A 114,659-nucleotide genomic window follows, 5' to 3' on the forward strand; every position below is an offset into this window, starting at 1 on the left:
GCGCGCGGTTGCCCACCAGCAGCTTAACCAGCTCGTACTGGCTGGTGTTGGTATCCTGATACTCATCCACCAGCAGATAGCGGATGCGCTGCTGCCAGCGTTCGCGCACCTCTTCGTTGCGTTGCAGCAGCAGCGTCGGCAACAAGATCAGGTCGTCGAAGTCCAGCACGTTGCACGCCCGCATATGGGCGTGGTACAGGCCGTAGCAGTGGGCGAACAGCTTGTCGCGCTCCGAGCGCGCCAGCGCCGCCGCCCGCTGGGGATCGATCAGGTCGTTTTTCCAGTTAGAAATGGTCGAAATCAGCTGCGCCACCAGCGTTTTGTCACTTTCCAGCCACTTTTCGGTCAGCTCTTTCAACAGCGCCAGCTGATCCTGATCGTCGAACAGCGAAAAGTTGGACTTCATCCCCAACGCCACGTATTCCCGCTTGATGATCTCCAGCCCCAGGGTATGGAAAGTGGAAATCATCAGCCCGCGCGCCTCTTTGCGCCCCAGAGTTTGCGACACGCGCTCTTTCATCTCGCGCGCAGCCTTGTTGGTAAAGGTCACGGCGGCGATGTGCCGCGCCTGATAACCGCAATGGTGGATCAGGTGGGCTATCTTGTTGGTGATAACGCGCGTCTTGCCGGAACCGGCACCGGCCAACACCAGGCAGGGCCCGGTAACGAATTCGACGGCTTGTTGTTGGCTGGGGTTTAATCGCATGGTGCTGGCTTGCTCGGCTGTAAAACATGGAAGGGAATTGTAGCAGAAAGCGCCGATGAGATTTAGCGGGTATAATCAGCGCAATTTTCGCATCGACAAAGGCAATACCATGGCAAAAACGGCGTGCGCCCTGCACATTCTGGTAGACAATGAAAAGCTGGCCAACGAGCTGCTGGCCAAGCTGAAGCGCGGCGTCAGCTTCGACACGCTGGCGCGCAAATACTCGAGCTGCCCGTCAAAACGCAACGGCGGCTCGCTGGGCGAATTCAACAAGGGCGCGATGGTGCCGGCGTTCGATAAAGCGGTGTTCAGCATCCCGCTGCTCAAACCTTATGGCCCGGTCAAAACCCAGTTCGGTTACCACATCATCAAGGTGCTGTACCGCAACTGAGGGGGCCTGAGCCCCCTGTTGGGCATTACTGCGCGCCGGCGTCCGTCGCCGGTGCAGCCACCGCGGCGTCGGCCGGTTTGGCTTCCTCCGTCACCACCGCCGGCGCAGGCATCATGATGCCGTCATAGGTTTCCTGCAGCTGCTTCATGCTCATTTCCGGCTCGCCCTTCGGCTGCATCAGCACCAGCGTCGCCTCCTGAGAAAGCTGCAGCTTCAGCGCCTGATTCAGCGTCTCCAGCGTCAGGCTGGACAGGAACTCCTGGCGCAGCTTCTGATACAGTTCCGGCGCGATATCCACCACCCCGCTCTGCTGCGAACGCAGGCGCTGGCTCATCAGCACATCGGTATCGGTGCGGGCGTAGGTCGCGAACAGCTTGCTCAGCTGATCGTTTTTCTGCGCCAGCAGCGCATCGAATTCTTCTTTCGACAGGCCGTTGTCACGCACGTTGGCCAGCTCGCGGGCGATAAAGCCCAGGCTGCCGTTCAGGTTGTTGTTCGGCGTATCCAGATGGATGGCGCACTGCCCGCGTTGGTACTGCACGCGGCAGTCAAAGCCCAGATGCAGGCTCTTCTGGTCGCTTTTTTCCAGCGTCTGCTGAAGATGCCAGAACAGCGCCTCGCGGGCGAGATCGCCACGCCAGTAACGGAGCAGGCTCTGCGAATCGCGAATCGGATGCCACGGCGAATCCCACATGATCGACAGCGTATCCTGTTTCACCTGCTCGCTGATCAGGCTCACCGGCTGTTGCGGCAGCGGCGTCAGCGTCGGCATCGGGGCCGGGGTTTCACGTTTGCCCTGCAGCGGCGAGAACGCCTTGTTGATCTGCTCGCCCAGGCTGCGGCTGTCGACCTTGCCGACAACGAACAGCGTCATGGCATCCGGGGTATACCACTGTTGATAGAATTTCTTCAGCTGTTCGAGGTTGACCGGCCGTTTCGCCGGCTGCGCCGGATCGTGCGCCAGCAGCGTCGAGCCTTTCAGGCGGTAACGCCACCAGACGTCTTGGGTATTGGGCGGGAACGTGCCGACCGGATTGATGGTGGAGTTCATCACCGCGTGCACCGTATGCTCGTCGATCGCCAGTTTGCCGGTGGTGTCCGCCAGCCAGGCCAGCGCTTCTTTCAGCAGGTCAGGCCGGTTATTCGGTAGGCTGAGATTATACATGGTGAAATCATACGAGATGATAGCCGGCGGCAGCGGCCGCTCGTTATCCACGCTCTGCTGCCACAGGGCGCGCAGCTGCGGCGCGGTAAAGCTTTCACTGCGCGTCAACGCCAGCCGCGGCAACAGCTGGGCGAAGCCGGTCTGTTGTGAAGACTCCACCAGAGAGCCGGTATTGACGATCAGCCGCAGTTCCACGCGGTCGCTTGGCCGCTGCGGCGTATCGAGAATTTGCCATGAAAACCCGTTGGCCAGCGCCCCCTGCTGCCAGGCAGGATCGGGTTGTAGTGCTTCAGCCTGCACGCTGCTACTGGCTGCAGCCAATAGCAGCCCACCAACTATAAGATGAATTCTGGTGCCCTGCATGTGAACCCCTACTTAATGACTATCCAATTTCTTATGCAAATGCGTGTATTCCATTCAATGGAATCATAAAAATACGCCCTGAGTTTCACAGTGGGGCGGAAAGCAGAAAGTGTACCATCGTGTTAGACCGCGCGCCTTTGCGGATGTCACTCATTAGAGTGAAAAATAATAGATAGCGGGGTTTTTAATGCAAGAAATCGTTACGAGGCAGGGGGAAAACCTCACCGGCCGCGGCTGCGGCCGGTGATTCGCCGTCAATATCAGGCGGAAGGCAGCGTTTTGTCCGCGCCGGCGTTTTTGTTGTTCAGCGTGGCTTTCAGCTGTTTCTCATCCAGTTGGCCGCACCACCTCGCCACGACCACGGTCGCCACCCCGTTGCCCACCAGGTTGGTCAGCGCGCGGGCTTCCGACATGAAGCGGTCGATGCCGAGGATCAGCGCCAGGCCGGCCAACGGCAGGTGGCCGACGGCGGAGATGGTGGCGGCCAACACGATAAAGCCGCTGCCGGTCACGCCCGCCGCCCCTTTGGAGGAGAGCAGCAACACCACCAGCAGGGTAATCTGATGCATGATGTCCATGTGGGTGTTGGTCGCCTGCGCGATAAACACCGCGGCCATGGTCAGGTAAATAGAGGTGCCGTCCAGATTAAAGGAGTACCCGGTCGGGATCACCAGGCCCACCACCGATTTCTTGCAGCCCAGCCTCTCCATTTTATCCAGCATGCGCGGCAGCGCGGACTCGGACGACGAGGTCCCCAGCACGATCAGCAGCTCTTCTTTGATGTAGTTGACGAATTTGAAAATGCTGAAGCCGTTGGCGCGGGCGATGCTGCCCAGCACCACCACCACGAACAGGATACAGGTGATATAGAAGCACACGATCAGCTGGCCGAGTTGCACCAGGGTGCCAACGCCGTATTTACCGATGGTAAACGCCATGGCGCCGAAGGCCCCCAGCGGCGCCAGGCGCATGATCATGTTGATGATGCCGAAAATCACCCGCGAGAAGCTGTCGATCACGTTGAAGATCAGTTGCCCCTTTTCACCCAAGCGATGCAGGGCGAAGCCGAACAGCACCGCGAACAGCAGCACCTGCAGAATGTTGCCGCTGGCGAATGCGCCGATCACGCTGCCGGGGATGATGTCCAGCAGGAACGGGATGATGCCCTGCTGCTGCGCCTGCTCGGCGTAGACTGCCACCGCCTTGGCGTCCAGCGTGCCGGGATCGACGTTCATGCCGACGCCCGGTTGCACCAGGTTGACGATCACCAGGCCGATAATCAGCGCGATGGTGCTGACGATTTCAAAATACAGCAGCGCGATGGCGCCGGTGCGCCCCACCGCCTTCATGCTTTCCATGCCGGCGATGCCGGTCACCACGGTGCAGAAGATCACCGGGGCGATAATCATCTTGATCAGTTTGACGAAGCCATCGCCCAGAGGTTTCATCTCGGCGCCGAGGTCAGGGTAGAAATGGCCAAGCAGGATGCCCAGCGTGATCGCCGTCAGCACCTGAAAATAGAGGCTCTTAAAGATCGTTGTTTTCATATGAACATCCTATGGGGGGAAGACACGCACCAGGCAGCAGTCTAAAAATCCAGCCTGTTCATTGCTTGCGCGGAAAATAACACCCACTTAACAACATGGAAATAATTTGTTGCACCCGCCCCTGGGAGTTGATGTGAATTTAAGAGCTGAAACGCGTCAGTCGGGGTGCAAAGCTGAAAATTGCGTAATGCTTTGTTTGCACTAACGCAAAAGAGGTAGAGGAGAAATAGCGATTTTCGGACGGGGAAAAGTACCGGAAAGGTAAACGCGGCGCTTACGGCGCCGCGCGGCAAAACTCGGCTTCGAACGCTGCGCGCGGCAGCGGCCGGGCGAACAGGAATCCTTGCCCGCTGCGAATGCCGTGCTGCAGCAGGCAGTCGCGCTGCTCGGCGTTTTCCACGCCTTCGGCCATCACCGGCAACGCCAGCACTTCGGAGATCGCACTGACGATGCGCACCATCGCATCGTCGGCCGGCAGCCCCTGAATGAAGCTGCGGTCGATTTTAATCAAATCGATCGGCAGGGATTTCAAGCGGTTCAGGTATTCCAGACTGGAGTAGCCCATGCCGAAGTCGTCAAGCGCGATCGACAATCCCAGATCGTGCAGCTCGCGCAGCAGCGCCAGCGCGCGGTCGAGATCGTCGATGCGCACCGTCTCGGTGATCTCCAGCAGCAGCTTGCGCGGGTCGATCCGATACTGCGCCAGCAGGTTTTTCAGATGCGGGACGAACGCCTCATGCTGCATCTGTATACCGGAAACGTTGACCGCCAGCGGCAGCGCAATGCCGCGCTGCTGCCAGTCCGCCAGGATGCGGCAGGACTCTTCCAGCACCCAGTTGCCGAGAGGCACAATCACGCCCAGCTCTTCCGCGAGCGGGATAACGTCGGCCGGCAGGGTATAGCTGCCGTCATACTGCTGCCAACGCAGCAGCGCTTCGGCGCCGATCACCTCGTTGGACTGCATGTCGATCTGCGGCTGCAGGAACAGCGTAAAATGCCGCTGCTCGATGCCGTGCAAAATCTCGCTCTCCTGCGTCAGCCGCTTCTGCGTGCGTTCCGTCAGGCTGGGCTCGAAGAACAGGATCTGATTTTTTCCTTCACGGTGGGCGGACATCATCGCCGAGGTGGCGCTGCGCAGCAGCTGTTCCGCACTTTCCCCCTGATTGAGGTAGTGCGCGATGCCGATGCTGGCGTTGGGCCGCAGCGCCAGACCTTCCAGGGTCAAGGGCGCGTTGATCTCCGCCATGATGCGTCGCGCCAGCTGCATGGCGTGGAACGGCCGCTCGGTCCCCTTGGCCAGGATGGCGAATTCGGTATTGCTCAGCTGCGCCAGCACGCCGTTTTCGTCGATGCAGCCGCGCAGCTTCTTCGCCAGCGCCAACAGCAGCGCTTCACGCATCGCCGGGCTCATCACGCCCGAGGCTTCATGCAGCGTCTCGATGCCGATCACCAGCAGGTTAAAACGCTCGGGGCGCAGGCTGGAGGCGATATGCTGTTCCAGCAACGCGTTCAGCAATGCCGGATTCGGCAGTTCGGTCACCGGATGGCGGGTGCTCAGGCGGCTCATGTCGGCATGCGCCTTGGCCAGCGTCTGTTGATTGCGGTTGTAGTTGCGCACCAGCAGGCCGAGCTCGTCGTCCTGGTGCAGCGTCGGCAGCATCAGTTGGTGGTAGGGCGCTTCGTCCTGCGAGATGTTTTCCAGCTCTTTGGCCATCGCGCGCAGCGGATGCACCATCAACCGGTTCATGCACCAGGTGATGGCCACCGACAGGATCAGCGCCAACAGCAGGTAGGTCGACAGCATGGTCGACAAAATGCTGCGGATAAACTGGTACATGCGGAACGAATCGGCCTGCAGCACCAGATAGGCCAGCGGCTGCTGGTTGGCCGGCACCCGCTCCAGCGAATAGAGCGGCACGGAAATTTGGATCGGCAGCTCAAACAGCCGGGCGATCAGCGTCGGCACCGGCCGCTCCGGCGGGAAATTGGCGTGCAGCGCCTGAAATTCGTTCGGCAAGACGATATCCGCCCGGCTGAGAATGCCGACCGGCAACAGCGTGTTCAGCACCTTTTTGGCTTCCGGCACGTCCATGCGCAGCACCGCTTCCGCCAGCGGCTGGCGCACGGATTGAGCGATATTCTCCAGTTGCTGGGCGTAGTCATCCCTGCGCTGCTGCACAAAGTGGAATAACTGGATCACGATAAAGATGCAGATCGTGACCAGCGCCACGCCGGACACCGTCGCCATCTGCTTAATCGTTAACGAACGCCTGACCCGCAAACCTGCTCTCCGTGAAATCGGGCTGAAACAAAAAAGGGGGCTGACTCTCACCCGCCCCCTCGAACCGGGCTGATTATACTCGATCATCGGCTGTTTTTATCTGGCTATGCCGCAGGCAAAACCAAGAAAATCGCGGGTTTCAGTCTTTTCCTAAAGCGAACAAACGCGACCCGGACACAGGGTAACAAAACTCCCCGGTGTCCGACACTCCGAATCTTTCCCCTCCCGGCTACTTGAAGTCGGCGTAAGGCGTCAGCGGCTGCGGCGGCAAATCGAGATCCCCCTGCCAGCCGGCCAGGGAATAGCGCAGATAAATCAACGCGTGGCTCGGCGTATAGTCCTTCGCCTGTTGAATGTCGATACCGGCGCCGAGCGTCCAGTGCGAACTGAGACGGCGTTCGACGATCGCCCGCAGCGTATAACCGACGCCGCTTGAGGAGCTGCCGTCCTCGACGGCGAACTTATCGGGCAGCGAATCCGGGATCAGCCCCTGCAGCGGATAGCGGCGCTGGCTGTCGGTTTTCGAATGGGACAGCGAAACCGAACCGCCCAGCTCCCACGACCAGTTCTCGGTGCGCTGGCGATAGTTGACCGGCAGCGACAGCGACAGATATTGCTGCGGGCTGTAATAGCCGCCCTGCCCCAGCGAATAGCCGCTCAAATCCTTCTGGTAGTGCCACAGCATGGTATTGAGCCCGACGCTCAGGCGGCGATTGTCTTCGTTGATCAGCTTGTAGTAGTAGCCGGCCATCAACCGCTGCCGCTGGTTATCCGCCACGTTCTTGCCGGTAATCTGGTGCGCGCTGAGATCGGCCCACACGCCGTTCGCCTCACCGCGATCGTAGCTGGCGCTCAGGCTGACGCCGGTAGCGCGCACGCCGCCCCAGGTGGTGCCGGTGTTCGGATCCTTGGCGCCGCCGAACGCCAGCAGCGAGCTGGAGATCGGCCGCCGCGAGGCCGCCAGCGTCCAACCGATGTGGTTCCAGTCGCCGCTGTAGGCCAGGCCGCCGGTCCAGTCGACCACCTCGAAGCCCATCGGCGTCGTACCGATATCGGCGGCCCAACGATCGTTTTTCCAGCCGGCCGCCACGCTGGTGCCGGTGGATTTCTGATGTTCATCGCCGCGGCACCCTTGCGTGTTGCAAGTGCCGAAGGTCTCGTAATAGTGGCCGCTGCCGTCGGTCGAGAAGCGGCCGGCGTCCAGCTGCACGGTGTCGGTGCGCAAAAAGGCGCGCCCGTCATACAGCGGCATGTCCACCTGCAGCATGGTGTCATGCGCATTGAAGTCGGAAATACCGCCGGTGCCGCTCGAGCGCCAGTAATCGTGGTCGAGCGTGACGTTCACGTCTTGCTGCCGGTACAGATCCGCGGCCTCGGAACGGATGCCGCGTTTCAACCAGTCGTCGCCCGGGTTATTGCGCGTCAGAGAGGTGTAGGTGTCATTGTCCTGCGGCAGCGTCGGCGTGATGCCGCCGGCCACCATCGCCTGGCGGTAATCCTGCTGCGCCCGCTCCGGCTGCCGCTGCGCCCGTTCCAGACGGGCGGCGTCGCGGTAGATCAGCGCCTTGGTCTGCCCCACGGGCTCCGCGGCCGCCGCCGTTTTCAGCCGGCCGAAGATAGCTTCGGCCTGCTGCGGATCGCCGACCGCGCCCCAGGCGTTGGCGACCCGCCGTTGGCTGTTGAGCGAAGCGTCTTGCGGCTGCGGTTCGGTTTTCAGCCGCTGGCGCGCCGCGTCCAGATCCCCCTGCGCCACATAGGCTTCGATCTCGCCCAGCTGCGCATCCGGGTTGTTCGGTTCGCGCCGTTTCACCCGCTGATAGTCGCCCAGCGCCGCCGCATACTCCCCGCGCGCCAGCGCCCAGTCGGCCAGCAGCAAATCGATGCGGGTGTCCGCCGGCTGCCGGCGCAGATAGGCTTCCGCCGCCGGTTCGTCGCCGGCCGCCCGCAACCCTTCGGCATGTGCAATCACCGCCTGCATTTTTAGCCGCTGCGCCAGTTCGCGCATGTTGTCGTTCCACTGCGCCGCAGGCAGCGTATTGAGCTGCGCCAGCGCCTGGTCGTCGCGATCGCTGCCGGAAAGGTAGAGCGCATAGGCATAGGCCAACTGCGGATTGGCGCGCTGACGCTGCGCCAGCTGCCGGAATAAGGCGTCCGCCTGTTGCGGCTGCCCGGCCTGACGCAGCGCCTGCGCATAGCGATAGGTCAGCCAAACGTCGTCGGGATCCATCGGCTGGGCGCGGCGATAGATTTCCGCCGCCTGCTGCCACTGCTGCTGCGCCGCCAGCGTCTGCGCCTGTTGCTTCAACATATCGAGCCGCAGCCCGTCGAGGGTGCTGCGCAGCTTGGCCTGTTGGCTGCGCGGCAGGCCGTTGAGGTAGGCCAGCGCTTTTTCCGGCGACTGGCGTTGATAGAGATTCACCAGGCCGCGCAGCGCGCTGCCGTTACCGGGATCGCGCCGCAGCGCCTGCTGATAAAACCCTTCCGCCGCAGCGTCATCCTTGCTCGCCACCGCCACATCGCCCAGGCCGATAAACGCATCGCCGTCGCGGTCGTCGAGCTGGCGCGCCTGCTGGTATTTCTGCCTGGCCAGCGCAAGATTGCCGGCCTTCAGCGCCTTGTCGCCTTCGTCTATCGCCAGCCAGTAACTGGTGCTCTTGATCAGGCTTTGCCACTTGCCGCTGTCGTAGCCGTTCGTGTCGGCGGCAAGCGCCTGGCGGAACAGCTTCAACGCCTGCGGGCGGTTGCCGGCGCGCGAATAGGCCTGGCCGAGCGCGCCCAGCACCTCGGCGTCGTTCGGCGTCGCCGCCAGCGCCTTTTGCAACGCCGGAATGGCCGCCCGGCTGCCGCCTTTATCCACCTGCGCCAGGCCGCGCACCCGCGCCTGATACGCCGGATCGGCCAACAGTTTCTGCTGTCTGGCCAGCTCTTCGCGGGCGCTGGTCGCCTGATCTCCGGTATCGAACACGCCGAGGAAACGGTTGAGCGCCGCCACGCTCTGCGCGCTAACCGGCATCGCTTTGACCTTGTCCAACCACAGATCGGCGGCATCGCCGCGCCCGGCCGGATCGGCGGCGATCTTCTGCAGCAGCTCATAGGCCTGCGCGTCCTGGTTCTGACTGAACAGCATGCGCGCCAGCGACATGCGCAGCGCCACGTTGCCGGAATATTGCTGATCCAGCGCCTGCAGCTGCTTCAACGCCTTCGCCTCCTGCCCCGGCAAACGCGCCACCAGCCGCCAGTACTCCACTGCCAGCTCGAGCGTCGGCGGCTCGCCGTGGAACAGCGCATCGTACTGCGCCTTGGCCTCCGGCAACCGGCCGGCGGTCGCCATCAGGCGCGCCTGCTGCAACTTCTGCCGGGTTTCCGGCTGGGTCAGCAGCATGTTCATTTGCGCCTGGCGATAGGCGCTGGACTGCGGCGCGAGGGTTTTCAGCTTGTCCAACTGCTGCTGCGCCAGCGCCATATTGCCCTGCCGCAGCGCCAAACGCATGCGCGCGGCGATCACGTCCGGGTTGTTCGGATCCATCAACTCTAGCCGGTACAGCGACTGGCGCACCAGATCGTCCTTGTTGCCGGCCTCGCCAATGCGCACCTGTTCCAGCAGCCACTGCTCCGGGGCCACGGCTTCCGCAGCGCGCGCCTGCGGCAGCATCGCCAGGCTCAGCGGAATCAAATTCAGCCAGTTTATTTTGAAGTTGTGCATTGGCCGTCCCACGAGGGTTGCAATTCACCCTGACGATTAAAGCGATAACGTTGTTGATCCCACCCCTGGCCGAACAGCGTCAGCGAGGCGCTGAAATAGGCGTCGTCCCCCGGCGGATGTTCGCTGATGCGTTGCCGCTGTGTCGCCAGCGCCTCAGCCTGCGTCGCCAACATCGGCAACATCGAGGCGGAAAAGCCGACCGGGCCGCCGCCGGTGGTTTTGCCGCTGGCGGTATCGGTTTTCTCCGGCGGCACGCCCTGTTTGGCGGTGAGCTGCGCCATCGGCTGAAAACGTTCGAGCAGCGTCGCCTTGTATTCATCGTCGTCCGCCAGCATGCCGGCCCACAGATAAACCCGAATGGCGTCGTAGCTGCCGACGTTCGGCTTGACGGGATCCGGCTGCCAGCCGGCGCCGACCCGCCACACCACCCAGTCCGGCGAGAAACCGTGCGGCGCGGTGTCCAACCACAGCCGTTGATTGACCTGGCGCATCGCGCGCCACGGGCCGTTCAGCGCTGCAAAACGTGCCAACAGCTGCGGCGGCAGGTAGCTGGGATTCAGCCGCCAGCGATCGTCCGTCACGAACCCGACTTTGCCCGGCAGCAGCATCAGGCCCAGGCCGGGAATGTCGGCCACCTCCTCGCGGCCGATGCGTTGCAGCAGCAGCGTCCCCAGGGTTTGATAGCGCCGGCTTTTCCACAGGCGGCCGGCTTCGAGCAGGTTATAGGCGATCCACAGATCGGCGTCCGACGCCGAGTTGGCGTCCAGCACCTTCCACTGTTTGTCGTCGCTCTCGCCCCACAGCCAGGCGGGCAAACGGGCGCTGAGATCGCCCGCCGCCAGGTTGTTCTCCGTCCAGGCCAGCAGCAGATCGAAGGTCGGCCGGTCGTTGGCCACCAGGGCGAAGAACAGGCCGTAGCTCTGCCCCTCGGAGGTGGTGATTTTGTTCGGGCTGCTCGGATCGATCACCCGCCCCTGCGGGCTGATGTAGAACTGCTTGTACTGTTGCCAGCCCGGCCACTCGCAGGCCGCCGCGGCGCTGAAGGCGCACAGCAGCAGCATGCCGAGCGACAGGCGTTGCAGCATGGCGTTCACCGCCGTCAATCCCGATCTTCCGGCGCCAGACGACGCCGGCTGAAGGCCTTCAGGCCACGCCACAGCATCAGCCCCAGGATCACCACCAGCACCACCGCGATCACCGCCAGCAGCACCGGATGGGTGGAGAGGGCATACCACAGCCGCTCCCACCACGGCAGGTGGCCGACATAGTAAATATCGCCGACGCGCAGGCTGTTGACCCCCGATTCGCGGATCACCGCCACCGAGCCGAATACCGCGGCGCGCTTGCCGCTGTCCAGCAGGGCATTGTTCAGCAGCTCATAGCCGCGCGGGCTGTCCGCCAACAGCGCCACGATGCTGCGCTGGTCGTTGAACGGCGACTGCACGCCAATGATCGCCGACATTGCGCCCTCGGAGCTGACGGCAGTCTTGCTGTCCGGCCGGGTGTCCTCCGCCAGCGCTTCCGCGCTGGGCAGCGGCGGCTGCCGCGTCGGCTGTTTCACCCAGCTTTGGGTCGCGTCCACCAGCAGGCTGATTTTCTTGTCGTCGCGCAGCTCCGGCGGAATGGTGCCGACCATCAGGATATCGTCGTCGCGATCCTTGGCCTGCGACCAGTCATCGCTCAGCGTGAAGGCCAGCGCCGGGTAGCCGGTTTGCGCGCCGATCACGCCCAGCGCGTTCAGCAGCGCGCTGACCTGCGCCGGCTGCGGTTTCTGATTCACCAACACCAGCGTTTGCGACAGATCAGCCAGGCGGCTGAACGGGAAGCCGGCGTTGGCGAAGGCGCGCAGATCCGGCATCGCCATAAAGTGGCGGTAGCCGGAGAAATCGATGGTGGACGCGCCGTCGATCACCGCATGGTTTTGCGTGAAGGAGTAGGTTTCGCAGCGCCCTTCCGCGCCGCTGGCCAGCAGCGTGGTGTAATCGAAGTCAAAGCGCAGCTGGTTGGTGGCGCCCAGCCGCAACGCCGGAATACTGACGTTCTTGTCGGAGTCGAGCAGCCCCTGCGTCAACGGCAGGCGCAGCAGTTGCGCGCCCTGCTCGTGCTCCGGCACCAGCGAGTAAGCCTGCACGAACTGGTTGTTCAGGCTGACGCTCAGCCGCGAACCGTCCTGAATGCGCGGCGCGGTGTAACGGTATTTCAGGTGCATGTCGATGCCGGTGCTGCGGATCAGGAACAGATCCGGCGGCAGGTTCATGGTCAGCGAAATCGGGCCGGGCTCGATGCCGCTGGTTTGCAGCTGCTCGGCGTACTGCTGCAGCTCGGCGAAGGTCATCGGCCGATCGGTGCGCACCCAGTTCGGCGCGTCGTACGGCTGGCGCGGCGCCAGCTGTTCCACCTTGTCCACCGTTACGTTCTGGCCGCGGAACAGGATGTTGCCCTGCGCGATGCCCTTCACCGCGGTGATCAAATCGTTGTCGTCACGCCCCTGAATCAACAGCAGTTTGACGTACGGATTGTCCGGGTGGCTGATCATCTCCACCGTCGGGCCGTTGACCGCCGGATAATCGCGCAGGAAATCCGGGCGCTGCGAGTTGGTGGCGAACACCACCGCGTGCTGCGTCGGCAGCGCGTTGTACAGCGTCGGGAAGAATTGCCCGCGCCACTGCGCCTTGCTGCCGAACCAGGACGCCAGAATGCCCGCCGCACGCTGCTGGGCGAGATCCGGCTGGCCGGCGAACACCATCGGCAGCGTCAGCGGCCGATTATCGCGGCTGTCGAAGAACGGCTCAGGGAAGTGCGACAGCTCGTTTTTCACCGGCAGCGTCTGGAAACGCAGCTTCAGCGCGCTGGACTTGCTGACGTCGAGCCACAGCGAGGTGCTGGCCGGGTTTTCGCAGATATTTTGATAATGGCCGACGAACACCAACCGAACGCGGTTAAAATCGGTGATATAGCGCGGATCGATCGCCATCTGGATGCGATTGGGCTTGCCCAGCTGCTCCTTGGCGATCGTGGTCACGCCCATCAGCTCGTCGTTCAGGTAGACCTTGACGTGCGACTCCACCGGGATCAGCGCCGGCGACGGCGTAAACTCCATATCGAGCATCGCCTGCGAGACCACCTCGTCGCTGCGCACGCCGAATTCGATCTGCCCGTCCGGCCGGGTGCCGCGCAGAACAAAGGTGCCCGGCGGCGGCGCTATCTGCGCAAACGGCAGCGACACGTCGCGCACCGGCGCATTCGGATCCTGCGGCGCGGCGGCCGGCGGTGGCGCGATCGCCGTATCGGCCGCCGCGGCAATCGGCGGCTGGGCCGCCACGGTCGGCGCGGTGGCGGTTTCGGCCTGCGACAGGGTGCTGATGCCTAAGGCCAGAGCAGTTAACCAGGTTATTTTTCTCGTCATCGTATCATCATCAATGTTGGAGCCTGTTCACCGGGCGAGTGAGCGGGCGGTTGAACTCGCAGCTAACCCACTGTTTCTTGTTAACCCAAGGTCGGATCCCTGCCGACGCCGCGCGGAATAAACGACACGACCCAGGCGGTCAGCGAGGTGACCCCGACCAGCAGACCGCGCACCAGCGGCGGCGCGTAGTCCGCCATGCGCACATACCCCCGGAAGCCCAGCGCCAGCACGTCGCGCAGGCTTTCGATCGGCCGGTCTTCGGGGAACCCGTCCTGCCACAGCGCCCAGGTATCGGCGCGGGCGAAGGTGCACTGAATGAAATCGATGTGTTCGCGGGTGGAGAGGTCGACCAGGCGCACCCCCACCTTGTTGCCGAAGGCGCGCGTCACCACGCAGGGGAAGCTGTACTCCTGCTGGCCGCGCTTGAGCAGCAGCGAGAGCTTGTCGCCGTCTTTCAACGCGTTTTCCACCCGCATCTCAATGCCCACGCCGCCGTCGGAGTAATCGCGCAGCGTGCAGGGATACAGATGGCCGTCGGCGCGCGCGATCGCCGCCGGCATGGCGATTTCCACGCGGTGCGCCTGACGCACCTGCTTGGCCTCCACCGCCACCGCCACTGCGCCGCCGAGAATCGTCATGTTGTACAGCACCCACACCAGGCTGATGATCACCGTCATCACCTCGTCCGTCGGGCCATAGGCCAACCGCCAGACGCCGAACGCCAGCCCGGCCAGGTTCAGGATCACCAGGAACATGTAAGGCCGGGTGATCACCCAGTCGACGTGCTCCTCCTCCACCAGCCCGCCCTTGGCGGTGACGTTGAATTTGCCCTTGTGCGGATTGAACAGCGCCACCGTCGTCGGCCGCGCGATATACCAGGCCAGCACCGTTTCATAGATTTCGCTCCAGAACGAATGGCGGTATTTCCCCTGGATACGCGAGTTGGTCAGGCTGGCGTGGATCATGTGCGGCAGCACGTAAAGCGCGATCGCCAGCGCCGGCGCGAAGATGATGTAAGCATGCAGCAGCAAAAACGCCAGCGGCGCGGTGAGGAAGATCAGCCGCGGAATGCCCGACAGGAAGTGCAGCATGGCGTTGGCGTAGCACAGGCGCTGCGCCAGTTTCAGCCCCTTGCCCAGCAGCGGGTTGTCCAGCCGGAAGATCTGCACCATGCCGCGCGCCCAGCGAATGCGCTGGCCGATGTGCGCCGACAGGCTCTCGGTCGCCAGCCCGGCGGCCTGCGGAATGCGGATATAGGCCGAGGTGTGCCCGCGCCGGTGCAAGCGCAGCGAAGTGTGGGCGTCTTCGGTGACGGTTTCCACCGCGATGCCGCCGATTTCGTCCAGCGCGCTGCGGCGCAGGATGGCGCAAGAGCCGCAGAAGAAGGTCGCATCCCACATGTCGTTACCGTCCTGCACCAGCCCGTAGAACAAGGTGCCTTCGTTGGGCGTCTGGCGGAAGCGGCCGAGGTTGCGCTCGAACGGATCCGGCGAGAAGAAATGGTGCGGGGTTTGCAGCATCGCCAGCTTTTTGTCTTTGAAGAACCAGCCCATGGTCAGCTGCAGGAAGGAGCGCGTCGGCACGTGATCGCAGTCGAAAATCGCCACGAACTCGCCGGTGGCCTGCTTCAGCGCGTTGTTGATGTTGCCGGCCTTGGCGTGTTCGTGGGTCGGCCTGGCGATGTATTTCACCCCCACTTCGGCGGCGAACGCCCGGAATTCGGGGCGGTTGCCGTCATCGAGGATATAGATATTCACCTTCTCTTTCGGCCAGTCGATGCCCAGCGCCGCGTAGATGGTGGGCTTCACCACCCCGAGATCTTCGTTGTAAGTCGGCACCATCAGATCGATGGTCGGCCAGCTGGCGCTATCGGCGGGCAGCGGCACCGGCTGGCGGTTAAGCGGCCAGATGGTCTGGAAATAGCCCAGCACCAGCACCACCCAGGCGTAGGTTTCCGCCACCAGCAGCAACAGGCCGCACACCAGGCTTAGCGGGTCGTCCCAGTTCAGCGTGGCGGTATAGCGCCACCACAGGTAGCGACAGGAGACGGTCAGCGACAGCACGATCAGCATCAGCGCGGGCAAACGCCCCGGCACCCGGCGCACCACCATCGCGATCCCCCACAGCAGCAGGACGAACACGAACTGCGCCGGCAGATCGAACGGTTGCGAGATGCACAGCATGGCGAGGATCGCCGCCAGCACGCTGACCAGAATAAACAGCGCGCGCCGCATGCCGCGGTTCATGCGGCCGAGGCGCTCCACCGAGCGCTGTTCCACGCCGGCGTTCTTCAGCCGCTGCGGCAGGCCCTGCAGCCAGTCGGCATAGCGCTGCTGCAGGCGGCGCCAACCGGCGAAATAGTCGCGCTGCACCGGCGCGCGGCCGCTGCGAAACAGCAGCAGCCACAGCCCTTGCAGCAGATAACGCAGCGCATCCGCCGGGCGCGGGCGTTCGGCGGACAGATGCGGGAACCAGTAAGCGCGGCCGGTACGCACGCGCTGCCAGGCCGGCGACTCGAAGCGCAGCAGCAGCCAGCCCAACGCCACCAGCAGCGTGGCGAAAAAGGCGGTCAGCGCCGATGCGCCATTGCGGCGATAGCCGCGGTAGCGCGTCTGCACCGCCTGACGCACCGGCGGCACCAGCAGCAGGCTCAATACCCGGCTCATGGCGCAACGCCCCGTTTGAGATTGATCAGGCACCAGTTGGCCAGCGTCAGCACTTCATCCGCCGCCAGGCTCTCGGGGCGGTACTCGCCCAACGGCTGTTTGACCGCCAGCGCTTCCGCCAACGCTTCGTCGCGGTGGATCACCACCGGCAACAGGCCGCTCAGCGTTTGCAGCCACAGCTGATGCAGATCCTGCTGCAGCTGGCTGGCGGAGGAGTAGTGATTGACCAGGAAACGGCAGTCGTTCGGCAGTGTCTGCTGATGGAGCCGCACCTGGCAATTGGCGTCGGGGTTCAACAGCATGAACACACAGTCGGCAAGCTGCAGCGCCTGCTGCGCCAGCACGCCGTCCCCAACCGGGACATCCAGCAGGATCCAGCGCTGCGGATCGCCGGCGATCAGTTGGCGCACATTGTCGCGCCAGCGTTCCGGCTGCTCCCGACACTGACGCTGCACTTCCAGCCGTTCCGCCGCATTCAGGCAGCCAAAGGGCAGAAAGTCGAGGTTTTCACAATAACGCAGCGCGCCTTCCTGCCAGCCGCCGCCATCCCGCTCCGCGCGAGCCCAGCCGCGCGCCAGCTCGAACGGCGTGTTGAAATGCAGGCGCAGCAGATTATCCGGCGTGAAATCGATCGCCAACACCGACTCACCCAGCTGCTGCAACGCCCAGGCGAGCGCCGCCGTGACCGACGTCGTCCCCATTCCACCCCGCAACCCTTGCAGCGCGATCACCGGCATAGATCAATGGCTCCCCGTGGTCTGCGCCAATTCGGCCAACAGTGGCCAGCGCGTCATCATTTGCGTTAACCGCTCCTGCCGGGAAATATCGACATAGCTTAATTTCGGCAATGAAAAAGCTTGGCTGAGCGCCTGCAGGTCATCCTGGCTCTCCCCAGGCGCTGCTGCACGAAAATGGGTGGGTGCGTTATTCATTCTTCCGCCTTGGCGAAAATAGGCTATGTTAATTAACTATAGCAACGATACAAAAAGAGAGAGGCAATAAGATGATTCTCAACAAATATTGTTGCAGAGCGTAGGAGATTTGTTATTGCCAGAGTAAAAATGGCTATCTTTATATATAAACGCCTTTAGTCGGCTTTCAACGAAAGTAGAACACATCCTATGGCGCACTCTTTTTCTCTAGGCATTCGGCAGATTTGGGAAGAGCTGTCGGTGATGCAGGCCCCCGGGCTTTATTGGATCAATATCGACAGGCAAAGCGACGCCGCGCTGCTGTGTCGCCAGGTCATTGCCGCCCAGCCGGCCACCCGCAAAGTCGCCCTGATCTGCAGCGGCGACAAACCCGATCGCCTGCTGGCCGAGCTGGCTTCGCCCGCGTTGCAGAAGCTGCCGCTGTATCAATTACCGGAGAAAAAAGCCGCGCTGACGCAGCTGAGCGACGATCTGATGCGCGCCCTGCGGCCGCAAAATCGCTTACTTATCCTGCTGGCCCACGCCAGCCTGTGGCAAACCTTCACCACCGAAGAGCTGCGCGAGTGGACGCGCGCCCTCGCCGCCTGGCTGCGGCGGCAGGGCTGCACGCTGTTGATTCTCAGCCACGGCGGCGGCATCAATAAGCTCAAAGGGCAGCTCAGCGCGCAGCATCGCATCCTGAACGGCCTGTCCAGCCTGCAATGGCAACAGGACAGCGCGCAATATCTGGTGAACTGGTGGAGCACCGAAAACGGCATCAACGCCAATCAGCTGCTGACGCTGTACGCCGCGGAAGGCGGCTGGCAGGGTGAGGAGGAAAACAGCCAACCCTCCCCCACCGCCTTGCGCAGCGATGAAGGCCTGTATCTGGCTGAGCGCAGCATCCTGGAAGGCGCGCCACCGCTGTCCGCCAACTGGCAGCTGCTGGAGAGCAACGACGAACTGGCGCAGCACGGCATGCTGAGACTCTCGGCGACGTTGATTTTCGCGCTGTACCAAAGCGACCAAATCGATCACCTGGCGCACCAGATCCACACCCTGCGCCGCAGCCGCGGCAACGGCCTGAAAATCGCGGTGCGCGAGATGAGCGCCAGCCTGCGCTACAGCGACGAGCGGCTGCTGCTGGCCTGCGGCGCCAACCTGATCGTGCCGCACGTCGCGCCGCTGTCGCGTTTTCTGACCATGCTCGAGGGCATCCAGGGGCAGCGCTTCTCGCGCCATGTGCCCGCCGACATCGATGCGCTGCTGGCCGGTTTGCGCCCGCTGCAGCTTAAAGGCTATATGCGGCCGGAACCGTTCAGCCAGGCGGTGCTTTCGCTGATGGGCAACACGCTGCTGCCCGAGGACGGCAAAGGCGTGATGGTGGCGCTGCGGCCGGCCACCGGCCTGCGCGCCGAACAGGCGATGACCCTGTGCCACCTGCGGCGCTTCGGCGACGTGATGACCGTGGTGCAGGGGCGGCTGGTGCTGTTTCTCTCCACCTGCCGCATCAACGATCTGGATACCGCGCTGAGGTTCATCTTCCGCCTGCCGGTGGATGAAGCCTTCAGCAACCGGGTGGTGTGGCATCAGGACGTCGATATCATTTCGGAAATCAAACGCATGGCCCAGGGGCGCTGGCAGATTTCGGCCACCGGCACCGCCGGCGCCGCGCCGCGCCCCCGCGAGACGGCGGCCGAGGCGCCCGCAGAACGGCGGCAGCCGGTCGCCTTCACGCTGAAGCTTGGCCCGCAGGAGGAACCGCATGCTGAACCTTAACGACATCGTGCAACTGATCCTACTGTGCGCGCTGATCTTCATCCCGCTGGGCTACGCCTTTCATCGGCGTTTTCCGCATTTGCGTCAATACTGGCAAAACCTGTTGTTATCGCCGCGCTATTTGAAATCCGCCGGTTTGTGGGTGCGCACAGGCTCCTCATCTCAGATTAAACGTAAGAAGCAGCCATGAATCCAAACTCGAAGACGCAATCCGATAACGCTCTATGGCGCTACTGGCGCGGACTGGGCGGCTGGAACCTGTACTTTCTGGCCAAATTCGCCCTGCTGTGGTTCGGCTACCTGAACTTCCACGCGCTGCCGAACCTGGTGTTCATGGCGTTTCTGCTGATGCCGATCCCGTCGCAGCGCCTGCATCGCTGGCGCCATTACCTCGCCATTCCGATCGGCATCGCGTTGTTCTACCACGACACCTGGCTGCCGGGCATCAACAGCATTCTCAGCCAGGGTTCGCAGCTGGCCGGCTTCAGCGCCCAGTATCTGCTGGAGCTGATCGGTCGCTTTATCAACTGGCAAATGATCGGCGCGGCCTTCGTGCTGTTTATCGCCTACCTGTTCGTCGCGCAGTGGGTGCGCGTCACGGTGTTCACCGTGGCGGCGCTGGTGTGGCTCAATATCGTCAACATCGCCGGACCGGCAGTCTCCCTGCTGCCCGCGACCTCCACGGCCGCGGCCGGCGGCGCCAATACGCCGGCCACGTCTGCGCCGGCGGCGGGGGATGCTGCGCCGGCAGACAGCCTGCCGCCGACCAGCGCCAACCTGACGGCCTACCTGAACCAGTTCTACGAGCGAGAAAAAGGCCGCACCACCGCGTTCCCGGCCAGCTTGCCCGCCGATGCCCAGCCGTTCGATCTGCTGGTGATCAACATCTGTTCGCTGGCCTGGGCCGATATGGACGCGGTCAACCTGCAAAATCACCCGCTGTGGTCGAAGATGGACATCATGTTCGACAACTTCAACTCGGCCACCGCCTACAGCGGCCCGGCGGCCATCCGTTTGCTGCGCGCCAGCTGCGGCCAGCTTTCGCATCGCGATCTGTATCAGCCGGTGAACCAGCAGTGTTACCTGTTCGACAACCTGGCGAAGCTCGGCTTCAAGGAACAGCTGATGCTCGATCACTCCGGGGTGTTCGGCAACTTCCTGAAAGAGCTGCGTGAACAGGGCGACATGCAGGCGCCGCTGATGTCGCAGGCCGGCATCGGCAACGAGCTGACGTCGTTCGACGGCGAGCCGATTTATAACGATCTCGAATTGCTGACCCGTTGGCTGGATCAGCAGCAAAAAGGCGGTGACGGCCGCACCGCCACCTTCTTCAACGTCATCCCGCTGCACGACGGCAACCGCTTCGTCGGCTCCAACAAGAGCGCCGACTACCCGCCGCGCGCGCAGAAGCTGTTCGATCAGCTGAACACCTTCCTCGATCAGTTGGAGAAATCCGGCCGCAAAGTGGTGGTGGTGATCGTGCCTGAACACGGCGCGGCGTTGGTGGGCGACAAGATGCAGATGTCCGGCCTGCGCGACATTCCCAGCCCGAATATCACCCATACGCCGGTCGGCATCAAACTGGTGGGCATGAAGGCGCCGCATCAGGGCAGCCCGCTGCAGATCAAAACGCCGAGCAGCTATCTGGCGCTGTCTGAACTGGTGTCGCGCCTGGTGGACGGCAAGGTCTTCAGCGAACCCAGCGTCGACTGGCAGGCGCTGACCCAGGGGCTGCCGCAGACCCCGGTCATCTCCGAAAACGACAACGCCGTCGTGATGCTGTATCAGGGCAAGCCCTACATTCGCCTGAACGGCGGCGACTGGGTGCCTTATCCGCAATAAGCGCGGCCTCATTCACCCAAAGCACGCCGTCGGCGTGCTTTTTTATTGGGTTTGTTATAATAAAAATGGCGAACGCTATCGGCCGAAATAAACTTATTAACAGCAACCCGTTGAATTCTCTTATTCGATTATTATTATCGTATGAAGATTCTTAAAAATATAACGTTTTCCAGAATTATGTTAAGAGCATAATTTAAAAGACGGGTTGTCACGATCGTCTACTGACCAACCCTTTGATTGAATAATAAAAAACGCCGGCGCTGTGCCGGCGTTTGGTTTAGACAGGAAAATCCGGCGCTTCACGCCCCCGGATGTTCGTCCTGATCGACCGCAAAGCAGGCCACCATCTGCTCACCGTACTGTTTGAGCTGCGGCTGCAGCTGAACGCAGGTGCCGAAGGCGCGGCGGCAGCGGGCATTGAACGCACAGCCCGGCGGCGGATTCATCGGGCTGGGCAGCTCGCCAGTCAGCTTGATGCGCTCGCGGCGCATATCCGGATTCAATCGCGGCGTCGCCGACAGCAGCGCCTGAGTGTACGGATGGCGCGGATTGTTGAAGATCGCCTCTTTGCTGCCCTTTTCCACGCAGCGGCCGAGGTACATCACCATCACCTCGTCGGCGATGTGCTCCACCACCGACAGATCGTGCGAGATGAACACATAGGACAGCCCCAGATCCTGCTGCAGATCCATCATCAGGTTCAGCACCTGAGCGCGCACCGACACGTCCAGCGCCGACACCGGCTCATCGGCGATCACCACGTCCGGGTTCAGCATCAGCCCGCGGGCGATGGCGATACGCTGACGCTGGCCGCCGGAAAACATGTGCGGGTAGCGATCGTAATGCTCGGTCTTCAGGCCGACCTTCGCCATCATCTCCAGCGCTTTTTCCCGCCGTTCGGCGGCGCTGAGCGAGGTATTGATCAACAGCGGCTCCTCGAGGATCTGCCCGACCTTCTTGCGCGGGTTGAGCGATCCGTAAGGATTCTGGAACACGATTTGGATCTTCTGGCGGCGCAGCTTCTCGGCAGAGGCGTCCGGCTTCAGCAGATCTTGCCCCTGATAGTACAGCTCGCCGCCGGTCGGCACTTCGATCATCGTCAGCAGGCGGCCGAGCGTCGATTTGCCGCAGCCCGACTCACCGACCACCGCCAGCGTTTTGCCGCGCTCCAGGGTGAAGGAGACGCCGTCCAGCGCCTTGACCAGCCGCTCCGGCGCGAACAGGCCCTTTTTCACCGGGTAATGCTTCTTCAGGTCAATTGCCTGCAGTAAAGGTTGATTCTGGCTCATACGGTCGGCCTCCCCGCATCATCCAGCGGTGTGTGACATTTAACCTGACGGCCGGGAATGCTGCGCAGTTCCGGCTCCTCGTTGCGGCAGCGCTCGTTGGCGTAGGGACAACGCGGGTTGAGCAGGCAGCCGGTCGGGCGATCGTATTTGCCCGGCACCACGCCCGGCAGCGAAGCCAGCCGCGCCTTGTCGGCGGCGAACTCCGGCAGCGCGCGCAGCAGCGCCTGGGTGTACGGGTGGCGCGGGGCGCGGAAAATCTCCGCCGCCTTGCCGGATTCCACCACCTGGCCGGCGTACATCACGATGATGTGGTGCGCAGCTTCCGCCACCAGCGCCAGATCGTGGGTGATCAGCAGCAGCGCCATGTTTTCGCGCTGCTGCAGATCCAGCAGCAGTTCGATGATCTGCGCCTGGATGGTCACGTCGAGCGCGGTCGTCGGCTCATCGGCGATCAGCAGCTTCGGCCGACAGGCGATGGCCATGGCGATCATCACGCGCTGGCTCATGCCGCCGGAAAGCTGGTGCGGGTACACGTCCAGCCGCGAGGCCGGATCGGGAATGCCCACCTGGGTCAGCAGGTCGATAGCGCGCTGGCGGCGAGTGCGGCGGTTGCCGCCCTGGTGCACCTTCAGCGCCTCCATGATCTGATAACCGACGGTATAGCACGGGTTCAGGCTGGTCATCGGATCCTGGAAGATCATCGCCACTTCGGAGCCCACCAGCTGGCGGCGCTCTTTTTCGGAGATCTTGCGCAGATCCTGGCCGTTGAACTCCAGCTTGTCGGCCATCACCTTGCCGGGGAAATCGATCAGGCCCATGATCGCCAGCGAGCTGACGGATTTGCCGGAGCCGGATTCACCGACGATGCCGACCACCTGGCCTTGCTCCACGCTGTAACTGATGCGGTCTACCGCGCGGAACGGGGTGCCTTCGTCACCGAAGTGCACCGAAAGCTTGTCTACATTCAATAACGCCATCTCTCTCGTCCTCTGTTACTGCTTGAGTTTGGGGTCGAGAGCGTCACGCAAACCGTCCCCCATCAGGTTGAATGCCAGCACCGTCAGCAGGATCGCCACGCCGGGGAAAGTCACCACCCACCAGGCGCTTTGCGCGAACTGCAGCACGTCGGAGAGCATGGTGCCCCACTCCGGCGTCGGCGGCTGCGCGCCCATGCCCAGAAAGCCGAGAGCGGCCATGTCCAGAATGGCGTTCGAGAAACCGAGAGAAGCCTGCACGATCAAAGGCGCCAGGCAGTTAGGCAGAATATTGACGAACATCTGGCGCAGCGCGCCGGCGCCCGCCACCCGCGAAGCGGTGACGTAGTCGCGGTTCACCTCCACCAGCACCGCTGCGCGCGTCAGACGCACATAGTGCGGCAGGGCGACGAAGGTCAGCGCCAGCGAGGCGTTGACGATCGACGGCCCGAATACCGCCACCAGCACCAGCGCCAGCAGCAGGCTCGGCAGGGCCAGCATGATGTCGACGACGCGCATGATAATCGCGTCCACCACGCCGCCGAAGTAACCGGCCAGCAGGCCGAATATCACGCCCATGATCAGCGACAGCACCACCACCAGGCAGCCGACCAGCAGCGACAGGCGCGCACCGTACATCAGGCGCGACAGCACGTCGCGGCCCACGTCGTCGGTGCCGAGGATATATTGCCAGCTACCGCCCTCTTGCCACACCGGCGGCTTGAGCAGCGCGTCGCGGAACTGGTCCGCCGGCGCATGCGGCGCCAGCACGCCGGCGCCGAGCGCGATCACCAGCATCAGAACGATATACACCAGGCCGACCACGGCCCCTTTATTGCGCTTGAAATAGTGCCAGAACTCCTGAAACGGGGTCATCGGCTTCGGCGCACCTTTAACTGCAGACTCAGTGATTTGAGACATGAGAGCGCCCCTTATTTCTTGTGGCGAATACGCGGGTTGACCACGCCGTAGAGCACGTCTACCAGCAGGTTAACCAGAATGATCATACAGGCGACCAGCAACACCCCGCCCTGCACCACCGGGTAGTCGCGGCGCTGCAGCGCGTCGATCAGCCAGCGGCCCAGCCCCGGCCAGGAGAAGATGGTTTCGGTCAGAATGGCGCCGGCCAGCATGGTGCCGACCTGCAGCCCGATCACCGTCACCACCGGCAGCAGCGCGTTGCGCAGCGCGTGAACGACGATCACCCGCATGCGGCTCACGCCCTTGGCGCGCGCGGTGCGGATGTAGTCTTCGCCCAACACCTCCAGCATCGAGGAACGGGTCATGCGCACGATCACCGCCAGCGGAATGGTGCCCAGCACGATGGCCGGCAGGATCATGTGCATCACCGCGTCGACGAAGTCGCCCGGCTCGCCCCAGATCAGGGTGTCTATCAGCATGAAGCCGGTCAGCGGCTGGCTGTCGTCGAGGAAGACCGTGTCGCTGATGCGCCCCGACACCGGCGTCAGGTTGAGCTGCACCGACACCAGCATGATCAGCATCATGCCCCACCAGAAAATCGGCATCGAATAGCCGGTCAGCGAGATGCCCACCGCGGTATGGTCGAAGACCGAGCCGCGTTTGACCGCCGCCAGCACCCCGACCGGGATGCCTACCAGCACCGCGAAGATCATCGCGCAAATGCCCAGTTCCAGCGTGGCCTGAAAGCGCGGAACGAACTCGCTCCAGACGGAGATGCGGCTTTTGAGGGAGGTGCCCAGATCGCCTTGCAGCACGTTGGACACGTAGGAGAAATATTGTTGATAGAGCGGCTTGTCCAGCCCCATTTCCGCCATCAGCTGCGCGTGGCGCTCGGCGGAGATACCGCGCTCCCCGGCCATGATGGTCACCGGATCGCCGGGGATCATATGGACGAATGCAAAAGTCAGCAATGTAATGCCGATAAACGTTGGGATAACTAACCCCAAACGTCGGAGTATGAACTGCAACATATCCCGAACTCTCTGTATCAATGCCCGGCAGCTCATCGTCCGCCAGGCTTATTAACGCTCACATGCCTTTGAACGATTCGACGGCCATACGCCGGAGACTGGTCAGCAGGGGCGCAAACCTGTTGCGCCCCTGCAAGTCCATTCGTGCGTCTCCGGTAAAGCGGTCGAAATCAGTCTACAGAGACATTCTCGAAGTGATGCTTACCGAGCGGATCCACGACGTAGCCTTTCACTTCCTTACGCACAGGCTCGTACACGGTGGAGTGTGCGACAATCAGCGCCGGAGCCTGATCGTGCATCACCACCTGCGCCTGCTTGTACAGTTCGATGCGCTTGTCGTGGTTGGATTCGGCGCGCGCCGGTTGAATCAGATCTTCAAACGGCTTGTAGCACCAGCGGGAGTAGTTGGAGCCGTCTTTCGCCGCCGCGCAGCTGAACAGCGTGGCGAAGAAGTTGTCCGGATCCCCGTTGTCGCCGGTCCAGCCCATCATCACCGTCTGGTGTTCGCCCGCTTTGGCGCGCTTGAGGTATTCACCCCACTCATAGGTCACGATTTTGGCTTTCACGCCGATCTTGGCCCAGTCGGCCTGGATCATTTCCGCCATGCGGCGCGCGTTCGGGTTGTAAGGACGCTGTACCGGCATCGCCCACAGGTCGATGCTGAAACCGTCGGCCATGCCCGCTTCTTTCAGCAGCTCTTTCGCCTTGGCCGGATCGTAAGCGTAATCCTGCACCGCGTCGTTATAGCCCCACATGGTCGGCGGGATCAGGTTCTTGGCCGCCTGGCCCGCGCCCTGATAAACCGCATCGATGATCGCCTGCTTGTTGACCGCCATGGTCAACGCCTGACGCACCTTCAGGTTATCCAGCGGTTTTTTCTCGACGTTGAACGACAGGTAGCCCACGTTCAGGCCCGGCTGCTCCATCAGGTTGATGGACTTGTCTTGCTTCATGCGGGCGATATCGGCCGGGTTCGGGTACGGCATCACCTGACATTCGTTTTTCTGCAGTTTGGCGTAGCGCACGGAGGCGTCAGGCGTGATGGAGAACACCAGGCGATCGATCTTCGGCTTGGTGCCCCAGAAACCGTCGAATGCCTTGTACAGGATCTTGGAGTCTTTCTGGTATTGCAGCAGCTGGAACGGGCCGGTGCCGATCGGGTTCAGGTCGACCTTCTCCGGCGTGCCGGCTTTCATCATCACGTCGGCGTATTCGGCGGACAGGATGGACGCGAAGTCCATGCCCAGGTCAGCCAGGAACGGCGCTTCCGGGCGGTTCAGCACGAAGCGCACGGTGTTGTCGTCCACTTTTTCAATCTTGGCGATCAGCTTAGGCATGTCCATGCCTTCAAAGTATTCGTAGCTGCCGCCGGACACTTTGTGATAGGCGTTGTTCGCATCCAACTGGCGTTCAAAGGAGAACACCACGTCGTCGGCGTTGAAATCGCGCGTCGGTTTGAAGTCTTTGCTGCTCTGCCACTTCACGCCTTTGCGCAGGTGGAAGGTGTAGGTTTTGCCGTCTTCGCTGACGTCCCACTTCTCAGCCAGGCCCGGCTGCAGTTCGGTGGTGCCGATTTTGAATTCGACCAGGCGGTTGTAGATCGGTACCGAGCTGGCGTCGTAGGTGGTGCCGGAGGTAAACAGCTGCGGGTTGAACCCTTCCGGGGAACCTTCAGAACAGTAAACCAACGTCTTGGCCTGTACGCTGGCCGCCACGGTCAGCGCGATCAGCCCAATGCCGAATTTCAGAACCCCCAATTTACCCAAGGAACGTGTCATCGTTAGTGCTCCATTGTGTGATGTGATGTGTGTCATTGCCGCCAGACCTGTATTTTTTATTGCGTGGCCTGTGCGATCGGCGCCCGAAGGCAGAAGGTGTACGAGGAGAGAATGCCGGATGGAACGCATCGCGGCGGGGACGTCTGAGCGCGTGGAATTCACTCAAACAACTCTCGCTCTTACCCCTGAGGCTATCAAGTTGCCAACTGTTTGGGGTGTCGTCAATATAACCAGTGGGGATTTACGCAGACTGTGAGAAACAGCAAACAAACATAAAAAAAACCTTTTGTTAACACTTACAGCATGAAAATTTATGCTAAGCGGACATTTTCAGCGCATTGGTCTGACCCTCACAAACTTACTGGTTTTTAACTCCGTTAAAAAACGCCAAAACTTTGTTGCTGAATGATGAATATCTGAACGGTTATTTTTGTGATCGCCGTTAAAGACAGGAGGAAATGCTGAAGGATTACCCAAAAGGGTGAGTCCGATGAGCGCGTTTTGCGCCGGGCAGGCCCACAATCTGTGCGGCGTAAAAAAACTTTCGGCGGCGAAAAAGCCGGGGGCGAAAGGATATCCCCCGGCAACGCACTGCAACCGATTATTGAACGCCGGCGCTGTTGCCCAGGCTGGCGTTCATGCTGTTGAGAATATCGCCGTTGTCCGCGTCGATCTCCCAGGAGAACAGGCCGCCCAACTGCTTATCCAACACGTACTTGCCCTTGGCCTGCACCGAGCGGGCATCGTCGAAGGTGATCAGATCGCCGGTGGAAGGTTTGAACACGTAAGGCGCTTCCGCCGTGGCGTCGTAGGTGTACTGCCAATCGCCGCTCATGAACTGGCTGGCGATTTGGCGGTAGTCCACGATGCCGTTCTCCCAGGTGCCTTTAACCGGCCCGGTGGCGGTGCCGGTGAACGGAATGTTGTTCTGGTAGCCGTTCACCCCGGTCCAGCCGCGGCCATACATGGCGGTGCCGACCACGATCTTGCCCGGCTTGACGCCCTGCGTCAGCAGCGCATTGACGCCGTTCACCGTGGTGTAGGCGGTGTCCGGTTTCCAGGCCGGCGCATTCAGCGCGGTCTGATGCCCCAGGTTTTTCAGATCGAAGGCGCCGTAGAAGTCGTAGCTCATCAGGAAGATGTGATCCATCGAGTTCTGCGCGACGTTGTAAGCCACCTTGTCGATCTTGTCCTTGCCGGCGCTGATGGCGGAGGTCAGCTCATACTTGCGGCCGGTTTCCGCCGACAGCTGATCCAGCATCGCCCGCAGCTCCTTCATCAACAGCACATAGGTCTCCCCGTCCTGCGGGCTGCCCAGGTTCGGGTTGGCGCCTTTGCCGCCCGGGAACTCCCAGTCGATATCCACGCCGTCGAAGAACTTCCAGGTCTGCAGGAACTCTTTCACCGAGCCGACGAAGCGATCGCGCTTCACCTTGTCGCCCATAAAGAAGAACGGGTCGGACAGCGTCCAGCCGCCGATCGACGGCAGGATTTTCAGGTCAGGATGCGCCTGCTTCAGCGCCATCAGCTGGCCGAAGTTGCCCTTGTAGGGGTCATCCCAGGCGGTCACGCCCTTCTGCGCTTTTTGCAACGCGGCGAACGGATCGTGGATCGAGACTTTGAAGTCCTCGCGGCCCTGGCAGGAGCGCTGCAACGCCTGGAAGCTGCCTTCGATCTCTTTCAGGCTGTCGTTGATACCGTTGCCGCCGCAGATCGGGATAAAGCCGTACAGCAGATGGGTCAGGTTCTGCGCCGGGATCTTGTCGACGGTGAAATTGCGCCCGTAAACGCCCCACTCGACGAAATAAGAGCCGACCACTTTGCCGGAATTCTGTTTATAGGGTTTATTCTTTTCCAGCAGCGGCTCTTTCAACGGCGCCAAATGGCTGCCGTCGGTGTCGGCCACCACAATTTCGGTGGCGTCGCTGGCGGTGCAGCCGTCGGCATTGCACAATGCCACCTGCATTTGATAACGGCCGCCTTTATTCACTTTAAAATTCGCCGTGCCGGAAGCGCCGGTTGAAGGGCCGCTCCACGCCTCTTTGCCATTTAATAAAATTTTTGCCGTCGTACCGGTGTCGCCACTCCATAAATTCCAGGAGACCGAAACGTCGGCAGCATTTTTTACCTTCACCAGATTATTATAAGCGGTGGCTGCCTGATCGACTTCGACGATGGCGAACTTGGTGTTGCCCCAGGCGATGGTCGGCTTGCCCGGCGCGGCGGCCTGCGCCGCGGAACACAGCGTGCTGCCGATCACCAGCGCCAACAGCGGTTTATTAAATTTGCGCATAACTGATTCCTTTATTCCGAGAGGATAAACATAAAAGAGTTAATCGACGCCACGCATTGCCGGAGCTAAATGATTCCGCAATAATCCACGAAGATTAACGTTAATAAATAATCACGGTATTTCCCACGCGGCGGGAATAACACATCCCGCGTTGTCCATTCAGACTATAGGTAAAAAAAACGTGAAAACAAGAGCGCTATCAACCGGGTTTTATTCGGCAAGCATGAATTTATTTAAATATGAAAATAAGAACCTAAAGGGAATAAGGAGTGTGAATTAATTAAGCGTAAAGAATAAATATATTTCACGAGGACGGCAGATTGAGGCACGCCATAAAGCGAAGCCGGCCATATCGGCGGAGGTGCTCATCCTCATAAACGACGGGCGAAAAAAAACCTGCTTTAAAAGCAGGTTTTTCGAATGGTGGTCGGCGAGAGAGGATTACGCGCATCGTTGATGCGCGCCCTGCGGGCCGTTGCCAAAGCAACGTTGTCTCGCTTCGCGAGGCTCGAACCTCCTGCGGAGGTACTCATCCTCATAAACCGCAGGCGAAAAAAAACCTGCTTTAAAAGCAGGTTTTTCGAATGGTGGTCGGCGAGAGAGGATTCGAACCTCCGACCCACTGGTCCCAAACCAGTTGCGCTACCAAGCTGCGCTACTCGCCGATGCGGGGCGCATCTTACTGCTGGCGGTTATAGGCGTCAATCACTTTTTTGCCCCTGCATTTCAAGTGGTGATAAAAGCGCCATAATGCGCTGCGCCGGGGGCTGCGCAGCGTATTTTGCTCAGGCTTTGGCCGGTTTCAGCGCCGGCGTCTGCGCGCGCAGGAACGGCAGCAGGAACAGCGCCGACAGGCAGGCGGCGATGGAAATCACCACGAAGAAGCCGTTCCAGTGCCAGATCTCCATCACCCGCGCGATCGGGTAGCCGGACAGCGCCGCGCCCAGATAGGCGAACAGGCCGACAAAACCGGTCGCCGCGCCCGCCGCATCCTTATGCGAGCACTCCGCCGCCGCCATGCCGATCAGCATCTGCGGGCCGAAGATGAAGAAACCGATGGCGAAGAAGCAGCAGGCCTGCAGCAGGTAGGTCACGCCCGGCATCAGCCACAGCGCCGCCACCGACAGGAAGATACCGATGGCGAAGATCAGGTTCATCGGGCCACGGTTGCCGCGGAACAACTTGTCGGAACCCCAACCGGCCACCAGCGAACCGATAAAGCCGCCCACTTCAAACAGCGAAATGGCCGAGTTGGCGGTCATCAGCGAATAGCCCTTTTCCTGCGTCAGGTAGAGGTTGCCCCAATCGTTGATCGCGGTGCGCACGATGTACACCAGCACGTAAGAGACCGCCAGCAGCCAGATGTACTTGTTGGTCAGCACGTAGCGTTTGATGATCTCGCGGTTGCTCAGCCCCTGGCCTTCCGATTCCTGCACCAGCTCCATGGCGTCGTTGCGCCATTTGCCGACGCTCGGCAGCCCCAGGGTGGATGGCTTGTCGCGCAGGCGCCAGCACATCAGCAGGCCAAGCACCACGCCGATGATGCCGGGAATGATCATGCCGTAACGCCAGCTGAAGTGCAGCGAGATAAAGCCCACCAGCAGCGGGATCAGCGCCCCACCGACGTTGTGCGAGGTGTTCCAGATCGCCCACCAGCCACCGCGCTCGGAGCGCGAATACCAGCTGGTGAGGATTTTGGAGCACGGCGGCCAGCCCCAGCCCTGGAAGAAGGCGTTGAGTATCCACAGCGTGCCCAGCATCAGCAGCGACGAACTGAGGCCGAAGAAGATATTCAGCACCCCGGTCATGATCAGGCCCAGCCCCATAAAGTAACGCGGGTTGGAGCGATCGCTGATCATGCCGGAGATGAATTTCGAGCAGCCGTAGGTAATGTAGAACAGCGTGCCGAGGATGCCGACGTCGGACATCGTCAGGCCCAGATCGCTCAGCATCGCCGGCATGATGAAGTTGAAACTTTTGCGCGTGAAGTAAAACGCGGCGTAGCCGATGTACATGGTGCACATCAGCTGGATGCGCCAGTATTTGTAGCTGGCGTCGATCTGCCGTTGATCGGTGACCTGCGGCGCGTCCGGGCGGCTTTTAAGGAAAGACCACATGTGGAACCTCAGAGGATTGAATAAAGTGCCGCTATGATGCTCCGCGCGCGCGCGGGAGGCTTACGCCGGATTCCCGACGCGGTTAGGAGTTTTTCCTAGTTTTGCGTTTGCGCCGGCGAAACTGTGGGCAAGATCACACTCAAACAGGCGCCCCCCTCAGCGGTGAACCGCAGGCTGCCGCCGAGGGCGCTGATGCGCTCCTGCATGCCGCGCAGGCCATACCCCGGCTGATGGTTTTCCGCATCGAAACCCACGCCGTTGTCGCGGATGGTCAGGGCGATCTGCGGCGCGGCGCCTTTGCGCGGCTGCAGGCGCGCATCCAGCTCCAGGCGGCTGGCGCCGGCGTGGCGGCACACATTGGTCACCCCTTCCTGGCACACCCGGTACAGCGTGATTTTCAGCGTTTCATCCAGCAGTTCGTCCGGCACCTGCCACTGCAGGCTGCTCACCAGCGACGCGTCCTGCGGCAGCGACTCCCGCAGCATCGCCGCCACCGCCGCCGACAGCGGCAGGTTGTTCAGCGCAGCCGGCCACAGCTGGGTCAGCACATCATGCACCCCGTCGTAGACCCGCAGCGCCAACGCATCGATGGTGTCGGCGCAGCCGACCACCGCCGGCTCCGGTGCCAGGCGTTTGACGATGCTGGCCTGGGTGCGGATCACGGCGATGGTCTGCCCCACTTCATCGTGCAGCTCGCGCGCCACCTCGCGCCGGGTTTGCTCCTCCGCCGTCACCAGCGCCCGCGCCAGCTGGCGGTTCTCCGCCAGCCGCAGCCGCAGTTGCTGATTCAGCTCGCGCTGGCGCTGAATGCCGGCGCCCAGCAGCAGCCCGGTCAGGCTTTGGGCCAGCAGCGACAGCAGCAGATCGCGGTGCGACTCCGGCTGCGGCGGCTCATTGACCATCAGCGCCACGCCGTTGAGCAGCGTCGCCAACAGCGCGCCCTGCCAGCCGTAGCGGTAAGACATGAACACGATAGGAATGGCCAGGCAGAAAGGCGCAAAGCGCCGCAGCTCGGCGGCGTTCACCTGCTGCTGCAGCCAGATGCTGAACGCAAACAGCAGCAGGTAGCTGGCCAGATGGCCCAGACGCAGCTCCACCGGCTTGTGGATCAGCCCCGGCTCCAGCGGCACCCAGATTTGGCGCGCCAGATAGTGCCACAACAGCAGGCAGGTCGGTGCGATGGTGAAACCGCCGGTCAGGCCGAGCAGCAGCGCGCGGGCGCCTTCACCGCTCACCAGCTGCCACACCAGCGCCTGCAGCAAGGCGGCGGCGCCCACCACCGCGCCCTGCAACAGTGGCCAGCGCCATTCGCTGTCGCTCTGCTGATGGCGCAACAGCCACGGCGAGGCCAGCAGGCTGAGCAGCACCGTCAACACCAGCACCGCCACCGACGCCCACAGCGCCGGGCCGTAGCCGAACTGATCCGCCAGCAGCGCCATCAGCAGCAGATCGGCCAGCAGGATCCCCGGCCAGAAACGGTACGGGCTCTGCAGCAAAATACCCATGCGCAGGCCGAACGGGAACAGCAGCAGCGCCTGCCAGGGCGGGTCGATCAGCGCGGTGCCGATGCCCCACAGGCAAAACGCGCTGGCGGCGTAGATGAAAAACAGCGCCAGCTGGGTGATCAGGCGCTGCGTCACAGGTTCAGCATCCGTCTGGCCAGCTCGACGTTGTTGTTGATGCCCAGCTTGGCGAACAAATTGGCGCGATGCACATGCACCGTCTTCGGCGACAGCCCCAAGGCGGCGGCGATCTCGCGCACCTCCTGGCCCTGCGCCAGCAACAGCGCGATCTCGCGCTCGCGGCGGGTCAACGGATCGACCCTCACCCGCGCCAGCTGCTGCGCGATTTCCGGCATCAGGTAAACGCCGCCGCCGGCGACGGTGCGCACCGCGGTGATCAAATCTTCCGGCTTGCAGCGCTTGGAGAGAAAGCCGCCGGCGCCGCGATCCAGCGCCATTTCCACCAGCGCCGGGTTATCGTGCATCGACAGCATCACCACGCGGATGCCGGAGGGAATGTCCGCCAACAGATCCAGCCCGCTGCCGTCCGGCATCGAAATGTCGCAGATGCAAACGTCCACCTCCAGCCCCGGCAGGCCGGCGCGCGCCTGCGCCGCACCGCTGAATTCGCCCACCACCTGAATATCGGCTTCCAGCGACAGCAGCTGCACGAAGCCCGAACGCACAATGTCATGATCGTCGATAAACGCCACGCGCAGGGTCATGGAAATCTCCGGTTAACAGGGGGAAGTGCGCAAGTATACCGTATGCACACACCGGAATAATTGATGAAGAGAATGTATTGGGTGAAATTGCCGGGTGCGCAAGGCAGGCACCCGGCGGGCGGGATTACAGGCTAGCGGGCGCCGTTTTATCCTGCGGCAGATGGCACCAGTTGTTTTTATCCACGATGCCGCCATCGGGAGACGTGTAGCCGAGGCAGCCGAGAATGGTGTCAAACAGCTCGACGTGGCGATGCGTTTTGCCGATGCGCTGCTGCGCCTGCAGCTGCTCAAAGGCGCTGAGGTGCTGCGGGTTCTCAAGGAATTTGTCCGACGCCCATACGATCATCGGCACGCGGAACTGCTCCGGCGGCGCCATTTCGCGCGGCGTACCGTGCAGGTGCGTGTTTTCACCGATCGATTCGCCGTGATCGGCGGCATAGAACACGATGGCCTTCTTGTCGCGCACCTGGTCTATCACATTGGCGATAAAGCTGTCGGTATACAGCACCGTATTGTCGAAGGCGTTGATCAGCTGCGCCTTGGTGCAGGAATCGTCCACCCCCATGCACTCCGGCTGATAGCGCGCATAGCTGCGCGGATAACGCTGCGAGTACAGGTAGTGCGAGCCTTTGGTATGCAGGATCACCAGGTGTTTGCCCTTCGGATAGCGCGCCAGCGACTCCTTCATTTCGTCCACCAACAGCATATCGTCGACCGCCTTGCCGTCGTTGCGCTTCTCGGACGCGATCATCTCGCGGAACGAATAGTTGTTCACCTCGGTGTTGTTGTAGAACCACACCTCGCTCTGCATGGCGAACAGCTCGGAAGAGAAGCCCAGATCCTTCAGTACCGCGAACACGTTCTGCTCTTTCAGCGTGCGCTGCGGGTTGTCTTCGGTGCCGCCTTCGCGCACGAACATACAGCGCAGCGACAGCTTGGTGGAGGTGTCGCACGACTCGCCGCGAAACGCCACCAGATTCTTCTCTTTAGACAGCCGCGGCGTGGTATCGCGCTCATAGCCCAGCATGCCCATGTGGTCCCAGCGCGTGGTCTCGCCGATGATGAACACCACGTAGGTGTCGTCGATATCCGCCGGCGGTACGTAGGTGAAGTGTTTGCCCGGATCGAACATCGTGCTCTGATCCTGGCTTTCGTCATAGCGGGTATAGGCAAACAACCCCAGCGCCGACAGCCAGTTGGACGGCAGATACGAGTGCGCCACCACGCCGCCGTAGCTCGGCAGATCGACGTTGGAGAGCTTCTCTTGCACGCTCTGCTCGTCGTCCAGCATGCGCAGCGGCAGCCAGACCAGCGCCACCACCGCCAGCAAGACCAGCAGCGGCTTGATGCGATGACCGGGGGTTTTCAGCTGTTCTATCAGGGTGTAACGCAGGCTGTTTTTCCAGATCAGCAGCAGCGGCAAGGCGCTGAGCGCCACCATCCACAGCACGAAGTGCAGGCCGACCACCTCTTTCGACAGATCGATGTCGGTGGTCATCACCGACACCACGATGCCGTAGCCGATCACCACGTTGAAAAACGTCATGTAGTAGCTGGCGGCAACCGAAATCAACACCAGCAGCGAAGCGACGATGCGATAAAACAGCCGGCCGCCGAGCGATACCAGCCGCATGATGAAGAACGTGAACAGGACGATAGCGATGACTTCCGTCACCGCCGAAATCACCTTAATCCCCTGAATGCCGTGCGCCAGCGAATCAAAACGACGATAAAAAACGGACAGGTTGAGAAATATGCCGATATAGATCGCTAACAATAACGATAAATTCTGCTGTGATAGCGATTTAACTTTGTTCATGTAACGCGGTGGCTCCGGGGACGGTGTAGCGGTTCTGGATCAGTCAGACACTTATTAGGGCTTCTGGTTCAGCCAACCGGCAATAAGCGTTATTTTGCGGGTAATAATCAAGAGAATTCTCACAAAACGGGCAATTTTTACGCTTTTTGCAAACGGCTTTCAAGCGGGGCAGATAAGAAAATGGAGGGTCAAACCCTCCATTTTTTTCGCGATAAGGATAAAAATCTTACTTAACGTTCAGAGTCACATCGATATTTCCGCGGGTGGCGTTGGAGTATGGGCACACCACGTGCGCCTTTTTCACCAAATCTTCCGCCACGCTGCGCTCGACGCCCGGCAGCGAGATATCCAGCTGCACTTCGATGCCGAAACCGTTCGGGATTTCACCGATGCCGACGGTGCCGTCGATCTTCGCTTCGGCCGGGATTTTAACCTTTTCTTTCGCCGCGACAAACTTCAACGCGCCGAGGAAGCAGGCCGAGTAGCCGGCGGCGAACAGCTGCTCGGGGTTGGTGACTTCGCCGCCGGCGCCGCCCATCTCTTTCGGCACGCCCAGTTTCACGTCCAACACGCCGTCGGAGGAGGTCGCACGGCCGTCGCGGCCGCCGGTTGCGGTGGCGTGAGCGCGGTAAACCACTTTCTCAATAGACATCGTTCATTCCTTCTTGCTGGTTGGCGAGATGACTACGGCTTCCACGAGGTAAAGCCGGTCACATATTTATCTTTTGCGATTAAATCGCGCACTACTTATTTTTGACGCTTATTAACCAGTGTAGACCACCCCTGCCGTTCTTGCGTCCGGCGGCGGCGGGTCAAATCTGATCGATCAGGCTTCCGCGCAGCTTTTCCAGCTGCTGTTTGAGCGAGACGATCTCGTCCAGGCTGCAGTCGGTGGCGCACATCACCGCCTCGGGCACCGATTGCGCCCGCTCGCGCAGCGCGCGGCCGGCTTCGGTAAGTGCAATGATCACCTGCCGCTCGTCGGCGGTGGCGCGATAACGCACCAGCAAACCGGCGGTTTCCAACCGCTTCAGCAGCGGCGTCAGCGTGGCGGAATCGAGGAACAGCCGCTCGCCGATATCCGATACCGTCACCCGATCGCGCTCCCACAGCACCATCATCACCAGGTATTGCGGGTAGGTGAGTTCGAGCTGACTCAACAGCTTGCGGTAGACTTTGTGCAGCGCCAGGTTGGCGGAGTACAGCGCGAAACAGAGCTGCTGATCGAGCTGCAGCAGATGCTTCGCGTGGGGTTGTTCGGTATCGGTGCTTTTCATGTGTCTGAATATAGATAGCGCACGATGTAATCGCAAGCTATTTCTTGTGAGGTATGCTACCTTTTTTTTATGCAGAGGATGCTCGGAGGGAAAGGAAATGACAAACACGCTTGTAGAACGCGCGCGCCGCTACGCCACCAAGGCGCATGCGGCCATCGATCAGCGCCGCAAATACACCGACGATCCGTACATCGTCCACCCACAGGCGGTGATGGAACTGGTGCGCAGCGTGCCGCACACCGAAGAGATGCTGGCGGCCGCCTGGCTGCATGACACGGTGGAAGACACGCCCACCACCCTCGGCGATATCGAAAGCCACTTCGGGCCGAAGGTGGCGGAGTTGGTGCGGATGCTAACCAACGTCAGCCGCGCCGAGGACGGCAACCGCTTCGAGCGCAAAAACCGCGATCGGCGCCACAGCGCCGGCGCATCGCCGCAGGCCAAAACTATCAAGCTGGCGGATCTGATCGACAACACCCGCTCGCTGCTGGACTATGACAGCCACTTCGCTCAGACCTACCTGATCGAGAAACAGCGTCTGCTGGAGGTGCTGACCGAAGGCGACCCGACGCTGTGGCGCCAGGCCAGCCATATCGTTGAGCAAGGGCTGCTCCGCTTGCAGCAGCCGCCGCACAACGTGCCCGCCAGCTGGTTCGAACACGCCCGCCGGCGCTACCGCGAGAGCGACGCGGCCTGATCAGAAGGTCACCACCGTTTTCAACGCCGTCACCCAGGCGTCCTGCGTCTCGCTGACGCCCGCCGGGTGATGCCAGTACTGCAGGCCCGGCTGCAGCTGCAACCACGGCGTGACGTTCACGCGATAATAGAGCTCCGCCGTCACCGAGTGCCCCGGCACCGGCCGGTAGCTCGGATCGTGATAATCGCTGACGCCGTTGATTTGGTTGAGATAACGCTGATTGTCTTTATAGCGGTCGCTCAGCTTCACCACCGAGACGCCGAGCCCCAGCCAGTCGTCCGGCCGCGCATCGAACAGCCCGCGGTAACGGATGCCGCTCGAGGTAGACCAGTGCAGGTAGTTGCTGCGCTGATCCCCCAGCCCCAGGCTGTAAAACATGCTCAGGCCGCGGTTGACGTCATCCGCATGGCGCGTCACCTGCTGGTTGAAACCGGTATACAGGAACCAGGTGCGATCGTGGCTGCGATAGCCCTGCGGATCGCTGGCGCCCGGCCCGCCGGACACCCCTTCATCAAGATCGCTCTGGCGCGCGTTGGTGAACAGCACGCCCAGGTTATACACCCCCGGCAGTTGGTTGACGGCGTGGGTTTTCAGCTCCAGCTCCATCGGCAACAGGAAGCCTTTGCTGCCCTTGGTGGACCAGCTCCAGGCGTGGCTGCGGCTGGGGGCGCTCGGGTTCTGCTCCATCACGCCGCCCTTGAGGGTCAGGCCGTCGGTCAGCTTGTATTGCAGCGTGGTGCCCCAGTAATGCACGTTCCAGTTGTACCAGGTCAACGAGTTGGCAGACTTGCCGCCGCACAGCGTCAGCGTCTGAAAATCGCAGGGGATGATCTGATCGAAATCCTGCACCTTGTTCATCATGCCGATGCGCCACTGCAGCCGGCGATCGAGGAAGGACCGGCTGAAGGTCAGCCAGCCCAGGCGGGTAATCGACTGCCCGCCAAAGCTCTCCTGCGACAGATCGGTCAGGCCGACGCGCGGATCCTGCAAGCGATCGCGGGTCAGGTTGTTGTCATGGTTGCGGTTGACGATATTGCCTTCGATCGCCGCGTCCGGAATGCCGGTCAGCGCCTGCAAATCCTGGCTGAAGGTCAGCGAGAATTGGTCGATGTACGACGCCTGTTTATCGTGGTTGTAACCGCCGCCAGCGTTATACGACAGCTGGCTGAGGTAGCCGAGGTTATAGTGGAAACCGTGATCCTCCAGGATCGGCCTGATCCCCAGCATATCCCCCAACAGCCCGGGCTGCGGCGGTTCAAAGCCGAGCGCCACCCCTTCCCACTTGGCGGTGGGGGCTTCGACGTCCTTGCCGGTTTGCAGCGTTTCCGCCTGCGCCTGGCTACAGAGCAGCGCCAGCGCCGCCAGGGTTATGGAACGAGGTAATAAGCTTTTCATCATTATTATATTTCTCCGCATAACGGCTGACTGCGGGCAACAGCATTCCCTGGGAGAGAATTTCCCATCATGAACAGCAGCGAATAACGTTAGGTTAATGCCCGGCGCTTGCCGCCGGGCTTAGAGGCTAGCGTCGGTCTTTCAGGCTGGCGCCGTTGCTGTGGATCACATCGCGGTACCAGAAGAAACTCTTCTTGCGGCGGCGCGCGAGGCTGCCGTTGCCGGCATCGTCCCTGTCGACGTGAATGAAGCCGTAGCGCTTCGACATTTCGGCCTTCGAGGCGCTGACCAGATCGATCGGCCCCCAGCTGGTGTAGCCCATCACCTCGACGCCGTCGTCGATCGCTTCCGCCACCTGCACCAGATGGTCATTGAGGTAGTTGATGCGGTAGTCGTCGTGGATGCTGCCGTCGGCTTCGACGCGGTCTTTGGCGCCCAGCCCGTTCTCGACGATGAACAGCGGCTTCTGATAGCGGTCGTACAGCACGTTGAGCAGGTAGCGCAGCCCGATCGGGTCGATTTGCCACCCCCACTCCGAGCTGGCCAGATGCGGGTTCGGCACCATATCGAGAATGTTGCCGCGCGCCGTCTCGTACTGCTCCGGATCGGCGGTGACGCAGCCGCTCATGTAGTAGCTGAACGAGATGAAGTCGATGGTTTCGCGCAGCGTTTGCCGATCTTCCTCGGTGATCGCCACCTGAATGCCGTTTTCACGGAAGAAGCGCTGCATATAGGCCGGGTAATAGCCGCGCGCCTGCACGTCGCCGAAGAACAGCCAGTCGCGGTTTTGCCGCTGGGTTTCCAGCAGGTCTTCCGGCTTGCAGCTCAGCGGATACAGAATGCCGCCCAGCAGCATGTTGCCGATTTTGCCCTCCGGCACGATCTCGTGGCAGGCTTTCACCGCTTTGGCGCTGGCCACCAGCTGATGGTGGATCGCCTGATAGATGGCGCTCTTGTCGCTCTCCTGCGGCAGGCCGACGCCGGTGAAGGGCGCGTGCAGCGACATGTTGATCTCGTTGAAGGTCAGCCAGTGTTTGACCTTGTGCTTGTAGCGTTCGAACACGGTGCGCGCATAGCGTTCGAAGAAATCGATGGTGCGCCGATCGCCCCAGCCGCCGTAGTGCTTCACCAGGCCGTAAGGCATCTCATAGTGCGACAGCGTGATCAACGGCTGAATGCCGTACTTCGCCATCTCGTCGAACAGCCGATCGTAGAACGCCAGCCCGGCTTCGTTCGGCGTCTCTTCGTCGCCCTGCGGGAAAATACGCGTCCAGGCGATCGAGGTGCGCAGGCACTTGAAGCCCATTTCGGCGAACAGCGCGATATCCTCCGGGTAACGATGATAGAAATCGATCGCCACGTCCTTGATGCCGCTGTCGCCCGCCGTGCGCGGCGTGATGGCGCCGAAGATGCCCTGCGGCTGCAGATCGGAGGTCGACAGCCCCTTGCCGTCGGCCTGATACGCGCCTTCTACCTGGTTCGCCGCTACCGCGCCGCCCCACAGAAAATGTTGCGGAAACTTGCCGTTCATCGCTTGCTCCTCAATTAACGTAATAAAGTCAGCAGCGGCGCCTGTTCCTGCACCGGAGACAGGCCGCTGGTCAACACGTCCACGTAGTCATCGCTGTTGCTGATGATGATCGGCGTGGTGGTGTCATAGCCGGCGGCATGGATCGCCGCCTGGTCGAACTCGATCAGCAGATCGCCCGGGGCGACCCGCTCGCCTTCCCGCACGTGGGCGGTGAAATGCGCCCCGTCCAGCTTCACGGTATCGATGCCGACGTGGATGAGAATCTCCGCGCCGTCGTCCGATTCGATGCCGATGGCGTGTTTGGTTTTGAACAGCGACGCCACGCTGCCGCTCACCGGCGCCACCACGCGCCCCTGCTGCGGCGCGATCGCCACCCCTTTCCCCAGCAGGCCGCTGGCGAAGGTCGCGTCGTTCACCTGATCCAGCGGCACGATGTCGCCGGCGATCGGGCTGAGGATGGCCTGTTTGCGGTTAAGCGGCGCGGCAGCTTCAGGCTGCGCCGTCTCTTCCGCCGGCGCGACGCCGAACAGGTAGCTGGCCAGCGCGGCGAACACGAACGACAGCAGGGTGCCGCCGATCGCGCCCCATACCGTGGCGTCGATGCCGCCGCCGGGGATGATCTGCGCGAAGGTGAAGACGCTCACCAGGCCGAACGAGTAGACCGAGGTCTGGAAGTAGCCGATCACCGCACCGCCCAGCGCGCCGCCGATGCAGCCGAAGATGAACGGGCGTTTGTTCGGCAGCGTGACGCCGTACACCGCCGGTTCGGTGATGCCGAAAATCCCGGCGCCGATGGCAGAAGCGGACAGCGCCCGCAGTTTGGCGTCGCGGGTGCGCAGCATCACGCCCAGCGTGGCGCCGACCTGCCCCATCACCGCCGGCAACAGCAGCGGCACCATGGTGTCGCGCCCCAGCACGCTCAGGTTATTGATCATCAACGGCACCAGTCCCCAATGCAGGCCGAAGATCACGCACACCTGCCACATCGCCCCCATAAAGGCGCCGGCAACGATCGGGTTAAAGGCGTAAATGCTCTGATAGCCGTTGGCCAGCAGGTGGCTGAGCCAGGTCGCCGCCGGGCCGATCAGCAGGAAGGTCAACGGCACGGTGATCGCCAGGCACAGCAGCGGCGTGATGAAATTGCGCAGCGCGCTGTGGATCACCCGGTTAAACAGCGGCTCCAGGCGGCAGGATACCCAGGCCGCGAAGATGATCGGGATCACCGACGAGCTGTAGTTGATGAAGGTCAGCGGAATGCCGAAGAAATACTCGCGCACCGCCCCCGGCTGCTGCGCCGCTTCGAACGCCGCCATCATCAGCGGATGCGTCAACGCGCCGCCGATCGCCATGGTGACGAAGGGGTTGCCGCCGAATTTTTTCCCGGCGGTGTAGCCGAGCATGATCGGGAAGAAGTAGAACAGCGAATCGCTGGCGGCGAACAGCATTTTGAAGGTGCCGCCGCTCTCCAGCAGCCAGCCGCAGGCCAGGCTCAGCGCCAGGAAGCCTTTCAGGATCCCCGAAGCGGCCATCACCCCGAGCAGCGGGGTGAAAATGCCGGACACCAGATCGATAAAGCGGCTGAGCAGGTTGTCTTTTTTGCCGCCCGCGTCGTCGCTCGGCGCGCCGTCGGCCAATCCGCCAACCCGGTTGACCGCGTCGAACACCTCCGCCACGTGGTTGCCCACCACCACCTGGAACTGGCCGCCGCTCTCTACCACCATGATGACGCCAGGATTTTTCTTCAGCGCTGCCGCGTTGGCGCGAGTGTCATCGCGCAGCTTGAAACGCAGGCGGGTGGCGCAGTGCACCAGGCTTTTCACATTGTCGCGGCCACCGACGCCGGCCAAAATCTCACTGGCTAATGTGTCATATTTCATACGGTTATCCTTAGACTTCGCGTTCTGCCGCTCCCCCCGCACTGGCCTGGCGCTGAGGCGGAATTCGGCGCAAAAAAAAACCTAAACCTCGCGGCCTCTGCCCCATCGGGGAACAGAAACGCGAGGTTTAGGTTTTGCCTGCCGTAGCAGTAACAACCCTAAATCGGTTGAGTTATGACGTTAACACCGCGGATTTTGCCGGCGCAAGGCTTTGCACCGGCAAATTGCCGAACTGTGATCGGGTGGGCAAAACCGTCCCGGGGTGGCAAATAAGGCCTGCCGCCCTCTATCGGCTTCAGCGCCACGGTGATATATCGCGCAGGCGATAGAATGGAAAGGGATGGCGGAGTACCGCTCCGCTTCGCCCAAAAACATAAGATTAACTAACCTAATAATTCACTATCAAGCGAAAGCAAAGCGCTCGCTCATCCACTGCCAGTCCTCGTTTTTTCGTCACAACCCGCAATCCATAAGGTAAATAGATCGCCAAACCTGATTGCGCATCGTTAACATTCCACGATATTCACCCGCGCAAAAATCACCGTGCGCAATTGAAGATGGCGACAGAAACATCAGAGATACTAATTAAAACGACTGGACAAAAGTCACGCGGGGGATTATTACTGGTCAACGCGTAATCGATTGTAGGGATGACAGCGACCATGACGTTGCGGACTGAGTTGGGACGGATTCTGATCACCGGCGCCGGCGGCCGGGTAGCCACGGCGTTTCGTCTGGCGATGGGCGATCGCTACGCGCTGCGCCTGGCGGAACGAGACATCAGCCTGCTGAGCGATCGGCAGCCGGGCGACGAAGTCATCAGCTTCGACATCGCCGATCTCGATGCCTGCCGCGCGGCCTGCGCCAATATCGACACCGTGTTGCATCTGGCGGCCGATCCCTCCCCCGATGCCGACTTCTGCGGTTCGTTGATGGACAACAACATTCTCGGCACCTTCAATATCTTCCGCGCGGCGAAAGACGCCGGCTGCCGCCGGGTGGTGTTCGCCAGCAGCGCGCAGGCGGTGGAAGGCTATCCGCTCGATTACCAAATCCGCCCGGATGACGCGCCGAAGCCGAAGAACCTGTACGGCGCCAGCAAAGCCTTCGGCGAAGGCATCGCCGCCTACTTCGCCCATCAGGAAGGGCTTTCCGCCCTGTCGGTACGCATCGCCAACTTCACCACCCTCAGCCCGGGCGATCGGCTCAGCGCTCGCGACATGAGCGCGTTCCTCAGCCATCGCGACGCCGCCGATCTGCTGGAGCGCTGCATTCGCGTCGAAGGGGTGCAATATGCGGTGGTGCACGGGGTTTCCAATAACCGCTACACGCGTTTATCGCTGGAAGAGACCCGTCGCCTGCTGGGTTACGCCCCGCAGGACGATGCGTTCAGCCTGCTCGGCTTTGAGTAGGTGCGGCGAGCAGGCCCGCCGCATCTGCGTATTTAGCCGTTGGCGTAAACGACTTTTGCGGCGGTGCGGCTGGTGAACAACACCAGCAGCAGCGCCAATCCGGCGATAATCGCCCCCATCACCGGCACGAAGCTGTAGCCCAAACCGGCGGAGACCACCGCGCCACCGGCGGCGGCGCCCAGCGCGTTGCCCAGGTTAAAAGCGCCGATGTTGACCGAAGACGACAGCCCCGGCGCTTCGCTGGCCACGCGCATCACGCGCATCTGCAGCGGCGGCACCACGGCAAAGGTCGCCGCGCCCCAAATCACCATGCTCACCGCCGCGCCGATGTCACTGCGCGCCAGCAGCGGGATCAGCAGCATGATGGCCACCAGCAGCAGCAAAAAGCCCTTCAGCGTCGCGCTCTCGGAACGGTCGGCGAACTTGCCGCCGAGGTAGTTGCCGATGGAGAAACCGACGCCGATCAACACCAGCATGGTCGTCACGAACAGCGGCGTCGCCTCGGTGATGTGCTGCAATACCGGCGAGATGTAGGTATAGAGCGTGAACATCGCGCCCGCCCCCAGCACGGTGGTCAGCAGCGCGGTCAGCACCTGCGGCCGCACCAGCACCGACAGCTCGCGTTTCACGTCAGGGCGCGCGCCGGCGCTACCTTTCGGCAACGAGAACCACAGCCCCAGCATGGCGATCACGCCCAGCCCGGCCGTCGCCAGGAACGACATGCGCCAGCCGATGGTTTCACCCAGCCAGGTTGCGGCAGGCACCCCGCCGATATTGGCGATGGTCAGGCCCATAAACATGGTCGCCACGGCGCTGGCCTGTTTCTCTTTCGGCACCACGCTGGCGGCCACCACTGAACCGAGACCAAAGAAAGCGCCGTGGTTCAGGCTGGTGATGATGCGCGACAGCATCAGGGTGGTGTAATCCGGCGCGATAGCCGACAGCACGTTGCCCAGGGTAAAGATCGCCATCAGGAAAATCAGCGCACTTCTGCGCGCCCGGTGCGACAGCAGCAGCGTCATCAGCGGCGCGCCGACCATCACGCCGACGGCGTAGGCGCTGATCAACATGCCGGCCATCGGAATGGAGACGTCCACCCCTTTGGCGATGGTCGGCAGCAAGCCCATGGGAGAGAATTCGGTGGTGCCGATGCCAAACGCCCCCACCGCCAGCGCTAACAAGGGATAATTCACTTTCATGCAACAACTCCGGTTTACCGCTGCCGAAGCGCGGGAACAGTTAAGATGCCGAAAGTATGACATTGATCACACCAAAGATAAGCAGGCGGGAGGCTAAAAGACTTTTGCAAATTTGTTAAAAGTGAGGAGGTGAGATCGGCATTGGGCATCAAGGTTGCTTTACCGCGATCGCGGCGATGCGTGCGGAGAATGGCGTTAATGCGTCTGAAGGATAAGCGCCGAGGGGAATCACTCTGCACTTGGGGTATTTAACCTCCGCATACCATGCCCGAATAAATCCAATGAAAAACCAACGATATTCCTTACTGATTATGCGTTATCGGCGATAGCATGGAAAACCCTTGCCCTACCAACTCACTGATATACACGCAATGAATGTAACCAACAAAATCAATTCTTATATAATTCTGACATGAATTATATAAGCCAAATAAACACCATTGATATCAGAATACACAAAAAGAAACTAACATAATGAAATTGAAAGCATTTTATAGATAGTTCCCAAAACAATTAAATTCAAAAATAATTACAGATCATATATTAAAATGATAAATAAGTTGATATTTAAAAATTAAAAACGTAAATAAAAAAGTCAAACCATCCAAATAAGAAAGAGAAAATATGCCTATCTTCCATATTCTCTCCTATGGGTTGAATATATAAGCGAACATGTAAATATCTTTATGCCCGGCGCTATGGTGGCGCCGCTTTGATTAAGGAAAGATCGTATGTCTAAGTCACCTATTGGTACTACCGCCTCAACAGGACAGAAATGCCCGGAAAGCGGTGTCTGGGAAGTGGTTGGCAAACCCTCAACCACAGCGCCAATCGCCAAAGGCAATATCATGCCTCCCTATGGCGGCAAAGGCGTCACCTGGAAATTGATCCAACACGCCTAATCTGAACCCATTCAGCCTCTTTCTTTGAAAGAGGCTCTTCATCTGACTATCGGAATCGCCTCGTTTAGCGCTTTGCATTGCGCACTTTGCCCGCACGCAGTTCGATGTTCCGCGCCAGTTCGCGCAGCCCGCCGGCCAGGAAGCAGGCTTCCGCCAGCACGAACAGCGGGCCGATGATAAGGCCCGTCACGTCGTCCATAAACGCCGGTTTTCGCCCCTCCCAGACGTGCCCGACAAACTGAAACAGCCAGCCGATGACGAAACCGCCGATGCCGATGCTCAGCCACGCCGCCGTCGACAGCGACGCCACCCAGGCGCCGAACCCGAGGCACAGCAGCAGCAACGCCAGCATCATGACGCCAAGGCGCAGGCTCAGCCGCAGGTAATAGAGGGCCGCGACGATAACCACCGCGCAGGCCGGCGAAAACGGCAGCCATCCCGCCCCCCACGCCGGCCGGGAGAGCAGCGCCAGCAGGCTGACGACGATCAGCGGGATGCCGATAAAATGCGTGGCGATATTGCGCGCATCGCGGTGGTAGGCGGCATAAGCGGCAAGTTGATCTTCCAGGCTTCGCATGTTGACCTCCGAATGGTACGCGCACGGCCGAGCTTGCTCATTGCATTAAAGATAGCCGTATCGTTCAGCATAGGAAAATGATCAGGGATTGGCGGAAGATAAGTGATTAAAGCGTGACGTTATTTTTTTTATCTTCCTTAGCGCTTTAGAGAAATCCTTTAAACCTCTTTTTTTCACAATATGATTGAGTAGTTCTTGTAACCCTAACACTTCAGTAGAATAAGTAATTTTCTTATCGATTGATTCAATCAAAAACTCAATATCGGAGGGTAACTCTTGTCTTGCGCGCAAAATATCAATAGCCACCAAAAACAATTCATAGCTAAGCATAACATTTTTGGAATCAGCGCTTCCAATTACATCTAACATTGCCTTTTTAATTTTTTTATTGTTTTTTCCCTGAGTTATTCTAAATAAACCATACATTATTGTTTTAGCTGATTTTATTCTTTCACTAATAGGGTAATCATTTAAAGTTGAAAGGATAGCGTCAATTCTTGAATCATCATCGTATACGATGCCAATAGCATTTAAAATACTGTATATATTCTGATTTCCAAACTGAGTAATGGCTAACTTTTCATGGTAACCAGAAGACATTGTTATTTTATCTATAATACCATCCAATATTGATTTAACTTGATTTGGAGGTAAGGAGGCTTTTGAATTATTAAACCGAATGGTTAAGTACTCTATTAGAGAGTCATAGAATGATATGTTGTGTAGAGATGATTTCAATATGATATCAAGCTGCTCTAAAACTTTTACCTCTTGCTTATCTGATAATGAAAAATGAGAAATCATGAAGAAAACATTAAGCATCTCGCCTTCAAAAATATTGGGTTTTATTTTGCTCGACACATACATATTCTTTATGTTTGTTAAAGATGAACAAACCAGCCAATTGAGTGAGGTTTCGTCTGTCTTGAACATAAACCAACTCTTATCTTCCCTTTTGAATATTATCCTTAGCGTCTTAATATCAAGATATCTAATGCATGCGTAAATTTCTACCTTACTTAATTCAATAAAACCATTTTTTGAATCATTAGCTATTTTAACCTCAAGCAATTTTCTAACAAGATGTTTAAAGTCTAAATAAGCATCTATCAGACAACCATTAATGCTGCTAAAATTTATCAGGTTTTTTAGTACAAATGAACCCTTGAACTTTTCATTGTCCATAAGGAAAATTGTCTTAGTTTTATTTGCATCCTGATATTTTGTCAACAGCTTACTTGCTTCATAACTCATTCTACTTAGGTAGTTGAAAGTTACTAAGTCATATATGGCTGAGTTTTTATTTTTAATTACCCTAGGCAATGACTCATAAAGCTCTTTTATTTTTGGTTCTTCTATGTGATTGTAGTGTTCTCGATCAGAATTAAAATTATATTTTAATCTATTGAGTATAAGCACTTTGTTCAAAAGAGAGATAAAAAGGCCAGTATAGTCTTTATTTTTTAGACATGAGTAAACACTTCTCTCAATCAGATTGTAAGCCTGCTCATATTGACCAAGATGATATAACAAATAAGATTTCTTTCTATCTAAATTAGATGTAGATGATAATGAAAATGTATCTGTATTAAATTCAAAATTGATATCCGACTCGATATTTTTCACATAGCAATCATTTAATATTTCATTGATTAAAATGGCATCACCTTTATCCTTACTTAATATTACACCATAAATATCCGCTTTGTATAAAATTTTAAACATTTCCTCAAGTGCTTGGCGGTTGCACTCTATTCTTGCTTCACTTCTTAAGATATTAACGAACTCTTCGTAATACGTTCGCAATTCATTATTGTTATCCCCAGACGTGACCTCATCCGTATAGAATTCTAGGAAAGCTCTCTCTTCATCATCATGAAATAAATAAATCAGATGACAGTTTGTCAGCGTGTCGACTATCTGATCAGAAAGTATGGAATCTATTGTATCTAAATTTCTTAATTTATCATTAATACCTTCTATTAAATCCGCATCATCATTTATTTTTAAAAGCTCTGGTTTTTTAATGTTTAATAAAAAGGTATAGAGCTTATTAGAATAAGCATTATCAAATTTTTTGTAGTACTCATCAGTGATCACTAATGTTGTTATTCCATGATTTTCTAAGTATTTTATTTCGGATGGTGTTTCGTCGAATGTAACTAAAAACATGGGGGGCCTGACGTCCGAATGATTCTGAGCCCACTTAATTACCTGCTTCAAATCAATATCATTATACGAGTAACCAATAAACAGTACGGTGTGTGTTGATATTATACTTTTGATGTAGTTCTCGATTAATGGAAAATTCATACTGTAATTTATATAGTCATCTTCCTTGAAGACAATATTATGGTTTTTAAAATCACCGTGCATTTTTACGACTTTTTTATCGAGAGAGGATTTCATCAAATCTTTATCGCTTGCAACCACACTATAAAAATAGCTCTTATCGTAAACGGCCGACTCAAGTATATCATCCCAGTTCGTTGTTATAATTACATGCGGGTTAATTTCAAAAATTGTCTCATGTATCTTTGTATAGGGAACATTGTCAGGAAAGAATTGTTTTATCTTTTTGTAGTAATTATATTCTTTAAAAGTTAAATAGTATAGTTGTGCAATTTTTAAATAATCACTCTCGCTTTTGATATTTAAATCTTTGAGCAAGCAGGAAATAAGATCTGACCAAGCTGGCATCTTAATACTTCCGCTCTCAGAAGATTTTGAAACACCTGCACCCACAAATATTGCCAATGATTCATCTTCATTAGCCTTAATTATCTGATTGATATGAGCTTTAATATTATCCATATAACCATTCCTTAAACAAAATGTCTGCTTACCACTACATCTTTTTTTCGCGCTTCAAGGTAGTTAGCATGATTATAGACTTCGCGAGAATGTTATTTTTATAGACATGTGCTATCAAAATCCTGCTCATGAATAGTTGTCAACATTGTATGCCTGAAACCCATGAGTGTAGCAAGGTCTTTCTTTGTAACTAATTAACTCAATGACCTATAAAACACTTTCTTTAGAGGTTGATTTGCTATGGTTGTTTCCGCTCATAAAAATATAGGAATAATAACCAGTAACGGATTTGAGTTACTTAAGAGTTCTATAGCGTGGACGGAAAGAGGCACGATATGAAATCTACGCACTTTCGTGCGTTCGGCGGGTATCTCCCTGACACCTTTCTTAAGCTCCTTATCATCCCACTTAGCGCCATATCCATAACAGAAGTACTCGAATGGCGGAAGATCACAGGAGTGCAAGAATCAACATAACACATTGTTTTAAATAAAATAATTTTATATTGCCCAGTCGAAATATACACACACATATACATGTTTGCTACCGCTACATTCAGAGTTGTTTAAATTACAGACAATACCGGCGCTTACTCCACTTACAAAAAAGATTTATAGGAAAACTGTTCACACTGTTCACTTTTATTAAAAAGATATAAATATCATAAAGATAAACAGTGATTAGTTATAGGTTAACTGGTCACTACTGTTCACTTTTGCGTGAAGAGTTAATCCATAGGTACAAAAAAACCGGCCTGAGCCGGTTTGGGGAGCGCTTGTCGTTGTGATACCCGCCGTTTGACGGCTAATGTGATGCCCTGGTGTTGCAGTGGTATTCATCGCCACTATAGGCGGTATGGCTATTGAGCGTCCAATGGGTTCGGCAGATCAATAAAGGCCTATTGATCGGCACGGCCGATCGTGACCGCAGGGCATTGCTACGCTTCACACTTAGGCAACCAGTCCGCTTCACACTCATCATTCAGTACCAGATTGGTCTGTATCCCAAGATTGGTTTTCCGCTTCAGCAATGTGATCTCATACTCAAGTAGGGTTTGCGGTATCGCTCGACCAAAAGCGGTTAAGCTCATTGGTTTTTGATGGCCGCGTGCCTCCATGAACGACAAGTAAGCGTGATATAGATACTTCCGCGGGTTGGCAGGGATAATGTTGGCATTACCCATATGTAGCCCGTTAGCTGTACTCTCTGCCAATAAATAACCGCAAAAATCAACCAGCGGATCGGCATGCCGTTTGATTTCCAGGGCTTCCGCCGAACTTTGCTGCGCCTGGAGCAGTGCACGCGCGTCATTCGGGTTGGCAAAACGTTGCATCAGGTGACGCACGATAACCGCCAGCTCTTCGGTGATCTTCGCCAGCAGCAGCGGATCACGCTCTTCGGGGGCGATAGCCTCCGGGAACGGCAAAATAACCCGGCGGCGCGAGATGCCGCCGCTGCGGTCGCTGAACTGCATGGGGTTGTTGTTGACTGCCAAAATCACCGCAGGAATGTGCGCCGCGTAGGCGTCGCGGTATTTCGGGTCGATGGCGACCGCATCGCCGCCGGTGATGGCCTTGATACCGGCCCCGTCACCGCTCCACTTCTCCTGGTCGGGCAGAATAATCAGCGAGAAGCCGACCACGCTGGCACGCTCGCGCGCCGACTCCAGGTTGTCGATGGTGGCGGAGGTGGTGTTGTCGGCTCCTGCCAACAACCGGGCGATGGCCGCCATCACGCTTTTGCCGCTGCCGCCGGGGCCGGTCACTTCAAGGAACAGCTGCCAGTCGTAGCGGTTGGCCAGCACCATAAAGAGTGCCGCGAGGATACGTTCTTGCTTGTCGTGATTGCCCCCGGCGGCCCGCGTCAGCCACTGCCAGAAGTGCGGCGCATGGTCGGCCAGGTTCTCCCCGGCACGCGGCGGCGTGTAGTCCACGCTGTTGACGGTGCGCAGCCAGTGCTCTTGCCGGTGGGCGCTGAACTGCCCGCTCACGGTATCAAACACCCCGTTACGAAAACCAATCAACCGGCGGGCCGGGTCGCCCATCTGCGGCACCATCAGCTTGAGGGTGTCCAAAATGCTGTTGATACCGGCGGCAGAGAACGGTGCACGCACCTTCTGGAACAGCGCAGCAATCTCTCGGCTCAGCTGCCGGTGCGGCAGCACCTGCCAGGCGCCGCGCGTATAGCGGCACAGCTCTTCCCCCACCGGTGGCACCGCCAGGGTGTTGCCGTAATGTTCGGCCAGCAGTTCGGCCTTCTCGCTGGCGCTCATGGCTTTTAAATCGGCATCACTCAGCGTGTCGAACGGGCTCGGCTCCGGTGGCTGGCTGAACGCCTGGAGCTGCGCGCGCGTGGCTTCTGCGCCCTGCTGACAGTAGACATCGTTCCAGTCACCTTCCGTGGGCGGCAGTGCCGGAGTGCCGCCGGTGAGTGTGGCCGCCTCGGCGGCGCGGGTCTGCCCGGTACCGCTGCGGTCATTATCGGCCGCCAGCAGCAGCCGCGCATCCGGATAGTGGCTGCGCAGGTGCTGCGCCACCGCCGCCAGGTTGTTGGCGCTCAGTGCCACGCACACCGTTTCGCCGGTCAGGCGGTGCACGGTGAGGCCGGTGGCATAGCCTTCGGTGAGCCAGATAACCGCGTTGTCCGGGCCGCAGAGGGTGTGGCAGGCGGCTTTCACCTGCCCGCCTGCCAACATGCGTTTGTCGCCGCTGGCGTTAATCAGCTGCACGTTGACCACCTCGCCCCCGGCATTGTACAGCGGCAACAGCAGGTCGCCGGGCTGGTAGGTGATACCGCCAACGCGCAGCGGCTGGCCCTGCAAGGTCAGGGTGTCCACCTCCGGCCAGCCCTTGGCGCTCAGGTAGGCGTTGCCGCTTTTGCACTGAGCGGCAGCCACCAGAGCCTGTGCCTGTCGCGCGGCTTTGCGCTGGGCCTCAGCCTTGTCTTGCCCCCCGACCTTCTGTGAGGCATGGCCGGTCTCAGCGGCCGGTGGCAGAGCGTTGGTGTTCTCCCCCATCACGGCAGCCACCTGTTCGGCAGCGGCCCTGGCAGACAGCGACAGGGCCTTTTCCACCAGGTTGAGGCCGTCACCAGCCCCGCACTGATTGCAGAACCAGGTGCCGCGCCCGTCTTGGTTGTCGAAACGGAAGCGGTCTTTACCGCCGCAGGTTGGGCACGGCTGCGGCTTGCCGTTCGGCTGCAAGGCGATGCCGAGCGCCGGGAGTATCACCGGCCACTGGCCGGTGGCGGTGCGTACAGTCTGGGAAACGAAGTGGGCGCTCATCCTTTCTCTCCTCAGTGTACGGTGGCGTTCTGTGCCGCCGACAGGCGCTCACAGCACAGCTCGTCCATCATCTTTTGCCCGAGCGCGGTCAGGCGCGGCGCGGCCACCAGAACGTCCGGCTGCACCATGTCACTCAGCATGGTGCACGCCATGTCCATGCCGTCTTCTGCGCCGTACTGACGCACAAAGTGCCCCTCCAAACGCAACGCAATCGTCATCTGCAGCTCGTCCAGCGTGTACCCCAGGCTCACCTGGTAAAAGGCGCAGGTATCCAGATAGGCCTGCGCCACGGCGCGGCGGAAAACGGCGGTACGGACTTCAATCGGTAAACAGGATGCAGTGTTCATGCGGCGGTGGCCTCCATGCGGGCAAGGATTTGGGATTCACAGGTGTTGACGACGTGGCCGAGCTGGTCGGTCAGCAAGGCAATGACCGAGGCGAACGATGCCTGTTGCTCAGCGTCGGGGCGCTGCCCGCCGAGGTCGAGGGTGTCCAGCAGGTCGAGGAACAGCACGCCGGTGGCGTGCGCATGCTGGAGACGCAGAAAATCGGCGTGCGGGATAGGATAATGGGTGTCGCGGTAATAGCGGTCGGCCAGGGTGTTCATGCTGCCGCCTTAACCGGCAGACGACCGGCAAAGGACAACACGTAATCACGGACCAGCAGGCGGCGGGCGTTGCGTTCGCTATCCGCCACGGTGCGCACGATACGCGGTGGCGCCGTCAGCGCAGAGCGGCGCACGGCCGCAAACAGAAAGCAGAATGTAGGGTGAGTTGGGGTGAGGGTCGTAGCCATGGTGGCAGCCTCCAAGGTTAATGGATTACCGCTACCACCGAAGTTTCCACGCTTATGGGTGGTAGCCCAGACGGGGGTGGAAATACCGGCAACCTTGGGAACCGGCCTGACCGAAGTCAGCCCCGCCTGAGCCACCATTGATTGACTGCTGCGATAGCATAACATCCACCGCGCAAAAAATGAGCGCACTAAGGCTGCGACATAAAAAAACACGCGTGGCGCGTGTTCATTTGTCGCCAAGATTAAGCTCGGGTTTCCACGCCCGGCTGCCGATTTTGCGGCAGCGGGAGGACTATAGCGCAAGGCCGGACGTGGGGGCAAGCCGTAAGACACCCCCGGACGTTCAATCGATCGCATAGTGATCAACAGTCTGTAAGCTGGTCATTGCGGGTCTCAGCGGCGGCGCAGGTCAGCGGCACCGGCCCGGCACGGAACAGGCGCGGTTCGGCCTGGCGACTCGCCAGACGAATAACGCCGTGTTTTTCGCTGCGGTGCTCCGGCAAGACAACGCCAGGCTCTTTACGCTGCAACAGGATAGCTTCCGCCACAAACAGCGCGTCGCGCTCATCGAGGGTGAAATGCTGGCGACCAAAGGTTAGCTGCATCATACGGCGGCCTCCTGGTGACGGTTGGCGATACGTTCGTCCATCCACTGCTCGACCTCGGAGGCCAGCCAGGCGACGTTTTTACCGCCGAGGGAGACCTGAGCCGGGAACTGCTTGCGGCTCATCATCTCGTACACGGTGGAGCGGGACAGGCCGGTGGTGTAGAGCACTTCCGGCAGGCGGATAAAGCGCTCGCGCGGGGTGTAACTGCCAGGAATAACCGGCGACGGGATTGATGGGGTGGGGGTGGAAACGGTCAACATAAAACGCTACCTCTTTGTGTCCGGCCAACGCTGGCCGGGACTGTGTGAACTTCGGTAGCGCCCTATTATGTGAATATTTACCGGGGTGGCAACAAGGTGTTGTTGTGTGGCTCATTAAGAAATGGTCATAAAAGCAACAAATTATAATAGCTCAGCAATCCTCACTACTCCTCACCCTTCCTCAACATTAGCCCATAGTTTTCAACAATGAATTCATTGCTAATAAATAGGTATAAACAGACTAACCACCGCTAGCCAGGGAAAAGGGTGTTTTGGGCCGGGTGAACAGTGGTGAACACTGGGTGAAGAGTTTAGCGAAAAGTGTTCACCATCTTATTTACTGATTTATCTATATTTTTTCTTTGGGTGAACAGTAGTGAATAGTTTTAGGTAAAACTAAAAACGGCTTGGTGGTTTTCTCATCAGTGCCCAAGGCTGTTGTCCTGGGGATAGTCCAACCGGGATGAATGGCGATGTTGTACGGCGGTCAGCAGAATAGCTTCACATTGACTGACACCGGAGACACGACCATGAGCAGCACCGCCTTACCGAAATACATCACCGATAAACTGCAAGCCCTGCGTGACGCTCGCGCCGCCCACGACAAAAACTATCAGGCGTTGACCGACGTCGTGACAGGCATTGCCCGCTGCCATCAACAGAAGAAAGACACCGAAGTGCAGAGCCAGGAGGCAGAAAGCCAGTGGCGCACCCTGTTTCGCAAACTGCGCGGAGAAATGACGCCGGAACTGCAAGCGCAGCACCACAGTCGGATTTCCAAGCGGGAGCTGGCGAAAGAGTTCGACGGCCTGATTGAGGAGATGGAGCTGGACAAAATGCAGCTTCACCTCAACTGCGGCGGCACAGCCCCGAAGGTGGTGAGCGCGCACAAAGACGCCCTCACGACCTTTGCTGCCCATGCGATGCATCAGGCCGTGGATGCGCTGAGCAAGGCGCTTATCAGCCCTGATGTTATCAAGGCTTGCGCACTGGCTTCACGGGCTTACGGCGTCTATGCGGACAATCCGATGAAAATGATTGAGCTACAGGTACTGGGCACGCTACAAGGCCGCATTCGCGCTACCATGGCTACGCAAAATATCGACCACCCGGTGCTGAATGAGATTGGCCTGACGATACCGCAAGAAACCGGCGTATTGCCGGAACTGCAAAGCAGCCCGATGCGCCGGACGCAAGTGGCAAGAGAACTGGCGGAAAAACGCCGTCTGCTGCAAGAGAAAGGGGCCCAATCATGATGCGCTGCCCGCTGTGCACCCATGCGTCCTATACTCGCACCAGTCGCTATATCACGGAACGGACAAAAGAGGCGTATTACCAATGTCAGAGCCTGACCTGTTCTTGCACATTCAAGACGGTGGAAAGCGTCGATAAAATCCTGTGCCAGCCGATACAGGCGCAACCGGTCGATGAGAACACCTTGCCACCACCGGAGAAACGGACGTTGAACCGCTATCGCCGCTACAACAGCAATCATCCCCTGCACTAATCACACTCCGCCCCGCCGCTCTCGACAGCATCGCGGGGCATTTCTCTTTCGCCTCGCCCAAAACAGCCTTTTTCCTGGCTAGCCAGCCTCAAATTGCGCGTGCATGCATAGGGTGCATGATTTTGCATGCAAGAAAATGCACTTTTCATCCCCAGCGGCACCAGTACTGGCGCGGCCTGCGGCCGTTCATGCAACTGCATGAAAAGCGACACATGAAGTGCGCAGGCGAGGCGGGGGAAGTATTGCGCGCAGTCGTGTTCTAATGAATTTTATAATCGGTAAGGGCTGCGCACAGCCCCAAATCGAAAAGATATCTAACATGGCTAAATTGTAGGCTTCTTGAACTTATCATACTCGCTAATTTTTACAGCTTCGATCATTTTTAGTATCTTTGCTTTGATTTCATCAGCTTTAGATTGGTCATTTCCCTTTGAATTAAAGGCTTTGAAATCGACCAAAAACTCAGCCACCTCATTCCTTTTTGTTGAAAAATCAGGAAACTCATATGATATTTTACATGTAGCATCAAAATCTATATCTTCAATTTTATAACTAGCTACCACTCTAAACACTTTCAATACTGGATGGAGATCAGCATTTTTAATAAAAATGGAATCACTTAAACTACCCTTTAATTTTAACTCTTCAATATCCTTCTCTAACCATTTAACACTTTCAGGGAACTCCTTGCTTTCATCAGGGCAGAACTCAATATCCACTATTTTCTCATAATAAAGTTCATTATTGAGATGTTTCTGAGCCACACTCTTTAGGAAGGCTATCCTTTCCTTATTCTCAAAATGATCGAATTGTATTTTTGATATCGCAGAATCACTTTTTATATGCCCATGTTCTTTCAAATGCTTTTCAAGCCTGCGCAATATTTTATCTGATATTAACTTTGTTTCATGAGAGGTATGTCCCAATGATACATTGACAAATAATTTCTCATCATCTCCACATCGTTTATCTAATTCAATAACACCAGTAAACCGTTGTTTTGTTTCATCCCAGCTATTGGTAAGGTCTGTCCTGACAATCTCAAAATCGAGAGCTATTTTATCACTGTTCTTATCTTTAACATAAAAGTCGTTAATATTACTTATTTCATAATTACAAAATGGATCATCAATTATATCACTAAAATCCAAATATCCACCAATAGCATCAATTAACGTTTCCTCTGAATTCCACTCCATGGTACGCATATGAACTTTTGAGCTATTCTCTTTAGTTTTAATATTTTCTTTTAACTCAATGAACTCATCCGGGCTTACTACCGACTTAACCAGTAGTGGGATTGTATTTATTTTTTCATCACTACTACAGAAAACTCCTCTAGACCTAAGAATGTTCTTTATTTCTACCTTGCTTACTTTGCTTTGCGAAAGTAAAACTTTTAAATTATCGCCCACAGGTAAAAAAATACGATCCATTACTCTTCTCCTCTAAAATCATCAGAGTAGCTTCTTACTCTAATCTGTATAGCAACATCTTCACGCTGCCTAATACCCATATTTATCTTACTAATCATATCAGCGTGCAGTAACTTATTATAATTAGGGAAAAGGAATAATAAATCCTTCGTAATATCAGAAACAAGATCTCGTACAAAGGAAACCAAGTATTCCACATTTGTTTTTGTTAAATGTAAAGATGTTACGAGGCATACTGTTGGCTGGATATCCCCGCCATTGTCAATAAAAAATGGAATAATAGGCGATGAGATGTAATCTACCGGGAGAATTTTTCCATAATATTTCTTATTTAAACCAGTAAAATTCAATGAAGTTTGCGGATAAAAGAAATATACGTTCTTATCAGGGTATTTCTTTTTAACATAGTTAATAGAGTTATATAAAAATGCAGCCCTAGCATTATCCACAAGATGGATGGTTTTAAATTTAAACTCAGGATTTATCCTGATATTTTTAACTTGACTAATGATATCCTGTTTTTCCACCGAAACATCATTGTTAATATAAAACAATACACCAACTTCATTTTTCCTAAGACTGCTAGACAAACCCAGCCCATCATTTATTTCTTTTTTTAATGGAGATCTAGCATAACATTCTAAAGCGTAAGCTAGGTCTTGTAAGTGACTTTTGAATGTAGAGTTAACTCTCGAGTAAGGGGAAGCAGAAAATTTTGATGAAACAAGAACATTATCAATTGTTCCTGACTCCAATGGAGACTCATAAGCAAAAAGCCCATCAATTCCATGCGTTTTTACTGCATGTGCCTTTTTATTGCAATCGATATAATTGTTTTTAGAATGATTGGCCCATCCTAATAAACTGAGAATTCTTGAAACAATCTCCTCTCCTATATCCCCTACTAACTTTGAATACTCACCCATACAAAGATCCTCATCCTTAGAATATTAAATCACTATACCACTGTAACATCTCTCTACGTTTTACAAGGTATTGTGCGTGGTTATATGTACCACGAATACCATTTTTATCCACATGAGCAAGTTGCATCTCAATCCATGCAGAATCAAACCCATGTTCATGCAGGATAGTAGACATTGTATGCCTGAATCCGTGACCGGTGGCACGCCCCTTATATCCCAGCAACTCTATAACCTGATTCACACTTTCCTTACTTATAGGCTTTCTACGGTTGTTTCGTCCAATGAAAATGTAAGGATAGTGACCAGTGATCGGTTGCAGCTGTTTAAACAATTCAACCACCTGCGTAGAGAGCGGCACAATGTGCGGGCGGCGCATTTTCATGCGTTCAGCGGGGATCTCCCAGATGGCACGCTCAAAATCGATCTCTTCCCACGTAGCAAAACGCATTTCTTGCGTGCGGACGCCGGTCAGCATAACGATCTTCGCTGCATTCTTCGTGATGATGCTACCGGTATATCCTTCCAAATCCTTAACAAAGTAAGGTAGTTCCTCGGCCGAAAGGAACGGATGGTGCTTTTGTTTGGGAACGGCTAGCGCGCTGGCGAGATCTGGGGCTGGGTTATATTCCGCCCTACCGGTAATAATTGCGTAGCGGAAGACCTCTCCGCAGCGCTGGCGTACCTTACGGGTCTTTTCCAATGCCCCACGCTTCTCAATGCGTCGCAGCACTTCCAGCAGCTCTAACGGCTTAATTTCGGCAATGGGGCGTTGACCAATATATGGAAACACATCCTGCTCAAAGGTGCGCATGATTTCTTCTCTGTACGCCAGAGTCCACCGGTCAGCCTTGTTCGTGTGCCATTCACGGCTAATCGCTTCAAAGGAGTTCTCGACAGAAAGCTTCTGAGCGAGCTTTTGCGCCTTTTTCTCGGCTACTGGATCAATGCCATTCGCAACCTGCTTACGGGCCTCCCCACGCTTTTCTCGCGCGTCTGCCAGCGTTACCAAGGGATAGGTGCCAAAGGACATCAGCTTGGCTTTTCCGGCATAGCGATAGCGAAAACGCCAACCTTTACTCCCATCAGTATTGATAAGAAGGGACAGGCCTTGGCCGTCGTTGAGGGTGTAGGGTTTTTCCTGCGGTTTGGAACGTCGAATTTGTATGTCAGTTAGAAGCATGTGTATAAGTGGATTCTGTGTATAAAAATGTTATACGCACCATTATACACATTTATCTCGGATTCAGACGGTTATACACGGACTCCAGCGGACAAGAAAAACATATAATCAATTGATTTTATGCATTTTAATGGACTTTTCAGGAACTACCCGGACAACCTTTGGCGGAAGATCACAGGAGTCGAACCTGCCCAGGACCGCTGGCGGCCCCAACCGGATTTGAAGTCCGGCCGCCCCACCGGGGACGAGGATCTTCCTTGGAGAAGAGAAGAAGCAAGGCGCTGATTATAGCGCAGTTTGTTCGCTGCGCTAAGCGGGAAATCGTGCGGCCGCCGGCGATTCGGCGGCCAAGGAGAACTACTTCAGGAAATCCTTCACGTCCAGCAGGATGAACTCGTTGTCATCCGCCATATTGGGCTGGCGGCTGGAGGAGAACGGGAAGTTGTTGTCGTTGCCGACGATGATGTGGTTGGCGTCCACCACGTCTACGTTCTCGATGGTGAAGAACGGGAAGGTCAGCACGCCGTCATTCAGCGGCTTGCGCGCCAGCTTGTTCGGATCCTGAATGTTCATCAGGTCGATATAGCCCAGTTTTTCGACCGGTTTGCCGACGTTGGCGTCCGAGAAGGCGATTTTATACACCCGCTTGAACTTGGCCATCTGGCTGAAGCAGTTGTCGGTCGGCGCGCCTGCGGCGCAGGCTTTATCCGGCGTGCCTTCGCCGTTGTCGCGCTCGATCACCAGCCCGTGGGTGGCGTCGATCATGTTGAAGTCGCCGATGGCATTCTGGTTGTCTTCCAGCATGTACTGCCAGCTGCGGCCGGTCCAGGCCTGCTGTTTCACGTCGAACTCCAGCACCCGCAGGTAGCGTTTGCCGCCGACGTTCTCGAACTGCTCGCCGTCCCACAGCGCCCCTTCCAGCAGCGGATACAGCTTGCTGCCGTCCGGCGAGGCGGCCATGCCTTCAAAGCCTTTGGAGCGTGCCACCTGGAAGTTCTGCTTGCCGTCCGGCGCGCCCGGCAGGGTCAGCGTCGGGTTGTCCGGCGATTTCACCACCTTGCCGTCCACCTGGGTGTCGAACACCGCCAGCACTTTACCGTTCAGGTCGGCCTTGATCAGGTAAGGCCCGAATTCTTCGCCGATCCACAAGGCATCGTCGGCAAACTGGAAGCTTTCCGGATCGAAATCGCTGCCGGTCAGATAACGCTGCTCGGTGCTCTCGTTGATGATGTGGAACGGCACCTTTTTATCCGGATCGTGCAGGAAAACCGTCTTCAGCGGCGCGACCGTGCCGTCTTTGAAATCGATCTTGTAGTGGTTGAGATACAGCATGGCGTCCGGCGAGTTGGCCTTGCTGCCGAAGCCGTTGTCGGTCAGCACCCAGTAGGTGCCGTCGGGCATGTGTTTGATGCCTGAGTGGCCCTGCAGCGGCTGGCCGTCGATCGGCAGGCCGAGGCCGGTCAGGCGATCGGCGGATTTGCCCGCCACGCTGCCCAGCTCGGTGACGCGTTTGCCGCTGGTGTACTTACCGCTCTGCTGCAGATCGCTCGGCGCGTCCTTCGGCGTGGAAACGGTGGATTTCACCGGCAGCAGCGCATGCCCCGCCAGCGTCGCCGGTACCGGCTGCGCCTCGGCCCACAGGTTGGCGCTCAGCGCCATGCAGCCGACCAGCAGCGCCAGCCGGGTTTTGGTGTTGTGCATGTCATTGTCCCTTTTCGTTGTTATCGCCCAGAAGTAAAAGCAACGTCACTATAGGGAGCGGCAATGACAGAAATATTATTCGGCGAACGCCCGCCGGTAGCTGTGCGGGTGGAAGCGCCAGGTGATGGCGATCAGCACCACCACCAGCAGCGCGTGGATCTGCCAGTCCAGCACGAAGCCACCGCTGTAGTCGCGCAGCAGGCCGGAGAGGTAGGGTGTCACGCCCGCCAGCAGGAAGCCGACGCCCTGCATAAAGGCCACCAGCCGCCCGGCCGCCGCCGGCTGGTGCAGGTGATCGAGCGCCAGCACCAGGCACAGCGGGAACGCGCCGCCCAGCCCCAGCCCAGAAACCAACACCCACAGCCACGGCAGCGTCTGCGGCAGGTAAATCAGGCCGATAAAGCCGATCAGTTGCATCATCAGCGCCAGCAGCAGCAGCGGCCGCCGGTCATGATTGCGCGCCAGCGCCGGCAACAGCAGCGCGCCCACCACCTGGCCGAAGGTCATCAGCGCCAGCAGCGAACCGCTGGCCTGCGGCTGCCAACCGAGCTGCATGTAATACGGTGGCAGCCAGGCGATCAGGCTGGTATAGCCGCCGTTGATCAGGCCGAAATAGGCGCCGAGCAGCCAGGCGCGCCGGTTGCGCAGCAGGCTTGGCCCACGGTTTTCTCCCGCCGCGCCCAGGCGCGACAGCCCGCGACTGACCGGCCTCCAGGCCAGCAGCGCCACCAGCGCCGGTAACGCCCACCAGGCCAGCGCGCTGTGCCAGTCGTGCCCTATGCTCATCAGCCACGGAGTGATCGCCGCGCCCAGCCCGCCGCCGCCCATCAGCGCCGCCGACCACAGCCCGGCCACCAGTGCCATACTTTTGAGGAAATGATGCTTGATGATGCCGGGCATCACCGCCTGGATCACCCCGATGCCGAGCCCGCCCAGCACCGCGCTCATCAGCAGCTGCACGCTGCCGGGGGCCAGCTCGCGCCAAAGTGCGCCCAACCCGATCGCCAACAGGCTCAACGCCACGGCGCTGCGTTCGCTGAACAGCCGGTTGATGGCGCCACCCGCCAACGCCATCAGGCCCATCATCAGCACCGGCAGCGTGGTCAGCAGCGCCGCGCCGCCAAAGCTCAGCCCGGTAGCCTGGCGCAGCGTCGGCAGCAACGGGCCAATCGAGGTCAACAGCGGCCGCATGTTCAGGCCGATCAACACCAGCGCCAGCAACAAGGGATTGAACCAGCGGCGCGAAGAGGATGAATTAACAGAATGATTTAACACGGTATATTCCTGGTACTGCGAAATGAAGAGTGCGGCGTCACAGCGCGATCGCCGCAGCGTTGCGTTACTGTAGGCAACGCCGCTAGTATTGGGAAATTAAATAATAAAATAGCCAACAGTGGGAAAATGAATCGCTACCCGATGTTCAATCCGCAGCTGCTGCTCAGCTTCGTCGCCGTATGCGACAGCAACAGCTTCACTCGCGCCGCAGAGCGAGTGTTTTTGTCGCAGTCCACCGTTAGCCAGCAGGTGCGCCGGCTGGAAGAGATGCTGGGCAAGCCGCTGTTTGAGCGCTCCTCGCATCAGGTGCTGCTGACCGAAGAAGGCGTCAAGCTGTTGAGCTACGCGCGCCGCATCATCGCGCTGAATGAAGAGGCCCACGACGCGCTAACCGGCATCTGGCGCGACGGCGTGCTGCGGATCGGCATGCCGGAGGATTTCGCCGTGCCCACCACCGAGCTGCTGGCCGACTTCAGCCGCGAGCACCCGCACCTGCGATTGGACGTCGCCAGCGGCCTGAGCGCCGATCTGCACAGCGCCTACGCGCGTGAAGAGCTGGATCTGATCCTGGTGAAGCAGCGCCGCAGGCAACCGCCGCGCGCCGCGCGGCCGGAACCGCTGCTGTGGCTGGACAGCCTGGCCTTCCCGGCCATTGAGCAATCGCCGGTGCCGCTGGCGGTGTTTCCGCTCAGCGGCCTGTACCGCGACGAGCTGTGCCAGGCGCTGGACAACCTCGGCAAACGCTGGCGCATCGGCTACAGCAGCGCCAGTCTGGCGGCGCTGACCGCCGCTTCCGCCGCCGGGCTAGGCGTCACCCTGTTGCCGGCCGGCTGCCGTCTGCCCACGCATCGGGTGCTGGGCGAAGCCGAAGGATTGCCGCCGATAGACAGCTTCGAACTGGCGCTCTACTACCGCGACGGCGCCCCCGCCGCCACGCTGGCGCTGGCCCAGCGGCTGGCGGTGTTTTGCGGGTTGAAGTGAGGCCGCTTACGCCACTATCTGCGGATATTCACATTGCAGCCAGTCGATAAGCCGCCCCCACAGCGCCTCTGTCTGCTCAAGGCAAGCCTGTACCGCCGCGTCCGTCACCAAGTCGCCGGAGTAATCCGCCACGTTGCGCTGCTTTCGCAATGCGTCCAGGCAGATCATTTCCTCGCGCGGCAGCCCTACGGTGAGCGGCAACAATTGGATCATGATCTGGTGATGGCCGGGCTTGCTGGTCAGCGTGCGGTATCCTTTGGCTTGTAAAGCGGCATTAGCCATTTGCATGACAGCCTTATATGCCGTGTCGAAACGGCTCTCATTGCTGAGCTGAGTGATACCCGCATCGCGTCGGTTGCGAGCGGCGGCGGCCAGCAATTTTTTAATCGCCCCCGCGTCAGGCGTTATCACCTCCAGTCCCAGCCCGACCAGATTGTCCAGCGTCATCCTTGTCTCCCGCAATCCAAAGTTGGGGTTTATCCATAATGTCCTGAATAAACGCGGAGTTCTCGGCCAAAGCCGCTCGCCACTCTTCCGGCGAGTACAGTTTGGGGTTAATTTCCCGACCCAGCGTTTCCTGCAGCGGATAAACCGCCTGAATCACATCCGCAAAAGACAGTTTACCGACGATCAGAACATCAATATCACTGGCCGCCGTCGCTTTGCCACTGGCGACGGAACCAAAGATGAAAGCCCGTTCGATGTCTTCCCCAAATCCAGTCAGTACCTGCCGTAAGCGCGCAGCCGGCCCGCAAGCCTTGCGGAAAATCGCCGCCAACTCGGGAAAAATCAGGCAATCGGCGTTAGCCTGATAGCAAATTTGGTTGCCCTGCCGCTGCCTGAGCAAGATGCCGCCTTCAGCCAGCCTGCTCAACTCTTTATGTAAAGTCCCGGCCTGAGTTGCGGTGCGCCGCGCAATTTCTCGCACATGAAACGCCTGCCCGGCTTCAATAAACAGCAGGCTTAGCACTTTTCTACGGTATTCGCTGAACAGTAATTCGAGCATCGGATCGTGCATCACGCTGGCCTCAATGTAGCTTTAATGACTACAAATGTAGCCATTAAAGCTGCGAAAGAGCAAGCCAGGAGAACCATCCCACCAGCACACGCCGATCATTACCAAATCGAATAGTCACCAGTGGCAAATGTCACTGCCAACCGGCCGGTTCCTCTCCTAAATTGGGGGATGTTTTCACCCCCTCACCTCTGGATTAAGGAACCGAACGTGGAAAACCCTCAACAACCGGGCCGCAGAGCCTTCCTCAGCCAAACCGGCAAACTTACCACCGCCTGCGCGGTGATCGGCCTGACGGGCGGCATGGCGCAGGCCGCGTCACCGGGCGACGGGCAGTGCGCACCGGCACCGATGACCCTGACCGATCGCCACTACTGCCTGAGCGAGGTGCGGCTGGAAGACGGCTTTGAATACGACGGCGAAACGGTGATCGGCACCCGCACTGCGCTGTACACGCTGGAGATCAAAGACGGCAAGATCGCCGCCATTCACGCCGCCAACGCCGCGTTGCCCGCCGGCGTGCCCCGCTATAAGGCGCAGGGCCAGCTGCTGCTGCCGGCGTTTCGCGACATGCACATCCACCTGGACAAAACCTTCTACAGCGGCCCGTGGCAGGCGCCGCGCCCGCGCCAGGGCAAGACCATCATGGACATGATCGCACTGGAGCAGACGCTGATCCCGAAACTGCTGCCCACCTCGCAGCAGCGGGCGGAAAATCTGATCGCCCTGCTGCAGTCCAAAGGCAGCACCGTGGCGCGCAGCCACTGCAATATCGATCCGGTCAGCGGCCTGAAAAGCCTGGAACACCTGCAGCGCGCGCTGGAAAACCACCGGGCGGACTTCAGCTGTGAAATCGTCGCCTTCCCGCAGCACGGGCTGTTGCACTCCAAAGTCGATGCGCTGATGCGCGAAGCGATGCAGATGGGCGTGCAGTACGTCGGCGGGCTGGATCCGACCAACGTCGACGGCGCGATGGAGCAATCGCTGGACGCCATGTTCCAGATCGCCCTCGATACCGGCAAAGGCGTGGATATCCACCTGCATGAGACCAGCCCGGCCGGGGTCGCCGCCATCAACTACATGATCGCCACCGTGGAGCAAAACCCGGCGCTGCGCGGCAAGGTCACCATCAGCCACGCTTTCGCCCTGACCACGCTGACGCCGGGCGAACTGGCGGAAACCGCCACCCGGCTGGCGGCGCAGCAGATCACCATCGCCTCCACGGTGCCGATCGGCGGCCTGATGATGCCGCTGCCGCAGCTCAGCGAGAAAGGGGTGTTCGTGATGACCGGCACCGACAGCGTGATCGACCACTGGTCGCCGTTCGGCACCGGCGACATCCTGGAGAAGGCCAACCTGTACGCCCAGCTGTACCGTGGCTCCGACGAGTATCACCTGTCGCGCGCCATGGCCATCTCCACCGGCGGCGTGCTGCCGCTGGACGATAAGGGCCAGCGCGCCTGGCCAAAAGCCGGCGATGCCGCCGAGTTCGTGCTGGTCAACGCCAGCTGTTCCGCCGAGGCGGTCGCCCGCCTGCCGGCGCGTAGCGCCACCTTCCATCAGGGGCGTCTGGTGGCCGGCCAGGTGAGCAAAGCCTAAGGTCGGTCCGCTGTTGTCATCATGATGGCCGTTTTTGGCCTTCTGCCAGAGTAAGGCGCGGCGCAAGATGGTCGCTACACACACAGGCGGAGGGCCGAAAATGTCACAGAGCGCGTTATTGATCATCGATGTCCAGCAATCATTCCAGCACCGTCCATTCTGGCAGGAGGACGATCTGCCGGCGTTTCAGCAGGCGCTGACCCGCCTGATCGCGGGCTGCCAACAACGCGGCGCAGCGCTGGTCGACGTGCTGCACGTTTCGCCGCAGGGGCCGTTCTCGCTGGCTTCGGGCCATGTGCAGCGCCTGCCGTTCCTCACCCACCAGGCGGATATCACCGTGCATAAGCACGTGCACAATGCGCTGACCGAATCCGGCCTCGACGCCTGGCTGCGCGAACGGGATATCAACCACCTGATCGTCTCCGGCATCCGCACCGAGCAGTGCTGCGAAACCACCACCCGGGTAGCGTCCGATCTCGGTTATCGGGTGACCTTCGTCACCGAGGCGACGCTGACCTTCCCGATGCGTCATCCCGACGGTGAAACCTTTACCCCCGCGCAGCTGAAGCGGCATACTGAAACCGTACTGGTCGATCGTTTCGCCCGCATCGCCAGCGTGGATGAGGCGCTGGCGCAACTCGCACAGGAGTAACCATGTCGCAGGCCGTCTATTTTCTGCTGTTGCCCAACGTGCTGTCGCTGGACGTCAGCGGCCCGGCGGAAACCCTGCGCCTCGCCGGGCAGTTCAGCCTGCGTTATCTCAGCCCGGCGCCGCAGATCGTCTGCTCCATCGGCATGACGCTGAGCGGCCTGCAGCCGTTGCCCGAACGCCTGGAAGACGGCGCCATTCTGGTGCTGCCGGGCGTCGGCGATTCGCAGCGCTATTTCGCCGGGGAAGAGGCCGAGCAGGCGCGCCGCTGGCTGGCGACGCTGCGGCCCGATCTGCAGCGGCAGCGCATCACCCTGGTGTGTATCTGTTCCGGCGCGCTGCTGGCGGCGCAGGCCGGGCTGCTCGACGGCTATCAGTGCACCACCCACCACGACGTCATCGAACGTATCCGCCGGCAGGCGCCGGCTGCGCAGGTGAAAGAGAACCGTATCTTCGTCGAAGATCGCGGCGTCTACACCAGCGCGGGCATCACCACCGGCATCGATTTGGCGCTGCACCTGGTCCACCGCCACTGCGGCTCCGGCCGGGCGCGCGACGTCGCACGCGACATGGTGGTCTATTTCCGCCGCGCCGGGGACGATCCGCAGCTGTCGCCCTGGCTGCGCTACCGCAACCACCTGCACCCGGCGGTACACCGCGCGCAGGACGTGATGGCCGCCGAGCCGGAGGCCGACTGGTCGGTTCCGCAGGTGGCGGAAAAAGCGCACGTCAGCAGCCGCCACCTGGCGCGGCTGTTTCGCAGCCACGTCGGCATCAGCGTGCGGGAATATCATGAGCAGCTGCGGTTGGCGGTGGCGCAACAGCGCCTGCAGCAAGGATATGGGTTGGAGAAGGCCGCGCTGGCGGCCGGCTTTTCTTCCGGGCGGCAGCTGCGCCGCGCCCAGCAGCGCCAGCGCTCGCCGCTATGACACCAGCCGGCGGGTATCCAGCCGCTGCAGGCCGACAGACAGCAGCAGGCTGAGCCCCAGCGCCACGCCGAACACCCAGAAGATATCCAGCAGCGGGTGGCCGGTGAAATCCAGGTGCCGGCTGCGCATCACGTTGACGATAAGGGCGTGAAAACCGTAGATCGCCAGCGAATGGCGGGAGAACGCGCTCAACCAGCCGATCGGCTGCGGCAAACAGTGTTTCACCCACACCAGCAGCGCCACCGCCGCCATAAACACCAGCGGGCCGCTGTAGATGTAGTAGGTATCGGCGAAGTTGCCGTTGATGAACAGCTGGTGCTTGGTGCCGCGCGCGATCAGCGCCACGCACAGCGCAAATCCCAGCGCCGCCAGCCAGCCCACGGCGCGCCCGCGCGCCTCCATCATGCCAATCGCCCGCCCAGCCAGTGCATACAGCAGGTAGTAGAAGGTATCGCCGTAGATATACAGGTTAACCGGCAGCAGGTGCGCATTGCCGAAGGTCAGCTTGTCGGTATTCGGGTTGGCGATCGCCGCCAACACCACCAGCGCGGCGGCCAGGTAACGGCGCGACACCGGCTTGACGCTGATCAGCGGCGACAGCAGGTAAATCACCGTAATAGCGTAGAAAAACCACAGGTGGTAGAACACCGGCTTTTGCAGGATGGCACGCAGCGACGGCCAGAAGCCGATCTTGGTAAAGGCCGCGATATAGATCAGCGCGATGGCGCTGTAGAACAGAATGCAGCAGGCGATACGGGTGAAATGCCGCCGGCCGGCGCTCTTTTCACCGAAGAACAGGTAGCCGGAAATCATGAAGAACAGCGGCACCGACACGCGCGACAGCGAGTTCAGCGCGTTGGCGATATCCCAGTTGTGCAGCCCTATCGCCGCGCCGTTGGTGACGTAATAGGTGGTGGCGTGGATCATCACCACCATCATGCACGCTATCGCCCGCAGATTGTCTATCCAGCCGATTTTCTCGCTCAAACGCTCGCCCGATCTTGTGTCATATTGATATGTTAAGAAGAGGTTATCGGGCACGGCGTTCGGCGACAACCCAAAAGCGAAATATCAGAATGCACTTAAACCACACCTTATGATTGCGAAGGTGAACAATTGGCGGCAAAATAGCCGCCACAACTCGCTCAGTTTGCGCTTCCCGCCCTGGCAGTTCCTTTTTCTCTTTTACTATCAGTACAATAATATGAAAACGACATTACCACCTGCGGCACGTTTGGGCCGACAGGCGCTTTTATTCCCTCTTTGTCTGGTGCTGTTCGAGTTCGCCACTTATATCGGCAACGATATGATTCAGCCGGGCATGCTGGCCGTCGTGGCGGATTTCAACGCCGGCGAAGAGTGGGTGCCCACCTCGATGACCGCCTATCTGGCCGGCGGCATCTTCCTGCAGTGGCTGCTCGGGCCGCTGTCGGATCGCCGCGGCCGCCGCCCGGTGATGCTGGCCGGAGTGGCGTTCTTTATCGTCTCCTGCCTGGCGATCCTGCTGGTCACCACCATCGAGCAGTTCATCGCCATGCGTTTCCTGCAGGGCATCGGCCTGTGCTTTATCGGCGCGGTCGGCTACGCCACCATCCAGGAGTCGTTTGAAGAATCGGTGTGCATCAAGATCACCGCGCTGATGGCCAACGTGGCGCTGATCGCCCCGCTGCTCGGGCCGCTGGCCGGCGCGGCGCTGATCCACGTCGCGCCGTGGCAGAGCATGTTCGTGCTGTTCGCCGCGCTGGCGGCCATCGCCTTCTACGGCCTGTGGAAAGCGATGCCGGAAACCGCCACGCTGCAGGGCGAGGCGTTTTCCGCCGCCAACCTGTGGCGCGACTACCGTCAGGTGCTGGGCAACCGCCGCTTCCTGTGCGGCGCTTTGGCGATCGGTTTCGCCAGCCTGCCGCTGCTGGCCTGGATCGCCCAGTCACCGGTGATCCTGATCAGCGGTGAGTCGCTGTCGACGCTGGATTACGGCCTGCTGCAAATCCCGGTGTTCGGCGCGCTGATCCTCGGCAACCTGACGCTGGCGCGCCTGACCGGCAAAAACAGCGTGGAGCGCCTGATCAAGCTGGGCGCGGGCCCAATGCTGCTGGGGCTGCTGATCGCCGCGCTGGCGACCCAGTTCTCCAGCCATGCCTACCTGTGGATGACCGCCGGCCTGAGCCTGTACGCCTTCGGCATTGGCCTGGCCAACGCCGGCCTGTACCGCCTGACGCTGTTCTCCAGCACTGTCAGCAAAGGCACCGTGTCGGCCACCATGGGCATGCTGAGCATGATGGTGTTCACCGTCGGCATCGAGCTGGCCAAGGTCGCCTACGTCTGGGGCGGCAGCGGGCTGTTCAACCTGTTCAACCTCATCAGCGGCCTGTGCTGGCTGACGCTGGTGGCGCTGTTTATCGGCAAACGCCGCAACGGCGACCCCACGCCGCAGCCGACCGGCGCGGCTTAAACGCCACGATAAACGCCGGTCCGGTTTCCCGACCGGCGTTTTTTTATGCGGCTTCAGCCGAGCAGACCCCACAGCGCATACCCCGCCCCCATCACCGCCACCCCCAACAGCAGCAACGCCGACAGGACAGAGATCGCCCGCCGCGCGCGCTGCAGCGCCGTTCCCGACAGCAGGGTGATATAGGCCAGCAAGATGGCGAAGTCCGCCAGCACCCACAGTGCAGTCAACAGCGTCAGGCTGGCGCCGATCGAGGGGGTGACGGCGATAAACTGCGGGAAAAAAGCGACGAAGAAGATAATGTCTTTGGGGTTGGCGATGCCCACCAGAAAACCGGTCAGGATCGCCGAGCGTTTTTGCGGCGGCGCCACGGGCTGCGCATCCGGGGTTCGCGCGGATAAATCCTCATACAGCGAGGCGATCGCCATACGGCCGATAAACAGGCAACCCAGCAGGCCTATCCACTGCAGCAAGCGCATATCCACCGCGAACAGCCCGGTGATAATCAGCGCGGCGATGCCGATCAGCAACAAGGAGGCCCCGTTGCTGCCCAGCGCAGTCAACAGCGCGCGCCGGGCACCAAAGCGCGCCGCGGTGTTGGCCACCATCGCCACCACCGGCCCCGGCGTGGCGATCAGCAAGAAAATGGCGGCGAAATACGCCGCCAGCAACGACAGGTTCATCTTTATTTCACTCACATTCAGTCAGTTGGCGTCGCGCCATTATCCTGCCGCCGCCCCCGCCTTGAAAAAGGAGTAATCCTGTCGTTTACTGTGAATCAGACTCATTATTAGAGACGCCGCGATGGCCAGTTCCCTTCCGCCGCTTTACGCCCTGCGCGCCTTCGAAAGCGCCGCCCGCACCGGCTCGTTCACGCTGGCCGCCGAGGAGCTGCATCTCACCCCGAGCGCCGTCAGCAAGCACATCAAAATGCTGGAGCAGCACTTCGGCTGTCGGCTGTTCCAGCGCAACGGCCCGCGCATCGAGGTCACGCCGCAGGGGAAAATCTTCGCCGCCGAGCTGCAGCAAGGGTTTGGCCGCATCGAGCAAGCGTGCGAGTTGTTCAGAAGCCACCGCGATCTGCTGCGGCTGAAGGCGCCCTCCACGCTGACCCTGCGCTGGCTGCTGGACTGCCTGAGCCGGTTCCGGCAAACGGCGCAGGCGTTCGAGGTGCAGGCAGCCAGCGTCTGGATGGACATCGACAGCGTGAATTTTTTCAGCGAACCCTACGACTGCGCCATCCTGCTCGGCAACGGCCACTTCGGCGCCAACACCGCCGCCGCCAAGCTGTTCGACGAATGGCTGATCCCGATTTGCGCCCCCGCGCTGCTCGCCGACGGGCAGCGCGACCTCGCCGCCTGCCCGCTGATCCACCCTTCGCCCGATCGGCGCGACTGGCGGCGCTGGCTGCAAAAAAGCGGCATCGCGGCCCCGATCGATCTCACGCGCGGCCAGGTATTTGATTCGCTGGAACAGGGCAACACGGCGGCCATCGCCGGGCACGGCGTCTCGATCGGCGATCTGGCGCTGAGCCTGCGGACGATTGAGGAGGGGTTATTGGCGCTGCCCTGTGACGCCGCCGTGCGTACCGGCGACGGTTACTATCTGGTTTGGCCGGAAGAATCGGCGAAGCGGCCGCTGATCGAACGCTTACAGGCGTTTCTGACCGCCCAGACGCCAGACGTCAGCCGGGCCGCCGTCAGATTTATCGGGTAGGGGAATTCGGCCTATCGCTCTTCGCGGGTATGCCAAATACGCAGAACATAAATCGTTGCCGGCTGCACCTGGTAACGTATCTCATAACGGCCGACCAGAATACGCCTCACTTCCTGCGGTAAAAACTCGTCCAGTCTTTCACCCAGGCGAGGATTATCAAGCAACGCTTTAGGCGCGGCGACCAAGGCCTTCACCGAATTCGCTGCCGCAGTACGGTTAGCCAAGGCAAGAAACTCAAACAAACGCGCCAAATCCGATAGCGCCTTACTCGTCCATTTTAACGCCATCAGCGCGGTACCGGCAGCGGATCGTCACTGTCCAGGCTGGCAGCCCAGGCTTCTACCGATTCATGATCGATAACGTTTTGCTGTTCGACATCGGCCAGCGCCGCCAGCGTTAATCGACGGCGCTCTTCCTCTTGCTCGAGCCAGGCGGTGAGGGCTTGCTTCACTATCCATCCCCGTGAGCGTTCAAGTTTGGCGGCCATTTCATCCACCTTTTCAGCCAAAGGCAGCGGCACATGAGCGGTGATGACTTTCGTATTCATCGTCTTGCTCCTCAGTACAATCAATATCAATCAAAGTGATTAAAGCTGATTATACCGCCATCAGAGAACAAAAAACACGCAATCAGTTGCCAAACAACCCGCCGTCGCGCAGCAGATGCTCGTTACCCTTGCGGCGGGTAAAGCCGCTGCGATCGAAGAACTCCAGCACCTGGATCGCCAGCTTGCGCCCGACGCCGAGCCGATCGCGGAAGTCGGCGGCGTTGGCGCCGCCCCGCTCCGCATCCAGCTCGCGGATCAGCGCCGCGAACTGATCGATGCGTCGGCTGAGGTAATAGCGATCCACCACCACCGCCGTCACATGGCCCAGCTGGGCCGCCTTGCGCAGCAGCGCCCGCACCCGGCTCTCCTCCTCGCCCAGTTCGCTCGCCAGATCGCGCACCCACCACGGCTCGTCGCCAAACAGCGGTTCGATGCGCGCCCACAGCGGCGCCTCTTCGGCGCTGAATGCCAGACCGTGTTCCGGCAGGTGCAGCCAGCCGCGCGTATTGCGCAGTGCGCCGGCCTTCAGCAGCCGATCGATCATCATAAACACCAGCGTTTCCGGCTGCTGGGGCAGGGCCATGCGCCGCAGACGGGCGCGCCCTAAGCCCAGTTGATCGGCGTGCTGTTGGTGGTACTCCGCCAGCACCTGCAACAGCCGGCTCTCCGCCTGTTGCACCTGATCCTGCGCCAGCGCCCGGTCACCGACGATCAGCAGATCGCGGTTCGCCAGCAGTGCCGCCAGGCCGTCGTCGGTCAACTGACGCGCCCAGGCGAACGCCGTCAGAGACAGCGCGCCGTGCGGCAGCTCAAGCGTCAGCGCCTGCGCATCGTCCTGCGCGTTCGCCAGGGCCTGCAGCCATGCCAGGTAGTCCGGCTGGCGCTTGCCGCGCTTGGGCGCGCTCAGTCTAAGCACCCGGGCCGCGCCCAGCGTTTGCCGTGCGCCGATATCGCGCAGCACCAGCCGATCGTTCTCCGCCAGCCACAGCGGGCGATCGAGGATCAGTTCCGCCAGCCCGTCGTTCAGCAGCGAAATGCGCCCGGTGATGTGGCTGGCGGCATGGTGCAGGTGCAGCGGCTGCCAATGGCGGATCGGCCGATCCGCTTCCAGCGCCACCAGAATGCGTTCCGCCGCCTCCGGCGGACGCTGCGCCAGCAGCCAGTCGCCGCGCGCGACACGGTCTTTATCGACATCGCCGCTGATGTTCAACGCGATGCGTTGCCCTGCCTGCGCCTGTTCCACGGCCTGATTTTGGGCGTGCAGGCCGCGCACCCGCACCGGCGCGTCGGCGCCGGTCAGCCACAGCGTATCTCCCACCTGCACCCGGCCGCCGAGCGCGGTGCCGGTCACCACCAGCCCCGCCCCTTTGACGCTGAACGCACGGTCTACCGCCAGGCGAAAACGGCGCGTCAGCGCGTGCTCGCCGGAGGGCAGCGCCAGCAAATGCGCGCGCAGCGCCTCAATACCCTCTCCCGCCGCCGCCGCGGTAACAAACAGCGGTGCATCGGGCCAGCCCTGGCGCGCCAGTTCGTCGCGCACCTGGCGGCGTACCTCGCCGACACGCGCCGCGTCCACCCGGTCTGCCTTGGTCAGCGCCACCGTCAGCGCCGGGCGCCCGCTCAGGCGCAGGATCGCCAGATGTTCGCGGGTTTGCGCCATCACGCCGTCGTCGCAGGCCACCACCAGCAACGCATGGTCGATGCCGCCGACGCCCGCCAGCATGTTGGCGAGGAATTTCTCGTGGCCGGGCACGTCGATAAAGCCCAGCACCCGGCCGTCCGGCTGCGGCCAGTAGGCGTAACCCAGATCGATGGTCATGCCGCGGCGCTTCTCTTCCGGCAGGCGATCCGCGTTGATCCCGGAGATCGCCTGCAGCAGGGTGGTTTTGCCATGATCGACATGGCCGGCGGTGGCGATGATCATGAGGCGCTCAGCGCATCGATCAGCGCCCCTTCCTGTTCCAGACAGCGCAGATCCAGCCACAGCCGGCCGTCACCGAGGCGGCCAATCACCGGCTGCGGCAGGCGGCGCCAGCGTTCGGCCAACGCTTCCAGCGTGGCGCCGCGGCCGTCGCGCGGCGTGAAGGTCAGCGCATAGCTGGGCAGGCGATCCACCGGCAGCGAACCGCTGCCAATTTGCGACCAGCACGGTTCGGCGCGCAGCTCGAAATCGGCGGTGAACCGCGGTGCCAGCGCCGCCAGCAGCCGTTCGGCCGCCTGTTGCATCTCCTGCTGCGGGCGGGTCAGCAGCCGCAGCGTCGGCAGCTGCTCAGCCAGTTTTTCCGGCTGCAGATAGAGCCGCAGCGTGGCCTCCAGGGCCGCCAGCGTCAGCTTGCCGACGCGCAGCGCGCGCTTGAGCGGGTGCTGCTGCAGGCGGGCGATCAGCGCCTTTTTGCCGACGATGATCCCGGCCTGCGGGCCGCCCAGCAGCTTATCGCCGGAGAACGTCACCAAGTCGACGCCGGCGGCCAGCAGCCGCTGCGGCATCGGTTCGGCGGGCAGGCCGTACTGCGCCATGTCGATCAACGAGCCGCTGCCCAGATCGGTGGCGGTCGGCACGCCCTGTTCGGCTCCGAGCTGCGCCAGTTCGGCCTCGTCGACCGCCGCGGTAAAGCCCTGAATGCTGTAGTTGCTGGTGTGCACTTTCATCAACAGGCCGGTCTGCTCGTTGATGGCCTGGCGGTAATCTTTCAGATGGGTGCGGTTGGTGGTGCCGACCTCCACCAGTTGGCAGCCGGCCTGGCGCATCACGTCGGGTATGCGGAATGCGCCGCCGATTTCCACCAGCTCGCCGCGCGACACCACCACCTCTTTGCCGGGGGCGATCGCCGCCAGCATCAGCAGCACCGCCGCCGCGTTGTTATTGACGATGCAGGCGTCCTCCGCGCCGGTCAGCCGGCACAGCAGATCCGCCACCGCCCGATCGCGATGGCCGCGCCCGGCGCCGTCCAGATCGTACTCCAGCGTCACCGCCTCCCCCATCACCGCGCTCACCGCATCCTTCACCGGCTGCGCCAGCAGGGCGCGCCCGAGATTGGTGTGCAGCACGGTGCCGCTGAGGTTGAACACCGGCAATAACGCCGGGCGTTGCTGCCGGGCCAGCTCGGCCCGCAGCGCCTGCGGCCAGTCGCCGCACCAGGCCGGCAAGCGTTGCTGTTGCTTGATCGCGTCGCGCGCCTGGGCCTGCAGCCGGCGCAACAGTTCACCGATCAGCGTCTGGCCATGCTGCGCCACCAGCGGTTCAATCGCGGGTTCACGCAGCAGACGGTCGATGGCGGGCAGTTGACTGTAAAGAAGGTGGGATTCAGTGCTCATGGTCGCTCGGTTTTCAATTTAGACGTATCGGCATAGCAAAACCCCGCCGCGGCGGGGAGAAAAAAACTCAAGGTGGCGCAGTGCGGGCGAAACTTTCGCGGGCGAACAGGCGTTCGGCCAGTTTGACCAGCGTCGGGCGCTCGACGCACCAGTTGGGCAGGATGCGGCGGAAATTGAGGTAGCCCAGCGCGCAGCCGGTGGCGATATCCGCCAGCGTCAGCCGCTCGGCATTGAGCCACGTTTTTTCCCGCGCCAGCGCCTCCAGCGCATCCAACCCGTGCGTCAGTTTGTCACGCTGGCGCAGCATCCAGTTTTCGTCCTGTTTTTCCGGCGCGCGCCGGCTTTCGCGAAACAGGGTCGCCGCCGCTTCGGTCACGCCGTCCGCCAGCGCCGCCACCTGGCGGACGCGCAGCGCGGCGGCGCGTTCGGCCGGCAAAAACGCCGGCTCCACCGTCAGCAGTTCGAGGTATTCGGCCACCACCGGCGAATCGTAAAACACCTCGCCGTCATCGGCGATCAGCACCGGCACCTTGCCGAGCGGGTTAAGCTCCTTCACCCGGCTGCCTGGCTCATACGGCGGATCGTTGACGAATTCGAACGCGATCCCTTTTTCCAGCAGCATCACGGAAATCTTGCGCACAAAGGGGCTGGTGTAACTGCCGATAAGCTTCATCCGGTCTCCTCCGCTTCGTCCTGGCCGCGGCGCGGCGCCCTTACTTCACCGCCAGGGTATCGATAATCCGCTGCACCAGCGCCTGATGCACTTCCGGCGTTTTGGCCGGCGACAGCATTTGCAGCGTCACCACCCGCTTGTTGAACACCGTCAACACCAGCGTGGAGACCACCTTTTGCCCGTTGACGGTCTGCTCGGTATCCACCCGGCGAAACTTCTGTTTGCCGACGCTGAAGTTCTCTTCTTTGGTGGTCTGGATATTCTGATAGCGCTCGGCCAGCACCGTGATGGCGCTCTGCGCCAGCTCTTTCAGCATTTTGTCGCTGGTGTTGAGCTTCATCCCGTCCGGCGGGATCACTTCGGAAGAGACCGCGCTCTGGCGCGACTTGCCGTCGAGAAAACGCTGAATGGTGGAGGTGCTGTCGTTGATGATGCCGCTGTTCAGCGTTTGATCGCTAAAGCCCGGCGGCAGCTCGAAGGTGATTTTGCCCTTCTGCAGCGACACGTTCAGCCCCGGCGGCGCGGGCGGGGTTTCTACCGGCGCAGGCGGCGGCGGTGGCGCGGGCTGCGTCACGGTCGGCTTGGTGTCCGGTGGCGGCACCGCCGGTTTGGTGTCGTCTTTGTTGTCGCAGGCCGCCAGTCCGACCGCCAGCACGGCGACCGCGGTCAGTTTTGCCAGGGTGTTTAACATCGTGGTTCCTTTCGCTTGGCGCGTTATGGCCTAAACGTAGCAACTCGTCCGGGCGAATGCCAGAAGCCCGTGCTGAAATTGCTGGTCCGGCCCCGCGCGAACGGGGCCGGGCGGTTACTCCGCCGGGAACAGGAACGGATTGATGCTGCTGCGGCCGAAGCCTTCTTCTTCCATGCGGGCGTCCAGCACCAGCGAAGCCAGATCGTCGGCCACCGCTTCGACCTGCGGGTCTTTTTCCTGATACAGGATCTTCAGGTAAGTACCGCAGTCGCCGCAGCTTTCCGCCTTCACCGCCGCCTGCTCGCTGTCCAGCGACCAGTAGTTGAGATCGCGGGTCTGCTCGCAGTTGCTGCACTTCACCCGCACCACGTGCCATTCGCTTTCGCACAGGTTGCAGTGCAGGTAGCGCAGGCCGTTGACGGTGCCGATGTGCACCATGCTGGAGACCGGGATGCTGCCGCACACCGGGCAGAATTGGCGCTGCTCGCCGTATTCGGCGCGCGCCTTGCCGGGGATCAGGCTGGCCATCTGCGCCCAATAGAGCGACAGCGCGGCCCAGAGGAACGGCGCCTTCTCGCTGCCCACCTTGCCGAACTCGCGGTTGAGCAAGGCGTCGGCCATCAGCTCCAGCTCGTGCGCCGAGGCTTTCTCCAGGTTGTCCAGCACCGCCAGGATATGCTCCGGCGCCTGCGGGCGCAGCTCGGCGATCAGCGACGCCAGCAGCTTGCGCCAGTGCTCGCTGCGCGGGAACACGCTCAGATCGAGCGGCGGTTTGCCGCTGGCGGCACCCTGCGCCAGCGCTTCGCTAAGATCGAGCTGCAGCGGATTATCGTGCAGCGCATGCTGCTGCGCCTGCGCCAGCTCGGCGGCGAAGTTCAGATAGTCGCCCAGCGGATTGTCGACCGCCAGCTGACGCAGGCGATCGGCGCGGCGGCTGTACAGGCTTTTCAGGTTGGCGAAAAGTAACGGCGGGATGTTCTCCGCCGTTGAGGACTTCTCACGCTGTGCCCCTAACTGCTCTTTAGGAACGATGCGGATACTCATCAGGGTTTATCTTCCTGTCGTTTCTCGCGGACCTCGCGGTACCAGCGCGGATGATGTTTCTTGGCCCAGGCCGCCGGCACCCAGCCTTCCACCATCGCGGTAATGGTGCCTTTTACCCACAATGCGGCGTAAATGTGCACCATAATCACGATAATCAGGCCGACCGCGGCCAGCGAATGCACCAGCAGCGCGATGCGGATCAGCGGGATGGAGAACGACGGCGCAAAATACGGCCGCCAGATCACCACGCCGCTGGCCAGCAGCAGCACCAGGCTGATAATCGCCGCCCAGAACACGCACTTCTGGCCGAAATTATAGCGCCCGGTGTCACCCACTTCCTCGTTCATGGCGATTTTGTGGATGTTCTTGGCCCAGACGATATCTTCCCGGTTGATCAGGTTATGCTTCCAGTAGCGCAGGAACATCAGCAGGAACGCGGCAAACATGATCACCCCGACAAACGGGTGCAGAATGCGCGCCAGCTGCGGCGTCCCGAAGATGTTCATCAGCCAGTTGAAGGAGGGGAAGAAGAACCCCAGCCCGCTGATGGCGGCGAACACAAAGCAGAACGCCACGATCCAGTGGTTGATGCGCTCCGGTGCGCTGTAACGCTGAATGGGCTTTTCCTTTCTCATTTGCGCGTCTCCTCGTCGTGCGACTCGTCGTGCTCGTCCTCATCTTCGACGCGGTTAGGCCCGACGCCGACATAGTGGAACACGCTGGCCGCGAAGGTGGCGGCAAAGCCGATGGCCGCCAGGGGTTTCCACACGCCCTTCCAGAAGGTCACCGCCGGGCTGATGCTCGGGTTGTCCGGCAAACCGTGGTACAGCTGCGGTTTGTCGGCGTGGTGCAGCACGTACATCACGTGCGTGCCGCCCACCCCCGCCGGATCGTACAGACCGGCGTTCTGGTAGCCGCGGGTGTTCAGCTCGCTAACGCGATCCGCCGCCACCTGCTTCATCGCTTCCTTGGTGCCGAAGTGAATGGCGCCGGTCGGGCAGGTTTTCACGCAGGCCGGTTCCTGGCCGACGTCCACGCGGTCGACACACAGGGTGCACTTGTACACCCGGTTGTCGTCCTTGTTCATGCGCGGCACGTCGAACGGGCAGCCGGCGATGCAGTAGCCGCAGCCGATGCAGTGCTCGGACTGGAAGTCGACGATGCCGTTGGCGTACTGAATGATCGCGCCTTCCGACGGGCAGGCCTTCAGGCAGCCCGGATCGGCGCAGTGCATGCAGCCATCCTTGCGGATCAGCCATTCCAGCTTGCCGTTTTCCTCTACCTCGGAGAAGCGCATCACCGTCCACGACTTGGCGGTCAGATCGGCGGGGTTATCGTACACCCCGACGTTGTGCCCCACTTCGTCGCGGATGTCGTTCCATTCGGAACAGGCCACCTGACAGGCCTTGCAGCCGATACAGGTGGTGACATCGATCAGTTTGGCCACTTCTTCCTGGTGGTCACGGGCGCGCGGCGCCGGCGTGAAACCATTGGTGGCGGATTTACGAATGATGTCTTGAGATTGCATGGCCATAATTCGTCTCCGTTACACCTTTTCCACGTTGACCAGGAACGCCTTGAACTCTGGCGTTTGCGTATTGGCGTCGCCGACGAACGGCGTCAGCGTGTTGGCGATAAAGCCTTTCTTCGCCACCCCTTCGTAACCCCAGTGGATCGGGATGCCGATGGTGTCGACTTCCTGGCCGTGCACCTGCAGCGTGCGAATACGCTTGGTCACCACCGCCTTGGCCTTGATGTAGCCGCGGTTGGAGCTGACCTTCACGGTATCGCCGTGCTTGATGCCTTTTTTCTCCGCCAGCTTCTCGCCGATCTCCACAAACTGCTCAGGCTGCGCGATGGCGTTCAGCAACGCGTGCTTGGTCCAGTAGTGGAAGTGCTCGGTCAGACGATAGGTGGTACCGACGTACGGGAACTTGTCGGATTTGCCCATCGCCGCCAGATCGTCCTTGAACACGCGCGCCGCCGGGTTGGACACCACGTTCGGGTGCAGCGGGTTGGTGCCGAGCGGCGTTTCGAACGGCTCGTAGTGTTCAGGGAACGGCCCTTCCGCCATCTTGTCGGTAGCGAACAGGCGGCCCATGCCTTCCGGCTGCATGATGAACGGCCCGACGTCGCTGCCCGGCGCGGCGGTGCTGTAGTCCGGGATATCGGCCCCGACCCACTTGGCGCCGTCCCACTCCAGCAGCTGGCGTTTCGGATCCCACGGTTTACCCTGCGGATCCGCCGAGGCGCGGTTATACAGGATGCGGCGGTTGAGCGGCCATGCCCAGGCCCAGCCCAGCGTATTGCCGAGGCCGGACGGATCGGCGTTGTCGCGCCGCGCCATCTGGTTGCCGGCCGGCGTCCAGCTGCCGGCGAAGATCCAGCAGCCGCTGGCGGTGGTGCCGTCGTCGCGCAGCTGCGCGAACGAGCTGAGCAGCTCGCCTTTTTTCACCAGCACCTTGCCATCGGCATCCAGCAGATCCGCCAGCGCCTTGCCGTTGTTTTCCTGCGCCACCTCTTCCGGCGCCGGGTTGTCCGGCGTCAGGTAGTCCCAGGTCATGTTCAGCACCTGTTCCGGCACCGCACCGCCGTCGCGCGCATACATCTCGCGCAGGCGGCTGAAAATGCCCGCCAGGATCTCGCCGTCGTTCAGCGCTTCGCCCGGGGCGTCCGCGCCTTTCCAGTGCCACTGCAGCCAGCGGCCGGAGTTGACGATCGAGCCGTTCTCTTCGGCGAAGCAGGTGGACGGCAGGCGGAACACTTCGGTCTGGATCTGCGCAGGATCCACCTCGTTGAACTCGCCGTGGTTCTGCCAGAAGTTGGAGGTCTCGGTGTTCAACGGATCGATGGTCACCAGGAACTTCAGCTTGGACAGCGAAGCCACCACCTTGTTTTTGTTCGGGAACGACGCCACCGGGTTAAAGCCCTGGCAGAAGTAGCCGTTGACCTTGCCCTGCGCCATCATCTCGAAGTACTGCAGCACGTCGTAGCCTTTGTCCCACTTCGGCAACCAGTCAAAGCCCCAGCTGTTGTCCTTCTGCGCCTTGTCGCCGTAGAAGGTCTTCATCATGCTGACGAAGAATTTCGGGTAGTTACCCCAGTAGTTAACCTGGCCCGGCAGCAGCGCCTTCGGCGTGTTGGCCTTCAGGTAGGTGTCGAGATCGGTCTGTTTCTCCGACGGCAGCGTCAGGTAGCCCGGCAGGCTCTGCGACAGCAGGCCGAGATCGGTCAGACCCTGAATGTTGGAGTGGCCGCGCAGCGCGTTGACGCCGCCGCCCGCCATGCCCATGTTGCCGAGCAGCAGCTGGATCATCGCCATGGTGCGGATGTTCTGCGCGCCGACCGAGTGCTGAGTCCAGCCCAGGGCGTACAGGAACGAAGCGGTTTTATCCGCGACGCAGGTTTCGGCGATGTATTCGCACACCTTGAGGAAATCGTCCTTCGGCGTGCCGCAGATGTTGGTCACCACGTCAGGCGTGTAGCGGCTCACGTGCTGTTTCAGCATGTTCCACACGCAGCGCGGATCCTGCAGCGTGACGTCGCGCTTGGCGAAGCCGTTCTCGTCGAACTGGTAGTTCCAGGTGGTTTTGTCGTACTTGCGGTTTTCCGCGTCGTAGCCGCTGAACAAGCCGTCTTCGAAGGCAAAATCTTCCCGCACCAGCAGGCTGGCGTTGGTGTAGGCCTCGACGTACTCGCGGTTGAACTTGTTGTTGGTCATCAGATACAGCAACACGCCCGACAGGAAAGCGATGTCGGTCCCTGAGCGGATCGGCGTGTAGAAGTCCGCCACCGATGCGGTTCGGGTAAAGCGCGGATCGATCACGATCAGCTTGGCATTGTTGTGTATTTTGGCTTCCATCGCCCAGCGGAACCCCACCGGATGCGCTTCCGCCGCATTACCGCCCATGACGATAATCAAATTCGCGTTCTTGATATCAACCCAGTGGTTGGTCATCGCACCGCGACCAAATGTTGGAGCAAGACTTGCTACCGTTGGTCCGTGTCAGACACGCGCCTGGTTGTCTACGGCAAGCATGCCGAGAGCGCGACTAAATTTTTGCGACAGAAAACCGGTTTCGTTGCTGGCGGCCGAGGCGCACAGCATGCCGGTGGTCAGCCAACGGTTGACGGTAACGCCCTGATCGTTGGTTTTGATGAAGTTGGCGTCGCGGTCTTCTTTCACCAGCTTGGCGATGCGGGTAAAGGCGTCGTCCCAGCTGATGCGTTGCCATTTGTCCGATCCTGGCGCCCGGTATTCCGGGTACTTGAGGCGGCTTTCGCTGTGGATGAAGTCAACCAGGCCGGCGCCTTTCGGGCAAAGCGCGCCGCGGTTTACCGGATGATCCGGATCCCCTTCGATATGGAAAATGCTTTCTTTGGCGTTTTTGGCGCCATCACCAAGGCTGTACATCAACAGCCCACAGCCGACGGAACAATACGTACAGGTATTACGGGTCTCGCGGGCGCGCAGCAGTTTGTACTGCCGGGTTTCCGCCAACGCCACTTCGGGGGCAAAGCCCAGCGCGGCCACCGTCGTTCCTGCCATACCGCCAGCGCAGATCTTAAAGAACTGCCTTCTGCTGACCTGCATGGGGGTCTCCTTTACTCTCGATTGTCACATTGTTCAAAGGCGCCTGCCCGCTAGCGCGGCAAACGCGAATGTCACTGTTGTTATGCTTGCTACGAACGCCGGCCATATTACCACAGCGTGCTTGTGGTTGTTACACACTCGTGCTCATTCAGTGAACGCTTTGGCACATTTCGATACATTTCGGCGTTGGCGCTCCCTACAGTATAGAGAGTAACCCGCGCGCCGGGGCGACGGCTTCACGCAGCCATCCGCCCCTTCTTCTATCAGTAGGTTAGCGCAGCGATTTGATCGTTAACCACACAGTTCACAGGGCATTGATAATCATTTTCAATATCATTTAATTAACTATAATGATCCGACTGCTTACGCGGTGCTCACGCTTTGCGCCGCCCATACACCACTGGAGATGATGATTATGAGTTATTCACTGCCATCCCTGCCGTACGCTTACGACGCACTGGAACCGCATTTCGACAAGCAGACGATGGAAATCCATCACACCAAACACCATCAGACCTACGTCAACAACGCAAACACCGTGCTGGAAGCCTACCCTGAGCTGGCCAAATACAGCGTTGAAGAGCTGATCCAGGATCTGGATAAAGTGCCTGCCGACAAACGCACCTTCATGCGCAACAACGCCGGCGGCCACGCCAACCACAGCTTCTTCTGGAAAAACCTGAAAACCGGCACCACGCTGGGCGGCGATCTGAAAGCAGCCATCGAGCGCGATTTCGGCAGCGTTGAGAAATTCCAGGAAGAGTTCGAGAAAGCCGCTGCCACCCGCTTCGGTTCCGGTTGGGCCTGGCTGGTGCTGAAAGACGGCAAACTGGCCGTGGTGTCTACCGCTAACCAGGACAGCCCGCTGATGGGCGAAGCGGTCGCCGGCGCTTCCGGTTTCCCAATCATCGGCCTGGACGTGTGGGAACACGCTTACTACCTGAAATATCAGAACAAACGTCCTGACTACATCAAGGCGTTCTGGAACGTGGTCAACTGGGATGAAGCCGCCGCACGCTTCGCCGCGAAGAAGTAATTCGCCCCCGTTGATGAAGATGCCCGCCACCGGCGGGTATTTTTTTGCCTGAAATCCGCTAAAGTTTGACCACGTCTTGCCGATGGTTTGTTCAATTGACGTTCGCCCGGAGAAGGAAAAAACGCTATGGCGGCATTGCAAGCATTGGCAGGAAAGTTCACTCATCTCACCGTAGGTAAAAAGCTCGGTCTCGGCTTCGCACTGTTGCTGCTGTTGGCGGTCATCATCGCCGGCACCGGGGCGCAATATCTGCATATCATCGAATCACGCGCCGATCGCATCGACTTCAGCAACCGGCTGAACGAAGAGATCAACCAGGCCAAATACAACCGCGCCATGTACGGCCAGACCTACCGGCCGGAGTATATTCAGAACAACCGCGCCAATATTGAAAACGCCGTCAAACTGATAGACCACGGGCAGGCGCTGGACTGGGACGCCCAAAGCCGCAAGGATCTGCAGCGTCTGGTGACGCTGATCGGGGAATATCAGCAGCAGCAAAAAGAGTTTGAACAGGCGGTCACGGCGAAAGACGCGGTGCGCCAGAGCTGGAACATGTCGGAAGTGCAGGCCAGCCTGAGCCAGGTGGAGCGCCAGCTGACCAACGGCGATCTGCAGTTGGCCTTCATCCAGCTGAACCAGAAGCTGACCCAGGTGCGCTACGGCGCGCGCGGCCTGCTGCTGAGCCTGAACAAGGAAACCGAAGCCCCGCTGATGGCGGCCATCGACGATGCGCGCGACGCGGCCAATGCCTTGAGCCGCCGGGTCAGCGACGCGCAGCGCCCGCAGCTGCAACCGCTGCTGGCCGCGCTGGACGATTACAAAAACCGCATCGCGGCCTACCTGCCGGCCTATGAGCACGAACAGCAAATCAGCCGGCGGCTCGGCGAACGCGCGCAGGCGATCGGCATGCTGGTGAACGCCTTTATGCAGGACGAGCTGGCGCAGACCCACAATGATATCAATCTCGCGCAGCTGCAGATGGGCATCACCACGCTGATCGCCATCATCGCCGGGGTGCTTATCGCCTGGCGCATCACCCTGCAGATCACCCGTCCGCTGCACAGCACGCTGGCCATGGCGGAACGCATCGCCGGCGGCGACCTGCGCCAGGCGCAGACCAGCACCCGCCGCGACGAGCTGGGGCAACTGCTGAACGCGGTGGCGGCGATGAGCCAAAACCTGCGCACCATGATTGAGAAGATCCAGATGGGGGTCAGCCAGGTCTCCACCGCCTCGGCGGAAATCGCCGCCGGCAACACCGACCTCTCCTCACGCACCGAACAGCAGGCGGCGGCGGTCGAGGAAACCGCCGCCAGCATGGAACAGCTGACCGCCACGGTGAAACAGAACGCCGACAACGCCCATCACGCCAATCAGCTGGCCACCGACGCCTCGCAGACCGCGCAGCAGGGCGGCAAGCTGGTGGAAAACGTAGTCAGCACCATGCGCGATATTTCCAGCAGTTCGCAGCGCATCGCCGAAATTACCACCCTGATCAACGGTATTGCCTTCCAAACCAATATCCTGGCGCTCAACGCCGCGGTGGAAGCGGCGCGCGCCGGCGAACAGGGCCGCGGCTTCTCGGTGGTCGCCAGCGAAGTGCGCAGCCTGGCGAGCCGCAGCGCCCAGGCGGCCAAGGAGATCGAAGGGCTGATCGCCGAATCGGTCAGCCGGGTGAAAACCGGCACCGAGCTGGTGGAAAGCACCGGCAACACCATGGAACAGATCGTCCGCTCGGTCACCCACGTGCGCGACATCATGGCTGAAATCGCCGCCGCTTCCGATGAGCAGACACGCGGCATCGCCCAGATTGGCCAGGCGATCGTCGAGATGGACCACACCACCCAGCAGAACGCCGCGCTGGTGGAAGAGTCCGCCGCCGCCGCCGATTCGCTGGAAGAGCAGGCCGACATGCTGTTGCAGAGCGTTTCGGTGTTCCGTTTGGCGGAGCAGACCGAACCCGCCGCCGTGAAAGCCGCCGCGCCGAAAACGCCGGCCGTCAAACCCGCGGCCGCCAACGCCGCAGCGGAAGAGAACTGGACCACCTTCTGACGCCCCGCCGCCCGCCTGATTATTTCGGGCGGGTTGTTATGTCCCCCCGGCACAACTCAGGCTATGCTGAGCCCTCGACGCGAGACACGGAGGCGCACATGCATCACCCAGACGTTTACATCGGCAGCATCCAACCCTATGAGGGCGGGCGCCCCAGCGCCATCGCCAAACGCCAGGTGGATGGCGCCATCCGGCTCACGCCGCTCGGCCTGGAAGGCGACGAACAGGCCGAAAAAAGCTATCACGGCGGGCCAGACCGCGCGCTGTGCCACTACCCGCGCGAGCATTACCTCCACTGGCGCGAGCAGTTTCCGGCGCAGGCCGAGCAATTTTGCGCCCCGGCCTTCGGCGAGAATCTCTCCACCGAAGGGCTGACCGAACACAATGTGTTTATGGGCGACATCTTCCGCTGGGGCGAGGCGCTGATCCAGGTCACCCAGCCGCGCTCGCCGTGCTTCAAGCTCAATTATCACTTCGCGATCGAGGACATTTCGGTGCTGATGCAGCAAAGCGGCCGCTGCGGCTGGCTGTATCGGGTGGTGTCGCCGGGCGCGGTCAGCGGCGACCGTCCGCTGGAGCTGGCGGCGCGCAGCAGCGACGTGACGGTCGCCGAAGCTATCGCCATCGCCTGGCATATGCCGTTCGACGCGGAACAGTACCGCCGCCTGCTGGCGGTGGCCGGCCTCTCCGCCAGCTGGAGCAAGACCATGCTCACGCGGCTCGCCGAAGGGCGCCTCGAGGACTTCAATCGCCGCCTGCTCGGCCGTTGAACGCGTGGGCGGAAAAATGAAAAACGTGCGCCGGATGCCGCGTTAACCCTTTTCTTCCGCCTATACTGTAGCCGCACGTTTTTTCAGCCAGGAGCCAGGTTATGACCACCCCGACCCATTCGATTCATCACGCCGCCGCCGAGGGCTATCAGGCCAATGCCGATCGCTATGTGAAAGGCCGGCCGGATTACCCGCCGGAAATCGCCGACTGGCTGCGTGACGTCATCGGCCTGCACGCCGGCATGACGGTCATCGATCTCGGCGCCGGCACCGGCAAATTCACCCCGCGCCTGCTGGAAACCGGCGCGCAAGTGATCGCCGTCGAACCGGTGCCGCAAATGCTGGAAAAACTGTCGGCGGCGCTGCCGCAGGTGAAAACGCTGGCGGGCACCGCCGAGGCGATCCCGCTGCCGGACGAGTCGGTGGATGCCGTGGTGTGCGCCCAGTCCTTCCATTGGTTCGCCACGCCGCAGGCGCTGGCGGAAATCCAGCGCATTCTCAAGCCCGGCGGCAAACTCGGCCTGGTGTGGAACATGCGCGATGCGCGCGTCGGTTGGGTGCGTAAACTGAATCAGATCGTCGATAGCCACGAAGGCGATGCGCCGCGTTTCTATACCGGCGAATGGCGCAAGTTCTTCCCGTTCAAAGGCTTTGAACCGCTGCAGGAGCAGGTCTTTATGCTCGGCCACCGGGGCGCGGTGGAGGACGTGATCTACAACCGGGTGCGCTCAACCAGCTTTATCGCCGCGCTGCCGCCGCAGCAACAGGAGCAGGTTATCGATCGGTTGCGCCAGCTGGTGGCGGAAGAAGAGGAGTTGCGGGGTCAGGACACGGTCACCGTGCCCTATCAGACCAAGGCGTATTTCACCACCAAGGTCTGACGCCCGGGGTTCAGAACGCTTTCTTGGCGTAGCCGGTGACCGCTTTCAGGCCCATCTCGCGGCCCAGCGCGGTCATCGGGTGCACCACGATCAGCCCGCGCGCGCTTTTCTTCAGCGCGCCCATATCGGCCTGTTCTTTCTTGGTGATTTCGCGGCTGAACGGCAGCTTGCTCAGCTTCTGCGCTTCGGCGCTCAGCTTCTCGCCGCGCACGTTTTTCAGGCGCTCGATCTCCGTCGCCAGTTTCTCTTTCTCTTTGGTGTGCTGCGCGATCAACTCAGGGTTGCCCTGTTGGATCACGGTGGCGTCTTTGTGGTTCAAGGCGTCCAGCAGGTCGCTCAGGCGCTTGATCTCTGCCTTTTCTTTCTCTTTCATGGTCTCTGGCCCGTTGTGCCCAAAATGGCACGCTAATCAATGATACCGGCATTGTAGCAAAAGGCGCGCGCCGTTACCCGTCCTGCGCAATGCCGGGCGGCAAGCCGCTCATCTCGCAGGCTTTGGCGCCCAGCCGGGCCAGCGCCTGGGTGTAGCGCGCGTTGAACGGGTAGCAGCAGGAGAGACGCAGCGCGTTGCGGTAACGCCCGCTGGGCGAATACAGGGTGCCCGGCGTCAAACAGATCTGCTCCTCCAGCAGCTGATGGAACAGCGCCACGCTGTCCACGCCAGGGGGGAACTCGACCCAAAATACGAAGCCGCCCGCCGGCTGCGTGGCCAGCGTGCCGCGCGGGAAATGCCGGGCGATCAGCGCCCGCGCCTCGTCGACCTGCGCCGCATAGCGCTTGCGCAGGTTGCGCAAATGGTGATCGTAGCCGCCGCTCTCCAGGAAGGTCGCCAGCGTTTCCGACAGCAGCTGCGACTCGGACATCGACGACACCGCCTTCAGCTTGCGCAACGCCTCGTGAAAGCGGCCGCCGCAGATCCAGCCGACGCGAAAATCCGGCGCCAGCGTTTTGGTGAAGCTGGAGCAAAACAGCACCCAGCCGTCGCGATCGAACGCCTTCACCGCCGGCGACAGCGCGCCGCCGAACTGGATCTCGGCATACAGCCCGTCTTCAATCAACGGCACCTGATGATCGTTCATCAGCCGCGCCAGCCGCTTTTTCGCCGCCAGCGGCATGGTGCAGCCCAGCGGGTTTTGCACCGTCGGCATGGCAATCACCGCGTTCAGCCGTTTCTCGTTCAATAGCAGCTCCAGCGCGTCCAGCGACAGCCCCAGCTGCGGATCGGTGGGGATTTCCAGCGCTTTCAGCCCCAGGCTGGCCAGCAGCGGCAGCAGGTAGAAGTAGGTCGGTGACTCCAGCCCGACGCAGTCGCCCGGTTTGGTGGTGACGCGCAGCGCCAGCTGCAACGCCTCCATGCAGCCGTGGGTCAGCACCACGTCGCCCGGCTCCAGCAGCATGCCCAGCGTCATCGAACGGCGGGCGATCTGCTGACGCAGCCGCAGGCTGCCGGGCGGCAACGAATACTGTCCGATCAGATCCGGTTGACGGCGCAGCTGAGAGGACAGCATGCGCCCCAGCTTGCCGCCGGGATAAAAATCGCTGGTCTGCGGGCAGGCCAGCGCAATGTTGGTGAAGGCCGGATTCTGCTGGGCGGCGAACACGGTATCGATCAGCGCCAGCACGTCGTCCGCCGGCGGCTCGATGCGGCCGCTGGGCGCCGAGGCCATCTTCAGCGCCGGCAGCGTGCTGCGGACATAAAACCCCGATTGCGGCCGTGCTTCGATCAGCCCACGATCCTCCAGCGTGCGGTAAGCCGACACCACGGTATTAATGCTGACGCGATGGGTTTGCGCACAGCGCCGCACCGAAGGCAAGCGGTCGCCGGGCAGCAGCGTGCCGCGGCGAATGGCCTCGGCCAGCGTATCCGCCAGCTGCAGGTAACGGGTATCCGGGGTTTCATCGAGCAGGGTCACAGTTTCTCTCCAGGCAATGGGTACAGTTTACATTTTGCACAACTGTAACCATAACAATATCCAATTTGTGGTTCTGTCACCACCCCATCGCAGCGATTATGCTGATCCTCTCGTTATTACCGTCATTTTCAAGGAACCTGCCATGCTGGACTCCGCCTTTGTCAGCTACGTCACCGTCATGTCGATTACCCCCGGCCCCAACAACCTGCTGCTGGCCTCGTCGGGCGTCAACTTCGGCCTGCGCCGCACCCTGCCGATGCTGTTCGGCATCGGCGCCGGCTGCGCGGTGCAGTTGGCTATCATTATCCCGCTGCTGGCGCTGGCGCTGAGCTGGGCCGGCGTCATCCGCTTCCCGCTGGCGGTGATCGGCTGCGCCTACCTGCTGTGGCTGTCATGGAAACTGTTCAAGGCGGCCTCGCCGGACGCCAAAGAGCAGGTGAGGCCAATGAGTTTCCTCAACGGCGCGCTGTTTCAGGCGGTCAACCCCAAGGCCTGGCTGATGGTGATCAACGTGGCGATCCTGTTCACCCCGCGCGAAGGCGCCACCTTCTTCCATACGCTGAGCGTCATCGCAGGTTTCGTCGTGCTGAATTTACCCTGTGTGCTGCTGTGGGCGGTGCTGGGCGACCGGTTGCGCAACGCGCTCCAGGTCGCCTGGAAGCTGCGCGCGTTTAACGGCGTCATGTCCGGCCTGATGGCCGCCACCGCGCTGTGGTTGCTGTTCGACGAGTGGCGCGCGGCCTTTGCTTAGCCGCGGCCGAGAGGAGAGAGTCGGGAAGGTTGTTTGGCGCCGATGCCGGCGATCAGATCGGTAATGGACAGCACCATGGTGGAGCGCACCATCTGCTGATAGCGCTGACGCTGCATGGCGATCAGCGCTTCATCCGCTTCGCCCGGCTGCAGGAAGGTCGGCGCCGGCGGCAGCGCGGCCACGCAGTGCAGCTCGCCAAACGGCCCGAGGATTTCGTCGTCGACGAAGCGGTATTCCGCACCGTCGTGATTCAGCTCTTCGCGCATCGCCATCAGCAGCTCGGCGTCTTCATATTCGTGGCGGGAGATCACCCCCAACCCATACATCAGCTTCAGGCGCACCGACAGCTCCCCCAGCGGGCCGCTGCCGGACAATAGCGGTTCGACGGCATATTTCACCGCATAGTCGTCCTTGCGGAATACCTGCACCACCAGCACGTTGAGCGCTTCCGCCAGCAGCTCTACCGCCGCGATCAGGAAACTGCGCACCGTTTTGCCCGCGTTCAGCTTTTCCAGAACCTGATTTTCAAATGCCTGTGCTTCTTCCATCATCGCTTTTCGAAAGGCGTGGGGAGGGCCGTCGATGTCGAACTCGGATTGCAGGAGCGCAGCAAGCTGCGCTCGGGTGTTCATCATCACGATTCTACTTGTGCATGGCGTTATACACAGCAACGGCCTCTTCTACAACCTCGCTTTCCGCCGGCAGGCCGGAAATTTGCGCCAGCGCGGCTTTCGGCCCGAGCGTGTTCAGCAATTCCGCCAACTCCTGCGCCTGCGGATCCTGTTCGCTGCGGTAGCTCATGGCGGCGGCGATGCCCTGGATCAGGTTGGCGTGCGGCAGGCCGTATTCCAGCGTGCCCAGCAGCGGTTTGATCAGGCGATCGCCGGCGCTCAGTTTGCGCAGCGGCTGGCGCCCCACGCGCTCGACGTCGTCGTGCAGATACGGGTTTTCGAAGCGGCCGAGGATTTTGTTGATGTAGGCGGCGTGCTTGTCGGCGTCGAAGCCGTAGCGCTTGATCAGCACCGCACCGCTCTCTTCCATCGCTCCTTTCACCACGCGACGGATCGCCGGGTCGAGAATGGCGTCGCGAATGGTTTGCAGCCCGGCCCGTTGGCCAAGGTAGGCGGTGATGGCGTGGCCGGTATTGAGGGTGAACAGCTTGCGCTCGACGAACGCCATCAGGTTATCGGTCAGCTCCATGCCGGCGATCGCCGGAGGCTGGCCCTTGAACTGGGTCTGATCGACGATCCATTCGCTGAAGGTTTCCACCGTCACTTCCAGCGGATCGCTGCTGTCCGCCGGCGGCACGATGCGGTCGACGGCCGAATCGACGAAGCCGACGTGCTGCTCAACCCATGCCTGCTCGTCCTGCGGCAGCGCAGCGAACACATGCTGCTTCAGCTGGCTGGTGCCGCGCACCATGTTCTCGCAGGCGATGATATTCAGCGGCTGCGCATTGCCCTGCTGATGACGCAGCACCAGCCCTTTGGCGATCGTGCCGGCGATTTTGCCGAGAATTTGCGGGCCAACGGCAGTGGTCACCAGATCCGCCTCGGCGATCAGCGCCACCGCCGCCTCGCTGCCGCTGTTGACGGCGCTGACGTTGTTGACGCTCTCCACGCGTTCTTGCTCGCCCACCACGTGCACCTGATAACTTTTACGGCTGTTCAACAGATCCAGCACCGTTTGATTGACGTCGGCGAAGGTCAGCTCAACCCCGGCGTCCGCCAGCAGCTTGCCGATAAAACCGCGGCCGATGTTCCCTGCGCCAAAATGTAATGCTTTCATAACTCTACCTTCTTAATGTCGAAGGGTGCAGCAAGCTGCACCCTTTAAAATGATTCCGTTATCCGGCTTTTTTGCCGCCGAGCAGGTCCAGCACTTCCTGCACGCTGGTGGTATTCGCCAGCCGCTCGATCACGCTCTCGTCATCCAGCGCGTTGGTCAGGCTGGTGATCACCTGGATATGCTCGTTGTTGCGCGCGGCGATGCCGATCACCAGACGGGCCACTTCATCCTCTTCCTCGCCGAAGCGCACGCCCTGCGGGTACTGGCAGAACACCACGCCGGTGCGCAGCACCCGGTCTTTGGCCTCGATGGTGCCGTGCGGCACGGCGATCGACTCGCCCAGGTAGGTGGAGGTGAGTTTCTCGCGCTCCAGCATCGCCGGCACGTACTCCGCCTCGACGTAGCCGCCTTTCACCAGCTGCTCGCCGGCGAAGCGGATCGCCTGCTCTTTGTCGCTGGCCTGCAGGTTGAGGAACACGTTGCTCTCGCTCAGCTTGAACAGGTTCGATTCACCGGCTTCGAAGCTGTCGTCCAGCGCGCCCAGTACCTTTTGTTGGTTGTCGCTGGTTTTGTTGGCCGCCAGCAAACGGTCGACCAAATCGCTGTACAGCTTGCTGTCGAGGAAGTTGGTCAGCGAGATGTGCTGTGCCTGCGGCGCGTGGCGCATCGCACGCTCGGTCAGATCGCGGTGGGTAATCACCAGATCCACATCGTCCGGCAGGCTGTTGATGGCGCTGTTGGTCACCGAGATGTTCTTCAGCCCGGCGTCGGCCACTTTCTTGCGCAGCACCCCGGCACCCATGGCGCTGGAACCCATGCCCGCATCGCAGGCGACGATGATTTTGCGCACGGTGCTCAGATCGCCGTCGACCGATGCCGGCGTCGCCGCGCCGCCTTTGGACTGCGATTTCATCTCTTGCATGCGACGGGTCGCGGCTTCCAGATCGTCATCCTCTTTCACCTTGGAGGTTTTCAGCAGGAAAGCGGACACCACGAAGGAGACGGCAAAGGCTGCGCACACCGCCGCAATGTTGGCGAAGTAGGCGCCTTTCGGGGTCATCGCCAGCACTGCCAGGATCGAACCCGGAGAAGCCGGAGAAACCAGGCCGCCGTTCAGCATCGTCAGGGTGAAGACGCCGGTCATGCCCCCCAGGATCACCGCCAGCAGCAGGCGTGGGTTCATCAGCACGTAAGGGAAGTAGATTTCGTGGATGCCACCCAGGAAGTGAATGATTGCCGCACCGCCGGCGGATTGCTTGGCGCTGCCGCGACCGAAGAACATGTAGGCCATCAGTACGCCCATGCCCGGGCCTGGGTTGGCTTCGATCAGGAAGAATACCGACTTGCCGACTTCCGTGGCCTGCTGGATACCCAGCGGCGAGAAGATGCCGTGGTTGATGGCGTTGTTCAGGAACAGGATTTTCGCCGGTTCAACGAAGATGGACGCCAGTGGCAGCAGGTTGTTCTTCACCATCACGTGCACGCCCGCCGCCAGCAGCTTGGAGAGCACCTCCACCAGCGGCCCGATGCCCAGGAAAGCCAGGATCGCCAGCAGCATGCCGATGATGCCGGCGGAGAAGTTGTTCACCAGCATTTCAAAACCGCTTTTGATCTTGCCGTCCACCCAGCGGTCAAAGTGCTTGATAGCCCAGCCGCCCAGCGGACCGGCGATCATCGAGCCGAGGAACATCGGCATGTCGGCGCCGACGATGACGCCCATGGTGGTGATAGCGCCGACCACACCGCCGCGCTCGCCGCCCACCAGCCGCCCGCCGGTATAACCGATCAGCAATGGCAGCAGGTAGGTGATCATCGGGCCGACCAGCTTGGCTAAGGTTTCATTCGGCAGCCAGCCGGTTGGAATGAATAGCGCGGTGATAATCCCCCAGGCGATAAAGGCGCCGATGTTGGGCATCACCATGTTGCTCAGGAAGCGGCCAAAGTTTTGTACTTTAACCTTGATGTCTGGTGAAAACATAAAACACACCCCTATTGTTACGCGCTGACAATAGAGCGCGTGATTATTGTTGTGACGATCCAGCCGTGTTGCCGCCGTATGCGAAACGGACTCTATCACGCTGTTTTTGTCACGCGAACTTCACGGATTTTTTGTGACACAAATCACATACAACACCCCAACAAACCACCCTTTATAGTGATAAAGATCACACTTATGGCGTGTAAAAAAAGCACAGTGAGAAAAAAATCGCCTGAAAACCCACAATAAAGTGATGTTGATCACATTTTTAAACTGATGGTTTGTTTTTAAATTGTGATAAACATCACAATTTATTTTCAACTGCGGCGCCGATCGCGACGCTCTGTTTGATCATCCCTGTGAGCATTCATCCCGCCGGGAACTAGCGAAGTGATGAATGAAAGAAAACTACATTGCCGAATGAATGGATTAATTGAAGTGTAGTACAGAAGCCTGCGCAATAAACCAGCAAGCTATTGGAAACGCTGAGGGGAAATAAAACGGGCCGGCAATGCCGGCCCGTATGTCGTGCATGCGGTGCGTTATTGCGTCACGCTTTGAACGGCTTTCTGCGCATTCAGCAGGTTCTGCTGCTTGGCCACCAGATTCGACATCATGGTGTTGTACTGCGCCACCTGCTGCGCGGTGCGGAACTGCACGCCGTTGTTGTTGAAACTGACCTGATTGCCCTGGCTCTGCAGGAAATCGCCAACCTGCACCAGATCCTGCACGAAGCCGGCGGTGGTCGGGATCGCCGGCATCAAGGCGTTGGCCGGTGCGGTAACGATCTTGTCATAGGCCTGGTTGTACACCGCCTTCAGATCGTCGGGCTGCTTCAGCGCCGCGCGGGCGGTATCCGCCTGCGATTTAGCGGACTGGATCTGCTGGCCCAGCAGGTTCAACGCGCCGACCGATTGCTGCAGCGCGTCGCGTTTGTTCAGGTAGTCCTGCGCGGTGCGGATCTGGTTAATCTGATCCAGCGCCGGCGTCAGGCTGGCGCCGACCGACTTGGACAGCTGCTGCGAAAAGCCGACCAAAATCGCGTAATCGCCGGCATAGTTGCCGAACTTCTGCTTCTGGTCTTCGCTCAGCGTGGGGATGTTCGCCCCGCTGCGCATCACGGTATTCTGTAAGTAATCGATGAATGCTTTGCGCTGTTCCGGCTCTTTATCGCCGCAGGCGGTCAATTGCATGACCACCAACAATGCCAATACCGGTGCCAACCAACGCGCGAAACCTCTGCTCTGGATCCCTACCGCCATGTGACATAACTCCTGTTATAAACCTGCTTTTTCATTGGACTCCGCCCCTTTTTCCGCACTCCGTGCGCCTATAAGAATAGATCAACTGGCGGCATTCCGATACGCGATTCCACTTGCGATGAGCATTGCCCCGGCCGGATGCGGTTGAAAATCGTGCGCAAAACGCACTGAGGTTCATTGCCGTCGGCGACCGGACGCTTCAATTTCCCCAAGTCGCCCCTCAAGTCGCCAGGCGACCTTGCCTTCGCACCCAGGAAACGGAAATAAAAAAAGGCGCCCGCAGGCGCCTTGTCACAGCAGAGAGGCCGCTTACTGCAGCACGGAGATATCCGCCACCTGCAGGAACAGTTCGCGCAGCTTGCTCAACAGCGTCAGACGGTTCACGCGCACTTCCGCATCGTCCGCCATGACCATCACGTTGTCGAAGAACGCATCCACCGGCTCGCGCAGCGCAGCCAGCTCCACCAGCGCTTCCTGGTAGTTGCCCGCCGCGAAGTACGGCTGCAGCTTGTCGCGCAGCACCACCAGGTGAGTCGCCAACTGAATTTCCGCTGCATCCTTCAGCACCGAGGCGCGCACGCTGTCGTTCAGCGTTTCGGTAGACTTGGCCAGAATATTGGAGACGCGTTTGTTGGCCGCAGCCAGCGCCGCCGCCGCTTCCAGCGTACGGAAGTGGGAGACCGCCTTGACGCGCGCGTCGAAGTCGGCCGGCTTGGTCGGACGGCGCGCCAGCACCGCCTGAATGGTATCGACAGCGTGGCCTTCTTCCTGATACCAGGCGCGGAAGCGGCCCAGCATGAATTCCACCACCTCGTCGACCACCTTGGCGTTGGTCAGCTTGCTGCCGTACAGGCGCACGGCCTCTTCGGTCAGGGTCTGCAGATCCAGCGGCAGGTTTTTCTCGACGATGATGCGCAATACGCCCAGCGCGGCGCGGCGCAGCGCGAACGGGTCTTTATCGCCTTTCGGATGCTGCCCGATGCCGAAGATGCCGGCCAGGGTGTCCATCTTGTCGGCGATCGCCAGGGAACAGGCCACCAGCGACTGCGGCAGCGCATCGCCGGCGTAGCGCGGCTGATACTGCTCGTTCAGCGCAACGGCGACGTCTTCCGCCTCACCGTCGTGGCGCGCGTAGTGCATGCCCATCACGCCCTGGGTGTCGGTGAATTCGAACACCATGTTGGTCATCAGGTCGCACTTCGACAGCAGGCCCGCGCGGGTGGCGTGGTTGACGTCGGCGCCGATCTGGCCGGCAACCCAGCCCGCCAGCGCCTGAATGCGGTCGGTCTTGTCGCGCAGGGTGCCCAGCTGCTGTTGGAACAGCACGGTTTCCAGGCGCGGCAGGTTGTCTTCCAGGCGTTTCTTGCGGTCGGTGTTGAAGAAGAACTCGGCGTCGGCCAGGCGCGGACGCACCACCTTTTCGTTACCTGAGATGATCTGCTGCGGGTCTTTCGACTCGATGTTGGCCACGAAGATAAAGTTCGGCAGCAGTTTGCCCGCGGCGTCGTACACCGGGAAATACTTCTGGTCGCCCTTCATGGTGTACACCAGCGCTTCCGCCGGCACCGCCAGGAATTTCTCTTCGAATTTGGCGGTCAGCACCACCGGCCATTCCACCAGCGAGGCCACTTCTTCCAGCAGGCTGTCGCTCAGATCGGCCTTGCCGCCAATCTTCTGCGCCGCCAGCTCGGCGTCGCGCTTGATGAGGGCTTTACGCGCTTCATAATCGGCGACCACTTTGCCGCGCTCCAGCAGGATCTGCGGGTATTGGTCGGCGTTGTCGAGGGTGAACTCGGCTTCGCCCATGAAGCGGTGGCCGCGCACGGTGCGCGCAGAGTCGATGCCCAGCACGGTGCCCGGGATCAGATCGGGGCCCAGCAGCATCGTGACGGTGTGCACCGGACGCACGAACTGCACGTCGGAGTCGCCCCAACGCATCAGTTTCGGAATCGGCAGTTTAGCCAGCGCGGTGCTGACCATGCCGGCCAGCAGCGCCTGCGCCGACTGGCCTTTGACGTGGGCGCGGTACATCAACCACTCGCCCTTGTCGGTCACCAGGCGTTCAGCCTGATCGACTGTGATGCCGCAGCCGCGCGCCCAGCCTTCGGCCGCTTTGCTCGGTTTGCCTTCGGCGTCGAACGCCTGGGCGATCGCCGGGCCGCGTTTTTCAATTTCGCGATCGGCCTGCGCCGCGCTCAGGTTGGCCACTTTCAGCGCCAGACGGCGCGGTGCGGCGAACCAGCTCACGTCACCGTGTTCCAGGCCGGCGTTGTCCAGCTCGGCGGTGAAGTTGGCGGCGAAAGATTCCGCCAGGGAACGAAGAGCCTTCGGCGGCAGCTCTTCCGTGCCGATTTCCACCAGGAAAGTCTGTTGAGTCATGGCTGCCTCTTAGTTCTCGTTCTTCTTGTTGCACATCGGGAAGCCCAGCGCTTCGCGGGAAGCGTAGTAGGCTTCGGCAACGGCTTTGGTCAGCGTGCGGATGCGCAGAATGTAGCGTTGACGCTCGGTCACCGAAATCGCCTTGCGCGCGTCCAGCAGGTTGAAGGTATGGCCCGCCTTCAGGATGCGTTCGTAGGCCGGCAGCGGCAGCGGTTTTTCCAGCGCCAGCAGCGATTGGGCTTCTTTCTCGTACTGCTCGAAGCAGGAGAACAGGAAGTCGACATCGGCGTATTCGAAGTTGTAGGTGGACTGCTCCACTTCGTTCTGGTGGAACACGTCGCCGTAGGTGGTGACGCCCAGCGGGCCGTTACTCCACACCAGATCATATACGCTGTCCACGCCCTGGATGTACATCGCCAGGCGCTCCAGGCCGTAAGTGATCTCACCGGTCACCGGCTTGCACTCCAAGCCGCCGACCTGCTGGAAGTAGGTGAACTGCGTCACTTCCATGCCGTTCAGCCACACTTCCCAACCCAGGCCCCAGGCGCCGAGCGTCGGGTTTTCCCAGTTGTCTTCCACGAAGCGAATGTCGTGGATGGTCGGATCCAGACCCAGCTCTTTCAGCGAGCCCAGGTAGAGTTCCTGAATGTTGTCCGGCGATGGCTTAATCACCACCTGGAACTGGTAGTAGTGTTGCAGACGGTTCGGGTTTTCACCGTAGCGGCCGTCGGTCGGGCGGCGGGATGGCTGCACATAGGCGGCGGCCATCGGCTCCGGCCCCAGTGCGCGCAGGCACGTCATCGGGTGTGAGGTTCCCGCGCCGACTTCCATGTCCAATGGTTGAACGATGGTGCAGCCCTGGCGCGCCCAATAATCCTGCAGTGTCAGGATCAGGCCCTGGAAGGTCTTGGTATCAAACTTTTGCATGTTGAATTCGCACGCGATACAAGTGGATTTAGATGGAATGCGCCAGTATACCCTTTGACCGTAAGATATACAGCCAGAATCCGGCAACAAGTGCGAATCGGGACGAGAAGCGCTGGATTTTCCCGCGGCGGACGCAGCGGGAAGGACAACACGCTGGCCGGTTACCTTGCCGTTCAGAAAGACATACCCGGCAAACACATTAGATCCCCTTAACAAAAACATCACTCACCGCCGTTTAAATAGTCAATTGGCTGAACGCTATTTCCCTCTTCATCGACCAAATTTAAGCTGATTTACGTGCGTATATCCTTATATTTCCCACGAGATAAAGTTGCACCAATGTTATTTTTGTTAATTTTATCAACTAAAAAACTCCCTTCATCGAGAGATAATGTGATCAAGTGCCAGATTATTTCTTATGTCGTGAAAAATAAGGCGATATCGCGCGGCGTGCCGACGCGTTGGGTATGGAAGGAATGGCCATGGATGAAATACGGCGCTAACGGGCCACAGAAACAAATTGACAGTTAATCTTTGGTTATACAATAATAAATAAAATTTTCCCTGGTGTTGGCCAAGTGGCTACCTGATCCTTTCATAGGATCAGTTTTTTTTTGTATTTCCGCCAACGTCACTGCGGCTCGCATAATTCCCCCCAGGCCGCCTTTCGCATAAATCCCTTATCAGACCTTATGGCTTATCCTGATCCTGCGCCCTTGAACGCGCCGATGGCCAATTCAAAAACGCGCGCTGACGCCGACGTTATACATAAACTGCTCGCCGCTGCTCAGCCCGCCGGTTTGCGAGACGGTGGCGAAGGCCGATACCCTGTCCGTCAACGGCATGTTGGCCCCCAACGTGACATCCACCCAGTTTTTGTCCTGGCCCGCACTGTCGCGGGTGAACGAGGTTTGCGTCGATTTCAGGCCGCCGCCGGCGCGGTAGACGTCGTCGCCGAACTGGTGCTGATAACTCACTTCCGCATAAGGGTTAAACACGCCGAATTGCGTATCCAGCCGCCAGCCCAACGCGCCGATCTGCGAGTGGTAGGTTTGATCGTTGAAGCGCATGGCGGTGCTGTCATCGCCATCTTCGCTGTAGCCGGAAACGCGGCTGTAATCCCAGGCGAACTGCGCCACCGGCCCGGTGGTCAGGTAAGAAGCGATCGGGAAGTCATAGCCGGCGGTCACGCGCGCACCCCACTGCCTGCCGGTGGTCGAACCGGTTTCGGTGCGCGTCAGCGGCCCCAGCCGCAGGCTGCGGCGGATGTCGTCATAATCCATCGTCGCATAGTGCAAATCGGCGTTGACCCAGCCCTGCTCGAATATCGCCAGTGAACTGAAAGCCGACAGCAGCAGCCCGCGCGCCTTGTAATCAAAGCGGCTTGAAGGATGTTGATCGTCGTTGGAACCGGCGATCAACGCGCCGATCAGCCAGCCGTCGGTCAGCTGATAGTCCACCCCGACGGTCAGGTTGTGGGTGGTGGAGTTGCCGTCCCCCGCAGCCCGGTTATCGGCATAGTCATAGTGCTGGCCGGCGTAACCGCCGAACACGCCCAGCGAACCCTGCGGGTTTTCGCCGTGGCGCAGCTGCTGGAAGCGGCTGTCGAGCGTGGCGCGGCTGTCGCGCGCCATCGCCGCGGTCGCCTGATTCAGCGCCACCACCTGCGCCGGGCCATCCAACACCGCCTGGATATAATCCGCAATCAGCAGGTGCGCCTGCGGGCTCGGGTGGAAATGGTCGGAGAACAGATAGGACTGGCCGGCGTCGAAGCCGGGCATATCGGAGCTGCAGACCGCCGAGGAAACGCCCGGCGGGCAAGCCATGCCGGCGGTGTTGTCGAAGCCGAACTGCGCCGGATTGGCGATCGCTTCGGCGAACAGCTTGTTGACGTCCACCCGCACGATATTGCCGCCGCCCTGCGCCAGCAAACGGTCTTCACTTTGATTATAGAAATCGGTCAGCTGGGCGGCCTGCGCGCTCAGGCTGTCATACGCCGCGATAAGCTGCGTGGCGATCGCCTGCTGCACCTGAGGAATGGCGCTGCCCTGCTTCGCCGCGGCGGCCAACGCCGCGTGGATCGCCTGCGTGCGTGAAGTGTTGTCCGGCGTCGCCACCGAATTAAGCGTGGCATAGGCCGCCTGGATCGCCGCCCCCTGCACCGGCGACAGCGCCTGTTGAATGATCAATTCCATCAGCTGCGGCGTGGAGCCGATGTTCGGCACCGTCGGCACGATCACCGTGCCGGCACCGGCGTTCAGCAGCGAATGCACCTGCGCGGCTGCCGCGGCGGCGCTGTTGTAGGCCACGCCGGGCGCGGTAGCGGCATTTAATGCCGCCGCCGCCAGATCGTTGCCGCCGATCCAATGAACGTACAAACCGTCGCCGTCGGCCTGGCCGTTGACCCGGTTCAGATAGCGCTGCACCTGATCCTGGGTGTTATCGGCCGGGTTCAGGCCCGGCACCGCCACGGCGCCGCCGGCGGCGTAGTTCTCACCGCCGTTGTCCGAAGCCACCAGCGCCGCCCCGATGCGTTGCGCCAACGCTTCGTCGTACAGCAGGTGCTGGCTGCCGTCATAGGTGAACCGGCCGTTGTTGCCGGTATCGCTCAGGCTATCGCCAAAGACGTAGAGTTGATCGTACGCCTGAGCCGGAAGGGTCACACTGCAAAGCAACGCCACTGCAAGCGCCGCCGGGCGGGGCATGCACGTTATTTTTAGAGGCATGAATCGACTCCTGAGAGCCTGCAAATGAAGGCAATGTCATTTTTATCGTTGGTCGGTTTTCCACCGGCCATGTAGTAACTATTGTCGGCTTTTTCGTCACGTCAAGCGGGCCGATGACAAAACAATCAGAGGCTTGCCAAGTTCGGCGCTTCGAGCGATGATTACTGTTCATAAATACAGCATAAGGACAGTCAGGATGGCAGACGAACGTTGCGGTTGGGTGACGGCCGATCCGTTGTATCTCGAGTATCACGACAAGGAATGGGGCGCGCCCACCACCGACGCGCGCGAGCTGTTTGAAATGCTGTGCCTCGAGGGGCAGCAGGCCGGCCTTTCCTGGATCACCGTGCTGAAAAAGCGCGAGAACTACCGCCGCGCTTTCCACGGTTTCGATCCGCAGCGGGTCGCCGCCATGACCGAACAAGACGTGGAAAACCTGCTGCAGGACAGCGGCATCATCCGCCACCGCGGCAAGATAGAAGCCATCATCACCAACGCCAAAGCCTATCTGGCGATGGAGGCGGCCGGCGAGAATTTCGTTACCTTCATTTGGGACTTCGTCGGCGGCCGGCCGCAGCTCAACCGCTGGCAGGCGCTGAACCAGGTGCCGGCCAAAACCGAGCAGTCCGACGCCATGTCCAAGGCGCTGAAAAAGCGCGGCTTCAAGTTTATCGGCTCCACCATTTGTTACGCCTTCATGCAGGCCAGCGGGCTGGTGAACGATCATCTGACGGGGTGCATCTGCTACCCAAAGCCACGGTGATCCGCCCCTGTGGCCCGGAGGATATCGAACGGCTGATGGCGCTGTGGCTGCCCAGCACCATCGCCGCCCATCCGTTCGTGGCGGAAAAGTACTGGCATGAGAGCGCCGCGCTGGTGCGGGAAAACTACCTACCGCGCGCGCAAAGCTGGGCCTGCTGGCATCACGACGAGATCGTCGGCTTTATCAGCGTGCTGGACGAGCAGTTCATCGGCGCGCTGTTTGTCGATCGGGTGTTTCACGGCCGCGGCGTCGCCCAGGCGCTGATGACGCACGTGCAGCAGCGCTACCGCCGGCTTAGCCTGGAGGTTTACCAGCAGAACCTGCGCGCCTGCGCGTTCTACCACAGGCACGGTTTTCAGGTGACGCAGCGCCTGTTCAATGAAGAAACCCAGGCCTATACGCTGATCATGAACTGGCCGGCAGTCGAAAATTCAACCTGTTATGCTTAAAAAAGGCGCATCCGCACTCCGGATGCGCACAATTAAGAATCCGCTGCATAGCGCCGCCCGGCGTTTTACCGCATAACTCCCCCAGCACTTACCCGCGCTCATCATTTGTCACGTTTTTCTCCGGAACTGCCGGCGAAACCGCGCGTCATAGGTAGCGCGGCGACGCGGGCTCCCTGCGTCACCCACTTTTTTTGCGTCCCCGCTTTGGGCCGGCGCGTACAGATTCTGATGCCATTAAGGACAAGAACATGAAAAAACGCATTGCAATTATTGCCGGCGCCGTGAGCCTCACGCTCGCGCTGTCGGCCTGTACCACCAACCCTTACACCGGTGAATCCGAAGCCGGTAAATCCGGCATCGGCGCGGGCCTCGGGGCCGCACTGGGCGCCGGTGTCGGCGTGCTGTCCTCTTCCAAGAAAGATCGCGGCAAGGGCGCGCTGATCGGCGCAGCGGCCGGTGCAGCCCTCGGCGGCGGCGCAGGCTATTACATGGACGTGCAGGAAGCCAAACTGCGCGACAAGATGAAAGGCACCGGCGTCAGCGTCACCCGCCAGGGCGACAACATCGTGCTGAACATGCCGAACAACGTGACCTTCGACAGCAGCAGCGCCACGCTGAAACCGGCGGGCGCCAACACCCTGACCGGCGTCGCCATGGTGCTGAAAGAGTATCCGAAAACCGCGGTCAACGTTGTCGGCTACACCGACAGCACCGGCTCCCGCTCGCTCAACATGAACCTGTCGCAGCAGCGCGCCGACGGCGTAGCCAGCGCGCTGATCACCCAGGGCGTGGCGGCGAACCGTATCCGCACCACCGGTGCCGGTCCGGACAACCCGATCGCCTCCAACAGCACCGCGGAAGGCAAGGCGCAAAACCGCCGCGTCGAGATCACCCTCAGCCCGCTGCAGTAATCCCGTGCGGGGCGCCACCGGCGCCCCGCCGCCTCCCTGCGACTTTCTCCTTACCCTTCAACATTCCCGCCCGCACATCGGGTATGGTAGTCTCCTTGGCAATTAACCGCAGGAGGGATCGGCTGTGAGCACAGGCAAGGCAACGCGCGCCTCAGGACGCGCCACCATCAGCGATGTGGCCAGCATCGCCAAAACCGGCAAGACCAGCGTGTCGCGCTATCTGAATGGTGAACAGCACCTGCTTTCTGACGATCTCAAACAGCGCATCGAACAGGCGATCCAGCAGCTCGACTACCGGCCAAGCCAGATGGCGCGCAGCCTGAAGGGCGGCCAGACCCGCCTGATCGGCCTGATCCTCGCCGATATCACCAACCCCTATTCGGTGGACGTGATGCGCGGCATCGAGGCCGCCTGCCGCCAGCACGGCTTTACCCTGCTGGTGTGTAACACCAACAACGAAGTCAATCAGGAACAGCACTACCTGCAGCTGCTCAGCAGTTACCGGGTGGAGGGCATCGTGGTCAACGCGGTCGGTATGCGCGAGGAAGCGTTATCCACGCTGCAGCAGTCGATGCTGCCGATGGTGCTGATCGACCGCAAAATCCCCGATTTCGCCTGCGACGTGGTGGGCCTGAACAACCGCGAAGCCGCCACCGTCGCCACCGAACACCTGCTGCAACAAGGTTTCGAAGCGATTTTGTTCCTCAGCGAGCCGCTCGGTACGGTCAATACCCGTCTCGAGCGCCTGCACGCTTTCAGACATACCATGGCGCAGCACCCCACGCTGTCGGCGGAGCAGGCCGAAACGCCGCTCAACGATCGGCAGAAGCTGGAGCAGGTGCTGAGCGATTTCAGCGACCGCCATCGCGGCATGCGCAAGGCGGTGATCTCCGCCAACGGCGCCCTGACGCTGCAGGTGGCGCGCGCCATGCGCCGGCTCGGCATCCAGTGGGGCAACGACATCGGCCTGCTGGGCTTCGACGAGCTGGAGTGGGCGGAGCTGGCGGGCGTCGGCATCACCACGCTGAAACAGCCCACCTACCAAATGGGGCACGCGGCACTGGAGCGGCTGGTGCAGCGCATTCAGGGCCTGGCCGCCCCCAGCGGCGAGCAGATGTTCTCCGGCGAGCTGATCGTCCGCGGCTCCACCACCCGCTAACCCGCCTTCTTCGGGGCCGTTGCCCGCCCCGCCCTCATCGGCTGTTTTTTGCTCAGCTTCGTGATTGCGATCATATTTTTACACTCTGTCGCTTTTCGCTGGAACCGGTTCCATTTAACGTACCGGTAACAGCAGCGGCGGCGACAATGCCGCCTCAGGAGTCAAAATGAAAACAGAAATCATCGTGGTCACCGGCGCCTACGGCACCGATACCGTCAAACAATACGGCGGCCAGCGCGCGCTGTTGCCCATCATCGCCGGCGCGGGCGCCGACGGGGTGGAGATCCGCCGCGAACTGTTCGCCGCCGGCGAATTGGACAGCCTGCCGGCCCTGGCGCAAGAAATCGAACGCCAACAGCTGTTCGCCGTCTACTCCGCCCCTGAGGCGCTGTTCACCCCGCAACATACGCTGAACCCCAACCTGGCGGCGCTGCTGGCGGAAGCGCAGGCGCTGAACGCGCGCCAGCTGAAGTTGTCCCTCGGCCATTTCCGCCCCGGTTTTGATTTTACCGAGCTGAAAGTGGCGCTGGAGCAGCACCCGGTCAAACTGGTGGTCGAAAACGATCAGACGCCGGACTGCGGCATTTTGTCGATGCTGAACGCCTTTTTCCACGCCGCGGAAGATAGCCACCTGCCGGTCAGCATGACCTTCGATATGGCCAACTGGCTATGGGTGGGGCAAGACGCTTTCGCCGCCGCCGAACGCCTGGCCCGCCACGTCGGTTACGTGCACGTCAAAGCCGCCACCCAAGGCCCGCGCGGCTGGCGCGCCGTCGCGCTGGACGATACCGACGGCAGCTGGCGCGATCTGCTGGCCCGCCTGCCGCACGATGCGCCGCGCGGCATCGAATTCCCGTTGCAGGGCGATGATCTGGAAGCCGTCACCCGCCATTACGTCAATATTTTGCGTGCGGAGTAACCCCATGATGACAACGTTAACGGCAACCACGGCGCAGCAGGCGCCCCTGGATGTGGTCACGCTGGGCGAAGCCATGGCGATGTTCGTGGCGGCGCAAACCGGCGATTTGGCGGAGGTGGAAACCTTCACCAAACGCATCGCCGGCGCCGAATTGAACGTGGCGATCGGCCTGGCGCGCCTGGGCATGAACGTCGGCTGGGTCAGCCGCGTCGGCAACGATTCGTTCGGCCGCTTCACCCTGCAGCAGCTGAAAAAAGAAGGCATCAACTACCGGCAGGTGACGGTCGACGGCCACTATCCCACCGGCTTTCAGGTGAAATCCAAAGCCACCGATGGTACCGATCCCAGCGTGGAATACTTCCGCAAAGGCTCGGCGGCCAGCCACCTGTCGGTCGCCGATTTCAACCCTGAGTATTTCGGTTCCGCGCGCCACCTGCACCTGAGCGGCGTGGCGGCGGCGCTGTCCAGCCAGTCGCTGGCGCTGTGCCACCATGCGGCGCGCGAGATGCGCGCCATGGGCAAAACCATTTCGTTCGACCCCAACCTGCGCCCGGTGCTGTGGCCCAGCCGCGAGGTGATGATCGAACAGCTGAACCAGCTGGCGTTCGCCGCCGACTGGGTGCTGCCGGGGCTGAAAGAGGGGCAAATCCTCACCGGCCAGTCGACGCCGGAAGGCATCGCCGATTTCTATCTGGAACGCGGCGTGCAGGCGGTGATCATCAAAACCGGCCCGGACGGCGCCTGGTTTAAAACCGCCGCCGGTGACAAGGCGGCAGTGGCCGCAGTGAAGGTCGACAACGTGGTGGATACCGTCGGTGCCGGTGACGGCTTTGCCGTCGGCACCCTCAGCGCCCTGCTGGAAGGCAAAACGCTGATACAGGCGGTGCAGCGCGGCAACAAAATCGGTTCGCTGGCGATCCAGGCCATCGGCGACAGCGAGGGCCTGCCGACCCGCGCGGCGCTGGCCGAATAACAATAAAAAAAACGACTTCTCCGCATGACGTCAGCCTCTGGCTCTACAACCGGGACGCGTCGGGAGAGCATCTGCCCCTTCCTCTTGCATGCCCAGCGTGCCGGGCGAAGGGGACGCAACACCACTGAAGGATACTGAACATGAACAAAGCGACTGTCGCGGCCAAACGCTGGTGGTACATCATGCCCATCGTGTTTATCACCTACAGCCTGGCCTATCTCGATCGCGCCAACTTCAGCTTCGCCTCTGCCGCCGGCATCAATGAAGATCTCGGCATCACCAAAGGCATGTCCTCGCTGCTGGGCGCGCTGTTTTTCCTCGGTTATTTCTTCTTCCAAATTCCCGGCGCCATCTACGCCGAACGCCGCAGCGTCAAAAAATTGATCTTCTGGTGCCTGATCCTGTGGGGCGGCTGCGCCTCGCTGACCGGCGTGGTGAGCAATATTCCGATGCTGGCCGCCATCCGCTTTATCCTCGGCGTGGTGGAAGCGGCGGTAATGCCAGCGATGCTGATCTATATCAGCAACTGGTTCACCAAATCGGAGCGGTCACGCGCCAATACCTTCCTGATCCTCGGCAACCCGGTGACGGTGCTGTGGATGTCGGTGGTGTCCGGCTACCTGATCCACGCCTTCGGCTGGCGTGAAATGTTCATCATCGAGGGCATTCCGGCGGTTATCTGGGCGTTCTGCTGGTGGGTGCTGGCGAAAGACAAACCGGCGCAGGCCGGCTGGTTGAGTGCCGATGAGAAACAGGCGCTGCAGCAGCAGTTGGACGAAGAGCAGAAAGGCATCAAGGCCGTGCGCAACTACGGCGAAGCCTTCCGTTCGCGCAACGTGATCCTGCTGTGCGTGCAGTACTTCGCCTGGAGCATCGGCGTGTACGGCTTCGTGCTGTGGCTGCCTTCCATCCTGCGCAGCGGCATGCAGATGGGCATGGTGGAAGCCGGCTGGCTGTCGGCGGTGCCTTACCTGGCGGCGACCATCGCCATGATCGTGGTCTCCTGGGCGTCGGACAAAATGCAAAACCGCAAGCTGTTCGTCTGGCCGCTGCTGCTGATCGGCGCGCTGGCGTTCTTCGGCTCTTACGCCGTCGGCGCCAACCACTTCTGGATCTCCTACGGCCTGCTGGTGGTCGCCGGCGCTGCGATGTACGCCCCCTACGGGCCGTTCTTCGCCATCATTCCGGAAATGCTGCCGAAAAACGTCGCCGGGGGCGCCATGGCGCTGATCAACAGCATGGGCGCGCTGGGGTCGTTCTTCGGTTCGTGGTTCGTCGGCTATCTGAATGGCGCCACCGGCAGCCCGGCGGCCTCTTACATGTTTATGGCCATCGCACTGGTGGTGGCGGTGGTGTTGACGCTGATCGTCAAACCCGCCCGCAACGAGATCCAGCCGCAATTGGCTTGATCCGGTTATACTTTTTATCTGTTAACCCAACCGGGGGCGCCATGCCCCCTTTGGCCCAGCTGGAGTTCGTGATGAAGCCTTCTATCGTATTGTACAAAAGCCTGCCCGCCGATCTGCGTGAACGTCTGGAACAGCACTTCACCGTGCACGCCTTCAACGGCCTGCAGCCGGAGAACCGCGACGAACTGCGCCAGGCGCTGCAGCAGGCCGAAGGGATCATCGGTTCCGGCGGTAAAATTGACGAAGCCTTCCTGCAGCAGGCGCCCAAACTGCGCGCGGCCTCGACCGTTTCCGTCGGCTACGACAACTTCGACGTCGAGGCGCTCAACGCCCATAACGTGCTGCTGATGCACACCCCGACGGTGCTGACCGAAACCGTCGCCGACACCATCATGAGCCTGGTGCTGGCGACCGCGCGCCGGGTGGTGGAAGTGGCGGAGCGGGTGAAGGCCGGCGAATGGCGCGGCAGCATCGGGCCGGACTGGTTCGGCGTCGACGTGCACCATAAAACCATCGGCATCCTCGGCATGGGGCGCATCGGCCTGGCGCTGGCGCAGCGCGCGCACTTCGGCTTCGGCATGCCGGTGCTGTACAACGCCCGCCGCACGCACGAAGAGGCGGAGCAGCGCTTTAACGCGCGCCGCTGCGATCTGGATACCCTGCTGGCCGAGTCGGATTTCGTTTGCATCACGCTGCCGCTGACCGAACAAACCTTCCACATGATCGGCCGCGATCAGCTGGCGAAGATGAAGAAAAGCGGCATTCTGATCAACGCCGGCCGCGGGCCGGTCGTGGATGAGCAGGCGCTGATCGAAGCGCTGCAAAACGGCGTGATCCACGCCGCCGGGTTGGACGTGTTCGAGAAAGAACCGCTGCCGGCCAACTCGCCGCTGCTCAGCATGCCGAACGTGGTGGCGTTGCCGCACATCGGCTCCGCCACCCATGAAACGCGCTACGGCATGGCCGCCTGCGCGGTGGATAATTTGATCGCCGCGTTGACCGGCACGGTGAAAGAAAACTGCGTCAACCCGCAGCTGTTGCGAAAATAACTCAGCGCGGCCGGTGGTCTGCGGATAACCGGCCGTGTTGCTCTTCCTGCTGCGGCGCGAACAGCGCCTGCAGCTGATGTTCTTCGGCGAAGTGCTGCAATTCGGCATCCTGAATTGCCTGAACGATCTCTTCTCGCCAGTTTTTGTCCGTCATCGCTAACCTCCTTTGATGTTCATCGTTTAATCTGCCGCAGCGCGCGCGCAAAGCCAAGCCGAATCAATCCGAAAACGCTCCGCCCTTTCTCTCCTCCCCGAAAAACCCTCGCAGGGAGGAGGCTATTTTTCCGCCGTTTGCCACACTGGGCGCTACCCTGCGAAAAAAACGCTTCCTGCCGCGCGTAAGGAGAGCCATGAAACTGTTACCCCTGCCCTTGTTGATGCTGCTTTCGCCTTCGGCGCTGGCCGGCTGGACGCTGCCGGGTTTCCCGGCCTTCGACGAAACTGCCGCCGGGCTGTTTACCAGCCAGGCCGCGCTGCCCAAAGGCCAGCTGCCGCTGCGCCTGTATCAGGATAACCACTGCTGGCAGCCGGCCGAGGCGGTGAAGCTTAACCAGACGCTGTCGCTGCAGCCCTGCGGCGCCCATCCGCCGGCCAGCTGGCGGCAGTTCCGCGCCGGCGACTATCAGGTGCGCATCGACACCCGCAGCGGCACGCCGACGCTGCAGCTCAGCCTGCGCAGCGCGCCGGAAAGCGCCGCCGTTGTTGCCCGCAGTTGCCCGCGCTGGGACGGCAAGCCGGTCACGGTCGACGTCGCCTCCACCTTCGCCGAAGGCGAAACGCTGCGCGATTTCTATTCCGGCCAAACGGCGCAGGTGAGCCAGGGGAAAATCACGCTGCAGCCCGCCGCCGCCAGCGGCGGCCTGTTGCTGCTGGAGTCCGCCGCCACGGCGAAACCGGCGGCGTTCAGCTGGCATAACGCCACGGTCTACTTCGTGCTGACCGATCGCTTTGAGAACGGCAATCCGGCCAACGACCACAGCTACGGGCGCCGCAGCGACGGCCTGCAGGAAATAGGCACCTTTCACGGCGGCGATCTGGCCGGCCTGACGCAAAAACTGGATTATCTGCAGCAGCTCGGCGTCAACGCCTTGTGGATCAGCTCGCCGCTGGAGCAGATCCACGGCTGGGTCGGCGGCGGCACCAAAGGCGATTTCCCGCATTACGCCTATCACGGCTATTACGCGCTCGACTGGACTCGCCTCGACGCCAACATGGGCACCGAACAGGAGCTGCGCACGCTGGTCGAGCAAGCGCATCGGCGCGGCATTCGCATTCTGTTCGACGTGGTGGTGAACCATGTCGGTTACGCCACGCTGGCGGATATGCAGACGTTTCACTTCGGCTCACTGTATCTGCAAGACGCGGAGGTGGAGAAAACCCTGGGGAAAAACTGGGGCGACTGGCGCCCCGGGCCAGGGCAAAACTGGCACAGTTTCAACGACTACATCAACTTCAGCGACAAGGCGGGCTGGCGCCAATGGTGGGGGAAAAACTGGATCCGCACCGACATCGGCGACTATGACTCACCGGGCTATGACGATCTGACGATGTCGCTGGCCTTCCTGCCGGACATCAAAACCGAAGCGCCCGGCGCCAGCGGCCTGCCGCTGTTCTACCGCCACAAGCCCGACACCGCCGCGCGCGACATTCCCGGCGCCACCACCCGCGATTACCTGACCGTCTGGCTCAGCCAGTGGGTGCGCGATTACGGCATCGACGGTTTTCGCGTCGATACCGCCAAGCACGTGGAAAAACCGACGCTGGCGCTGTTGAAGCAGCGCGCCACGGCGGCATTGGCGGCGTGGAAAGCGGATCATCCGCAGCAGGCGCTGGATGACGCGCCGTTTTGGATGACCGGCGAGGCCTGGGGCCACGGGGTGATGAAAAGCGACTATTACCAAAACGGCTTCGACGCGATGATCAACTTCGACTTCCAGGACCAGGCGGCGCAGGCATTGGGCTGCTTTGCCGACATTGATGCCACCTACCGGCAGATGGCCGAGCGGCTGCAGGATTTCAACGTGCTGAGCTACCTCTCTTCACACGACACCCGGCTGTTCTTCGCCAGCGACGCCAAAGGCTCGCTGCCGCTGCAACAGCGGGCGGCGAACCTGCTGTTGCTGGCGCCGGGCGCGGTGCAGATTTACTACGGCGATGAAAGCGGCCGCCCGCTCGGCCCCACCGGTTCCGATCCGCTGCAGGGCACCCGCTCCGACATGAACTGGCGTGAGCTGCTGGGGGAAAAAGCCCCGATGCTGGCCCACTGGCAACGGTTGGGGCAGTTCCGCGCTCGCCATCCGGCGATCGGCGGCGGCGTGCAAACCCCGCAGCCACACGCCGCCTACTACGCCTTCAGCCGCCGGCTCGGCGACGATAAGGTGATGGTGGTGTGGGCCGGCGAACGGTCACAATAATCCAGCGTAATATGCTACCAATCGGCCAATGGGCGAAGTTTGTGCCCATTGGTCGATTTATCGGCCGCGTTGCAGCGGGGTTTGTCTGGCGGTATGGTGGGGGATTACCTGCTAAGAAACAGTACTGCTGCACCTATGACTTTCTCACTTTTCGGCGAAAAATTTACCCGTTATGCGGGCATTACCCGTTTGATGGACGACCTGAACGAAGGCCTGCGCACCCCCGGTGCCATCATGCTCGGCGGCGGCAACCCGGCGCAGATCCCAGAGATGGAAGCCTACTTCAAACAGCTGTGCCAGGAGATGCTCGATCAGGGCAAACTGACCGAAGCGCTGTGCAACTACGACGGCCCGCAAGGCAAGGACGCGCTGCTGAAAGCGCTGGCCAATCTGCTGCGCGACGAGCTCGGCTGGGAGATTTCGCCACAGAATATTGCACTGACGAACGGCAGCCAAAGCGCGTTTTTCTACTTGTTCAACCTGTTCGCCGGCCGCTACGCCGACGGTTCGCGCCGCCGCGTGCTGTTCCCGCTGGCACCGGAATACATCGGCTATGCCGACGCCGGGCTGGACGAAGGGCTGTTCGTCTCCGCCAAACCGAACATCGAGCTGCTGCCGGACGGCCAGTTCAAATATCACGTTGATTTCGAACACCTCACCATCGGCGACGACATCGGCATGATCTGCGTTTCGCGGCCGACCAACCCGACCGGCAACGTGATCACCGACGAAGAGCTGATGAAGCTCGATCTGCTGGCGCAGCAGCGCGACATTCCGTTGGTGATCGACAACGCCTACGGCGTGCCGTTCCCCGGCATCATCTTCAGCGACGCCACGCCGCTGTGGAACCCGAACACCATCCTGTGCATGAGCCTGTCCAAGCTCGGCCTGCCGGGCTCGCGCTGCGGCATCGTGATCGCCGACGAGAAGGTGATCACCGCGCTGACCAACATGAACGGCATCATCAGCCTGTCACCGGGCAGCATGGGGCCGGCGATGGCGACGGAAATGATCGCGCGCGGCGATCTGCTGCGCCTGTCGAACGAGGTGATTCGCCCGTTCTACAAACAGCGCGTCGAGCACACCATCGAGATTATCCGCCGCTACTTGTCGCCGGAGCGCTGCCTGATCCACAAACCGGAAGGGGCTATCTTCCTCTGGCTGTGGTTCAAGGATCTGCCGATCACCACCGAAGTGCTGTATCAGCGCCTGAAAAAGCGCGGCGTGCTGATGGTGCCGGGTCACTACTTCTTCCCGGGGCTGGAGCACGACTGGCCGCACACCCACCAGTGCATGCGCATGAACTACGTGCCCGATCCGGAGAAAATCGAGCGCGGCGTAGCGATCCTGGCGGAAGAGATCGAACGCGCGCATCAGGAAGGCTAACGCCATCTGATTGAAAATCGACCGATAAAGATATACGATGCATATATCGTATATCTTTTTTTTGGAGGGCTAGCGATGACTCGCATCGTGATCGATTTACCTGAAGAAGACCTGCGGCAGCTCGACAATCTGAAAAATATCCGCCACGTTCCCCGGGCCGAAATCATCCGTCAGGCCGTCTCCCGTTATCTGACGGAGAACCACGTTGAAGATCCCAGCAATGCTTTCGGGCTCTGGTCCGGGGCGATGGGCGATGGCGTAGACTACGAAAATCGTCAGCGCGAGGAGTGGGAATAATGGTGGCTCAACGGGCGTTATTCGACACCAATATCCTGATCGATTATCTCAACGGTATTCCTCAAGCCAAAGACGTTCTGACCGAATACCACATCAACCCGGCTATTAGCGCCATCACCTGGATGGAAGTGATGGTGGGTGCCAAAAAACAGGGGCCGGCGCTGGAGCTGAAAACGCGCCAGTTTTTAGGGCAATTCCTGCTGCTGCCTATTACCGATGAAGTTGCCGAACGCGCCGTAGAACTGCGCCACTCACAGCATGTGAAGCTGCCGGACGCCATTGTCTGGGCCACCGCGCAGGTGGGGTTCCGGACGCTCATCTCCCGCAACCCCAAAGATTTTGGCACTGACAACGGCGTGTTAATGCCTTATCGGCTGTAGTCGGGCAGCGTTACAGCGTCCAGAACAGCACCGCCAGCAGCTGCGGTGACATGATGCGCAGGAACATCGCCAGCGGATACACGGTGGCGTAAGACAGCGCGGCGGCGCCGCTGGTAGGATGCAGACCGTTGGCGAAGGCCAGCGCCGGCGGATCGGTCATCGATCCCGCCAGCATGCCGGACAGCGTCAGGTAGTTCATCTTGCCCACCGTGCGCGCCAGAATACCGACGCTCAGCAGCGGAATGGCGGTGATCAACGCGCCGTACCCGACCCACGTCAGCCCCTCGCCGTGCAGCAAGGTATCGATGAAGTTGCCACCCGACTTCAATCCGACCACCGCCAGAAACAGCACGATACCCAGTTCGCGCAGCGCCAGGTTGGCGCTCGGCGGCATAAACCAGTACAGCTTGCCGATGCTGCCGATGCGCCCCAGGATCAGCGCCGCCACCAGCGGCCCGCCGGCCAGCCCCAGCCGCAATGCCGCCGGGAAGCCGGGCACGAACAGCGGAATGGAGCCGAGCAGCACCCCAAGGCCGATGCCGATAAACACCGGCAGCATCTGCACCTGCTGCAGTTTTTGTTGGGCGTTGCCGACGATTGCCGTCACCGCGTCGATGGCCTCCGGCCGGCCGACCAGGTTCAGAATGTCGCCGAATTGCAGCGTCACGTTGCTGCCGGCCACCAGCTCCACGCCGGCGCGGTTGAGGCGTGAAATCACTACGTCATACTTTTGCTTTAGGTTCAGATCGCGGATTTTCTTGCCCAGCACCTGCTCGTTGGTCACCACCGCCCTCACCACCTGCAGCGCGGTGCCGCGCGTGGACAGCGAGGCGTCCACCTCTTCGCCGATCACCAGTCGGGCGTTCTCCAGATCTTCGCGTTTGCCCACCAGGTGCAGGTAGTCGCCCAGCTCAAGCCGCTCGTGCGGCGCCGGCACCATCAACAGCTCCCCGCGTTTGAGGCGCGAACAGACGATCGCTTCACCATTGAGCAGCGGCACCTGCTTGATCGCCATGCCCTGCAGATTGGGGTTGCGCACCGCCACGTTGATGGCGTGCAGCAGCTCACGCTGATTGCCCAGGCTGCTTTCAAACGCCTGCGCCTCGCGCTCGATGTTGATGCGGAAAAACAGCCGAATCAGCCACATCACCAGCAGGATGCCGCATATGCCGAACGGATAGGCCATGGCGTAACCCATCCCCATGCCGTCCACCAGCGCCGGATCGGAACCGAGATCGGTCAGGATTTGCTGACCGGCGCCCAGCGCCGGGGTGTTGGTGACCGCGCCGGAGAACACGCCGAGGATGATCGGCAGCGGCACGTCGAACAGCTTGTGTACCGCCGCCGCCACGACGCCGCCGGTCAGCACCAGCAGCACCGCGAAGGCGTTGAGGCGCAGCCCGGAGACGCGCAGCGAAGAGAAGAAACCGGGGCCGACCTGAATGCCGATGGTGTACACGAACAGGATCAGGCCAAACTCCTGAATAAAGTGCAGCATGTCCCCGTTCAGGTTGATTTGCCCGCTCTGGGCGAAGTGGCCGACCAGGATGCCGCCGAACAGCACGCCGCCGATGCCCAGCCCAACGCCGTACAGCTTCCAGTTCCCCATCCACAGCCCAATGACGGCCGCCAGCGCCAACATGCTGACGGTCAGGGCGATATCGCTCATAGGTCACATCCTTGCCAAAGTTGAAAAGGAATTTGCGGCCAAAGACACACAATTAACAAGGATTATGACATCGGACAAACGGGGGGACTGTGGCATGCGCCACATAACGCAGCGGGGGAGATCCGTCTGGATCTCCCCCGCATGATGATGACCGTTTTTCAGTCGGTTATTTGGCTTCCAGCTCCGGCGTCGCCCCGATGGCGATGCGCTGCGGCTGCAAGGCTTCCGGCACCTGACGCACCAGATCGATGTGCAGCAGGCCGTTTTCAAATTTGGCCTCCGACACCTGCAGATGCTCCGCCAGGGTGAAGGTCAACTGGAACTCTTTGCACACCAGGCCCTGATGCAGGTA

At 60.2% G+C, this 114,659-nt stretch carries 97 protein-coding genes, 2 tRNA genes and 1 other RNA gene (2 of these 100 only partly in view); 32 read left to right on the forward strand and 68 right to left on the reverse strand.

Going from position 1 to position 114,659, the window contains the following annotated elements; genetic code table 11:
* On the reverse strand, window positions 1-706 hold the 5' portion of the coding sequence (gene rep / locus ACJ8HN_RS20305) for a DNA helicase Rep (RefSeq protein WP_033654001.1). The gene continues 1,319 nt to the left of window position 1, outside the view; the window shows 706 of its 2,025 coding nt (coding positions 1-706); the start codon lies at window positions 704-706; its stop codon lies off the left edge, out of view.
* 109 nt (window positions 707-815) lie between these two features.
* On the opposite strand from rep, the gene ppiC reads away from it, so the two are divergent.
* Window positions 816-1,097 carry a peptidylprolyl isomerase PpiC gene (gene ppiC / locus ACJ8HN_RS20310; protein WP_004934175.1) on the forward strand — a complete coding sequence of 94 codons (282 nt, stop codon included), beginning with the start codon at window positions 816-818 and terminating at the stop codon, window positions 1,095-1,097.
* A 25-nt stretch (window positions 1,098-1,122) separates the two neighbouring features.
* Here the strand turns inward: ppiC and ACJ8HN_RS20315 are convergent, their stop codons facing one another.
* From ACJ8HN_RS20315 to bcsR, 9 genes are all read right to left on the reverse strand, one after another.
* On the reverse strand, window positions 1,123-2,625 hold the full coding sequence (locus ACJ8HN_RS20315; protein WP_033636624.1) for a M16 family metallopeptidase: 1,503 nt from the start codon (window positions 2,623-2,625) through the stop codon (window positions 1,123-1,125).
* A gap of 260 nt (window positions 2,626-2,885) precedes the next feature.
* Complete coding sequence (locus ACJ8HN_RS20320; RefSeq protein WP_041037232.1) at window positions 2,886-4,172, reverse strand: dicarboxylate/amino acid:cation symporter; 1,287 nt, start codon at window positions 4,170-4,172, stop codon at window positions 2,886-2,888.
* Window positions 4,173-4,446: 274 nt separating this feature from the next.
* The gene (hmsP, locus tag ACJ8HN_RS20325; protein WP_033636621.1) at window positions 4,447-6,453 is read right to left on the reverse strand and encodes a biofilm formation regulator HmsP; all 2,007 of its coding nucleotides are present in this window, start codon (window positions 6,451-6,453) and stop codon (window positions 4,447-4,449) included.
* A gap of 229 nt (window positions 6,454-6,682) precedes the next feature.
* Window positions 6,683-10,156, reverse strand: coding sequence for a cellulose synthase complex outer membrane protein BcsC (gene bcsC, locus ACJ8HN_RS20330; protein ID WP_442523861.1), 3,474 nt, complete (start codon window positions 10,154-10,156; stop codon window positions 6,683-6,685).
* A complete protein-coding gene (bcsZ, locus tag ACJ8HN_RS20335) occupies window positions 10,138-11,250 on the reverse strand; it encodes a cellulose synthase complex periplasmic endoglucanase BcsZ (RefSeq protein ID WP_060424208.1) in 1,113 nt (370 codons plus the stop codon). The genes bcsC and bcsZ overlap by 19 nt, the downstream gene beginning before the upstream one ends.
* A 5-nt stretch (window positions 11,251-11,255) precedes the next feature.
* The gene (gene bcsB / locus ACJ8HN_RS20340) at window positions 11,256-13,562 is read right to left on the reverse strand and encodes a cellulose biosynthesis cyclic di-GMP-binding regulatory protein BcsB (RefSeq protein ID WP_442523862.1); all 2,307 of its coding nucleotides are present in this window, start codon (window positions 13,560-13,562) and stop codon (window positions 11,256-11,258) included.
* An 80-nt stretch (window positions 13,563-13,642) separates the two neighbouring features.
* Complete coding sequence (gene bcsA / locus ACJ8HN_RS20345) at window positions 13,643-16,228, reverse strand: UDP-forming cellulose synthase catalytic subunit (protein ID WP_369950760.1); 2,586 nt, start codon at window positions 16,226-16,228, stop codon at window positions 13,643-13,645.
* A complete protein-coding gene (gene bcsQ / locus ACJ8HN_RS20350) occupies window positions 16,225-16,965 on the reverse strand; it encodes a cellulose biosynthesis protein BcsQ (protein WP_049233737.1) in 741 nt (246 codons plus the stop codon). The genes bcsA and bcsQ overlap by 4 nt, the downstream gene beginning before the upstream one ends.
* Window positions 16,966-16,968: 3 nt before the next feature.
* On the reverse strand, window positions 16,969-17,160 hold the full coding sequence (gene bcsR / locus ACJ8HN_RS20355; protein ID WP_033649881.1) for a cellulose biosynthesis protein BcsR: 192 nt from the start codon (window positions 17,158-17,160) through the stop codon (window positions 16,969-16,971).
* 189 nt (window positions 17,161-17,349) lie between these two features.
* On the opposite strand from bcsR, the gene bcsE reads away from it, so the two are divergent.
* The 3 genes from bcsE to bcsG are packed head-to-tail and all read left to right on the forward strand — an operon-like array spanning window position 17,350 to window position 20,760.
* Window positions 17,350-18,918 carry a cellulose biosynthesis protein BcsE gene (gene bcsE, locus ACJ8HN_RS20360; protein ID WP_442523863.1) on the forward strand — a complete coding sequence of 523 codons (1,569 nt, stop codon included), beginning with the start codon at window positions 17,350-17,352 and terminating at the stop codon, window positions 18,916-18,918.
* Window positions 18,905-19,108, forward strand: a complete 204-nt coding sequence (bcsF, locus tag ACJ8HN_RS20365) for a cellulose biosynthesis protein BcsF (RefSeq protein WP_004934139.1) — start codon at window positions 18,905-18,907, stop codon at window positions 19,106-19,108. Before bcsE ends, bcsF begins: the two co-directional genes overlap by 14 nt.
* The gene (bcsG, locus tag ACJ8HN_RS20370) at window positions 19,105-20,760 is read left to right on the forward strand and encodes a cellulose biosynthesis protein BcsG (protein WP_041037239.1); all 1,656 of its coding nucleotides are present in this window, start codon (window positions 19,105-19,107) and stop codon (window positions 20,758-20,760) included. Before bcsF ends, bcsG begins: the two co-directional genes overlap by 4 nt.
* 299 nt (window positions 20,761-21,059) lie before the next feature.
* Here bcsG and dppF read toward each other — a convergent pair whose 3' ends face one another.
* The 14 genes from dppF to ACJ8HN_RS20440 form a co-directional block, all read right to left on the reverse strand.
* Window positions 21,060-22,049 (reverse strand): dipeptide ABC transporter ATP-binding subunit DppF, encoded by a 990-nt coding sequence (dppF, locus tag ACJ8HN_RS20375; protein ID WP_033636613.1) that lies wholly within the window; start codon window positions 22,047-22,049, stop codon window positions 21,060-21,062.
* Window positions 22,046-23,026: a dipeptide ABC transporter ATP-binding protein gene (dppD, locus tag ACJ8HN_RS20380; RefSeq protein WP_004934132.1), complete on the reverse strand. Its 981-nt coding sequence runs from the start codon at window positions 23,024-23,026 to the stop codon at window positions 22,046-22,048. Before dppD ends, dppF begins: the two co-directional genes overlap by 4 nt.
* Window positions 23,027-23,041: 15 nt before the next feature.
* Window positions 23,042-23,944: a dipeptide ABC transporter permease DppC gene (dppC, locus tag ACJ8HN_RS20385; RefSeq protein ID WP_025304838.1), complete on the reverse strand. Its 903-nt coding sequence runs from the start codon at window positions 23,942-23,944 to the stop codon at window positions 23,042-23,044.
* A gap of 11 nt (window positions 23,945-23,955) precedes the next feature.
* Entirely contained in the window at window positions 23,956-24,975 is a 1,020-nt protein-coding gene (gene dppB, locus ACJ8HN_RS20390; protein ID WP_033636611.1) for a dipeptide ABC transporter permease DppB, read from the reverse strand.
* A gap of 170 nt (window positions 24,976-25,145) precedes the next feature.
* Window positions 25,146-26,753, reverse strand: coding sequence for a dipeptide ABC transporter periplasmic-binding protein DppA (gene dppA, locus ACJ8HN_RS20395; RefSeq protein ID WP_442523864.1), 1,608 nt, complete (start codon window positions 26,751-26,753; stop codon window positions 25,146-25,148).
* 601 nt (window positions 26,754-27,354) lie between these two features.
* Window positions 27,355-29,046: a glycosyl hydrolase family 18 protein gene (locus tag ACJ8HN_RS20400; protein ID WP_442523865.1), complete on the reverse strand. Its 1,692-nt coding sequence runs from the start codon at window positions 29,044-29,046 to the stop codon at window positions 27,355-27,357.
* 424 nt (window positions 29,047-29,470) lie between these two features.
* Window positions 29,471-29,599: non-coding RNA, RtT sRNA (locus ACJ8HN_RS20405), on the reverse strand.
* A gap of 35 nt (window positions 29,600-29,634) precedes the next feature.
* Window positions 29,635-29,711 (reverse strand) — tRNA-Pro (locus ACJ8HN_RS20410).
* A 120-nt stretch (window positions 29,712-29,831) separates the two neighbouring features.
* Window positions 29,832-31,163, reverse strand: coding sequence for an MFS transporter (locus ACJ8HN_RS20415; protein ID WP_041037243.1), 1,332 nt, complete (start codon window positions 31,161-31,163; stop codon window positions 29,832-29,834).
* 95 nt (window positions 31,164-31,258) lie between these two features.
* Complete coding sequence (gene uhpB, locus ACJ8HN_RS20420; RefSeq protein WP_442523866.1) at window positions 31,259-32,803, reverse strand: signal transduction histidine-protein kinase/phosphatase UhpB; 1,545 nt, start codon at window positions 32,801-32,803, stop codon at window positions 31,259-31,261.
* On the reverse strand, window positions 32,800-33,390 hold the full coding sequence (gene uhpA / locus ACJ8HN_RS20425) for a transcriptional regulator UhpA (protein WP_033636607.1): 591 nt from the start codon (window positions 33,388-33,390) through the stop codon (window positions 32,800-32,802). Before uhpA ends, uhpB begins: the two co-directional genes overlap by 4 nt.
* Window positions 33,391-33,514: 124 nt before the next feature.
* On the reverse strand, window positions 33,515-35,209 hold the full coding sequence (eptB, locus tag ACJ8HN_RS20430; protein ID WP_033650007.1) for a kdo(2)-lipid A phosphoethanolamine 7''-transferase: 1,695 nt from the start codon (window positions 35,207-35,209) through the stop codon (window positions 33,515-33,517).
* 226 nt (window positions 35,210-35,435) lie between these two features.
* Window positions 35,436-35,861, reverse strand: coding sequence for an organic hydroperoxide resistance protein (locus ACJ8HN_RS20435; protein ID WP_016929533.1), 426 nt, complete (start codon window positions 35,859-35,861; stop codon window positions 35,436-35,438).
* A gap of 160 nt (window positions 35,862-36,021) precedes the next feature.
* On the reverse strand, window positions 36,022-36,486 hold the full coding sequence (locus ACJ8HN_RS20440) for a MarR family winged helix-turn-helix transcriptional regulator (RefSeq protein ID WP_041037249.1): 465 nt from the start codon (window positions 36,484-36,486) through the stop codon (window positions 36,022-36,024).
* A 97-nt stretch (window positions 36,487-36,583) separates the two neighbouring features.
* Between ACJ8HN_RS20440 and ACJ8HN_RS20445 the strand changes: the two genes are divergently transcribed.
* The gene (locus ACJ8HN_RS20445) at window positions 36,584-37,183 is read left to right on the forward strand and encodes an HD domain-containing protein (protein ID WP_033636604.1); all 600 of its coding nucleotides are present in this window, start codon (window positions 36,584-36,586) and stop codon (window positions 37,181-37,183) included.
* Here ACJ8HN_RS20445 and ACJ8HN_RS20450 read toward each other — a convergent pair whose 3' ends face one another.
* The 3 genes from ACJ8HN_RS20450 to bglF form a co-directional block, all read right to left on the reverse strand.
* Window positions 37,184-38,578 carry a carbohydrate porin gene (locus ACJ8HN_RS20450; RefSeq protein ID WP_442523903.1) on the reverse strand — a complete coding sequence of 465 codons (1,395 nt, stop codon included), beginning with the start codon at window positions 38,576-38,578 and terminating at the stop codon, window positions 37,184-37,186. It abuts the gene before it with no gap.
* A gap of 127 nt (window positions 38,579-38,705) precedes the next feature.
* Window positions 38,706-40,109, reverse strand: coding sequence for a glycoside hydrolase family 1 protein (locus tag ACJ8HN_RS20455; RefSeq protein WP_041037251.1), 1,404 nt, complete (start codon window positions 40,107-40,109; stop codon window positions 38,706-38,708).
* A gap of 14 nt (window positions 40,110-40,123) precedes the next feature.
* Window positions 40,124-41,986 (reverse strand): PTS beta-glucoside transporter subunit IIABC, encoded by a 1,863-nt coding sequence (gene bglF, locus ACJ8HN_RS20460; protein ID WP_033650002.1) that lies wholly within the window; start codon window positions 41,984-41,986, stop codon window positions 40,124-40,126.
* Window positions 41,987-42,648: 662 nt separating this feature from the next.
* On the opposite strand from bglF, the gene ACJ8HN_RS20465 reads away from it, so the two are divergent.
* Window positions 42,649-43,398: an NAD-dependent epimerase/dehydratase family protein gene (locus ACJ8HN_RS20465; protein ID WP_033650001.1), complete on the forward strand. Its 750-nt coding sequence runs from the start codon at window positions 42,649-42,651 to the stop codon at window positions 43,396-43,398.
* Window positions 43,399-43,430: 32 nt separating this feature from the next.
* Here ACJ8HN_RS20465 and ACJ8HN_RS20470 read toward each other — a convergent pair whose 3' ends face one another.
* Window positions 43,431-44,597 (reverse strand): MFS transporter, encoded by a 1,167-nt coding sequence (locus ACJ8HN_RS20470; RefSeq protein WP_060424166.1) that lies wholly within the window; start codon window positions 44,595-44,597, stop codon window positions 43,431-43,433.
* Window positions 44,598-45,328: 731 nt separating this feature from the next.
* Between ACJ8HN_RS20470 and ACJ8HN_RS20475 the strand changes: the two genes are divergently transcribed.
* Window positions 45,329-45,499 carry a hypothetical protein gene (locus ACJ8HN_RS20475; RefSeq protein ID WP_162846235.1) on the forward strand — a complete coding sequence of 57 codons (171 nt, stop codon included), beginning with the start codon at window positions 45,329-45,331 and terminating at the stop codon, window positions 45,497-45,499.
* Window positions 45,500-45,563: 64 nt separating this feature from the next.
* Here ACJ8HN_RS20475 and ACJ8HN_RS20480 read toward each other — a convergent pair whose 3' ends face one another.
* The 8 genes from ACJ8HN_RS20480 to ACJ8HN_RS20515 all read right to left on the reverse strand — a co-directional run bounded on the left by ACJ8HN_RS20480 (window position 45,564) and on the right by ACJ8HN_RS20515 (window position 53,836).
* A complete protein-coding gene (locus ACJ8HN_RS20480) occupies window positions 45,564-46,076 on the reverse strand; it encodes an Mpo1 family 2-hydroxy fatty acid dioxygenase (RefSeq protein ID WP_442523867.1) in 513 nt (170 codons plus the stop codon).
* A gap of 81 nt (window positions 46,077-46,157) precedes the next feature.
* Window positions 46,158-48,890 (reverse strand): SIR2 family protein, encoded by a 2,733-nt coding sequence (locus ACJ8HN_RS20485; RefSeq protein WP_442523869.1) that lies wholly within the window; start codon window positions 48,888-48,890, stop codon window positions 46,158-46,160.
* Between the two features lie 937 nt (window positions 48,891-49,827).
* Window positions 49,828-52,173: a primase-helicase zinc-binding domain-containing protein gene (locus ACJ8HN_RS20490; protein ID WP_442523870.1), complete on the reverse strand. Its 2,346-nt coding sequence runs from the start codon at window positions 52,171-52,173 to the stop codon at window positions 49,828-49,830.
* A gap of 11 nt (window positions 52,174-52,184) precedes the next feature.
* Complete coding sequence (locus ACJ8HN_RS20495; RefSeq protein WP_442523871.1) at window positions 52,185-52,520, reverse strand: DUF5375 family protein; 336 nt, start codon at window positions 52,518-52,520, stop codon at window positions 52,185-52,187.
* Entirely contained in the window at window positions 52,517-52,780 is a 264-nt protein-coding gene (locus ACJ8HN_RS20500; protein WP_033638781.1) for a hypothetical protein, read from the reverse strand. Before ACJ8HN_RS20500 ends, ACJ8HN_RS20495 begins: the two co-directional genes overlap by 4 nt.
* On the reverse strand, window positions 52,777-53,325 hold the full coding sequence (locus tag ACJ8HN_RS20505; RefSeq protein ID WP_442523873.1) for a host cell division inhibitor Icd-like protein: 549 nt from the start codon (window positions 53,323-53,325) through the stop codon (window positions 52,777-52,779). Before ACJ8HN_RS20505 ends, ACJ8HN_RS20500 begins: the two co-directional genes overlap by 4 nt.
* A 5-nt stretch (window positions 53,326-53,330) precedes the next feature.
* A complete protein-coding gene (locus ACJ8HN_RS20510) occupies window positions 53,331-53,576 on the reverse strand; it encodes a hypothetical protein (RefSeq protein ID WP_044030641.1) in 246 nt (81 codons plus the stop codon).
* Complete coding sequence (locus tag ACJ8HN_RS20515; protein WP_442523874.1) at window positions 53,573-53,836, reverse strand: helix-turn-helix transcriptional regulator; 264 nt, start codon at window positions 53,834-53,836, stop codon at window positions 53,573-53,575. The genes ACJ8HN_RS20510 and ACJ8HN_RS20515 overlap by 4 nt, the downstream gene beginning before the upstream one ends.
* 530 nt (window positions 53,837-54,366) lie before the next feature.
* Here ACJ8HN_RS20515 and ACJ8HN_RS20520 point away from each other — a divergent pair.
* Window positions 54,367-55,092 carry an NAD-dependent aldehyde dehydrogenase gene (locus tag ACJ8HN_RS20520; protein ID WP_442523875.1) on the forward strand — a complete coding sequence of 242 codons (726 nt, stop codon included), beginning with the start codon at window positions 54,367-54,369 and terminating at the stop codon, window positions 55,090-55,092.
* Window positions 55,089-55,343 (forward strand): ogr/Delta-like zinc finger family protein, encoded by a 255-nt coding sequence (locus ACJ8HN_RS20525; protein ID WP_016929806.1) that lies wholly within the window; start codon window positions 55,089-55,091, stop codon window positions 55,341-55,343. The genes ACJ8HN_RS20520 and ACJ8HN_RS20525 overlap by 4 nt, the downstream gene beginning before the upstream one ends.
* Window positions 55,344-55,666: 323 nt before the next feature.
* Here ACJ8HN_RS20525 and gapS4b read toward each other — a convergent pair whose 3' ends face one another.
* From gapS4b to ACJ8HN_RS20555, 6 genes are all read right to left on the reverse strand, one after another.
* Entirely contained in the window at window positions 55,667-56,779 is a 1,113-nt protein-coding gene (gene gapS4b, locus ACJ8HN_RS20530) for a GapS4b family protein (RefSeq protein WP_442523877.1), read from the reverse strand.
* A complete protein-coding gene (gapS4a, locus tag ACJ8HN_RS20535; protein WP_442523878.1) occupies window positions 56,779-57,705 on the reverse strand; it encodes a GapS4a family protein in 927 nt (308 codons plus the stop codon). Before gapS4a ends, gapS4b begins: the two co-directional genes overlap by 1 nt.
* Window positions 57,706-57,721: 16 nt before the next feature.
* Window positions 57,722-58,885, reverse strand: a complete 1,164-nt coding sequence (locus ACJ8HN_RS20540) for a tyrosine-type recombinase/integrase (protein ID WP_208061018.1) — start codon at window positions 58,883-58,885, stop codon at window positions 57,722-57,724.
* Window positions 58,886-59,047: 162 nt separating this feature from the next.
* A tRNA-Sec gene (locus ACJ8HN_RS20545) sits at window positions 59,048-59,142 on the reverse strand.
* A gap of 100 nt (window positions 59,143-59,242) precedes the next feature.
* On the reverse strand, window positions 59,243-60,586 hold the full coding sequence (locus ACJ8HN_RS20550; protein ID WP_442523879.1) for an esterase-like activity of phytase family protein: 1,344 nt from the start codon (window positions 60,584-60,586) through the stop codon (window positions 59,243-59,245).
* Between the two features lie 75 nt (window positions 60,587-60,661).
* On the reverse strand, window positions 60,662-61,861 hold the full coding sequence (locus tag ACJ8HN_RS20555) for a cyanate transporter (protein WP_075205652.1): 1,200 nt from the start codon (window positions 61,859-61,861) through the stop codon (window positions 60,662-60,664).
* A gap of 126 nt (window positions 61,862-61,987) precedes the next feature.
* Between ACJ8HN_RS20555 and ACJ8HN_RS20560 the strand changes: the two genes are divergently transcribed.
* Window positions 61,988-62,842 carry a LysR family transcriptional regulator gene (locus ACJ8HN_RS20560; protein ID WP_041037265.1) on the forward strand — a complete coding sequence of 285 codons (855 nt, stop codon included), beginning with the start codon at window positions 61,988-61,990 and terminating at the stop codon, window positions 62,840-62,842.
* 6 nt (window positions 62,843-62,848) lie between these two features.
* On the opposite strand, the gene ACJ8HN_RS20565 is transcribed toward ACJ8HN_RS20560, so the two are convergent.
* Together ACJ8HN_RS20565 and ACJ8HN_RS20570 are read right to left on the reverse strand one after the other, a co-directional pair.
* Window positions 62,849-63,289 (reverse strand): DNA-binding protein, encoded by a 441-nt coding sequence (locus tag ACJ8HN_RS20565; RefSeq protein ID WP_442523881.1) that lies wholly within the window; start codon window positions 63,287-63,289, stop codon window positions 62,849-62,851.
* Window positions 63,240-63,860, reverse strand: a complete 621-nt coding sequence (locus ACJ8HN_RS20570; RefSeq protein ID WP_041037269.1) for a nucleotidyltransferase domain-containing protein — start codon at window positions 63,858-63,860, stop codon at window positions 63,240-63,242. The genes ACJ8HN_RS20565 and ACJ8HN_RS20570 overlap by 50 nt, the downstream gene beginning before the upstream one ends.
* A 207-nt stretch (window positions 63,861-64,067) precedes the next feature.
* On the opposite strand from ACJ8HN_RS20570, the gene ACJ8HN_RS20575 reads away from it, so the two are divergent.
* The 3 genes from ACJ8HN_RS20575 to ACJ8HN_RS20585 all read left to right on the forward strand — a co-directional run bounded on the left by ACJ8HN_RS20575 (window position 64,068) and on the right by ACJ8HN_RS20585 (window position 67,034).
* On the forward strand, window positions 64,068-65,456 hold the full coding sequence (locus tag ACJ8HN_RS20575; protein WP_041037271.1) for an amidohydrolase family protein: 1,389 nt from the start codon (window positions 64,068-64,070) through the stop codon (window positions 65,454-65,456).
* Between the two features lie 100 nt (window positions 65,457-65,556).
* Window positions 65,557-66,108 (forward strand): isochorismatase family protein, encoded by a 552-nt coding sequence (locus ACJ8HN_RS20580; RefSeq protein WP_033636578.1) that lies wholly within the window; start codon window positions 65,557-65,559, stop codon window positions 66,106-66,108.
* Window positions 66,109-66,110: 2 nt separating this feature from the next.
* The gene (locus ACJ8HN_RS20585; RefSeq protein ID WP_049202579.1) at window positions 66,111-67,034 is read left to right on the forward strand and encodes a GlxA family transcriptional regulator; all 924 of its coding nucleotides are present in this window, start codon (window positions 66,111-66,113) and stop codon (window positions 67,032-67,034) included.
* Here ACJ8HN_RS20585 and ACJ8HN_RS20590 read toward each other — a convergent pair.
* Window positions 67,029-68,021: an acyltransferase gene (locus tag ACJ8HN_RS20590; RefSeq protein WP_060439315.1), complete on the reverse strand. Its 993-nt coding sequence runs from the start codon at window positions 68,019-68,021 to the stop codon at window positions 67,029-67,031. The genes ACJ8HN_RS20585 and ACJ8HN_RS20590 overlap by 6 nt on opposite strands.
* 217 nt (window positions 68,022-68,238) lie before the next feature.
* Between ACJ8HN_RS20590 and ACJ8HN_RS20595 the strand changes: the two genes are divergently transcribed.
* On the forward strand, window positions 68,239-69,486 hold the full coding sequence (locus ACJ8HN_RS20595; protein WP_033638635.1) for an MFS transporter: 1,248 nt from the start codon (window positions 68,239-68,241) through the stop codon (window positions 69,484-69,486).
* Window positions 69,487-69,539: 53 nt separating this feature from the next.
* On the opposite strand, the gene ACJ8HN_RS20600 is transcribed toward ACJ8HN_RS20595, so the two are convergent.
* Entirely contained in the window at window positions 69,540-70,166 is a 627-nt protein-coding gene (locus ACJ8HN_RS20600; RefSeq protein WP_342134479.1) for a LysE family translocator, read from the reverse strand.
* A gap of 121 nt (window positions 70,167-70,287) precedes the next feature.
* Between ACJ8HN_RS20600 and ACJ8HN_RS20605 the strand changes: the two genes are divergently transcribed.
* Window positions 70,288-71,199 (forward strand): LysR family transcriptional regulator, encoded by a 912-nt coding sequence (locus tag ACJ8HN_RS20605; protein WP_442523884.1) that lies wholly within the window; start codon window positions 70,288-70,290, stop codon window positions 71,197-71,199.
* 11 nt (window positions 71,200-71,210) lie between these two features.
* Here ACJ8HN_RS20605 and ACJ8HN_RS20610 read toward each other — a convergent pair whose 3' ends face one another.
* The 10 genes from ACJ8HN_RS20610 to fdnG form a co-directional block, all read right to left on the reverse strand.
* Window positions 71,211-71,486: a type II toxin-antitoxin system RelE/ParE family toxin gene (locus ACJ8HN_RS20610; protein ID WP_060428468.1), complete on the reverse strand. Its 276-nt coding sequence runs from the start codon at window positions 71,484-71,486 to the stop codon at window positions 71,211-71,213.
* Window positions 71,486-71,746: a CopG family ribbon-helix-helix protein gene (locus tag ACJ8HN_RS20615; RefSeq protein ID WP_033649526.1), complete on the reverse strand. Its 261-nt coding sequence runs from the start codon at window positions 71,744-71,746 to the stop codon at window positions 71,486-71,488. Before ACJ8HN_RS20615 ends, ACJ8HN_RS20610 begins: the two co-directional genes overlap by 1 nt.
* Before the next feature lie 82 nt (window positions 71,747-71,828).
* A complete protein-coding gene (gene selB / locus ACJ8HN_RS20620; protein ID WP_308331301.1) occupies window positions 71,829-73,670 on the reverse strand; it encodes a selenocysteine-specific translation elongation factor in 1,842 nt (613 codons plus the stop codon).
* Window positions 73,667-75,061: an L-seryl-tRNA(Sec) selenium transferase gene (selA, locus tag ACJ8HN_RS20625; protein WP_239442350.1), complete on the reverse strand. Its 1,395-nt coding sequence runs from the start codon at window positions 75,059-75,061 to the stop codon at window positions 73,667-73,669. Before selA ends, selB begins: the two co-directional genes overlap by 4 nt.
* A 67-nt stretch (window positions 75,062-75,128) precedes the next feature.
* A complete protein-coding gene (locus tag ACJ8HN_RS20630) occupies window positions 75,129-75,734 on the reverse strand; it encodes a glutathione S-transferase (RefSeq protein WP_442523885.1) in 606 nt (201 codons plus the stop codon).
* Between the two features lie 40 nt (window positions 75,735-75,774).
* Window positions 75,775-76,425: a DcrB-related protein gene (locus ACJ8HN_RS20635; RefSeq protein ID WP_033636562.1), complete on the reverse strand. Its 651-nt coding sequence runs from the start codon at window positions 76,423-76,425 to the stop codon at window positions 75,775-75,777.
* 114 nt (window positions 76,426-76,539) lie between these two features.
* Window positions 76,540-77,469, reverse strand: a complete 930-nt coding sequence (gene fdhE, locus ACJ8HN_RS20640; protein ID WP_033649531.1) for a formate dehydrogenase accessory protein FdhE — start codon at window positions 77,467-77,469, stop codon at window positions 76,540-76,542.
* Window positions 77,469-78,104 (reverse strand): formate dehydrogenase cytochrome b556 subunit, encoded by a 636-nt coding sequence (gene fdoI / locus ACJ8HN_RS20645; RefSeq protein WP_004934017.1) that lies wholly within the window; start codon window positions 78,102-78,104, stop codon window positions 77,469-77,471. Before fdoI ends, fdhE begins: the two co-directional genes overlap by 1 nt.
* On the reverse strand, window positions 78,101-79,003 hold the full coding sequence (gene fdxH, locus ACJ8HN_RS20650) for a formate dehydrogenase subunit beta (protein ID WP_004934014.1): 903 nt from the start codon (window positions 79,001-79,003) through the stop codon (window positions 78,101-78,103). Before fdxH ends, fdoI begins: the two co-directional genes overlap by 4 nt.
* 12 nt (window positions 79,004-79,015) lie before the next feature.
* Complete coding sequence (fdnG, locus tag ACJ8HN_RS20655; RefSeq protein ID WP_094887892.1) at window positions 79,016-82,063, reverse strand: formate dehydrogenase-N subunit alpha; 3,048 nt, start codon at window positions 82,061-82,063, stop codon at window positions 79,016-79,018.
* Window positions 82,064-82,478: 415 nt separating this feature from the next.
* On the opposite strand from fdnG, the gene sodA reads away from it, so the two are divergent.
* The 4 genes from sodA to ACJ8HN_RS20675 all read left to right on the forward strand — a co-directional run bounded on the left by sodA (window position 82,479) and on the right by ACJ8HN_RS20675 (window position 86,805).
* On the forward strand, window positions 82,479-83,099 hold the full coding sequence (sodA, locus tag ACJ8HN_RS20660; protein WP_004934003.1) for a superoxide dismutase [Mn]: 621 nt from the start codon (window positions 82,479-82,481) through the stop codon (window positions 83,097-83,099).
* Window positions 83,100-83,225: 126 nt separating this feature from the next.
* Window positions 83,226-85,154 carry a methyl-accepting chemotaxis protein gene (locus tag ACJ8HN_RS20665; protein WP_442523886.1) on the forward strand — a complete coding sequence of 643 codons (1,929 nt, stop codon included), beginning with the start codon at window positions 83,226-83,228 and terminating at the stop codon, window positions 85,152-85,154.
* A gap of 98 nt (window positions 85,155-85,252) precedes the next feature.
* Window positions 85,253-85,924 (forward strand): 6-hydroxyaminopurine reductase, encoded by a 672-nt coding sequence (yiiM, locus tag ACJ8HN_RS20670; RefSeq protein WP_033631409.1) that lies wholly within the window; start codon window positions 85,253-85,255, stop codon window positions 85,922-85,924.
* 101 nt (window positions 85,925-86,025) lie between these two features.
* Window positions 86,026-86,805 (forward strand): class I SAM-dependent methyltransferase, encoded by a 780-nt coding sequence (locus tag ACJ8HN_RS20675; protein WP_033631408.1) that lies wholly within the window; start codon window positions 86,026-86,028, stop codon window positions 86,803-86,805.
* Window positions 86,806-86,815: 10 nt separating this feature from the next.
* Here the strand turns inward: ACJ8HN_RS20675 and ACJ8HN_RS20680 are convergent, their stop codons facing one another.
* Complete coding sequence (locus ACJ8HN_RS20680; RefSeq protein WP_004933989.1) at window positions 86,816-87,178, reverse strand: YibL family ribosome-associated protein; 363 nt, start codon at window positions 87,176-87,178, stop codon at window positions 86,816-86,818.
* A 73-nt stretch (window positions 87,179-87,251) separates the two neighbouring features.
* Window positions 87,252-88,718 (reverse strand): aminotransferase-like domain-containing protein, encoded by a 1,467-nt coding sequence (locus ACJ8HN_RS20685; protein WP_442523887.1) that lies wholly within the window; start codon window positions 88,716-88,718, stop codon window positions 87,252-87,254.
* 142 nt (window positions 88,719-88,860) lie between these two features.
* On the opposite strand from ACJ8HN_RS20685, the gene ACJ8HN_RS20690 reads away from it, so the two are divergent.
* A complete protein-coding gene (locus ACJ8HN_RS20690; protein ID WP_033649537.1) occupies window positions 88,861-89,469 on the forward strand; it encodes a LysE family translocator in 609 nt (202 codons plus the stop codon).
* Here the strand turns inward: ACJ8HN_RS20690 and ACJ8HN_RS20695 are convergent.
* From ACJ8HN_RS20695 to ACJ8HN_RS20725, 7 genes are all read right to left on the reverse strand, one after another.
* Window positions 89,466-90,020: an MltR family transcriptional regulator gene (locus ACJ8HN_RS20695; RefSeq protein ID WP_033638634.1), complete on the reverse strand. Its 555-nt coding sequence runs from the start codon at window positions 90,018-90,020 to the stop codon at window positions 89,466-89,468. The two genes, ACJ8HN_RS20690 and ACJ8HN_RS20695, sit on opposite strands and share 4 nt — an antisense overlap.
* A gap of 91 nt (window positions 90,021-90,111) precedes the next feature.
* The gene (locus tag ACJ8HN_RS20700) at window positions 90,112-91,257 is read right to left on the reverse strand and encodes a mannitol-1-phosphate 5-dehydrogenase (protein ID WP_033649538.1); all 1,146 of its coding nucleotides are present in this window, start codon (window positions 91,255-91,257) and stop codon (window positions 90,112-90,114) included.
* Window positions 91,258-91,315: 58 nt separating this feature from the next.
* Entirely contained in the window at window positions 91,316-93,235 is a 1,920-nt protein-coding gene (locus ACJ8HN_RS20705) for a PTS mannitol transporter subunit IICBA (RefSeq protein WP_041037303.1), read from the reverse strand.
* Window positions 93,236-93,777: 542 nt separating this feature from the next.
* Entirely contained in the window at window positions 93,778-94,497 is a 720-nt protein-coding gene (locus ACJ8HN_RS20710) for a DUF3053 domain-containing protein (protein ID WP_033636551.1), read from the reverse strand.
* A 309-nt stretch (window positions 94,498-94,806) separates the two neighbouring features.
* Entirely contained in the window at window positions 94,807-96,876 is a 2,070-nt protein-coding gene (gene glyS, locus ACJ8HN_RS20715; protein ID WP_342136038.1) for a glycine--tRNA ligase subunit beta, read from the reverse strand.
* 9 nt (window positions 96,877-96,885) lie between these two features.
* A complete protein-coding gene (gene glyQ, locus ACJ8HN_RS20720) occupies window positions 96,886-97,803 on the reverse strand; it encodes a glycine--tRNA ligase subunit alpha (protein ID WP_004933966.1) in 918 nt (305 codons plus the stop codon).
* A 737-nt stretch (window positions 97,804-98,540) separates the two neighbouring features.
* On the reverse strand, window positions 98,541-100,529 hold the full coding sequence (locus tag ACJ8HN_RS20725; RefSeq protein ID WP_442523889.1) for an autotransporter outer membrane beta-barrel domain-containing protein: 1,989 nt from the start codon (window positions 100,527-100,529) through the stop codon (window positions 98,541-98,543).
* A 196-nt stretch (window positions 100,530-100,725) separates the two neighbouring features.
* On the opposite strand from ACJ8HN_RS20725, the gene ACJ8HN_RS20730 reads away from it, so the two are divergent.
* From ACJ8HN_RS20730 to ghrB, 8 genes are all read left to right on the forward strand, one after another.
* Window positions 100,726-101,292, forward strand: coding sequence for a DNA-3-methyladenine glycosylase I (locus tag ACJ8HN_RS20730; RefSeq protein WP_442523890.1), 567 nt, complete (start codon window positions 100,726-100,728; stop codon window positions 101,290-101,292).
* On the forward strand, window positions 101,289-101,741 hold the full coding sequence (locus tag ACJ8HN_RS20735; RefSeq protein ID WP_442523904.1) for an N-acetyltransferase: 453 nt from the start codon (window positions 101,289-101,291) through the stop codon (window positions 101,739-101,741). The genes ACJ8HN_RS20730 and ACJ8HN_RS20735 overlap by 4 nt, the downstream gene beginning before the upstream one ends.
* Window positions 101,742-101,989: 248 nt before the next feature.
* On the forward strand, window positions 101,990-102,652 hold the full coding sequence (locus ACJ8HN_RS20740; RefSeq protein WP_033631402.1) for an OmpA family lipoprotein: 663 nt from the start codon (window positions 101,990-101,992) through the stop codon (window positions 102,650-102,652).
* A gap of 124 nt (window positions 102,653-102,776) precedes the next feature.
* Window positions 102,777-103,811: a LacI family DNA-binding transcriptional regulator gene (locus ACJ8HN_RS20745; protein ID WP_033649545.1), complete on the forward strand. Its 1,035-nt coding sequence runs from the start codon at window positions 102,777-102,779 to the stop codon at window positions 103,809-103,811.
* Window positions 103,812-103,977: 166 nt separating this feature from the next.
* Window positions 103,978-104,730, forward strand: coding sequence for a sugar phosphate isomerase/epimerase family protein (locus ACJ8HN_RS20750; RefSeq protein ID WP_033636544.1), 753 nt, complete (start codon window positions 103,978-103,980; stop codon window positions 104,728-104,730).
* Between the two features lie 7 nt (window positions 104,731-104,737).
* The gene (locus tag ACJ8HN_RS20755; protein WP_442523905.1) at window positions 104,738-105,703 is read left to right on the forward strand and encodes a sugar kinase; all 966 of its coding nucleotides are present in this window, start codon (window positions 104,738-104,740) and stop codon (window positions 105,701-105,703) included.
* A 140-nt stretch (window positions 105,704-105,843) separates the two neighbouring features.
* Window positions 105,844-107,112: an MFS transporter gene (locus ACJ8HN_RS20760; RefSeq protein WP_033636543.1), complete on the forward strand. Its 1,269-nt coding sequence runs from the start codon at window positions 105,844-105,846 to the stop codon at window positions 107,110-107,112.
* A gap of 71 nt (window positions 107,113-107,183) precedes the next feature.
* Window positions 107,184-108,161, forward strand: a complete 978-nt coding sequence (ghrB, locus tag ACJ8HN_RS20765) for a glyoxylate/hydroxypyruvate reductase GhrB (protein ID WP_016929588.1) — start codon at window positions 107,184-107,186, stop codon at window positions 108,159-108,161.
* 1 nt (window position 108,162) lies between these two features.
* Here ghrB and ACJ8HN_RS20770 read toward each other — a convergent pair whose 3' ends face one another.
* A complete protein-coding gene (locus tag ACJ8HN_RS20770; RefSeq protein ID WP_019455508.1) occupies window positions 108,163-108,315 on the reverse strand; it encodes a hypothetical protein in 153 nt (50 codons plus the stop codon).
* 196 nt (window positions 108,316-108,511) lie between these two features.
* Between ACJ8HN_RS20770 and ACJ8HN_RS20775 the strand changes: the two genes are divergently transcribed.
* The 4 genes from ACJ8HN_RS20775 (at window position 108,512) to ACJ8HN_RS20790 (ending at window position 112,638) form a co-directional block, all read left to right on the forward strand.
* The gene (locus tag ACJ8HN_RS20775) at window positions 108,512-110,575 is read left to right on the forward strand and encodes an alpha-amylase (protein ID WP_197860043.1); all 2,064 of its coding nucleotides are present in this window, start codon (window positions 108,512-108,514) and stop codon (window positions 110,573-110,575) included.
* Between the two features lie 135 nt (window positions 110,576-110,710).
* A complete protein-coding gene (locus tag ACJ8HN_RS20780) occupies window positions 110,711-111,961 on the forward strand; it encodes a valine--pyruvate transaminase (RefSeq protein WP_004933935.1) in 1,251 nt (416 codons plus the stop codon).
* A gap of 75 nt (window positions 111,962-112,036) precedes the next feature.
* Window positions 112,037-112,258: a ribbon-helix-helix domain-containing protein gene (locus tag ACJ8HN_RS20785; RefSeq protein ID WP_004933932.1), complete on the forward strand. Its 222-nt coding sequence runs from the start codon at window positions 112,037-112,039 to the stop codon at window positions 112,256-112,258.
* Window positions 112,258-112,638 carry a type II toxin-antitoxin system VapC family toxin gene (locus ACJ8HN_RS20790; protein WP_033649548.1) on the forward strand — a complete coding sequence of 127 codons (381 nt, stop codon included), beginning with the start codon at window positions 112,258-112,260 and terminating at the stop codon, window positions 112,636-112,638. The genes ACJ8HN_RS20785 and ACJ8HN_RS20790 overlap by 1 nt, the downstream gene beginning before the upstream one ends.
* Before the next feature lie 10 nt (window positions 112,639-112,648).
* Here ACJ8HN_RS20790 and ACJ8HN_RS20795 read toward each other — a convergent pair whose 3' ends face one another.
* Window positions 112,649-114,307: a putative transporter gene (locus ACJ8HN_RS20795; protein WP_033649549.1), complete on the reverse strand. Its 1,659-nt coding sequence runs from the start codon at window positions 114,305-114,307 to the stop codon at window positions 112,649-112,651.
* Window positions 114,308-114,473: 166 nt separating this feature from the next.
* Window positions 114,474-114,659, reverse strand: the final stretch of a protein-coding gene (gene ibpB / locus ACJ8HN_RS20800; protein ID WP_004933922.1) for a small heat shock chaperone IbpB. The gene runs 243 nt beyond the window's last position; only the last 186 of its 429 coding nucleotides appear in the window; the start codon falls outside the window, past its right edge; it ends in the stop codon at window positions 114,474-114,476.

This window comes from Serratia sp. CY29653 (assembly GCF_052169255.1).
GTDB classification, from domain to species: Bacteria; Pseudomonadota; Gammaproteobacteria; order Enterobacterales; family Enterobacteriaceae; genus Serratia; species Serratia sarumanii.

What these genes read in the sequence shown, in the direction of transcription:
- ppiC (WP_004934175.1), top strand. Translation starts at nt 816, where the DNA reads ATGGCAAAAACGGCGTGCGCCCTGCACATTCTGGTAGACAATGAAAAG.
- ACJ8HN_RS20315 (WP_033636624.1), bottom strand. Translation starts at nt 2,625, where the DNA reads ATGCAGGGCACCAGAATTCATCTTATAGTTGGTGGGCTGCTATTGGCT.
- ACJ8HN_RS20320 (WP_041037232.1), bottom strand. Translation starts at nt 4,172, where the DNA reads ATGAAAACAACGATCTTTAAGAGCCTCTATTTTCAGGTGCTGACGGCG.
- bcsC (WP_442523861.1), bottom strand. Translation starts at nt 10,156, where the DNA reads ATGCACAACTTCAAAATAAACTGGCTGAATTTGATTCCGCTGAGCCTG.
- bcsB (WP_442523862.1), bottom strand. Translation starts at nt 13,562, where the DNA reads ATGACGAGAAAAATAACCTGGTTAACTGCTCTGGCCTTAGGCATCAGC.
- bcsA (WP_369950760.1), bottom strand. Translation starts at nt 16,228, where the DNA reads ATGAGCCGGGTATTGAGCCTGCTGCTGGTGCCGCCGGTGCGTCAGGCG.
- bcsQ (WP_049233737.1), bottom strand. Translation starts at nt 16,965, where the DNA reads ATGCCGGTGATCGCGCTGCAAGGGTTGCGGGGTGGAATGGGGACGACG.
- bcsR (WP_033649881.1), bottom strand. Translation starts at nt 17,160, where the DNA reads ATGAATAACGCACCCACCCATTTTCGTGCAGCAGCGCCTGGGGAGAGC.
- bcsE (WP_442523863.1), top strand. Translation starts at nt 17,350, where the DNA reads ATGGCGCACTCTTTTTCTCTAGGCATTCGGCAGATTTGGGAAGAGCTG.
- bcsF (WP_004934139.1), top strand. Translation starts at nt 18,905, where the DNA reads ATGCTGAACCTTAACGACATCGTGCAACTGATCCTACTGTGCGCGCTG.
- bcsG (WP_041037239.1), top strand. Translation starts at nt 19,105, where the DNA reads ATGAATCCAAACTCGAAGACGCAATCCGATAACGCTCTATGGCGCTAC.
- dppF (WP_033636613.1), bottom strand. Translation starts at nt 22,049, where the DNA reads ATGAGCCAGAATCAACCTTTACTGCAGGCAATTGACCTGAAGAAGCAT.
- dppD (WP_004934132.1), bottom strand. Translation starts at nt 23,026, where the DNA reads ATGGCGTTATTGAATGTAGACAAGCTTTCGGTGCACTTCGGTGACGAA.
- dppC (WP_025304838.1), bottom strand. Translation starts at nt 23,944, where the DNA reads ATGTCTCAAATCACTGAGTCTGCAGTTAAAGGTGCGCCGAAGCCGATG.
- dppB (WP_033636611.1), bottom strand. Translation starts at nt 24,975, where the DNA reads ATGTTGCAGTTCATACTCCGACGTTTGGGGTTAGTTATCCCAACGTTT.
- dppA (WP_442523864.1), bottom strand. Translation starts at nt 26,753, where the DNA reads ATGACACGTTCCTTGGGTAAATTGGGGGTTCTGAAATTCGGCATTGGG.
- ACJ8HN_RS20400 (WP_442523865.1), bottom strand. Translation starts at nt 29,046, where the DNA reads ATGCGCAAATTTAATAAACCGCTGTTGGCGCTGGTGATCGGCAGCACG.
- ACJ8HN_RS20415 (WP_041037243.1), bottom strand. Translation starts at nt 31,163, where the DNA reads ATGTGGTCTTTCCTTAAAAGCCGCCCGGACGCGCCGCAGGTCACCGAT.
- uhpA (WP_033636607.1), bottom strand. Translation starts at nt 33,390, where the DNA reads ATGACCCTGCGCGTGGCGTTTATCGACGATCATGACATTGTGCGTTCG.
- eptB (WP_033650007.1), bottom strand. Translation starts at nt 35,209, where the DNA reads ATGAACAAAGTTAAATCGCTATCACAGCAGAATTTATCGTTATTGTTA.
- ACJ8HN_RS20435 (WP_016929533.1), bottom strand. Translation starts at nt 35,861, where the DNA reads ATGTCTATTGAGAAAGTGGTTTACCGCGCTCACGCCACCGCAACCGGC.
- ACJ8HN_RS20440 (WP_041037249.1), bottom strand. Translation starts at nt 36,486, where the DNA reads ATGAAAAGCACCGATACCGAACAACCCCACGCGAAGCATCTGCTGCAG.
- ACJ8HN_RS20445 (WP_033636604.1), top strand. Translation starts at nt 36,584, where the DNA reads ATGACAAACACGCTTGTAGAACGCGCGCGCCGCTACGCCACCAAGGCG.
- ACJ8HN_RS20450 (WP_442523903.1), bottom strand. Translation starts at nt 38,578, where the DNA reads ATGAAAAGCTTATTACCTCGTTCCATAACCCTGGCGGCGCTGGCGCTG.
- ACJ8HN_RS20455 (WP_041037251.1), bottom strand. Translation starts at nt 40,109, where the DNA reads ATGAACGGCAAGTTTCCGCAACATTTTCTGTGGGGCGGCGCGGTAGCG.
- bglF (WP_033650002.1), bottom strand. Translation starts at nt 41,986, where the DNA reads ATGAAATATGACACATTAGCCAGTGAGATTTTGGCCGGCGTCGGTGGC.
- ACJ8HN_RS20465 (WP_033650001.1), top strand. Translation starts at nt 42,649, where the DNA reads ATGACGTTGCGGACTGAGTTGGGACGGATTCTGATCACCGGCGCCGGC.
- ACJ8HN_RS20470 (WP_060424166.1), bottom strand. Translation starts at nt 44,597, where the DNA reads ATGAAAGTGAATTATCCCTTGTTAGCGCTGGCGGTGGGGGCGTTTGGC.
- ACJ8HN_RS20475 (WP_162846235.1), top strand. Translation starts at nt 45,329, where the DNA reads ATGTCTAAGTCACCTATTGGTACTACCGCCTCAACAGGACAGAAATGC.
- ACJ8HN_RS20480 (WP_442523867.1), bottom strand. Translation starts at nt 46,076, where the DNA reads ATGCGAAGCCTGGAAGATCAACTTGCCGCTTATGCCGCCTACCACCGC.
- ACJ8HN_RS20485 (WP_442523869.1), bottom strand. Translation starts at nt 48,890, where the DNA reads ATGGATAATATTAAAGCTCATATCAATCAGATAATTAAGGCTAATGAA.
- ACJ8HN_RS20490 (WP_442523870.1), bottom strand. Translation starts at nt 52,173, where the DNA reads ATGAGCGCCCACTTCGTTTCCCAGACTGTACGCACCGCCACCGGCCAG.
- ACJ8HN_RS20495 (WP_442523871.1), bottom strand. Translation starts at nt 52,520, where the DNA reads ATGAACACTGCATCCTGTTTACCGATTGAAGTCCGTACCGCCGTTTTC.
- ACJ8HN_RS20500 (WP_033638781.1), bottom strand. Translation starts at nt 52,780, where the DNA reads ATGAACACCCTGGCCGACCGCTATTACCGCGACACCCATTATCCTATC.
- ACJ8HN_RS20505 (WP_442523873.1), bottom strand. Translation starts at nt 53,325, where the DNA reads ATGCGATCGATTGAACGTCCGGGGGTGTCTTACGGCTTGCCCCCACGT.
- ACJ8HN_RS20510 (WP_044030641.1), bottom strand. Translation starts at nt 53,576, where the DNA reads ATGATGCAGCTAACCTTTGGTCGCCAGCATTTCACCCTCGATGAGCGC.
- ACJ8HN_RS20515 (WP_442523874.1), bottom strand. Translation starts at nt 53,836, where the DNA reads ATGTTGACCGTTTCCACCCCCACCCCATCAATCCCGTCGCCGGTTATT.
- ACJ8HN_RS20520 (WP_442523875.1), top strand. Translation starts at nt 54,367, where the DNA reads ATGAGCAGCACCGCCTTACCGAAATACATCACCGATAAACTGCAAGCC.
- ACJ8HN_RS20525 (WP_016929806.1), top strand. Translation starts at nt 55,089, where the DNA reads ATGATGCGCTGCCCGCTGTGCACCCATGCGTCCTATACTCGCACCAGT.
- gapS4b (WP_442523877.1), bottom strand. Translation starts at nt 56,779, where the DNA reads ATGGATCGTATTTTTTTACCTGTGGGCGATAATTTAAAAGTTTTACTT.
- gapS4a (WP_442523878.1), bottom strand. Translation starts at nt 57,705, where the DNA reads ATGGGTGAGTATTCAAAGTTAGTAGGGGATATAGGAGAGGAGATTGTT.
- ACJ8HN_RS20540 (WP_208061018.1), bottom strand. Translation starts at nt 58,885, where the DNA reads ATGCTTCTAACTGACATACAAATTCGACGTTCCAAACCGCAGGAAAAA.
- ACJ8HN_RS20550 (WP_442523879.1), bottom strand. Translation starts at nt 60,586, where the DNA reads ATGCACAACACCAAAACCCGGCTGGCGCTGCTGGTCGGCTGCATGGCG.
- ACJ8HN_RS20560 (WP_041037265.1), top strand. Translation starts at nt 61,988, where the DNA reads ATGAATCGCTACCCGATGTTCAATCCGCAGCTGCTGCTCAGCTTCGTC.
- ACJ8HN_RS20565 (WP_442523881.1), bottom strand. Translation starts at nt 63,289, where the DNA reads ATGACGCTGGACAATCTGGTCGGGCTGGGACTGGAGGTGATAACGCCT.
- ACJ8HN_RS20570 (WP_041037269.1), bottom strand. Translation starts at nt 63,860, where the DNA reads ATGCACGATCCGATGCTCGAATTACTGTTCAGCGAATACCGTAGAAAA.
- ACJ8HN_RS20580 (WP_033636578.1), top strand. Translation starts at nt 65,557, where the DNA reads ATGTCACAGAGCGCGTTATTGATCATCGATGTCCAGCAATCATTCCAG.
- ACJ8HN_RS20585 (WP_049202579.1), top strand. Translation starts at nt 66,111, where the DNA reads ATGTCGCAGGCCGTCTATTTTCTGCTGTTGCCCAACGTGCTGTCGCTG.
- ACJ8HN_RS20595 (WP_033638635.1), top strand. Translation starts at nt 68,239, where the DNA reads ATGAAAACGACATTACCACCTGCGGCACGTTTGGGCCGACAGGCGCTT.
- ACJ8HN_RS20600 (WP_342134479.1), bottom strand. Translation starts at nt 70,166, where the DNA reads ATGAACCTGTCGTTGCTGGCGGCGTATTTCGCCGCCATTTTCTTGCTG.
- ACJ8HN_RS20605 (WP_442523884.1), top strand. Translation starts at nt 70,288, where the DNA reads ATGGCCAGTTCCCTTCCGCCGCTTTACGCCCTGCGCGCCTTCGAAAGC.
- ACJ8HN_RS20610 (WP_060428468.1), bottom strand. Translation starts at nt 71,486, where the DNA reads ATGGCGTTAAAATGGACGAGTAAGGCGCTATCGGATTTGGCGCGTTTG.
- ACJ8HN_RS20615 (WP_033649526.1), bottom strand. Translation starts at nt 71,746, where the DNA reads ATGAATACGAAAGTCATCACCGCTCATGTGCCGCTGCCTTTGGCTGAA.
- selB (WP_308331301.1), bottom strand. Translation starts at nt 73,670, where the DNA reads ATGATCATCGCCACCGCCGGCCATGTCGATCATGGCAAAACCACCCTG.
- selA (WP_239442350.1), bottom strand. Translation starts at nt 75,061, where the DNA reads ATGAGCACTGAATCCCACCTTCTTTACAGTCAACTGCCCGCCATCGAC.
- ACJ8HN_RS20630 (WP_442523885.1), bottom strand. Translation starts at nt 75,734, where the DNA reads ATGAAGCTTATCGGCAGTTACACCAGCCCCTTTGTGCGCAAGATTTCC.
- ACJ8HN_RS20635 (WP_033636562.1), bottom strand. Translation starts at nt 76,425, where the DNA reads ATGTTAAACACCCTGGCAAAACTGACCGCGGTCGCCGTGCTGGCGGTC.
- fdhE (WP_033649531.1), bottom strand. Translation starts at nt 77,469, where the DNA reads ATGAGTATCCGCATCGTTCCTAAAGAGCAGTTAGGGGCACAGCGTGAG.
- fdoI (WP_004934017.1), bottom strand. Translation starts at nt 78,104, where the DNA reads ATGAGAAAGGAAAAGCCCATTCAGCGTTACAGCGCACCGGAGCGCATC.
- fdxH (WP_004934014.1), bottom strand. Translation starts at nt 79,003, where the DNA reads ATGGCCATGCAATCTCAAGACATCATTCGTAAATCCGCCACCAATGGT.
- sodA (WP_004934003.1), top strand. Translation starts at nt 82,479, where the DNA reads ATGAGTTATTCACTGCCATCCCTGCCGTACGCTTACGACGCACTGGAA.
- ACJ8HN_RS20665 (WP_442523886.1), top strand. Translation starts at nt 83,226, where the DNA reads ATGGCGGCATTGCAAGCATTGGCAGGAAAGTTCACTCATCTCACCGTA.
- yiiM (WP_033631409.1), top strand. Translation starts at nt 85,253, where the DNA reads ATGCATCACCCAGACGTTTACATCGGCAGCATCCAACCCTATGAGGGC.
- ACJ8HN_RS20675 (WP_033631408.1), top strand. Translation starts at nt 86,026, where the DNA reads ATGACCACCCCGACCCATTCGATTCATCACGCCGCCGCCGAGGGCTAT.
- ACJ8HN_RS20680 (WP_004933989.1), bottom strand. Translation starts at nt 87,178, where the DNA reads ATGAAAGAGAAAGAAAAGGCAGAGATCAAGCGCCTGAGCGACCTGCTG.
- ACJ8HN_RS20690 (WP_033649537.1), top strand. Translation starts at nt 88,861, where the DNA reads ATGCTGGACTCCGCCTTTGTCAGCTACGTCACCGTCATGTCGATTACC.
- ACJ8HN_RS20695 (WP_033638634.1), bottom strand. Translation starts at nt 90,020, where the DNA reads ATGATGGAAGAAGCACAGGCATTTGAAAATCAGGTTCTGGAAAAGCTG.
- ACJ8HN_RS20700 (WP_033649538.1), bottom strand. Translation starts at nt 91,257, where the DNA reads ATGAAAGCATTACATTTTGGCGCAGGGAACATCGGCCGCGGTTTTATC.
- ACJ8HN_RS20705 (WP_041037303.1), bottom strand. Translation starts at nt 93,235, where the DNA reads ATGTTTTCACCAGACATCAAGGTTAAAGTACAAAACTTTGGCCGCTTC.
- ACJ8HN_RS20710 (WP_033636551.1), bottom strand. Translation starts at nt 94,497, where the DNA reads ATGGCGGTAGGGATCCAGAGCAGAGGTTTCGCGCGTTGGTTGGCACCG.
- glyS (WP_342136038.1), bottom strand. Translation starts at nt 96,876, where the DNA reads ATGACTCAACAGACTTTCCTGGTGGAAATCGGCACGGAAGAGCTGCCG.
- glyQ (WP_004933966.1), bottom strand. Translation starts at nt 97,803, where the DNA reads ATGCAAAAGTTTGATACCAAGACCTTCCAGGGCCTGATCCTGACACTG.
- ACJ8HN_RS20725 (WP_442523889.1), bottom strand. Translation starts at nt 100,529, where the DNA reads ATGCCTCTAAAAATAACGTGCATGCCCCGCCCGGCGGCGCTTGCAGTG.
- ACJ8HN_RS20730 (WP_442523890.1), top strand. Translation starts at nt 100,726, where the DNA reads ATGGCAGACGAACGTTGCGGTTGGGTGACGGCCGATCCGTTGTATCTC.
- ACJ8HN_RS20740 (WP_033631402.1), top strand. Translation starts at nt 101,990, where the DNA reads ATGAAAAAACGCATTGCAATTATTGCCGGCGCCGTGAGCCTCACGCTC.
- ACJ8HN_RS20750 (WP_033636544.1), top strand. Translation starts at nt 103,978, where the DNA reads ATGAAAACAGAAATCATCGTGGTCACCGGCGCCTACGGCACCGATACC.
- ACJ8HN_RS20755 (WP_442523905.1), top strand. Translation starts at nt 104,738, where the DNA reads ATGACAACGTTAACGGCAACCACGGCGCAGCAGGCGCCCCTGGATGTG.
- ACJ8HN_RS20760 (WP_033636543.1), top strand. Translation starts at nt 105,844, where the DNA reads ATGAACAAAGCGACTGTCGCGGCCAAACGCTGGTGGTACATCATGCCC.
- ghrB (WP_016929588.1), top strand. Translation starts at nt 107,184, where the DNA reads ATGAAGCCTTCTATCGTATTGTACAAAAGCCTGCCCGCCGATCTGCGT.
- ACJ8HN_RS20770 (WP_019455508.1), bottom strand. Translation starts at nt 108,315, where the DNA reads ATGACGGACAAAAACTGGCGAGAAGAGATCGTTCAGGCAATTCAGGAT.
- ACJ8HN_RS20775 (WP_197860043.1), top strand. Translation starts at nt 108,512, where the DNA reads ATGAAACTGTTACCCCTGCCCTTGTTGATGCTGCTTTCGCCTTCGGCG.
- ACJ8HN_RS20780 (WP_004933935.1), top strand. Translation starts at nt 110,711, where the DNA reads ATGACTTTCTCACTTTTCGGCGAAAAATTTACCCGTTATGCGGGCATT.
- ACJ8HN_RS20785 (WP_004933932.1), top strand. Translation starts at nt 112,037, where the DNA reads ATGACTCGCATCGTGATCGATTTACCTGAAGAAGACCTGCGGCAGCTC.
- ACJ8HN_RS20790 (WP_033649548.1), top strand. Translation starts at nt 112,258, where the DNA reads ATGGTGGCTCAACGGGCGTTATTCGACACCAATATCCTGATCGATTAT.
- ACJ8HN_RS20795 (WP_033649549.1), bottom strand. Translation starts at nt 114,307, where the DNA reads ATGAGCGATATCGCCCTGACCGTCAGCATGTTGGCGCTGGCGGCCGTC.